General features: G+C 44.3%; 141 protein-coding genes and 2 pseudogenes (2 of these 143 running past the window's edge). 125 read left to right on the forward strand and 18 right to left on the reverse strand.

Annotated elements, in window-relative coordinates:
• The 4 genes from ACDJ58_RS06575 to ACDJ58_RS06590 form a co-directional block, all read left to right on the forward strand.
• Positions 1–273, forward strand: the 3' portion of a protein-coding gene (locus ACDJ58_RS06575) for an ABC transporter permease (RefSeq protein ID WP_413379527.1). 585 nt of this gene lie to the left of the window's left edge; 273 of the gene's 858 nt are visible here — the last part of the coding sequence; its start codon lies beyond the left edge, outside the window; it ends in the stop codon at positions 271–273.
• A 16-nt stretch (positions 274–289) separates the two neighbouring features.
• Positions 290–1162 carry a carbohydrate ABC transporter permease gene (locus ACDJ58_RS06580; protein ID WP_063564040.1) on the forward strand — a complete coding sequence of 291 codons (873 nt, stop codon included), beginning with the start codon at positions 290–292 and terminating at the stop codon, positions 1160–1162.
• Between the two features lie 192 nt (positions 1163–1354).
• The gene (locus ACDJ58_RS06585) at positions 1355–2011 is read left to right on the forward strand and encodes a hypothetical protein (protein WP_413376496.1); all 657 of its coding nucleotides are present in this window, start codon (positions 1355–1357) and stop codon (positions 2009–2011) included.
• A gap of 71 nt (positions 2012–2082) precedes the next feature.
• Positions 2083–2664 carry a hypothetical protein gene (locus ACDJ58_RS06590; protein WP_413376498.1) on the forward strand — a complete coding sequence of 194 codons (582 nt, stop codon included), beginning with the start codon at positions 2083–2085 and terminating at the stop codon, positions 2662–2664.
• A gap of 297 nt (positions 2665–2961) precedes the next feature.
• Here ACDJ58_RS06590 and ACDJ58_RS06595 read toward each other — a convergent pair whose 3' ends face one another.
• On the reverse strand, positions 2962–3549 hold the full coding sequence (locus tag ACDJ58_RS06595; protein WP_413376500.1) for an NAD(P)H oxidoreductase: 588 nt from the start codon (positions 3547–3549) through the stop codon (positions 2962–2964).
• 246 nt (positions 3550–3795) lie between these two features.
• Here ACDJ58_RS06595 and ACDJ58_RS06600 point away from each other — a divergent pair, with 246 nt between their 5' ends.
• The 4 genes from ACDJ58_RS06600 (at position 3796) to ACDJ58_RS06615 (ending at position 6160) form a co-directional block, all read left to right on the forward strand.
• Positions 3796–4182: a winged helix-turn-helix transcriptional regulator gene (locus ACDJ58_RS06600; RefSeq protein ID WP_413376502.1), complete on the forward strand. Its 387-nt coding sequence runs from the start codon at positions 3796–3798 to the stop codon at positions 4180–4182.
• A gap of 264 nt (positions 4183–4446) precedes the next feature.
• Positions 4447–4836 carry a hypothetical protein gene (locus ACDJ58_RS06605; protein WP_413376504.1) on the forward strand — a complete coding sequence of 130 codons (390 nt, stop codon included), beginning with the start codon at positions 4447–4449 and terminating at the stop codon, positions 4834–4836.
• A gap of 139 nt (positions 4837–4975) precedes the next feature.
• Entirely contained in the window at positions 4976–5215 is a 240-nt protein-coding gene (locus ACDJ58_RS06610; protein ID WP_413376506.1) for a hypothetical protein, read from the forward strand.
• A gap of 81 nt (positions 5216–5296) precedes the next feature.
• Complete coding sequence (locus ACDJ58_RS06615) at positions 5297–6160, forward strand: DUF4085 family protein (RefSeq protein ID WP_413376508.1); 864 nt, start codon at positions 5297–5299, stop codon at positions 6158–6160.
• A 145-nt stretch (positions 6161–6305) separates the two neighbouring features.
• Here the strand turns inward: ACDJ58_RS06615 and ACDJ58_RS06620 are convergent.
• From ACDJ58_RS06620 to ACDJ58_RS06630, 3 genes are all read right to left on the reverse strand, one after another.
• Positions 6306–7456 (reverse strand): IS3 family transposase gene (locus tag ACDJ58_RS06620; protein WP_157258429.1). Its coding sequence is split into 2 segments (ribosomal slippage): positions 6306–7195 and positions 7195–7456, totalling 1152 coding nucleotides; the frame shifts between segments, so codons are not numbered across the junction.
• Positions 7457–7607: 151 nt separating this feature from the next.
• Positions 7608–8663 (reverse strand): anti sigma factor C-terminal domain-containing protein, encoded by a 1056-nt coding sequence (locus tag ACDJ58_RS06625; protein WP_413376510.1) that lies wholly within the window; start codon positions 8661–8663, stop codon positions 7608–7610.
• Positions 8664–8665: 2 nt separating this feature from the next.
• Positions 8666–9175: an RNA polymerase sigma factor gene (locus tag ACDJ58_RS06630; RefSeq protein ID WP_413376512.1), complete on the reverse strand. Its 510-nt coding sequence runs from the start codon at positions 9173–9175 to the stop codon at positions 8666–8668.
• 235 nt (positions 9176–9410) lie between these two features.
• Between ACDJ58_RS06630 and ACDJ58_RS06635 the strand changes: the two genes are divergently transcribed.
• The 5 genes from ACDJ58_RS06635 to ACDJ58_RS06655 all read left to right on the forward strand — a co-directional run bounded on the left by ACDJ58_RS06635 (position 9411) and on the right by ACDJ58_RS06655 (position 12299).
• A complete protein-coding gene (locus tag ACDJ58_RS06635; RefSeq protein WP_413376514.1) occupies positions 9411–9836 on the forward strand; it encodes an HAD-IIIA family hydrolase in 426 nt (141 codons plus the stop codon).
• Positions 9837–9891: 55 nt separating this feature from the next.
• A complete protein-coding gene (locus ACDJ58_RS06640; protein ID WP_413379529.1) occupies positions 9892–10365 on the forward strand; it encodes an NUDIX domain-containing protein in 474 nt (157 codons plus the stop codon).
• Between the two features lie 351 nt (positions 10366–10716).
• Positions 10717–11580, forward strand: a complete 864-nt coding sequence (locus ACDJ58_RS06645; protein WP_413376516.1) for an imm11 family protein — start codon at positions 10717–10719, stop codon at positions 11578–11580.
• 41 nt (positions 11581–11621) lie between these two features.
• A complete protein-coding gene (locus ACDJ58_RS06650) occupies positions 11622–11999 on the forward strand; it encodes a hypothetical protein (RefSeq protein WP_413376518.1) in 378 nt (125 codons plus the stop codon).
• Between the two features lie 12 nt (positions 12000–12011).
• The gene (locus ACDJ58_RS06655; protein WP_413376520.1) at positions 12012–12299 is read left to right on the forward strand and encodes an SHOCT domain-containing protein; all 288 of its coding nucleotides are present in this window, start codon (positions 12012–12014) and stop codon (positions 12297–12299) included.
• A gap of 110 nt (positions 12300–12409) precedes the next feature.
• On the opposite strand, the gene ACDJ58_RS06660 is transcribed toward ACDJ58_RS06655, so the two are convergent.
• Entirely contained in the window at positions 12410–12826 is a 417-nt protein-coding gene (locus ACDJ58_RS06660; RefSeq protein ID WP_413376522.1) for a hypothetical protein, read from the reverse strand.
• A gap of 143 nt (positions 12827–12969) precedes the next feature.
• Here ACDJ58_RS06660 and ACDJ58_RS06665 point away from each other — a divergent pair, with 143 nt between their 5' ends.
• Entirely contained in the window at positions 12970–13182 is a 213-nt protein-coding gene (locus tag ACDJ58_RS06665; RefSeq protein WP_063564054.1) for a hypothetical protein, read from the forward strand.
• Between the two features lie 66 nt (positions 13183–13248).
• The gene (locus tag ACDJ58_RS06670; protein WP_063564055.1) at positions 13249–13665 is read left to right on the forward strand and encodes a hypothetical protein; all 417 of its coding nucleotides are present in this window, start codon (positions 13249–13251) and stop codon (positions 13663–13665) included.
• Between the two features lie 303 nt (positions 13666–13968).
• Here ACDJ58_RS06670 and ACDJ58_RS06675 read toward each other — a convergent pair whose 3' ends face one another.
• Positions 13969–14937, reverse strand: a complete 969-nt coding sequence (locus ACDJ58_RS06675) for a cation diffusion facilitator family transporter (protein ID WP_413376525.1) — start codon at positions 14935–14937, stop codon at positions 13969–13971.
• Between the two features lie 305 nt (positions 14938–15242).
• Between ACDJ58_RS06675 and ACDJ58_RS06680 the strand changes: the two genes are divergently transcribed.
• The 66 genes and pseudogenes from ACDJ58_RS06680 (at position 15243) to ACDJ58_RS07005 (ending at position 58306) form a co-directional block, all read left to right on the forward strand.
• Positions 15243–15920, forward strand: a complete 678-nt coding sequence (locus ACDJ58_RS06680) for a response regulator transcription factor (RefSeq protein ID WP_063564057.1) — start codon at positions 15243–15245, stop codon at positions 15918–15920.
• Entirely contained in the window at positions 15917–17293 is a 1377-nt protein-coding gene (locus tag ACDJ58_RS06685; RefSeq protein WP_413376527.1) for an ATP-binding protein, read from the forward strand. The genes ACDJ58_RS06680 and ACDJ58_RS06685 overlap by 4 nt, the downstream gene beginning before the upstream one ends.
• Positions 17294–17359: 66 nt before the next feature.
• Positions 17360–18484 (forward strand): ABC transporter permease, encoded by a 1125-nt coding sequence (locus tag ACDJ58_RS06690; protein WP_413376530.1) that lies wholly within the window; start codon positions 17360–17362, stop codon positions 18482–18484.
• Positions 18481–19158: an ABC transporter ATP-binding protein gene (locus tag ACDJ58_RS06695; RefSeq protein ID WP_413376532.1), complete on the forward strand. Its 678-nt coding sequence runs from the start codon at positions 18481–18483 to the stop codon at positions 19156–19158. The genes ACDJ58_RS06690 and ACDJ58_RS06695 overlap by 4 nt, the downstream gene beginning before the upstream one ends.
• Before the next feature lie 167 nt (positions 19159–19325).
• Positions 19326–19868 (forward strand): NUDIX hydrolase, encoded by a 543-nt coding sequence (locus ACDJ58_RS06700; protein WP_413376534.1) that lies wholly within the window; start codon positions 19326–19328, stop codon positions 19866–19868.
• A gap of 58 nt (positions 19869–19926) precedes the next feature.
• The gene (locus ACDJ58_RS06705; protein ID WP_413376536.1) at positions 19927–20433 is read left to right on the forward strand and encodes a DUF4275 family protein; all 507 of its coding nucleotides are present in this window, start codon (positions 19927–19929) and stop codon (positions 20431–20433) included.
• A gap of 85 nt (positions 20434–20518) precedes the next feature.
• Complete coding sequence (locus tag ACDJ58_RS06710) at positions 20519–21553, forward strand: alpha/beta fold hydrolase (RefSeq protein ID WP_413376538.1); 1035 nt, start codon at positions 20519–20521, stop codon at positions 21551–21553.
• 17 nt (positions 21554–21570) lie between these two features.
• Positions 21571–22074, forward strand: a complete 504-nt coding sequence (locus ACDJ58_RS06715; RefSeq protein WP_413376540.1) for a GNAT family N-acetyltransferase — start codon at positions 21571–21573, stop codon at positions 22072–22074.
• Between the two features lie 55 nt (positions 22075–22129).
• Entirely contained in the window at positions 22130–22603 is a 474-nt protein-coding gene (locus ACDJ58_RS06720) for a GNAT family N-acetyltransferase (protein ID WP_413376542.1), read from the forward strand.
• Positions 22570–23106, forward strand: a complete 537-nt coding sequence (locus tag ACDJ58_RS06725; RefSeq protein ID WP_413376544.1) for an N-acetyltransferase family protein — start codon at positions 22570–22572, stop codon at positions 23104–23106. Before ACDJ58_RS06720 ends, ACDJ58_RS06725 begins: the two co-directional genes overlap by 34 nt.
• Before the next feature lie 3 nt (positions 23107–23109).
• Positions 23110–24150 (forward strand): aminoglycoside phosphotransferase family protein, encoded by a 1041-nt coding sequence (locus ACDJ58_RS06730; protein ID WP_413376546.1) that lies wholly within the window; start codon positions 23110–23112, stop codon positions 24148–24150.
• Between the two features lie 5 nt (positions 24151–24155).
• Positions 24156–24449: an RNA polymerase alpha subunit C-terminal domain-containing protein gene (locus ACDJ58_RS06735; protein ID WP_413376548.1), complete on the forward strand. Its 294-nt coding sequence runs from the start codon at positions 24156–24158 to the stop codon at positions 24447–24449.
• 146 nt (positions 24450–24595) lie between these two features.
• Positions 24596–25102: a DUF2569 domain-containing protein gene (locus tag ACDJ58_RS06740; RefSeq protein WP_413376550.1), complete on the forward strand. Its 507-nt coding sequence runs from the start codon at positions 24596–24598 to the stop codon at positions 25100–25102.
• Between the two features lie 78 nt (positions 25103–25180).
• Positions 25181–25795 (forward strand): histidine phosphatase family protein, encoded by a 615-nt coding sequence (locus ACDJ58_RS06745; protein WP_413376552.1) that lies wholly within the window; start codon positions 25181–25183, stop codon positions 25793–25795.
• A gap of 133 nt (positions 25796–25928) precedes the next feature.
• Positions 25929–26585, forward strand: coding sequence for a pyridoxal 5'-phosphate synthase (locus ACDJ58_RS06750; RefSeq protein WP_413376554.1), 657 nt, complete (start codon positions 25929–25931; stop codon positions 26583–26585).
• A gap of 21 nt (positions 26586–26606) precedes the next feature.
• The gene (locus tag ACDJ58_RS06755) at positions 26607–26915 is read left to right on the forward strand and encodes a hypothetical protein (protein ID WP_413376556.1); all 309 of its coding nucleotides are present in this window, start codon (positions 26607–26609) and stop codon (positions 26913–26915) included.
• 66 nt (positions 26916–26981) lie between these two features.
• Positions 26982–27551, forward strand: coding sequence for a GNAT family N-acetyltransferase (locus ACDJ58_RS06760; protein WP_413376558.1), 570 nt, complete (start codon positions 26982–26984; stop codon positions 27549–27551).
• A gap of 32 nt (positions 27552–27583) precedes the next feature.
• Positions 27584–28210, forward strand: coding sequence for a hypothetical protein (locus tag ACDJ58_RS06765; protein ID WP_413376560.1), 627 nt, complete (start codon positions 27584–27586; stop codon positions 28208–28210).
• Between the two features lie 125 nt (positions 28211–28335).
• Positions 28336–29292, forward strand: coding sequence for a radical SAM protein (locus tag ACDJ58_RS06770; protein ID WP_413376562.1), 957 nt, complete (start codon positions 28336–28338; stop codon positions 29290–29292).
• A 215-nt stretch (positions 29293–29507) separates the two neighbouring features.
• Entirely contained in the window at positions 29508–30494 is a 987-nt protein-coding gene (locus ACDJ58_RS06775; RefSeq protein WP_413376564.1) for a phosphodiester glycosidase family protein, read from the forward strand.
• On the forward strand, positions 30491–31510 hold the full coding sequence (locus tag ACDJ58_RS06780) for a GtrA family protein (RefSeq protein ID WP_413376566.1): 1020 nt from the start codon (positions 30491–30493) through the stop codon (positions 31508–31510). The genes ACDJ58_RS06775 and ACDJ58_RS06780 overlap by 4 nt, the downstream gene beginning before the upstream one ends.
• Positions 31511–31674: 164 nt before the next feature.
• Positions 31675–32103 carry a VOC family protein gene (locus ACDJ58_RS06785; RefSeq protein ID WP_413376568.1) on the forward strand — a complete coding sequence of 143 codons (429 nt, stop codon included), beginning with the start codon at positions 31675–31677 and terminating at the stop codon, positions 32101–32103.
• Between the two features lie 68 nt (positions 32104–32171).
• Positions 32172–32456: pseudogene (locus ACDJ58_RS06790) on the forward strand (Mpo1-like protein); the annotation flags it as partial.
• Positions 32457–32497: 41 nt separating this feature from the next.
• Positions 32498–33205 carry an AAA family ATPase gene (locus tag ACDJ58_RS06795; protein WP_413376570.1) on the forward strand — a complete coding sequence of 236 codons (708 nt, stop codon included), beginning with the start codon at positions 32498–32500 and terminating at the stop codon, positions 33203–33205.
• A 36-nt stretch (positions 33206–33241) separates the two neighbouring features.
• Complete coding sequence (locus ACDJ58_RS06800; RefSeq protein WP_413376572.1) at positions 33242–33727, forward strand: DinB family protein; 486 nt, start codon at positions 33242–33244, stop codon at positions 33725–33727.
• A complete protein-coding gene (locus tag ACDJ58_RS06805) occupies positions 33724–34212 on the forward strand; it encodes a cysteine hydrolase family protein (RefSeq protein ID WP_413376574.1) in 489 nt (162 codons plus the stop codon). Before ACDJ58_RS06800 ends, ACDJ58_RS06805 begins: the two co-directional genes overlap by 4 nt.
• 205 nt (positions 34213–34417) lie before the next feature.
• Positions 34418–34933: a GNAT family N-acetyltransferase gene (locus tag ACDJ58_RS06810; RefSeq protein ID WP_413376576.1), complete on the forward strand. Its 516-nt coding sequence runs from the start codon at positions 34418–34420 to the stop codon at positions 34931–34933.
• A 35-nt stretch (positions 34934–34968) separates the two neighbouring features.
• Positions 34969–35553, forward strand: a complete 585-nt coding sequence (locus tag ACDJ58_RS06815) for a hypothetical protein (RefSeq protein ID WP_413376578.1) — start codon at positions 34969–34971, stop codon at positions 35551–35553.
• A 79-nt stretch (positions 35554–35632) separates the two neighbouring features.
• A complete protein-coding gene (locus ACDJ58_RS06820; protein ID WP_413376580.1) occupies positions 35633–36094 on the forward strand; it encodes an NUDIX domain-containing protein in 462 nt (153 codons plus the stop codon).
• A gap of 91 nt (positions 36095–36185) precedes the next feature.
• Complete coding sequence (locus tag ACDJ58_RS06825) at positions 36186–36821, forward strand: hypothetical protein (protein ID WP_413376582.1); 636 nt, start codon at positions 36186–36188, stop codon at positions 36819–36821.
• 16 nt (positions 36822–36837) lie between these two features.
• Positions 36838–37146: a hypothetical protein gene (locus tag ACDJ58_RS06830; RefSeq protein ID WP_413376584.1), complete on the forward strand. Its 309-nt coding sequence runs from the start codon at positions 36838–36840 to the stop codon at positions 37144–37146.
• 63 nt (positions 37147–37209) lie between these two features.
• Entirely contained in the window at positions 37210–37692 is a 483-nt protein-coding gene (locus tag ACDJ58_RS06835) for a GNAT family N-acetyltransferase (protein WP_413376586.1), read from the forward strand.
• 56 nt (positions 37693–37748) lie between these two features.
• A complete protein-coding gene (locus tag ACDJ58_RS06840; RefSeq protein WP_413376588.1) occupies positions 37749–38150 on the forward strand; it encodes a hypothetical protein in 402 nt (133 codons plus the stop codon).
• Position 38151: 1 nt separating this feature from the next.
• Positions 38152–38655 (forward strand): DUF4188 domain-containing protein, encoded by a 504-nt coding sequence (locus tag ACDJ58_RS06845; protein ID WP_413376591.1) that lies wholly within the window; start codon positions 38152–38154, stop codon positions 38653–38655.
• 56 nt (positions 38656–38711) lie between these two features.
• Positions 38712–39224, forward strand: a complete 513-nt coding sequence (locus ACDJ58_RS06850; RefSeq protein ID WP_413376593.1) for a hypothetical protein — start codon at positions 38712–38714, stop codon at positions 39222–39224.
• 32 nt (positions 39225–39256) lie between these two features.
• The gene (locus tag ACDJ58_RS06855; protein WP_413376595.1) at positions 39257–39640 is read left to right on the forward strand and encodes a hypothetical protein; all 384 of its coding nucleotides are present in this window, start codon (positions 39257–39259) and stop codon (positions 39638–39640) included.
• A gap of 227 nt (positions 39641–39867) precedes the next feature.
• Positions 39868–40146: a hypothetical protein gene (locus ACDJ58_RS06860; protein WP_413376597.1), complete on the forward strand. Its 279-nt coding sequence runs from the start codon at positions 39868–39870 to the stop codon at positions 40144–40146.
• A gap of 25 nt (positions 40147–40171) precedes the next feature.
• On the forward strand, positions 40172–40582 hold the full coding sequence (locus ACDJ58_RS06865) for a hypothetical protein (protein WP_413376599.1): 411 nt from the start codon (positions 40172–40174) through the stop codon (positions 40580–40582).
• Entirely contained in the window at positions 40572–40913 is a 342-nt protein-coding gene (locus tag ACDJ58_RS06870; RefSeq protein WP_413376601.1) for a hypothetical protein, read from the forward strand. The genes ACDJ58_RS06865 and ACDJ58_RS06870 overlap by 11 nt, the downstream gene beginning before the upstream one ends.
• 230 nt (positions 40914–41143) lie before the next feature.
• On the forward strand, positions 41144–41821 hold the full coding sequence (locus ACDJ58_RS06875) for an HAD family hydrolase (RefSeq protein WP_413376603.1): 678 nt from the start codon (positions 41144–41146) through the stop codon (positions 41819–41821).
• Entirely contained in the window at positions 41818–42354 is a 537-nt protein-coding gene (locus ACDJ58_RS06880; protein ID WP_413376605.1) for a hypothetical protein, read from the forward strand. The genes ACDJ58_RS06875 and ACDJ58_RS06880 overlap by 4 nt, the downstream gene beginning before the upstream one ends.
• Before the next feature lie 38 nt (positions 42355–42392).
• Entirely contained in the window at positions 42393–43241 is an 849-nt protein-coding gene (locus ACDJ58_RS06885) for an adenylyl-sulfate kinase (protein ID WP_413376607.1), read from the forward strand.
• Between the two features lie 65 nt (positions 43242–43306).
• Positions 43307–43492 carry a hypothetical protein gene (locus ACDJ58_RS06890; protein ID WP_413376609.1) on the forward strand — a complete coding sequence of 62 codons (186 nt, stop codon included), beginning with the start codon at positions 43307–43309 and terminating at the stop codon, positions 43490–43492.
• Positions 43493–43606: 114 nt separating this feature from the next.
• Complete coding sequence (locus ACDJ58_RS06895) at positions 43607–44173, forward strand: histidine phosphatase family protein (protein WP_413376611.1); 567 nt, start codon at positions 43607–43609, stop codon at positions 44171–44173.
• A 25-nt stretch (positions 44174–44198) separates the two neighbouring features.
• Positions 44199–44576 (forward strand): hypothetical protein, encoded by a 378-nt coding sequence (locus ACDJ58_RS06900; RefSeq protein WP_413376613.1) that lies wholly within the window; start codon positions 44199–44201, stop codon positions 44574–44576.
• A 45-nt stretch (positions 44577–44621) separates the two neighbouring features.
• Positions 44622–45203 (forward strand): GNAT family N-acetyltransferase, encoded by a 582-nt coding sequence (locus ACDJ58_RS06905; RefSeq protein WP_413376616.1) that lies wholly within the window; start codon positions 44622–44624, stop codon positions 45201–45203.
• Positions 45178–45816, forward strand: a complete 639-nt coding sequence (locus tag ACDJ58_RS06910; protein ID WP_413376618.1) for a Type 1 glutamine amidotransferase-like domain-containing protein — start codon at positions 45178–45180, stop codon at positions 45814–45816. The genes ACDJ58_RS06905 and ACDJ58_RS06910 overlap by 26 nt, the downstream gene beginning before the upstream one ends.
• Positions 45817–45834: 18 nt before the next feature.
• Positions 45835–46728, forward strand: a complete 894-nt coding sequence (locus tag ACDJ58_RS06915) for a PhzF family phenazine biosynthesis protein (protein ID WP_413376620.1) — start codon at positions 45835–45837, stop codon at positions 46726–46728.
• 23 nt (positions 46729–46751) lie between these two features.
• A complete protein-coding gene (locus ACDJ58_RS06920; RefSeq protein WP_413376622.1) occupies positions 46752–47543 on the forward strand; it encodes an aminoglycoside adenylyltransferase domain-containing protein in 792 nt (263 codons plus the stop codon).
• Between the two features lie 81 nt (positions 47544–47624).
• Complete coding sequence (locus ACDJ58_RS06925; RefSeq protein WP_413376624.1) at positions 47625–48059, forward strand: cytidine deaminase; 435 nt, start codon at positions 47625–47627, stop codon at positions 48057–48059.
• A gap of 18 nt (positions 48060–48077) precedes the next feature.
• Entirely contained in the window at positions 48078–48536 is a 459-nt protein-coding gene (locus tag ACDJ58_RS06930) for a GNAT family N-acetyltransferase (protein ID WP_413376626.1), read from the forward strand.
• 87 nt (positions 48537–48623) lie between these two features.
• Positions 48624–49271: pseudogene (locus tag ACDJ58_RS06935) on the forward strand (inositol monophosphatase family protein); the annotation flags it as partial.
• A gap of 50 nt (positions 49272–49321) precedes the next feature.
• Positions 49322–49918 (forward strand): HD domain-containing protein, encoded by a 597-nt coding sequence (locus tag ACDJ58_RS06940; protein ID WP_413376628.1) that lies wholly within the window; start codon positions 49322–49324, stop codon positions 49916–49918.
• Between the two features lie 46 nt (positions 49919–49964).
• Positions 49965–50414, forward strand: a complete 450-nt coding sequence (locus ACDJ58_RS06945) for an NUDIX hydrolase (protein ID WP_413376630.1) — start codon at positions 49965–49967, stop codon at positions 50412–50414.
• Between the two features lie 20 nt (positions 50415–50434).
• Positions 50435–50767 (forward strand): HIT domain-containing protein, encoded by a 333-nt coding sequence (locus ACDJ58_RS06950; RefSeq protein ID WP_163754937.1) that lies wholly within the window; start codon positions 50435–50437, stop codon positions 50765–50767.
• Between the two features lie 224 nt (positions 50768–50991).
• Positions 50992–51147, forward strand: coding sequence for a hypothetical protein (locus ACDJ58_RS06955; RefSeq protein WP_162491041.1), 156 nt, complete (start codon positions 50992–50994; stop codon positions 51145–51147).
• A gap of 109 nt (positions 51148–51256) precedes the next feature.
• The gene (locus ACDJ58_RS06960; protein WP_413376633.1) at positions 51257–52033 is read left to right on the forward strand and encodes a hypothetical protein; all 777 of its coding nucleotides are present in this window, start codon (positions 51257–51259) and stop codon (positions 52031–52033) included.
• 204 nt (positions 52034–52237) lie between these two features.
• Positions 52238–52660, forward strand: coding sequence for a hypothetical protein (locus ACDJ58_RS06965; RefSeq protein ID WP_143806577.1), 423 nt, complete (start codon positions 52238–52240; stop codon positions 52658–52660).
• A 257-nt stretch (positions 52661–52917) separates the two neighbouring features.
• Complete coding sequence (locus tag ACDJ58_RS06970; protein WP_413376635.1) at positions 52918–53484, forward strand: GNAT family N-acetyltransferase; 567 nt, start codon at positions 52918–52920, stop codon at positions 53482–53484.
• A gap of 104 nt (positions 53485–53588) precedes the next feature.
• Complete coding sequence (locus ACDJ58_RS06975; RefSeq protein ID WP_413376637.1) at positions 53589–54086, forward strand: PH domain-containing protein; 498 nt, start codon at positions 53589–53591, stop codon at positions 54084–54086.
• Positions 54083–55615, forward strand: a complete 1533-nt coding sequence (locus ACDJ58_RS06980; protein WP_413376639.1) for a PH domain-containing protein — start codon at positions 54083–54085, stop codon at positions 55613–55615. Before ACDJ58_RS06975 ends, ACDJ58_RS06980 begins: the two co-directional genes overlap by 4 nt.
• Before the next feature lie 97 nt (positions 55616–55712).
• Positions 55713–56492 (forward strand): Cof-type HAD-IIB family hydrolase, encoded by a 780-nt coding sequence (locus ACDJ58_RS06985; RefSeq protein ID WP_413376641.1) that lies wholly within the window; start codon positions 55713–55715, stop codon positions 56490–56492.
• 103 nt (positions 56493–56595) lie between these two features.
• Positions 56596–56766, forward strand: a complete 171-nt coding sequence (locus ACDJ58_RS06990; RefSeq protein WP_310852392.1) for a YHYH domain-containing protein — start codon at positions 56596–56598, stop codon at positions 56764–56766.
• Between the two features lie 123 nt (positions 56767–56889).
• Positions 56890–57051, forward strand: coding sequence for a hypothetical protein (locus ACDJ58_RS06995; protein ID WP_413376643.1), 162 nt, complete (start codon positions 56890–56892; stop codon positions 57049–57051).
• A gap of 2 nt (positions 57052–57053) precedes the next feature.
• A complete protein-coding gene (locus ACDJ58_RS07000; RefSeq protein ID WP_413376645.1) occupies positions 57054–57716 on the forward strand; it encodes an HAD family hydrolase in 663 nt (220 codons plus the stop codon).
• Between the two features lie 86 nt (positions 57717–57802).
• A complete protein-coding gene (locus ACDJ58_RS07005; RefSeq protein WP_413376647.1) occupies positions 57803–58306 on the forward strand; it encodes an NUDIX domain-containing protein in 504 nt (167 codons plus the stop codon).
• A 241-nt stretch (positions 58307–58547) separates the two neighbouring features.
• Here the strand turns inward: ACDJ58_RS07005 and ACDJ58_RS07010 are convergent, their stop codons facing one another.
• Positions 58548–59708: a glycosyltransferase family 4 protein gene (locus ACDJ58_RS07010; protein ID WP_413376649.1), complete on the reverse strand. Its 1161-nt coding sequence runs from the start codon at positions 59706–59708 to the stop codon at positions 58548–58550.
• 240 nt (positions 59709–59948) lie between these two features.
• Here ACDJ58_RS07010 and ACDJ58_RS07015 point away from each other — a divergent pair, with 240 nt between their 5' ends.
• The 3 genes from ACDJ58_RS07015 to ACDJ58_RS07025 are packed head-to-tail and all read left to right on the forward strand — an operon-like array spanning position 59949 to position 61383.
• A complete protein-coding gene (locus ACDJ58_RS07015; protein ID WP_413376651.1) occupies positions 59949–60518 on the forward strand; it encodes a DUF4375 domain-containing protein in 570 nt (189 codons plus the stop codon).
• Between the two features lie 25 nt (positions 60519–60543).
• Positions 60544–61080 carry an AAA family ATPase gene (locus ACDJ58_RS07020; protein WP_413376653.1) on the forward strand — a complete coding sequence of 179 codons (537 nt, stop codon included), beginning with the start codon at positions 60544–60546 and terminating at the stop codon, positions 61078–61080.
• Between the two features lie 9 nt (positions 61081–61089).
• Complete coding sequence (locus ACDJ58_RS07025) at positions 61090–61383, forward strand: hypothetical protein (RefSeq protein ID WP_413376655.1); 294 nt, start codon at positions 61090–61092, stop codon at positions 61381–61383.
• A gap of 100 nt (positions 61384–61483) precedes the next feature.
• Here the strand turns inward: ACDJ58_RS07025 and ACDJ58_RS07030 are convergent, their stop codons facing one another.
• Entirely contained in the window at positions 61484–62257 is a 774-nt protein-coding gene (locus ACDJ58_RS07030) for a sporulation protein (RefSeq protein ID WP_413376657.1), read from the reverse strand.
• 324 nt (positions 62258–62581) lie between these two features.
• On the opposite strand from ACDJ58_RS07030, the gene ACDJ58_RS07035 reads away from it, so the two are divergent.
• From ACDJ58_RS07035 to ACDJ58_RS07100, 14 genes are all read left to right on the forward strand, one after another.
• On the forward strand, positions 62582–63022 hold the full coding sequence (locus ACDJ58_RS07035) for a cupin domain-containing protein (protein WP_413376659.1): 441 nt from the start codon (positions 62582–62584) through the stop codon (positions 63020–63022).
• Between the two features lie 20 nt (positions 63023–63042).
• The gene (locus ACDJ58_RS07040) at positions 63043–63585 is read left to right on the forward strand and encodes a hypothetical protein (protein ID WP_413376661.1); all 543 of its coding nucleotides are present in this window, start codon (positions 63043–63045) and stop codon (positions 63583–63585) included.
• Positions 63585–64124, forward strand: a complete 540-nt coding sequence (locus ACDJ58_RS07045) for a GNAT family N-acetyltransferase (protein WP_413379531.1) — start codon at positions 63585–63587, stop codon at positions 64122–64124. Before ACDJ58_RS07040 ends, ACDJ58_RS07045 begins: the two co-directional genes overlap by 1 nt.
• Positions 64125–64171: 47 nt before the next feature.
• A complete protein-coding gene (locus ACDJ58_RS07050; protein ID WP_413376663.1) occupies positions 64172–64696 on the forward strand; it encodes a YfiT family bacillithiol transferase in 525 nt (174 codons plus the stop codon).
• 36 nt (positions 64697–64732) lie between these two features.
• Positions 64733–65239: a GNAT family N-acetyltransferase gene (locus ACDJ58_RS07055; RefSeq protein WP_413376665.1), complete on the forward strand. Its 507-nt coding sequence runs from the start codon at positions 64733–64735 to the stop codon at positions 65237–65239.
• A gap of 267 nt (positions 65240–65506) precedes the next feature.
• Positions 65507–66229, forward strand: coding sequence for a class I SAM-dependent methyltransferase (locus tag ACDJ58_RS07060; protein ID WP_413376666.1), 723 nt, complete (start codon positions 65507–65509; stop codon positions 66227–66229).
• 47 nt (positions 66230–66276) lie between these two features.
• Positions 66277–67017 (forward strand): SDR family NAD(P)-dependent oxidoreductase, encoded by a 741-nt coding sequence (locus ACDJ58_RS07065; RefSeq protein WP_413376668.1) that lies wholly within the window; start codon positions 66277–66279, stop codon positions 67015–67017.
• Between the two features lie 305 nt (positions 67018–67322).
• Positions 67323–68012: a response regulator transcription factor gene (locus tag ACDJ58_RS07070; protein ID WP_413376670.1), complete on the forward strand. Its 690-nt coding sequence runs from the start codon at positions 67323–67325 to the stop codon at positions 68010–68012.
• Entirely contained in the window at positions 68009–69013 is a 1005-nt protein-coding gene (locus ACDJ58_RS07075) for a sensor histidine kinase (RefSeq protein ID WP_413376672.1), read from the forward strand. Before ACDJ58_RS07070 ends, ACDJ58_RS07075 begins: the two co-directional genes overlap by 4 nt.
• 100 nt (positions 69014–69113) lie before the next feature.
• The gene (locus ACDJ58_RS07080; RefSeq protein WP_413376674.1) at positions 69114–69869 is read left to right on the forward strand and encodes an ABC transporter ATP-binding protein; all 756 of its coding nucleotides are present in this window, start codon (positions 69114–69116) and stop codon (positions 69867–69869) included.
• The gene (locus ACDJ58_RS07085; RefSeq protein ID WP_413376676.1) at positions 69866–71791 is read left to right on the forward strand and encodes an FtsX-like permease family protein; all 1926 of its coding nucleotides are present in this window, start codon (positions 69866–69868) and stop codon (positions 71789–71791) included. The genes ACDJ58_RS07080 and ACDJ58_RS07085 overlap by 4 nt, the downstream gene beginning before the upstream one ends.
• Positions 71792–71948: 157 nt before the next feature.
• Positions 71949–72527 (forward strand): CDP-diacylglycerol--glycerol-3-phosphate 3-phosphatidyltransferase, encoded by a 579-nt coding sequence (pgsA, locus tag ACDJ58_RS07090; protein ID WP_413376678.1) that lies wholly within the window; start codon positions 71949–71951, stop codon positions 72525–72527.
• A 42-nt stretch (positions 72528–72569) separates the two neighbouring features.
• A complete protein-coding gene (locus ACDJ58_RS07095; RefSeq protein ID WP_413376680.1) occupies positions 72570–72995 on the forward strand; it encodes a GNAT family N-acetyltransferase in 426 nt (141 codons plus the stop codon).
• A gap of 37 nt (positions 72996–73032) precedes the next feature.
• Positions 73033–73467 carry an N-acetyltransferase family protein gene (locus tag ACDJ58_RS07100; protein ID WP_413376682.1) on the forward strand — a complete coding sequence of 145 codons (435 nt, stop codon included), beginning with the start codon at positions 73033–73035 and terminating at the stop codon, positions 73465–73467.
• A gap of 162 nt (positions 73468–73629) precedes the next feature.
• Here the strand turns inward: ACDJ58_RS07100 and ACDJ58_RS07105 are convergent, their stop codons facing one another.
• The 5 genes from ACDJ58_RS07105 to ACDJ58_RS07125 all read right to left on the reverse strand — a co-directional run bounded on the left by ACDJ58_RS07105 (position 73630) and on the right by ACDJ58_RS07125 (position 78395).
• The gene (locus tag ACDJ58_RS07105) at positions 73630–75087 is read right to left on the reverse strand and encodes an erythromycin esterase family protein (protein WP_413376684.1); all 1458 of its coding nucleotides are present in this window, start codon (positions 75085–75087) and stop codon (positions 73630–73632) included.
• 56 nt (positions 75088–75143) lie between these two features.
• Positions 75144–75347 carry a helix-turn-helix transcriptional regulator gene (locus tag ACDJ58_RS07110; RefSeq protein WP_413376686.1) on the reverse strand — a complete coding sequence of 68 codons (204 nt, stop codon included), beginning with the start codon at positions 75345–75347 and terminating at the stop codon, positions 75144–75146.
• 23 nt (positions 75348–75370) lie between these two features.
• Entirely contained in the window at positions 75371–75817 is a 447-nt protein-coding gene (locus ACDJ58_RS07115) for a DUF6773 family protein (RefSeq protein ID WP_413376688.1), read from the reverse strand.
• A 669-nt stretch (positions 75818–76486) separates the two neighbouring features.
• Complete coding sequence (locus ACDJ58_RS07120) at positions 76487–77623, reverse strand: choline esterase (RefSeq protein ID WP_413376690.1); 1137 nt, start codon at positions 77621–77623, stop codon at positions 76487–76489.
• A gap of 112 nt (positions 77624–77735) precedes the next feature.
• Complete coding sequence (locus tag ACDJ58_RS07125) at positions 77736–78395, reverse strand: TetR/AcrR family transcriptional regulator (protein WP_413376692.1); 660 nt, start codon at positions 78393–78395, stop codon at positions 77736–77738.
• Between the two features lie 358 nt (positions 78396–78753).
• Here ACDJ58_RS07125 and ACDJ58_RS07130 point away from each other — a divergent pair, with 358 nt between their 5' ends.
• A complete protein-coding gene (locus tag ACDJ58_RS07130) occupies positions 78754–79974 on the forward strand; it encodes an RtcB family protein (protein ID WP_413376694.1) in 1221 nt (406 codons plus the stop codon).
• Between the two features lie 214 nt (positions 79975–80188).
• Entirely contained in the window at positions 80189–81367 is a 1179-nt protein-coding gene (locus ACDJ58_RS07135) for a DUF4272 domain-containing protein (protein WP_413376696.1), read from the forward strand.
• 111 nt (positions 81368–81478) lie between these two features.
• On the opposite strand, the gene ACDJ58_RS07140 is transcribed toward ACDJ58_RS07135, so the two are convergent.
• On the reverse strand, positions 81479–82519 hold the full coding sequence (locus ACDJ58_RS07140) for a LacI family DNA-binding transcriptional regulator (RefSeq protein WP_413376698.1): 1041 nt from the start codon (positions 82517–82519) through the stop codon (positions 81479–81481).
• Between the two features lie 746 nt (positions 82520–83265).
• Here ACDJ58_RS07140 and ACDJ58_RS07145 point away from each other — a divergent pair.
• From ACDJ58_RS07145 to ACDJ58_RS07190, 10 genes are all read left to right on the forward strand, one after another.
• On the forward strand, positions 83266–84642 hold the full coding sequence (locus ACDJ58_RS07145) for an ABC transporter substrate-binding protein (RefSeq protein ID WP_413376700.1): 1377 nt from the start codon (positions 83266–83268) through the stop codon (positions 84640–84642).
• Positions 84643–84758: 116 nt separating this feature from the next.
• A complete protein-coding gene (locus ACDJ58_RS07150) occupies positions 84759–87686 on the forward strand; it encodes an extracellular solute-binding protein (RefSeq protein WP_413376703.1) in 2928 nt (975 codons plus the stop codon).
• Between the two features lie 75 nt (positions 87687–87761).
• Complete coding sequence (locus ACDJ58_RS07155) at positions 87762–88673, forward strand: carbohydrate ABC transporter permease (RefSeq protein WP_413379533.1); 912 nt, start codon at positions 87762–87764, stop codon at positions 88671–88673.
• Between the two features lie 2 nt (positions 88674–88675).
• Positions 88676–89539, forward strand: a complete 864-nt coding sequence (locus ACDJ58_RS07160) for a carbohydrate ABC transporter permease (protein WP_413376705.1) — start codon at positions 88676–88678, stop codon at positions 89537–89539.
• Between the two features lie 11 nt (positions 89540–89550).
• Positions 89551–91017: an SMP-30/gluconolactonase/LRE family protein gene (locus tag ACDJ58_RS07165; RefSeq protein ID WP_413376707.1), complete on the forward strand. Its 1467-nt coding sequence runs from the start codon at positions 89551–89553 to the stop codon at positions 91015–91017.
• Positions 90998–91618, forward strand: coding sequence for a YIP1 family protein (locus ACDJ58_RS07170; protein ID WP_413376709.1), 621 nt, complete (start codon positions 90998–91000; stop codon positions 91616–91618). Before ACDJ58_RS07165 ends, ACDJ58_RS07170 begins: the two co-directional genes overlap by 20 nt.
• 14 nt (positions 91619–91632) lie before the next feature.
• Positions 91633–94218 (forward strand): DUF5696 domain-containing protein, encoded by a 2586-nt coding sequence (locus ACDJ58_RS07175; RefSeq protein ID WP_413376711.1) that lies wholly within the window; start codon positions 91633–91635, stop codon positions 94216–94218.
• Entirely contained in the window at positions 94215–95114 is a 900-nt protein-coding gene (locus ACDJ58_RS07180) for a carbohydrate ABC transporter permease (RefSeq protein WP_413376713.1), read from the forward strand. Before ACDJ58_RS07175 ends, ACDJ58_RS07180 begins: the two co-directional genes overlap by 4 nt.
• Before the next feature lie 32 nt (positions 95115–95146).
• Complete coding sequence (locus ACDJ58_RS07185) at positions 95147–96160, forward strand: carbohydrate ABC transporter permease (RefSeq protein WP_413376715.1); 1014 nt, start codon at positions 95147–95149, stop codon at positions 96158–96160.
• A 91-nt stretch (positions 96161–96251) separates the two neighbouring features.
• Complete coding sequence (locus tag ACDJ58_RS07190) at positions 96252–97214, forward strand: glycosyl hydrolase (RefSeq protein WP_413376718.1); 963 nt, start codon at positions 96252–96254, stop codon at positions 97212–97214.
• Between the two features lie 121 nt (positions 97215–97335).
• Here the strand turns inward: ACDJ58_RS07190 and ACDJ58_RS07195 are convergent, their stop codons facing one another.
• Entirely contained in the window at positions 97336–97605 is a 270-nt protein-coding gene (locus tag ACDJ58_RS07195) for a hypothetical protein (RefSeq protein WP_413376720.1), read from the reverse strand.
• A gap of 194 nt (positions 97606–97799) precedes the next feature.
• On the opposite strand from ACDJ58_RS07195, the gene ACDJ58_RS07200 reads away from it, so the two are divergent.
• Positions 97800–98834 (forward strand): formylglycine-generating enzyme family protein, encoded by a 1035-nt coding sequence (locus tag ACDJ58_RS07200; protein WP_413376722.1) that lies wholly within the window; start codon positions 97800–97802, stop codon positions 98832–98834.
• Between the two features lie 35 nt (positions 98835–98869).
• Here the strand turns inward: ACDJ58_RS07200 and ACDJ58_RS07205 are convergent, their stop codons facing one another.
• The 3 genes from ACDJ58_RS07205 to ACDJ58_RS07215 form a co-directional block, all read right to left on the reverse strand.
• On the reverse strand, positions 98870–99985 hold the full coding sequence (locus ACDJ58_RS07205) for an MFS transporter (protein WP_413376724.1): 1116 nt from the start codon (positions 99983–99985) through the stop codon (positions 98870–98872).
• 79 nt (positions 99986–100064) lie between these two features.
• Positions 100065–100595, reverse strand: coding sequence for a TetR/AcrR family transcriptional regulator (locus ACDJ58_RS07210; protein ID WP_413376726.1), 531 nt, complete (start codon positions 100593–100595; stop codon positions 100065–100067).
• Between the two features lie 76 nt (positions 100596–100671).
• Positions 100672–101442 carry a DeoR/GlpR family DNA-binding transcription regulator gene (locus ACDJ58_RS07215; RefSeq protein WP_413376728.1) on the reverse strand — a complete coding sequence of 257 codons (771 nt, stop codon included), beginning with the start codon at positions 101440–101442 and terminating at the stop codon, positions 100672–100674.
• Positions 101443–101702: 260 nt separating this feature from the next.
• Here ACDJ58_RS07215 and ACDJ58_RS07220 point away from each other — a divergent pair, with 260 nt between their 5' ends.
• The 14 genes from ACDJ58_RS07220 to ACDJ58_RS07285 form a co-directional block, all read left to right on the forward strand.
• Positions 101703–102668, forward strand: coding sequence for a metallophosphoesterase family protein (locus ACDJ58_RS07220; RefSeq protein WP_413376730.1), 966 nt, complete (start codon positions 101703–101705; stop codon positions 102666–102668).
• Between the two features lie 42 nt (positions 102669–102710).
• Positions 102711–103568, forward strand: coding sequence for a GRP family sugar transporter (locus ACDJ58_RS07225; protein WP_413376732.1), 858 nt, complete (start codon positions 102711–102713; stop codon positions 103566–103568).
• 78 nt (positions 103569–103646) lie between these two features.
• A complete protein-coding gene (locus ACDJ58_RS07230) occupies positions 103647–104528 on the forward strand; it encodes a glycoside hydrolase family 43 protein (protein ID WP_413379535.1) in 882 nt (293 codons plus the stop codon).
• 261 nt (positions 104529–104789) lie between these two features.
• Complete coding sequence (locus ACDJ58_RS07235; RefSeq protein ID WP_413376734.1) at positions 104790–105341, forward strand: nucleotidyltransferase family protein; 552 nt, start codon at positions 104790–104792, stop codon at positions 105339–105341.
• A 52-nt stretch (positions 105342–105393) separates the two neighbouring features.
• The gene (locus ACDJ58_RS07240) at positions 105394–106125 is read left to right on the forward strand and encodes a YdcF family protein (RefSeq protein ID WP_413376736.1); all 732 of its coding nucleotides are present in this window, start codon (positions 105394–105396) and stop codon (positions 106123–106125) included.
• A 154-nt stretch (positions 106126–106279) separates the two neighbouring features.
• Positions 106280–106807 carry a hypothetical protein gene (locus ACDJ58_RS07245; RefSeq protein ID WP_413376738.1) on the forward strand — a complete coding sequence of 176 codons (528 nt, stop codon included), beginning with the start codon at positions 106280–106282 and terminating at the stop codon, positions 106805–106807.
• An 81-nt stretch (positions 106808–106888) separates the two neighbouring features.
• Entirely contained in the window at positions 106889–107770 is an 882-nt protein-coding gene (locus ACDJ58_RS07250; protein WP_413376740.1) for a TIGR01777 family oxidoreductase, read from the forward strand.
• A gap of 234 nt (positions 107771–108004) precedes the next feature.
• Positions 108005–108505 (forward strand): hypothetical protein, encoded by a 501-nt coding sequence (locus ACDJ58_RS07255; protein WP_413376742.1) that lies wholly within the window; start codon positions 108005–108007, stop codon positions 108503–108505.
• The gene (locus ACDJ58_RS07260) at positions 108502–108972 is read left to right on the forward strand and encodes a hypothetical protein (RefSeq protein ID WP_413376744.1); all 471 of its coding nucleotides are present in this window, start codon (positions 108502–108504) and stop codon (positions 108970–108972) included. The genes ACDJ58_RS07255 and ACDJ58_RS07260 overlap by 4 nt, the downstream gene beginning before the upstream one ends.
• The gene (locus tag ACDJ58_RS07265) at positions 108947–109735 is read left to right on the forward strand and encodes an SDR family oxidoreductase (protein WP_413376746.1); all 789 of its coding nucleotides are present in this window, start codon (positions 108947–108949) and stop codon (positions 109733–109735) included. Before ACDJ58_RS07260 ends, ACDJ58_RS07265 begins: the two co-directional genes overlap by 26 nt.
• 51 nt (positions 109736–109786) lie before the next feature.
• Positions 109787–110368 carry a DJ-1/PfpI family protein gene (locus tag ACDJ58_RS07270; RefSeq protein WP_413376748.1) on the forward strand — a complete coding sequence of 194 codons (582 nt, stop codon included), beginning with the start codon at positions 109787–109789 and terminating at the stop codon, positions 110366–110368.
• Positions 110365–110946, forward strand: coding sequence for an N-acetyltransferase family protein (locus ACDJ58_RS07275; protein ID WP_413376750.1), 582 nt, complete (start codon positions 110365–110367; stop codon positions 110944–110946). The genes ACDJ58_RS07270 and ACDJ58_RS07275 overlap by 4 nt, the downstream gene beginning before the upstream one ends.
• On the forward strand, positions 110943–111824 hold the full coding sequence (locus ACDJ58_RS07280; protein WP_413376752.1) for a serine/threonine protein kinase: 882 nt from the start codon (positions 110943–110945) through the stop codon (positions 111822–111824). The genes ACDJ58_RS07275 and ACDJ58_RS07280 overlap by 4 nt, the downstream gene beginning before the upstream one ends.
• A 237-nt stretch (positions 111825–112061) precedes the next feature.
• A protein-coding gene (locus ACDJ58_RS07285; RefSeq protein ID WP_413376754.1) for a GNAT family N-acetyltransferase crosses the window boundary here: on the forward strand, positions 112062–112471 show its 5' portion. The gene runs 286 nt beyond the window's last position; only the first 410 of its 696 coding nucleotides appear in the window; it begins with the start codon at positions 112062–112064; the stop codon falls past the right edge of the window.

Genomic DNA, 112471 nt, shown 5'->3' on the forward strand with positions numbered 1-112471 from the left:
ATCCCGGCACTTATTCCGATTGGGATCGTAATCGCAACCTTGGCACTTGGTAATGTACTTAACGCCAACTTTGACCAGATCTTTAACTTATATAGTCCATTGATTTACCAGCAAGGAGATATTATTGATACGTTTGTGTATAGAGAAGGTCTGCTAAGTGGGCAGTTCAGTTTCGCTACCGCCGTGAATCTGTTCAAATCGGTCATTAGTTTGATCCTGATTGTGATCTCCTACCGACTGGCTTACCGATTCGCTGGATACCGAATTTTCTAGAAAGGATGACGAACTCATGTATCATAAAACGATGCCTTACCGCATATTCAGCATAATCAACAATGTGTTACTGACCATCCTTTCGCTGCTCTGCTTGCTGCCATTGTATCACTTACTCATGGTATCACTGAGCGCATCTGCTCCTGCCAATGCTGGACTGGTGACGTTCTGGCCGATTGGTTTTACACTGGAGGCGTATGCTAAGACGTTCGCCAATAGCAATTTCCTCTCCTCCCTGTGGGTGTCTGTGGAGCGGACGGTACTGGGAACAGGGCTTGCGTTAATCGTCAATACGATTGCAGCCTATGCGCTTTCCAAAGAGACGCGGGTGTTCCGTGCACGTAACATCTATCTGTGGTATTTTGTAATCACGATGCTGTTCAGCGGTGGTCTCATTCCGGGGTATATCCTCATTCTGAAGCTGGGACTGATGAATACATTGCTGGCCTTGATCCTGCCGGGATTGGTCGCGGTGTTCAACATTATCCTGCTGCTGAATTTCTTCCGTACCGTTCCCAAGGATCTGGAGGAAGCTGCATTTATTGATGGCGCAGGTCACTTGCAGACGTTTATCAAAATCTATCTGCCCGTCTCTGTACCTGTCATTGCAACGGTTTCCCTCTTCATGATGGTCGGACATTGGAACTCGTACTTTGACGGGATCATCTACATCCGTGATGCAGAAAAGCTGCCACTGGCGACATTCATGCAGACGATCATCGTGCAGGCCGACATGTCGAAGCTTGATCCGGAAGCGGTAGCGAACCTGTCTCAACGGACAATTCGGGCTTCGCAAATCTTTATCAGTGCGCTGCCGATCCTGCTTGTGTATCCGTTCCTGCAACGTTATTTCGTGACTGGGATCGTGGTTGGGGCTGTGAAGGAGTAGTTGAATGTAGGGGTTAGAATAGGGTTGTGAAAAAGGAGCTACTGAACTGGGGAAGGCCAGGGAGGTGGCTTCTTTTTTGTGTGGAAAAAGACGTTGCACGTATGTAGTGTATTACCTTTATTTGAATAAAATGGTACGATGAAAGCTGATTGAAGGTGATCCCTATTATTCATACCGAAGGGTGTGTACAAAGTGAAGAAGATGATGATCGTTACCTTGGTTTTGTCGTTATTAAGCGCTTCTCTTGCTTTTGCAGCGGCAAGCGCACCACAGAAGATAAGTATAGTTTTGAATGGAAAAGAACTAAAGACCAGAGCAGGGACAGAAGTCAAGATAATTGACAATCACGCTTATATCCCGGCCAGTGTTCTTCGTGATGCAAGATTTGCGGTAGAGTATAAGAACTCCAAGCTTAATTTAGTGAATAGCTATTCTCATTACACCAAAAATTTAATAGAAATGCATCTTTCCAACCATGAATTTACAAGCCAATTCAACAAGATCGAGCAAGAAGTGATTGATATTCTTAGTAAAGTGATATTAGAAGAGCAAGTTGACATCTCCAGATTACAACAGTTAATAAAGGAAGCCGAATCCAATGTCGTGATCCGTCCAGAGGTATTTACTCCAGTACAAGATTATAGTTCCTCTGATTTATCTGATGCGTTTTATAGTTTGGAGGCATATAAAAAAGCAAGTATTGAGCTGATAGCCTATGTTCATACCGGGGACAAGGAAAGATTAAAGTCTTTCCACGAAGAGAGAAAAAAGGCGCTTGAGTATTACGATTCTTACACATATATGTATGATCGTATTTTTAAATTGAGCTATATTAGTGCAACAAAATAGGAAAAAGAATATCTCTCAAATCGCTTGATCAACGTTAAATTTATGCATTTTGGGTGAAAGGAGAAATGTCAATGATTCAAAACCATAACTCATGGTCTGTTTGTATATCCAGTGATTTTGAATTGAACTTTTTGATCTATGCAGCGAGTACGTATGGCCTTCTTAAAGAGGACATCAATGAGAATAATCTATGGCCATCCCGGCAAAGGGTAGAATCAGATCAACTTCATCAAAAACTTGAAATACAATGGAAATGGTTCTGGGATCGCAGCATTCAACAGAAGGCGCATAAAAATAATAATCATGTATCATCTGTGCTAGGACGGCCCGACTTTGAGTTAGTTGAACAACATGAATTAAGGGAGGTATTGGTTCATTTATGGCCATCCTTTAGGCAGTGGTGGTACATGCCAGCGGGCGGGCAAGCTGCAATGAATTACTGGGAAGGGAAACCTGACCTTATACGTTATGTTCAAGAATTTGAAGATGAAGTGGATAGAAAAATTAAGCCATTTCACTTAAATATGGATTTAATCTATAACGGCCCGAGTGAGCCGATTGAAGTAAATGAAGAATATATTATTATGCCAATCAGAACTGAATACTTAATGAAGAAGGATTGGTGGATCAGTAGATTTAAAGAACGATATTAAGAACGTAAACATAACTCTGGAGTTGATGGATTACGTACTTACAACCTATCTGAGTAACCATAGCATCAACCGATATCACCATGCTGGTGAAGTTTCTTCTTTCGACAGTAAAATAATGAATGACACAAATGTAGGGTCGCTCTTCGGAGCGACCTTTTTGCGTGTTAAAGCCCAGTGTTCTATTATCCTAAACGAGAGAGTTAGCGTTATGGTTAGAGTGATTTATTTTCCACAAAGAAGGCTTCAATTCACAGAACTTAAAACAGATTGAGACTTCATATTAGGGTCGTAATATCGTTATAGAGTCGGATTATCATTGGCATAATTCAACCCTAACTGATACGCCTGTTTCAGAAGTGCCTCATAATGCTCAGGCTGCGCATCCAACGTTTCATATAAAAATTCAACGCTCGACTGGGGCACGCCGCAGTAATTGGCAATACCCACATTGAGCAGATTCGTGATCGATTCATCATAGTTTCGCTTCTGCATCTGTTCTTCCGTCACGCCCGCAAGAGCAATCCATAACATCTGCTGATGATGAAGCTTGTTCGAGCCGTAGGCAAACCCGTTGTTCATGACACGATCCACATACCCTTTCAGCATGGCTGGCAGATGCCACCACCAGAGAGGAAACACAAAAGCGACAGCATCGTGCTTCTTCAATCGCTCTATCTCCGCTTCTATCTCAGGGGAGAATACCTGATGTTCCTTGGTAAAGTCAGGTTCATCTATGCCTTGAAGGACAGGGTCGAAACCAATTTCATGCAAATCTAATATCTCATAACCATGACCCGCTTCGGCAAGGCCCTGCACGAAACGATCGGTAACCTGAAAGGTCAGGGAATCTTTTCTCGAATGCGACACAACGACTAATACATTCATCTTATCTTTCACTACCTTTCTACATTGCTGTCTTGTAGCCATGAATCGCTGGCTGATGCTATTATAAACAGGTATGAAAACATCTGGAAGTACGCACTTTGATGTACTATAGGAAGAATGAAGTGCCATAGGAACATCAAAGTACCCTGAATCACAACCTCGAAATGGAGTTCAAATAACGAAACGAAGAGAAGTAAGAGGGTTATGATTTTACCTCGGCCCAGCTTGATGAAGGAGGGATAAAAGATGACGGAACATGGAAAAACGAGCACTCCAAAGAAATATAAAGTCGGCGTGGAGGCGGCCTTGGAAGTGATGGGCGGAAAGTGGAAGCCGTTGATTATTTATCATTTGATGACAGGGCGAAAACGTACATCGGAGCTGCGTCGGTTGATACCGGACATCACGCAGAAAGTGCTGACAACGCAGCTCAGAGGTTTGGAAAAGGACGAGATCGTGCAGCGAAAGGTGTATTCGGAGGTTCCACCAAAAGTGGAATATGAGTTAACGAGTTACGGTTGGGGACTCAAACCCGCTTTGGACTTTTTGTGCTATTGGGGAGAGGAGCACCTTGAAAAGGTTCACGGGGATAAGTCCAAGGTGTTGGAGGAGTTTGACTCTCCAGAGTGTTGAAGAGGTGAACCTGGTCCAGTTCAGTGATGGATGATAACGCTAATCCATATGTTGGTGATCTGTCAAACAAATTAGTCGAATAGAGAGGGATGGTAGGTAAACGTAGACAACTTTAATAAGGGATTTCCCATAGATATGTAGACGAGAGCCAGTCTGTCCGACTAAATCTTGAACATAGCAAGTACCAATGGAGAGAAAGAATAGGAGGAATATCTTATCACATATTCGACGACTTACCCAAGAGCTGTACTGAACTTAATATGCATGCTGGCCATTGAGGTTATTCTTCTCAGTAATGTTATATTCGACGAAAATGGCATTCTGAAGTATTTCGGTATCGTTATATTGACTTTTATTCTGGGTTATATCATTTTGCTGATCCGGCGTTTGTTTTTTACCAAACCGAGCATTACGCTGGAAAGCGATCATGTGATCTCTACAAAACATCGGAAATACGATGCATCCCAGATTGAGTGTATTTATGTGAATTACAAACGAATTGGTATCAAACTCTATGGAAAACGTTTAGTGCCGATGGATTTATGTTTTTATTTCCAAAGAAATCAGGAGACCGAAGGATTAGAGGAGTTATATGCATGGGCAGCACGGAATCATAAAGATATGAAGCACAAGTTCTTTCAAACCTTGACGTAGACTCGTACGTTTATTTCATTGAGACCGTCATGTCATGAGGATAATGAGGCGTAATGCTGTTTTGCCAAAATAAAATCTGAAAGTTCCGGAGGGCTTTGGGGTCTCGTCTCCAGCAGAAGAAGAATGTGCTCAGTGGATTATGGAGCAGATGGCCGATAACCCGGACGGGGAATTCCCAGAGGGGGAGGAGCCTGATGAAGGAGATCGATCTGAAGTTGTCGAGGTTTTAGGCTTTACGAGGTCTGTCATCGCTAACAACATTATTGAATATGATATGGTCAAAAATCATCCTAAACAGTTAACAGCTTATTTTAAACGCACACGAATTCCAGGTGCAGCTAAATTTTCGTCACAAAATAAAAGGTATATGCTTCAATAGCAAATTGAATATTTCCGTTTACTTACATCTGCAAGCGGTGAATTTAATGTCTAATCCAGAACATCAGCAGGAGGGATGCCCATGAAGTATCTAACGAAAGAATGGTATGAAACCTGCCAGCGGACCGGTCTTCATTTTAGCATGAGAGTACATAGCGAAGCTTACGAATTGAACGAGGCTCTTTTTCAACGGCTGTATAAAAGAAAGGAAAAAGCGCATGTGAAGCAGGAGAGAGAGCTATATAACTTGGACCCACGTTTCATGCTGGAGCATGATGGTCAGGTGCTCACTCGTGTAGACAAAGCTTTTAGTGGGGGAGCGGTGAAGGAAGAGGATCAGATGGTTTACCACATGCCGCTGGAAGAGCGAACGCATATCGAAAATCTCATTGCCGAATATGATGCCCGTCCTCCTTTTGATGAGAAAAAGTGCAAAGAAAAGTACAAAGAAGCGATGGGGTGGAATTTCGAGCATAAGGCAGAGCGTTTACCCCAAAACATCGTTGAGCAAATTGCGGATATCCGTTTGTTTACGCTTGGGTATTGCACAAGAGAAATATTGCTTCAGTTAAAGAAACAGAGTGCGGAAAATAGGAGAGAGATGGTACGTGTATCGAAAGAATACAGGGAAGCTATTGTGGCACAGGATATTCCAGGTGAAATACATAGCCAGGTTCAATTTCATGATTGTACAGTGACGGAACTGCTGACAGGAGATGAAGTTGTCATTCGTTTTGACACTCGTGGGGGCTTCACCAAAATAAATAAACTTACGCTGGTTACACCCGAGATCATCAAGCAAGAGGAGGAGATTGCAGGCAGTTACTGGCTGTATCAAGAGCTGTATCGAATTGATCAGGGGTATGAGTTGCACGTTCTTTTTGGAGGGGAACATATGCCTGAACTGATTGTTCGCTGTGAAGATATTCTTGCAGAGGAAGAGTGAGACAGAGGCGGCGGTAGAGAAACTGAGCTTCTCGCAACAATAGCGTTACACAAGGTGATTTTATGGTAAAAAGAAATCAGAAAAAAAGAGATAATACCACTGGTCATAGCCCCGTCAAGTAGACAATAAAAAAAGAGAAATTCTATTAAGCGGCGACTTTTTCCCTGAATTCAATCGGGGAGAGGTCGCCGAGTTTGTTTTGGAAACGTTCCTTGTTGTAAAACAAAATATACTCTGTAATTCGGTTCCTTGCTTGCTCCAGATTCTGAGGCTTCTCCAAATACAACTTCTCTGTCTTTAAGTGGGAGAAGAACGACTCAATACATGCATTGTCATAGCAGTTCCCACGCCGAGAATGGCTTCCTGTTAGCTTCTTCTCTTCAAGCAACTTGGCATAGCTCTGTGTTGTATACTGGAACCCCTGGTCGGAATGGAGCAAGGTAGGTCCACATTTTAGTTTCTTCACCGTGTCCATAACGAGTTTTAAGTCATTTCGCTCGGAGAGTTCCCAAGCTACAATCTCGTTGTTGTATAGATCCATCACAACCGAGAGATAAGCAAAATCATGCCCAATCCGGACATACGTAATATCCGTCACGAGCTTCTGCAGAGGAGCTGCCGCCGAGAATTCTCTATTTAAGACATTACGGAAAAGAACGGACGGTTTCCGACCAGCAAATGGACGTTTCTTGCGAATCACGGAACGAATCTGGAGTTCTCTCATTAAGCGGCGTACCTTTTTGTGATTCACCACGAGGCCTTCCTTTCCTAACGCGGTTCGCATACGTTTGTAGCCAAAATAAGGACGAAGCCGGTGAATGCCTAAAATATGTGCTTTTAGATCCGCATCCCGATCTGCTCGTTTCTCTCTGAGGACGATATTCTTCTTCCATTTGTAGTAACCTGCACGAGAAATTTCAGCAATTTTACACAACCAAACCACAGGTGCCCACTTGCTTATTTCTCGAACGGACTGGCACCGGGTTTCGAAATCCAGCTTCCCTCTCCGTGCAAATTCGGATTGAGCTTTTTTAGATATTCTACCTGCGCTTTCAGATAAGCATTTTCTTCTTCTGCAGTGCTAAAATGCTTCTTCGTCCAACGTCCTCGATAATCCTCAAAACTCTCTCCATTATGGCTTTTCCGTACCCAAGTAATAATCTGGCTCTCACTCTTAATACCAAACTTCTCCATGATCCGACTGTATGTCCAACCTTCTTCCAATCGCAGACGAACAGCCTCTTTCTTCGTTTCTTCACTATATTGATTAAAGGTTTGGCCTTTTTTAGCTGGCATAGCAAAAATCCCCTCCGGTTTTCAGTGTTGAGTTCATTTTAACATGACCTCTTTTTTCACTGTCTACCTTGAGGGGATAATACCACCACTGATTAAACAGGTATCATCTCTTTTTAATATAAAACGTAATGTCGATACTGGATAAGTCATCTTAATCCCAATTCCATATCTCTACTCGATTCAAATGGAAATGTTGGAATTCCGGGACCTTTGTAAGTTTCTCTAACTCTCGTACGGGACCTGTAACCACCGCGCCATATACTTGAACGCCATTCTTTTTTAAATAAGCAAGACGTTGTTTATCCAGATCAGCACCACTGTATTCAAGATGGTTTGACATCCATTCTAGATCAGACATCATCGCTTGAACTTGTTCCTGCATCTGCCCTGAATCTTCTGGAACGAAATAGTTATACCATTTTGCCCCATCCTCTTTAAATTCAGAAAGAGGTTTAAGACTCAAATGAGGAATATTATAGTTAAACATACCTGACCGAGAGTAGGAGATATCTAGATCTTTTAATTCGCCTGAATAGATCGGTATGGCGGTTACTGCAACATCATAATCTGTAAGAAGCTGCATCAGTTGATCGGGAGACGCTAGATTTTTCAAGGATAATGACATCTCTGCGACATGTCCGTCATCAATTTTACGAAGCCGATTCAAGCTACTGCTTTCATCAGAGGCATCTTTATCTTTAGTAGGTATACCATCTACTAGGGAGTAAGGGAGATAGAAAGGGCCTGGGTTATTGCCATTCATATACGCTCCTGTATTAGTAATCGTATAGGTGAATTTACCGGTTATACTGAGTTCAGCTTGAATTTCACCTGTGATTACTTCCCATGAGCCCACATGTCGATATATTTTCAGATTAGCTTTCTGGGTTAGGAGTGGGGTTACTTCAAAGAGTTCATAATTCGTCTTCTCTACCCGAAGTCCGTCACCATGCATCTCAACCACAGATACAATCGAACGAATGAAGTCATTACGCACCTTTGACTGATCAAAATAGATATGGAGTGACGATACATAGATGTGATATACCATAAATACTAGAAAAAGAGCTCCTCCTGCATTTAGGAAAAACTTCCATCTCGTTTTCCAAACCATTCGTTTAAACTGCTTATGACCCCATTCAGGACGCTGATACTCAAAATCCTCTTCCTGAAATACATGTTCCTCATCATGTGGTGTTTTAGACATTCTCAAACGTCTCCTTTCATTTGAAGCATCTCTGCTTTGAATCGTTCTCTGGCGCGAAAAAGAGTGACCTTAACCTTGTTCAAGTTCATATCCAGAATCTCGCAAAGTTCTTTATAAGATAACTCGTTCATTTCTCGTAGCACCAAAATGGTCCTATACTGTTCGGGAAGTTTCTTCATCACTTGTTGAATACGAAGGGTACGTTCACGAGCTGTGAGCACTTCCTCAGGGGAACGATATGTATTTTCTGTCGCTTGTTGCTCCATCTCTCGATTCATTTGAATTTCTCCACGATATTTACGATACCAATCAATAAATAAATGCCGAGCTACTTTGTATAGCCAGGCTCTGGCGTAATTTGCATGCTCGGCTTTCATGGATACCATGGCTCTGTAAAAGGTTTCTTGAACTAACTCCTCAGCTGTCTCCTGAGATCCACACATACGGTATAGATAGAGATGCAGGGAGGATTGGTACTGCTTGAATAGTTCGGCATATAAATCACTCCTCATTTCAAGTTTCCTCCTCCTTCTCTTTAGACAACGGGCCAAGTCAAATAATGTTACAGTAAAATTGAAAAATTTTAGGAGGTTTCTTTAGGAAACTATAATAAGAAAAGGAGTAACCATAAGTAAGAGAACAAAAAACATATCATTAATGAGAAAGTTTAGAAAAAAACTTTTAAATTGGGCTCGAAAAACATAGTGTAGCTTAACAATGTAAAATTCTCTTGGAAAGGAACAGACCATGACCAAATCAAATTTGGATGTACAAGCTGTTTTTATGGATAGAGATGGAACAATCGGTGGGACAGGTCACTTTATCCATCCTAGAGATTTTGAATTATATCCGAATGCGAAGGAAGCACTCATGCTTTTAAAAACATGTCCACATGAACAAGAATGCAGCTGCAGAAAGCCGAAACCTGGTATGTTGTTACATGCTTCAGAGCAACACGATCTGGATTTATCAAAATGCGTAGTTATTGGTGACGTGGGGGATACCGACATGCTTGCTGCCCATGCAGTAGGAGCGACAAAGATCATGGTGAAGACAGGTTGGGGAGAATCCTCATTAACAAAATTTAGAGATAGATGGTCAGAGACAGAACCTGATTATGTCGCAGAACATATTTTAGATGCAGTGCAATGGATCATTAGAGGACCGGAGTGAGGTAAGCCGAATGGCATCGAACTTTAATAATAAGGTGATAGGAGGGTATTCAATTATGGGCATGTCTGACTATTATAAAAACCTTAGGGAAAAGATCGGAAACGAGCTGATTTTTATGCCAGGTGTGGCTGGGGTTATCCGAAATGAACAAGGAGAGATCTTGTTCGGTCGTAAACATAATGAAACCAACTGGGGCTTAATTGCTGGGGCAATCGAGCTCGGTGAGACACTTGCTCAAGCGATGATAAGAGAAGCATGGGAAGAGACAGGACTTATCATAGACCCGGAGAAAGTGATAGGGATCTATGGTGGTGAAGAGCAGCGGTTTACATACAGTAATGGTCACCAAGTTGAATATTTAACGATCGTATTTGAATGCAGTATCAAGTCTGGACAACTGGCATCCGATAATGAAGAGATAAAGGATCTGCAATTTTTCCCCGAGAATGAGCTTCCACCTATTGCAAACAAGTATCCAGATTATATTTTCAGTTCTAATCAAGAAGAAAGGACGCATTTTATTAAATAATTCTATGAATCTATATGGGAAGAAACCAAATGGTATTGATATTGAGTGGACGACCAGCACATTTGGTTATTTATCCATTCCGGTGTTTGTCTTGGGGATTGTATTTTATTTCTTTCCTGATATTTTATATAAATGCTTTGTTCTGATGAGATATAGGGGAACCAAACCAAATGGGGAATTTGAGGACAACCCGCCAAACAGAGATATTCCAAAATTGATAGAAGTGATATTAAAAGCATTAGGCTGCATCATGGTGATACTAGGAATCATTTGGTTTTGGTTTTCGGAAGAGTTTTATCATTTTTGGTTTGTTTAGCAATAGTACGCATCTTATAAGCAGGAGTGAAATGAATGAAAGCATGGTTGTTAGATTACTATCCACCGAATAATACGATTGAATTTAGCGATTCGGAGGAATTGGATCAAGTTTATGAGGCTTTAGGCAGTGATAAGCCGATTATTCAGGAATGGTCTGCACCTATCGTAGAATTTAATAATGTGGGCAAACCAGCCGATATTTTAAACAGATACACGGGAGCGCTTGTCATTAGTAGGAAAGTGAAAGAACTATTGGAACAGAACCACATTGAACATATCGAGTTTTTGCCACTCTCAACGGCTACTGAAGAGGAATACTATATTTTACACGTGCTGAGTGTTATCGATTGCATAGACCCGGAAAACTCTAAAGTAAGGACTTATTATGACGACGTTCCTCAATTCGATGAGTATTCACTCGTTTTAGATCAAAAAGCTTTACAAGGACAACACATATTCAGAATTAAACTACCAAGCGAGGATAGGGAGTTATCTTACATATATGTTTCAGATTTTTTGCAAGAAATATTAAGTCAATCCATCGTGGGTTATCAATTGGTGGAGATCTGGGATTCGGAGTTTTCCTGGAAAGCCAAAGAAGAAAAGCATGAGCAGATGAGTAAGGAAATTGATAGCTCCCTGCTAGAAGTGTTTGATTTTGATAAAGCTAAGAAGTTCGCTCGTAAAAATAAAGGCCATGTGGTGTACTCCGGTAAGTGGGCGATCAAGGCAGATAAGGAAAAGCGAATTTGGTTAGGGAACCTTCAATTGGATGGGAGCTACTCATGGATCAACCCCATCTTTTATCCTCCCATCTTGTTGGAACTTCAGTGGGGAATTCCAAAAAGAAGTAAAACGATGTTTAGCCGTTTGAAAGAAAGTGTTGGCTTTAAATAACAAAATATTTAGCTAAGAATTACCTGGAAGGAGGAGGGCTCATGAGAAGCTCCAGGTTTACACCGTATTTAAGTTTCATTGGTTTAGGATTAATTATTATGACATTGGCCATAAATCTTATTTTTCATTATGGAAGGGGATTGGATGAAGGTTCCCTTATGCTTTTGTCGGTTGCCAATGCCGTGTCATTGTTTTTCACTTTAGTATGGGGATTGTTTGGGATTATTGAGTTGTATTTATTATTGATATCGAACAAGAAACTTAAATCCAGATTGGACACTGGGAGGATCAGTAAAGAAGAGTATATGAAATTAGCGAAAAATCATAAATTCAGTTTCGTTGTAAATATAAGTTATCTAGTTATGCTTTTAATTCAACTTGGATATGTCATTATGAATTGGGACGAAGTTAATATATAGGAGGAATTATAATTGAAAGTATTGTCAATTATCGGTATCGTGTTATTCACATTAACGTTTTTATTGATATTCGGGCTAGGGCCAGAAGATCCCGATAGCGCAGCAATCTTGGGACTTTTAAGCATGCTGTACGCTATACCCTTCTCAATTATTGCTTTGGTAGTATCTTCTCGGAGGAAAAAACAACCTGTAAATGTCCATGAACAACTTCTGCAGCTAGGTGAGTTAAAAGAAAAAAATATCATTTCCGAATATGAATTTGATCAAAAGAAAGAGAAGTTGCTTTCCAAGATCAAGTAGTTCAGAGACAACTACATACAAAATAATGGAGGCCCACCTAAGATATAGTTATCCGGGTAGGCCCCCATTATTAATTATATCTTCGTTAATTAAATTATTCTAAATCAACCTTACTCGTTCGTAATATTTAATGTCTCATCTGTAATGGTCATACCGTCACTCCCCAATGCTTGAACAATCACGTGTTGATGCAAAGACTTACCCGCAATATCCCACGTTATCTTCCAACCATCGTTCCCATTGGTATCATATCCGATCAGTTCTCTTTCTCCCCAAGTCTCTGTTCCTGTTGGAACGGCCCAGAAAAGAAGTGTTTCCGCGTTGGTCGCCTCTACTGTGACATTTAACTCTGTGCTATCTGTAGGAATTACAATCCAACCTTCTTTTTCGGGATAGTTAGTCTCAACATTCGTAATTATGGGTATAGCTTCTTTTCTTAGGATAACTTCAGTGTCATGGTTTTCAGTAACACAGGCTGTGAGAAGTAGGATGAGCAGAAGAATCGGGAAAAATGCTTTATTTGTCATGATTATTACCTCTTTCTATATAGTGGTATTCACAAATCCTCCAGAGTAATTCCCTCGCACTTGGTTTGACAATACGTTATATGCATGTAAACATAACAGTTAATCAATTACAGTTTAATATAAGTAAGGAGTTGTGAATCAGGATGGAACTCTTTGGAGCTTTTATAGCGTTGATCCTATGTTTTATTGTGTTTCTTATCGTTGCTGCAGTTATACGCTATGCTATAGATTCATCAAAAACATCGAAAAGACTTGAGGATCTAATAAAAGAAGTACACTATTTGAGAACTGAAATTAAAAAACAAAATAACAATAAACAAGGTGATAATAAATATATTATTGACGAGAAAGTATAGTATAGGTGCCTATTCAAGAAGCAATACCTTGCATCATGCAGGTCGTTTTATGGAAGGAGGGTTAAGGTGCGAAGTGATTTTATTGAGCTCGTGGAAGAGAGTGATGAGAGGTACAAATGTTATGTTTTGAAAAATACAGTCCAAATATTTAAGCAATCCATAAAGGATGAAGATTTAAAGGATGTCCGAATCTATATATCGACGACTATTCAGCTAGATGCAATTGCTGATGTAATAGATTCATATCTTCATTGGTTTACGGAGTGTGAGGCCGTATTTCGAAATTACTATGAGAACGAACTTCACGAACAAGTACATAAGGATTGGTTTAATGAAATTGAAGTTTATCAAGTAGATATCACATTTAATAGTAAAGAGGACTACGGAGCAACGATAGCCTGCGGAGACAATGTGTTACAAGGTCACATTATGATTATTGATTTTGATCGAGAACATATCCAGGCTATCCACTTAAATGGATAAGCTAATTATATATACCATCTATGATGATGTTTTGTAGTCTATTGTTTTCTCTTAGCTCCAGGTAGTTAAGAAATAGGAGCAGCGTTATCAGTACAAGAATCACTGACATGAACTTTTGGAATTTCCCCATGGTAGATTTAACCTCCTCGTTATCTTAAGTAAATTACGGTGTAAAACCAGTTAATTCGATACTGCCATATGTATTACAGAACACCTGAATGGAATTAAAGTTACGTGCAAAATGAAAAACAGGACTATTCCTCGAACGGGAATAAGTCCTGTTTCTATTTACAACTATTAATCTCAATGATGATGATGCGCATGAGCATCCGGTTCGTCGCCTTTGACAGTGCATAATACCGAGGTGTCATGCAGATGATTCTCTGATTCGACCTGCAAGGTCACGTGCTTGATTTCTTTATGCTCCAACAGATGCTCAATCTTCTGCACAAGCACCTCGGATGCGTATACATCCATCGTTCCGTCCACCACAATATGAGCGGTCAGTGCATTCAGGTTGCTGGTGATGGACCAGACATGCACGTCGTGCACGCCTTTGACGCCATCGACTTGTTTGATGGTCTGAACAAGGTCATTTACATCGACATTCGCTGGCGTTCCCTCCATTAAGATATGCAGGGATGATTTGGTGACAAAGAAACCACTTCGCAATACCAGTGCCGCAACAATTACACTCGCCAGTGGATCAGCCCAACCCCAGCCGAAGAACATCATGAGCAGTGCCGCCGCAATAGCCCCAACCGATCCGAGCATATCACTAATGACATGGAGGTATGCTCCGCGCATATTCAAGTTTTTCTCCGTATCGCTACCGCGCATCATGATCCATGCCACCAGGATATTAATGAGCAAGCCGATGATACTGATGATCAACATACCGACTGTTGCGACTTCTGGTGGGTTGATGAAGCGACCAATTGCTTCGTAAAAGATGTAAAGTGAGATGGCGATTAAGGTGACCCCATTTAACGTGGCTGCCAAAATCTCAAAGCGTCTGTACCCGTACGTTTTGCCTGTATTCACCGCTTTTTCGCCAAAGGTGAACGCCAGCAAGGCGATCCCCAAAGCTATGGAATCAGACAACATATGACCTGCATCGGAGATGAGGGCCAAGCTGTTGGTGATGAATCCGCCAACGGCTTCAACAATCATATAAACGGTAATAATAATGAAGGAAAATAACAGTACTTTCTTGTTATTGGTACTACCATGATTGTGTCCATGGTCGTGGTTGTGATGATGTCCGGACATATGAGATCCTCTCCTTTGGAGCCGTGCTCCGTTATGTAATTGATTTCTTTTGTGACTACAAGTGATCTTCGGAAATGATAAAGTGATAATACATGAACATATGAGCAGTTATTCATATGTTATGGTTTTATTATAGGTGCGCCTAATAATAGTGTCAACCAGATTTAAGAAAATATAAACATGCCCGCAGGGCTCTCTTACTTGTTCGCTGGCGATTTACGTTGCTTTTGTGCTACCATCTGTGCAGGATCAATGTCGCGGAACCTATATCAATATCAACTTACAGAAAAGGGGCGGACAACAATATGAAGAATCTGCTTCTGGCGGACGACGACGCCAATATTAGAGCACTCCTCCGGCATGTCATGACCAAGGAAGGGTATCGGGTACATGAAGCACAGGATGGAGTGGAAGCAGTTAAGGTTATGCAAGCAACACCAATCGATCTGGCGATTCTGGATGTGATGATGCCAGGTATGGACGGACTGGAGTTATGTGACTTCATTCGGCAACATTATGACATTCCGATTATGCTGCTGACAGCACGGGATCAACTATCCGACAAGCGGGATGGGTACTTGAGAGGCACAGATGAATATGTGACGAAGCCATTTGAACCCGAGGAACTGGTCTACCGGGTTAAAGCATTATTTCGTCGGTACCATCGTACTTCCAGTGATATCATTCGTATGAATCGCATCGTGATTGACCGGAATAATGTCGAGGTCTCCGATGGGCAATCGATTCTCTTTTTGCCAATGAAGGAGTTCGAGCTACTCTCTCAACTTGCTCAGTTTCCGGGGCGATTATTCTCGCGTGATGAACTAATTCGGTTGGTCTGGGGAGCGGATTATGAAGGCGATGACCGCACCGTGGATGTACATATCAAGCGGCTGCGTGATCGTTTTGCCGATTATGGGGATGATTTTGTCATTCAGACGGTACGGGGGATTGGTTATAAGATTGAGGTGAAAGCGCATTGAGATCACTGTACTTTCGGGTGTTTATGATTACAATCGCGGTGATTCTGGTCAGCGCCATGCTGGGTTTTCTTTTATCCAATATTTATTATCATGCGAAGCTGAAGTCTTTCAATGATGAGAAGTTAGTTGGCATTGCGACGCAAATGAAGCAGTTTGTAGAGCAGGAACCAGCTACGGTAGAGCATTATCTGAACAATGCCGCAGCGCTCGGTTACGAAATTTATGTGACGGATGGAAAAGGGAATGACCAATTCTATGGCCGTGAATTCCGCCAGAAGGATCTGGACAAGCAGGCTGTAGATCAGGTGCTCAGTGGTGAGATATACCACGGCGTCGCCGAGTTTCCCAGCAAACCTTTCATTACCGGTTTCTTCGATAATCAATTGAGCAATACCGTTGGTGTTCATCTAGAGATGGGCAATGCAAGTTATGCGTTGTTTATGCGCCCGGATGTCATTTTGCAATTCGGTGAGCTGCGTATCTTTTTTGCGTTGATTGGAGCGTTTACGGTGGGCATTAGTATTCTACTCTTTATAATCAGTACCCGTTATCTGGTGAATCCGATTGAACGTCTGTCCGAGGCTACCAAGCGCATTGCTCAAGGAAACTATAATCTGAAATTGTCCACCACGCGGCGTGATGAGATTGGACAGCTGGCCCAGCATTTCATGACCATGAGTCGTGAATTGGAGCGGGTGGATCAGGCACGACAGCAGTTTGTATCCAACGTATCTCATGAGATTCAATCACCGCTGACCTCGATTCAGGGATTTGCCCAACTGGTAGCGGATCGGGATCTGCCTGAACAGGAACGGGAGCACTATGCTTCCATTATTGAAGAGGAGAGCCGCCATCTCTCGTTGCTCAGTAAACAATTGCTGCTGTTGTCCTCTCTGGAACAAGGTCATGAGGATTTGACCAAAGTGAGATTTTCACTACGAGATCAATTCCGCCAAGCGGTTCAGGTGCTGCAATGGCAGCTGGAAGGGAAGGAACTGCTGCTTCGAATTTCGGTACCCGAATCCATTCAACTCTATGGCAATGAAGTGCTGCTCATGCAAGTATGGATGAATCTGCTGGGTAATGCCGTGAATCATCTTCCACAGGGGAGAAGCATCGAGATTCGTGCAGAAGAGACCAATGCCCAGTGCGTAATCTATATTTGGGATACAGGGGATGGGATTGCGGCGGAGCATTTGCCGTTCCTGTTTGATCGTTTCTACCGAGTAGACCGTGCGAGAGAGCGATCTTCCGGCCGAACCGGGCTTGGGCTTGCCATTGTGCAGAAAATTATTCGCATCCATGACGGCACGATTGAGGTCTCCAGTTCGACCGAAGGAACGGTCTTTACCGTGACGCTCCCGCAGATGTAATCTGTTATTCATTTGCCGTTCATTTTCGCCTCCTATACTTGGGTTATCAAGAGGAGGTCAGAGAATATGTACTTGGCTATTAGAGAGATGAGGTTTGCCAAAGGGCGATATGCATTAATTGCTACAATTATGGTGCTTGTATCATTTTTGGTTTTGTTTGTCACAGGTCTGGCACAGGGGCTTGCGTATGATAACGCGGCATCCATCAAAAATATGGCAGCAACCCATTTTGTTCTGGAGCAGGATTCGAATCATCGGTTTACCCGCTCCCAGGTGAATCAGGACCAGCTGGAGCAGACACGCTCCGTTGTGGGGCAAGAGAACGCTGAACCGCTGGGTGTGAAAATGACAACGGTCAGTCCAGCTGGTGACACGAAGAAGATTGATGTAACGCTATTCATGGTGAACCCGGAAGGCTGGCTGGCTCCAACCGTAACCGAAGGCTCTACAATTACGGATCTGAAAGACGGGCAGGTTGTGGTGGATCAAAAGCTGTCTGAATCTGGCGTGAGGATTGGAACGGAACTGGTCGATCAAGCCTCGGGCACGAAGTGGACCGTGGGTGGATTTGTGGAAAATGAGTCCTTCAGTCACTCACCGGTTGTGTTTCTGAACGAGCAGGAATGGCTCGCTATTCAAGAAGGTTCTCGTACTTCGCAAGGAACAGCAAACTCTAATGCTCCGGTATACAATGCGATTGCCGTTAAAGATGCAGGTGAGAAGGTAGACAGCCTCAGTACTGCTTTGCCGAATACAGAAGTAATAACGAAGTCAGATGCGGTATCCGCTATTCCTGGGTACAAGGAAGAGCAGGGCTCACTGCTCATGATGATTGCCTTTTTATTTGTCATCTCGGCGTTTGTGCTTGCGGTATTCTTCTACGTCATCACGATTCAGAAAACGAGTCAATTTGGTATTTTGAAAGCCATTGGAACGCGAAATTCGTATCTGGCCGGCAGTGTTTCATTGCAAGTATTGCTTCTGTCCATCGGCAGTCTGGTGATCAGTGTGCTGTTGGTTCAGCTGTTTGAATCGATCTTGCCAGCTTCGATGCCGTTTCAATTAGGCTTGTCCACCCTGGCACTAACGTGTGTGTTATTCGTGGTGATGTCTATGGCGGGTTCGCTCTTCTCGGTGTGGAAGGTTACCAAAATTGATGCGCTTGATGCGATTGGGAGGACAGCAGCATGAGAAACCGACTGGTATTGCAGGGAATTACACAGTCTTTTGAAGATGGCGGGGTCAAACGGACGATATTGGATAAGTTGGATCTTAAGGTGGCCGAAGGAGAACTCGTCGCGGTCATGGGGCCTTCCGGCTCAGGCAAAAGTACATTTCTGTCCATCGCAGGTGCACTGCTTGAACCGACGGAGGGACAGGTTATGCTGGATGGCGCATCGATTATGGGCAAAAACAAACAGGACATATCCGATGTACGGCTCCAGCAGCTCGGGTTTATTTTTCAAAGTGCCAACCTCATTCCGTATCTGAAAGTGGAAGAACAACTGATGGTGGTCGCCAAGCTCGCCGGAACAGATAAAAACAAGGCAGAGAAGCGGGTCGATGAGCTGCTGGATACGGTAGGCTTATCGCATCGGCGTAAGGCATATGCCGAGAAGCTTTCCGGCGGAGAACGCCAGCGGGTTGCTATTGCCAGAGCATTGATGAATGATCCGGCCGTCCTGCTCGCAGACGAACCGACAGCCAGTCTGGATGCGGAACGCGGACTAGATATTGTGAGCATGATTGCACGGCTCGTGAAGGAGCAGGGCAAGAGTGCAGTCATGGTTACACATGATGAACGGATTTTGCCGCTATGTGATCGGGTTCTCTTTTTGGAAAACGGGAAATTGGTGCACCATTAGTGGTCAGAGTGAATAGTATAGACATTCTTTAGTTCAACTGAAATAACATGAGAAGGTCCATGGATTCCCGATGGGAAAAGTGGCCTTCTTTTTTCTTTTTTGATCTATAATGAGAGTTAGAACTTATAATGGAAGATTTATTTTACATAGAGAGGATCGGATAGAAAATGAAAACTTTGGACCGGGAACAGTTCCCGGCGCTCAGCACATCGATTCATTGGGGAATTGTTAAAGCGGAGTTTAGATTGAATGACATCGTGGATGAAACGCTGGTAAGCAATGTGAGTATCATCCCGTTTGTCGGGAAACAAGTGGTTGTTTTTCAGATCGATAACGGAAAATGGGAGCTGCCCGGAGGAACATTGGAAGTAGGAGAGAAGTATATGGATGGATTGGAACGTGAAGTGATGGAGGAGCTCGGAGCCAAGTTGGTCACGTATCGGGTGTTTGGACAATTTCATTGCATGTCGAGTGCACCTGAGTCGTATAGACCGCATATTCCACATCCTCATTTTGTAAGACTTATTGGCTATGGAGAGGTTGAACTCGTGGGCCAACCGCTGAATCCGGTGGATGGGGAACAGGTGATTGCTGTAGAGGTTGTGGAGATTGGTGAAGCGATTAAGAGATTCGAAGAACAGAATAGATATGACATTGCAGAAATGTACCGATTGGCCTATTTGCTTCGAGAAGAAGCAAACTTTGAGTAGTTGGAATGCTAGTTTATTCTAAATCCTTAAATCTTAAATCCTACAAACTTCGGAGGCTATGATGATTAGAGATGAAATTAATGAGCTGCTGGATGCTCTACCGGACCATGAGCTGAATGTGGTGTACTCGCGAATTGAGCTTGTGCATCGCAAATATATGTATAACAAAAATTTGGAGGACAAAGGGGTCCTTGTGACTGAATTGTGCGAGGAATCCGAAGAAATTATACAGAAATGGGATAACACATTTGCCAAGAACATCAGTGAAGAGGTAAAAGAGGCCATCTACTATAGCCAGTACAAGTGGCATATGTTCAGTTATGAGAAACAGGATTGCCTAACAGACAATGCAGCACGAGATGCTTTTAATGCCGAAAATAAAAACGAATTGTATGTCATGTATCAACATACACCATTCATACAGATATTTCAGAATGCGAATAACGTCATTGCAGAAGATTTTTATTCGGAACAGGACATTTATATTTTTGACCAAGAATTCACGTGGACGTATGTACATACCCATGAATCCATGTGCGGACCGTATTTTTATAAAGTTAAGTAACAAGGAGTAGTAAGGAGTAACAAGTTAGTGAGGAGTTTGGAGTCAGCTTTTTAAACAAACGAATATCTGCCGGAGGAACCTTCTGATGCGTAAGAGGTCGATTAAAATATTCAGACGCACCATGCTTAGTATTCTTTTAATCGTAATACTCGCTCTGATCTTTCCCACATGGACCCCTGGGATCAAGGGAGAGAATAGTATCAGCACGTTAGGACAGGTCGAGATCAATGGTGTTGGTCATGAGGTTATGATTCGCGGGGTAGATCGGAACAATCCTATCCTTCTTTTTGTACATGGTGGCCCTGGTTGCTCCGAGATTCCTTATGTAAGAAAGTATCAGCAGGAGCTTGAACAGCATTTTACCATTGTGCATTATGATCAACGTGGAAGTGGAAAGTCATATCATTTGTTGGAGGATTATTCCGATGTGACTTCAGATGTGCTTGTAGATGATTTACTGGCTTTAACGGATTACGTCACTGCCGAACTGGGGCAAAGAAAGGTTACGCTGGTCGGTCATTCATTTGGTACATACATAGGGACAAAAGCGGCGGCCAAAGCACCAGAAAAATTCATTGCTTATATAGGTATTGGGCAAATGGCTGATACTGTGCAGAGTGAGTTGGATAGTTTGGAATATACGATCGCACAAGCGAAACAAGCCAACAACACAGCGGATGCGGAAAGTCTGGAACGTCTTCGGGGTCCGATTGAGCGAGGCGAGCAGTACACACCAAGAAAGTTGGTTCGCAAATATGGCGGTGCGGCCAGACTTATTGATGACAACAGAGATTATATGCTCGGCTTCCTTCTGGGAACTGAATATAATGCGTTGGATGTGATTCGGTATTCCATGGGAGTGCAGGCTACACAGGAAATCCTCCTGAAGGAGGGGTCCAGCAACCATATGCCAGACATTGTAGATCAGCTGGAGATACCGACTTATTTTGTTATGGGAAAGTATGATTATATGACGTCTGTGGATGCGGCAAGGGATTATTTCGATGAGCTTGGAGCACCCGAAAAAGATTTTGTTGTATTTGAAGAGTCCGCTCATTACCCACAGTTTGAGGAGAAAGAACGATTTGCAGCGTGGTTGATAGGGGTATTAAACTTTTGAATAAGCGAGGGATCTTGATGGAGCAAATTAATACTAAACTCATAACTAGACTTGCATTACCGGAGGAAGCTTCCATTGTGTTGAACCTATGGCAGGAGTCTGCCCGGTGGCTGAACTCCAAAGAGATATTTCAATGGCGTCCTGAGTATTTCAATTTGGAACAAGTCATCGAATTCATGACGGAGGGATCTGACGTATATCTTGCTGAAATAAATCATGAAATCGTAGGGACGTATACCTTAACGTGGTCAGATCCCCTGATTTGGGAAGAGCTCGACAACACCAATTCCGGATACATACACCGATTTGCAGTGAATAGAGATTTTAAAGGGCAAAATATAGGCCTGCTCCTTCTAAAATCAGCAGAAGAGGACATTAGGCAAAAAGGTAAAACCTTGATCAGGCTGGATTGCATGGCAGATAACCTGAGACTTAATCAATACTATAAGGATTATGGATTCCAATACATTCGCAGAATGAAACAGGGGAACTGGAGTGCCAGTCTGTATGAAAAAGAATGATGGTGTCTCTATCGACTTCATTAAACCCGTAAGTGTATAAAAAGGGGGACTATTCATGCTTTTATCCTATCATCCAATGAAAATAGTTGATGCAGAAAAAATCGCTACCTGGAAGTACGAACATGAATATGCGATGTACAGTTTCTCTGAATCCAATGAAGATATTCAAGAATTGATGAATGGGGAGTACTTTTCAGTCCTGGATGAACTGGAGAGGGTAGTGGGATTTATTTGTTGTGGGGAATCAGCACGTGTACCGGGAGGAACCTCAATCGGACTGTATCAAGAAGAAGGATATCTGGATATAGGCCTTGGATTAGATCCAGATCTGACAGGACGAAAGATAGGGTCTGTGTTCCTTAAACAAAGTTTAGTATTCTTGCAAAACCATTTCAAAAGTTCTCAGTTTCGGCTGGTTGTTGCCACATTCAACGAGCGAGCAATTAAAGTGTATGAGCGGACAGGCTTAAAAGAGATAAGGAGTTTTATAGCAAAGTGCATGACGAGGACATGTTATTTATCAGTATGAAAATGGAAATGCCCATATACTCTTTTGAAGAAATAACGGAGCAGGATTTGACTGAAGTCAGAGAAATATATAACTACTATGTCTCCAACACGACCATCTCGTTTCATACTGAAGAATTAACCCTGGAAGAAATCAAAGCATCTGTCATGAACAAAAATCCGCGCTTTAAATCGTTTGTCATTAAAGAAGAGGACGAACTTAAAGGGTATGTGCTAATTACCCAATACAAGAGCAAACAAGCCTACGACTTCTCGGGAGAAGTAACCATTTATTTGAAACCGGATATTGTAGGGAAGGGTATTGGCGGAACGGCACTGCGATATATAGAGGATGTTGCGCGCGAGCAAGGGTTCTATACCTTGATTGCTACGGTATGCATGGAAAACACACGCAGCAAGTCCCTGTTCGAAAAGTATGGGTATGAGCAATGTGCGATGTTTAAAGGCGTGGGATATAAGTTTGATCGCAGATTGGATATTGGTAGTTTCCAAAAGGTGTTGTAACGTATGAATAATGTTCAATATAATCTAAAATTCGAAAAACTCGTTGCTGAATTAGAACTTGGTGAGTTGATCAGTAAGCCCAAGGCAATCTCGGGTGGGCTTTTACATCGCATGTATGCCATTGAAACTACACATGCCAAATATGCTGTGAAAGCACTGAACCCTCAAATTATGAGTAGACCTACAGCTATGCAGAATTATATCCAATCCGAAAAAATAGCAAACGTGGCAGCAAATTTTATCCATGCTCAACCTGCCAAAGTGATAAACGGTTCTTCAATGCAGATATTAGATCATCAATGTTATCTTATATTTGACTGGATCGATGGTAAAAGTCTGGAGCTTCATGAAGTAATCGAGACCCATTGTGAGCATATGGGCATGATTCTTGCGGATATTCATAAAACTGATTTTTCACAGCTTCATATTCCTGACCTTCAGTTGGATCATTCCAAAGAAACCGATTGGAATGATTATTTAAACAAAGGGCAGACAGAAAATTCGGATTGGACGATCTTATTAGCTGATAACATTCAAAAGCTCTATGAGTGGAGTGCTCAGGCGAAAAATGCATCAGTAATACTGGCTTCAAATACAGTTATTAGCCATAGAGATCTTGAACCTAAGAACGTGATGTGGCAGCAGGACACCCCCATCATTATTGATTGGGAATCAGCGGGTTATATCAATCCGATGCATGATCTGGTGGAAACAGCGATGTATTGGTCGGTAGATCATACCGGAATCGTAGAAAAAGAAAGGTTCTTGGCTTTTATAAATGGATATCGGTCTCGAGTGGGGAATTTAAACGCCAATTGGAGAAGGGTTCTCGAAAATGGTTTTTCCGGAAAATTGGATTGGCTCGAATACAGTCTGAAACGCTCTTTGTGGATTGAATGCACAGACAATGAAGAACAACAAATGGGAACATCACAAGTTACATGGACTATAGAGGCTTTAAAACAATACGAGGATATGATCTCAGATGTTGAGCACTGGTTGAGTAAATCCGAGATAATTGTTATCCGATACAGGAAGGGGTGACTAACATGGCAAACACTAAAGGAACACTAAGAACATGTGAACAAGGGCATTCCTATTACAAAAGTAGCGATTGTCCAACCTGTCCGGTATGTGAGAAGGAACGGAAACCGAAAGAAGGATTTCTTTCATTGCTGTCTGCACCCGCCAGACGAGCACTGGAGAATCAGGAAATTACGACGTTGCCGCTACTCTCGAAATACACAGAAAAAGAGATTTTGAAGCTGCACGGGATCGGGCCTTCTGCAATGCCAAAACTTCGACAAGCACTTGAAGAAGAGGGATTATCTTTTAATGTGTAACCCTCTTTTGTTGGTCAATGGCTTTAAATGGAGAAATTGGTATCGCATCACTTCCTTGCATTGTATAATAATACAGTTGTGTAAAAGTTTACACGAGAAAGAGTAGTCATCTCAGAATAACAAAACAGAATAGGAGGTGTTATTTAGTGGAACCACAATTTGAAGAACAGAAGGTTGATTATCGACCTTTGGGTATATCAGGACTTGGGGGATGGTTGATTCTCGTACATATAGGACTTTATCTCACCATCATTATGCTTGTTGTGCAATTATTTCAATACCTTGTACCTTCATTGACGACAGAGACTTGGGAGCTCTTAACTTCCAAACAATCTGACTATTATCACCCATGGTGGGGCCCGGTTCTCGTTTTTGAAACGGTATATAATGTGCTATTTTTAGTATTTAGCGTATACACGCTGATTACGTTTTATAGAAAGAAATCGATATTCCCTCGTCTTATGATTATTTTTTACAGTGTCAGTCTAGCCGTGGGCATCATTGATTATCTGTTGTTACTTCAGATTCCTATGGCGGTAGAACTTGAGGATGGAAGTTCGTTAAAAGGGATAGGTAGGTCGGTACTCACCTGTGCCATATGGATTCCTTATTTTATAAAATCAGTTCGAGTTCACAATACGTTTGTCAGATAAAAACATAAGCCCCGACCTAAGATGGAAGATCTATGGTCGGGGTTTGTTATAAGAGATTCAAATAGAGGAGGAGATATCTTGAAGATTTTCTTAGTAAGACACGGGATGGATGAGGAGGGTTACAGAGGTGGCTGGAGTCAACGAGGGCTCATTGAAGAAGGTGTTACTCAATCTGAGAGACTCGGAGATTACCTGTACCTTCATTCAGAGCAATATAAGATAAACACGGTGATTAGCAGTGATCTTCCGCGTGCAGTACAGACTGCCAAAGAGCTTGAAAAAAGACTGAACATAAAGGGGCTTTATCTGAAAGACTGGAGAGAAATGAACAACGGAGATTTGGCTGGAATGCCAAATAAGGAAGCAGAAGTGAAATATGCAGGAGTTTATTTTAACACTCTTGGAATGGATACCCCGTTTCCAGGAGGAGAAAGTCCTCGAAATTTTTATAACAGAATATGTACATCCTTTCGGAATTTATGCCGAAGTATAGAGGAGCAACAGATCAAATCCAATGTTCTACTGGTCACGCACGGCGGAGTAATCAACATTCTTTATTATCTCTTAGGAAACCAAAATTGGACCAATACATCGGTGTTTCATTCTATTGGGAATACCAGTGTTCATACGGTTGAAAAAGGAGTAGATGGTTGGGAGTTTAGCAGCATGAATATGATGAGTCATCTAGGTTAGAAAAGGAAGTAATGAATCCAAGTTTTCATTGCTACCTTGCCATAACCTTTTCCTTGATGCTTCTACAAATAGTTGAGAAAATGGCCTACTACGTTACAATGGAATGAAATGGAAGCTTAAGGAGGTTGCCGATGTGAGTGATAAACCGAGTGATTTGCTGCGCGGTTTGAAGTCCTTGTCTGGACCTTTTCCGACTTGGGATACCGAACAGTTACCGGATCAACCAGGGGAGCTTTTTCTGGAATGGCTGAGACGGGCCATTGATTATGAGGTGAAAGAACCCCATGCGATGACGATCTCGACGGTGGACTCGAATGGTTTTCCAGATGCACGAGTATTGATTTTGAAAGACGTAGTTGACGAAGCTTTTTATTTTGCATCTGGCTCGGAGAGTCGAAAAGGACAGCAACTGGAGAGCAATCCGCATGTGGCACTGACCTTTTACTGGCCTACATTGGGCAGGCAGATCCGCATAAGGGGAGACGCCGTGGATATGGGCGAGGAAGCAGGTGCGGCAGATTTTCGGAAAAGATCGGCAGGTGCCCGCGCAGTTGCGATGACAGGACAACAGAGTCAGGAGCTGGAGAGCGAGGAAGAATTGGAACACGTCATTGCCGTTCAAAAGGAACGGATCAGCCGAGATCCTGATGTCATTACACCGAATTGGAGACTGTACGCCGTGAATGCAAAGGAAGTTGAGTTCTGGCAAGGAGACCCGGAGCGAAAGCATGTGCGAATCCAATATATTCTGCAACATGGGCAATGGAAGCACCAGAGGTTATGGCCGTGATTTTATAAAGGGGGAATATGTGTGAGTCGTAGAACTACAGGGACACTTCTGCTGGTCATAGCGGCATTTCTGTATGGTGTTCGATATTTGAGTGCTGCCATTTTTGGTTCTGGTTTAGCTTCGTGGAATTCGGGATTGTTTCAGGATATGCTGGATTATGTTGGAACTGCTCCGCGAAATTTGAGTATAGCTGCTTTAATCCTGGGCCTGTTCTATTTAATATGGGCGGAATATGAAGCAACCAGCTCCAAAACCAGAGAAAGTCTCAAGCGATTTGTGAGTTATGAAACTGTAGATCAAGAAGCGGAAAGCCAGAACAAAACAGAATAACGGGACAGAGAAATTCCTGAAGCAACAGTTGCTGAACTAATTTGAATAAGCCGGGGAGGCATACATATGAAGTCTATTGAAAGTTATTTTGACCCATTTCCGGTATTGGAAACAGAACGAATTCTCCTTAGGCCCATTACCTATGCTGATCTGGATGAGATGTACCGTTATTGCGCGGTTCCTGCTGTATCGGAGTACACAACTTGGGACACACATCAGAGCAAGGAGGATACCAAAGCCTTTATTGATTTTGTGATGAGTCGATACGAGATGGATAAGCTGGGGCCATGGGGAATCGAGGATAAACAAACGAAAAAGTTGATTGGCAGCTGTAATTATCTGGGGTGCGACAGCAACAGTATGAGGGTGGAATTAGGTTATGTGTTATCCAACGAGTATTGGGGTCGAGGAATCATGACGGAAGTGATTAGCCGAATCATTCAATTTGGGTTTGAAGACATCGGGTTGGAACGAATTCAGGCTAAATGTCTGGTGGGTAACATCGGTTCCGCAAAGGTCATGGAAAAGACAGGCATGAAATTCGAAGGGCTTTTACGCAAGTATATGAAAATTAAAAACGAAATGCAGGATTTGAAAATGTATGCTATGACCAGAGAAGATTTTCAATTGTTATAACCTGCTGAACATGTTTGAAAGGAATGTTATTGTTGACCAAAGGAATACTATTTGTTGTTCTTTTTATGACTCTTTTAAGTAACTCTGAAGTATCCGATAGTCTGTCCGAAGTCTCTAATCTACCTCCTGCGCCTATGATATTTACAGAAGAAGAATTTAAAGTTCAGAATAAAGCAAAGAATATCACCATTCAAATCGGAGATACTCGAGCAGAGGTTGAGCAGCAGTTGGGGAAACACGTGGATTATTATTATCATACGAATGTTTACCAGTATAAAGGTATGTGGATTCATTACAAAGAAGGAATTGTGGATGGAATCGTGATCGATGATGCGGCAGCAAATTCCAAAAAATATAAAACGCCAAGTGGCATAGGTTATGGCAGTACAATCCAAGAAGTAATCCAGCAATACGGAAAGAAAGCCTTTATTGATTCTAATCAAAGAAAAGTACGCTCAATTACGTATCTCATGGAGAGAGATAAACAAGGCAACTACAGTGTAATAACGTCATTTGATAAATTCGTACTTGAAGGAGGCTATGAAAATTTGATGATTTTATCCATGGTGCTTGATCAGCAAAGTCGTGTGTCATTCTTGATGATCGCAGACTATGAATTTGCATATCATCCTGAGCATAGATGGACTGAAACTCAATAAAATGGCTGGGGGTTACTCTGTTTTTTACATCCCAACGTACACAATGTCATATCGTGCATCGACCGAGATCCGCTATAATCTCCAAGTTGAAAAAACATGGATAAGGAATCGGGAGGTACATTGAATTGACAACGAAAAACAGATATAAATCACTAGAGCTTGAAACACCCGGCGTATATGAACTGGAAGGACTGGAGGTCGGCGTGACCTCCAATTGCAATTACAAATGCGACTATTGCTGCGCCTACAATCGGGACGATGGGCAATGCATAAGCGGTCAGGAGGTTATCCAAATTATCCGTGAGCTTCCGCAGCTCAAGCGGGTGCGTTTATCCGGGGGAGAGGTGGCCCTGAAGTATCAGGATTGCCTGGAGATTGTGACGTATTGCGGGGCACATGGCATCGACACGCAATTAAATACTAATGCCAGTTTGCTAACGGAAGAACGAATTCATGCTTTGCGTGATGCCGGCTTGTCCAATATTCATATTTCGTTCAACTATACAGATCGGGATGCATATGCTGCCTATTACCGAGTACATCCCCGCATGTATGAGCGATTGGAGCATAACATTCGTCTTTGTACTGAAGCGGGGCTGGAGACCGTATTGGAGACGCTGCTATTTGAAGGTACCCAAACGAACATGCAGGCCATTAGCGATAAAGTCTATGAACTGGGTGTGCGCATCCATGAGATCCAGATCAGCATCGTGATGTCACATAGTCAATGGAGCCAGATTGCTTCCAAAGAATCACTCATCCACTCCGTAAACGAGCTTATTAAGCACAAGAAGGAAGATACGACGTTATATTTTACCTGTATGGATCGTTTTGCTGAACAACTGGGTTTGCGTGAACAGCCTGGTGTCTACTTCTCTAATTGTGTGGATGGGACCAAACAGCTGCATTTGCACGGTAATGGGGATATTCTCATCTGTGAGTTATGCCACCCAGTCGTGATCGGTAATATCTACGAGGGCACGTCTTTGAAGGATATTTATACCAAGCAACCACAAGCGTTAACGGATTATCTAGAAAAGAAGCCCTGCCCTGCATACGATGCTCTTTTTGCGGGTGAATAGTCACGTTTATAAAAGCTGTTTAGCATCGTACTTGTCCCTATTTGGGGTACATATATAGATTGAGATCCATCATTATCACTTATATGGAAGGTTGTCTGATTTCCTCTCGGGGGAAAGGATGACCTTCTTTTTTTGCGTTCAGCCTGTTTCAGATTCATTTAAGCTAGCCCGCCTATGATGAGCCTTAAGAACTTAGATGAAGAGGTGAACTTCACATGATGAAGATCTATCCAAAAACCAACGAGAACGACCCATATAAAAATGCAAAACCAAGGCGCAAATGGCTGATAATCACCCTTGTTATTGTTCTGGGCCTTGGTACCGTGATATACAGCCTAGCAGATCGCTACTTAATCCGGCATGTACAGGTTGTTGTAGCGGATGACAATACATCAGCAACCAGCGCCTCCAGCGATACTTCAACCACGGCGACAGAAGTGAGTGCAACGTCAGATGACTGGAACTATTCCAGCGATGATATGCAGGTCAAGATCGATAAGGTGCAGACGGGCTCAGGCTCAGATCAGATTACGTATTACGTCGCAGATGTACAGCTGACAGATGCGAGCAGCCTGCGATCGGCTCTGGCAGATAACAGCTTTGGCACGAATATTACCGAAAATACTTCAGAGATAGCAGCGGCCAACAATGCCATCTTTGCGATCAATGGTGACTACTACGGCTTCCGTGATGACGGCGTAATTATCCGCAATGGTACGGTATATCGGGATGATCCGGTGCGTGATGCGATGGCATTGTTCAGTGATGGCACGATGAAGACATATAACGAGACAGAAGAATCCTCATCGGAACTGCTGGAGGAAGGTGCGACCAATACGTTATCTTTTGGACCAATTCTGATTCAGGACGGTGAGATTGTAAGTGACTTCAGCAGTGTGAAAATCGATAACAACTTTGGTAACCGGTCGATCCAGGATGCCAATCCGAGAACAGCAATCGGCATGATCGCCCCGAATCATTATGTATTTGTTGTGGTTGACGGACGGCAGGATGACAGCCGTGGCATGACGCTGGCAGAGCTTGCCGATGTCATGAAAGGTCTTGGAGCAACGGAAGCCTACAATCTGGACGGCGGCGGCTCATCCACGATGTATTTCATGGGCCGGGTTGTTAATAATCCGCTGGGGAGAAACCAGGAACGCGGCGTAAGTGACATCCTTTATCTGAAGGAGGGACAATGATCTTGACCATATTAATTCCATCATACGAACCGGATGTTCGTTTATTAAATCTTGTGTTACAGTTGCAGACGTTTCAGTTAGGACCCATTGTCATTGTAGATGATGGCAGTGGCCCGGGTTACAGGGGAATCTTCGAGACGGCAGAAGCTTATGGGTGTACGGTCCTAACACATACGGTTAATCTGGGCAAGGGACGTGCGCTCAAGACAGGATTTCAACATATCAAGGAACATGGCCCACAGGGCGGTATCGTTTGCGCAGACAGTGACGGCCAACATCTGCCGCATGATATCAAACGCATCTTTGATGTACTATTGGAGCAAACGACCCCGGGGATTGTTCTGGGAAGTCGTCGTTTCAGTGGAACCATTCCAGCGCGTAGTCGTTTTGGCAACACGGTCACACGAGGCGTCTTTTCTCTCACGACAGGTACGAAAGTATATGATACACAGACAGGCCTGCGAGGTTTTCCGTACTCGATGCTGGACTGGCTGTGCCAGATACCGGGAGAACGCTTTGAATACGAAATGAACATGCTGCTAACAGCGCATAAAGAAGGGTATGAGATCACGGAGGAGTTTATTGATACGGTCTATCTGGATCATAACAAATCCTCTCATTTTCGCCCATTGGTGGATTCATTCCGCATTTATATGCCGATTCTGATGTTCAGTACGTCTTCGGTGTTATCGGCTCTGATCGATTTTGGCTTACTGTTCGTTATTCAGTACTTCACCCATAATCTGTTCCTATCGGTCGTTGCAGCGAGACTTTGCAGCTCCATCTTCAACTATACGATCAATCGGAAATATGTATTTTCAGCTGGGAAAACGTCCAGAGTCCGTCAGTCTTTACCGAAATACTTCTCATTGGTCATTCTGGTGCTGCTATTAAATTACGGATTGTTGTACTTCTACAATGAAAAATTGATTATCCCGCTGATTGCAGCCAAGCTGTTAACAGAGGTATCGATCTTTGTGTTCAGCTATTGGGCGCAGCGCAGATTTGTATATTAACAAAGAGAGAGTAAGCATATCGCTTGCTCTCTTTTTTTTTCATTCAAAGCCGTTTCATGTTTACCGCGTTATGGGGTACGATGGAGGTAGCTGTTTTGTGCAATGAACTGGTAGCTTATATGGATGAATTCATACTTTTATCAGTACATGGGAGGAATAAAAAAATGGTTCCACAGCGAGTGAGTCTGGTCACCATTGGTGCGATGCATTTGCCTGAATTGCGTTCGTTCTATCAGAAGCTTGGCTGGAGTGAGACAGCAATCAGTTCAGATCAGTACAGTGTCTTTGAAACGACTGGTGTATTATTATCGTTATATCCCATTCAGGAGCTTGAGAAAGATACAGGTATGACATTCAGTGCATCTGACGGGTTGAAGGGAACGTTGCTGGCAATCAATGTGGATAAAGCGGAAGATGTTGATGATACCATTAGGAAAATTCGTGAAGCCGGAGGTAATGTAATCAAAGAGCCCTACGACGCTGCCTGGGGCGGAAGAATCGCCTATTTCCTGGACCCGGAGAATAACTGCTGGGAAGTCACTTGGAATCCAACTGCCGTATTCGATGAAAAGGGAGCCATGATCACATTTTAGGGTGAAATGAGTGTGACCGGATGTTGAATCGTGTTCGCAAAGATTTGCGTTAGCGTTATTATCTTCAGGAACATCAGGATCGGAACAACCTCATCTTGCATTATTTCGCATTTTTATCGGCGTTTGCGGCTTGGATTTTCTTGTTTATTAATTTTAAAGTCATGCTGGTTCTGGCACTTATCCATTACGCCCTTTCCTGGATTGGGCACTTCTATTTCGAAGGCAACAAACCGGCGGCATTCCGATTTCCGCATATCGGTTTTTATACCGGGTTCACCTGGTTTTTTATCAGGACCATTGAGATCATCACCCGCAAAGAAATCATCCATCCGTGGATCAATAAACAGGACTGAAACCAGCAGGAGTCGAACTTTATAAAAATAGGAGTGTGTCTATGTATCTTCGAAGTGTGGAGTTACTGTCTGCTAAAGTCGAAAATCCGGATCAATATCCGTTTCATATACCGTCTATACAGTCATTGGAGCGATTGGAATTCAACAATAACATTACTTTCTTTGTTGGTGAAAATGGATCGGGCAAGTCCACACTGCTCGAAGGCATCGCTCATCAATGTGGATTTAACACAGCAGGGGGAGGGAGAAATAACTACTTTGAGATTGATGCTGCAGAATCGTCATTAGGGGATTATTTGCGTTTATCCTGGCTGCCCAAAATCTCGAAAGGCTTCTTCATGCGTTCTGAGTCCTTCTACCAATTTGCATCACATGTCGATGCGACAGATTCCATTGATTATTATGGCGGGCGTTCGTTGCACGAACAATCCCACGGGGAGTCTTTTCTCAATCTATTTGTGAACCGATTCAATTCCAAAGGCATCTATCTGCTCGATGAGCCCGAAGCCGCTTTATCTCCAGCCCGTCAACTCTCCTTGTTGCGTATTCTTCATGATCTATCAGACAATTCCCAATTTATTATCGCGACGCATTCGCCGATTCTATTGGGTTATCCGGGAGCACGCATTTTAAGTTTTGACAATGGTGGGATTCAGGAAGTGGAGTATGAGGATACAGAGCATTATCAGATCACCCGGAGTTTTCTGGAAAATCGTGACCGGATGCTGAATGAGTTGTTCAAGGACTGAATTGCTTTTATTTTGAAAGGAGAAAGGGAGCCGAACATGAGTACCAAATTGGTGTTGTTGGACCAACTGGCTGCCTGTCATCATGACAAGAGCTGGTTTATGCCGCTGGATGAGATGTTACGTGATGTAACCGCTGCGCAAGCCTTATGGCTGAATGATGAGGGACAATCGATCTGGAGGTTGGTGAATCATCTGACTTTCTGGAATGAAACTTGGTTGGAGCGGTTTATCAAGGGTGAAGTGGGTTCGGACAATAGCATAAATAATGATGAGACGTTCATTGTTGACCCATCCCATGTAAGTGAAGAAGATTGGCAGAAAAGCATTGCACAGATTGGAGCAACATTTAGTCGCTGGATACAGGCTGTAGAGGATAGTGATGATGCAAAATTAGGGATGACCATCCCATCGTACTTCAATGCCCCATGGTGGAATGTCATATCCAATCTGTGTATTCATAATGCGTATCATATTGGACAGATCATGATGCTGAGAAAGAAAGTAAGAGGAGAGATGATATGAAAATAGGTTTTCTGATCGTGGATATGCAAGAGAGTATTGTACGGGATAAGTTAGATCAAAAAGAGATAGACCGCACTTGTGAATATATCAATCATGTTGCAGACGTGCTTCGTTCGAGCGGCCATGTGGTAGTTCATGTACAAGACGTTGAAGGGATGGAGGATTCAAATTCTGAGGCGTATCGTATTATTTCTGAAGTTGATGTGAATGAGAAGGATTTGACGGTGACGAAGGAGAGTTCCAATGCATTCTGGCAGACAGACTTGGAGCAGATTCTGAAGAGTCACGGTGTTGAGCTGTTGATCATATCGGGATTTGCCGCCGAGGAATGTGTTCTGTTTACCTATAATGGCGCGATGGAGCGAGGATTTAGACCTGTCATGTTGCAAAATGGGATTCTAAGTACGCATTCCGAAGCGGTTATTTCAACCTATAGAGACCGGAACGTGATTTCTTATCCTGTAGTTAATTATCTAATCAAATAAGTGAGATTACTCATGGACGCGACGATGTCGTGTCCGTTTTTGGTTAAACATAACCTTTTATGATGGAGAGGATTCTTCATCGTTTAAATTAAACTTTACCTATATTTACTGGAGTTGAAGCGATACATTTAAGTGGTAAGCAGGGGCGTGATATGCAACTAAAGATGGGGAAGTGTGGTTCATTAATAAAGTGAGGTGTAATGACATGAATGTACAGATCACCAGAATCGATAAAAGTCAGAAAGAATTATTTTTAAACTTGTATAACCTTTATCTGTATGATCTTTCCGAATTCTCGGGTGAGGATTTGCTAAAAGAGGGGAAATTCGATCCAACGAATACCTATCTCTATCTGGAACGAGCGGAATTACATCCGTTTTTTATCCAATATGATGGAAAGGTAATCGGATTTGTGCTGGTTTGCTCTCCTCCTTATGTAGATGATGATGTCGACTTTACAGTTCAAGAACTGTTTCTGGTCAAAAAGTATCGTGGACAAGGATTGGCAGCTCAAGCGGTTGAACTGGTGTTTGCACAATTTCAAGGCAGATTCAAAGTGGAGCAACTGGCTAATAACCAATCGGCTGTTTCATTCTGGAAAAAATATTATGAACAACATCACATTGAATATGTAGAGTCCGAGTATAGCATTGAAATTGAAAACATCGCTGGCAGCCATCGGATTCTGTCTCAAACCTTTGTATGTGCAAGAATGGACTAGATTTATGTAAATCGTAACTAGGAAGTGGAAGTTATATGGAGTTCAAGTTAAGGGTTCAAAACAGCTTCGCATTTACCAATACATGGGTTATGATGAATGAAAAGGGGACCGCGAGAGAAAACGGGGGTTCGGATAGCATGCCTATTCATAATTTTGTTATTGAAAATAAGTCGGAAATCAATGAATCTATCTACACCTCCTACTCATGGGATACTCATGGAGTTATACATAAAAGTGGACTAATGGCAGAGGAACATGCTTACTTGGAAGATGAGTTCATTTCATACATTCAGGATTCTCTTAACTGGTTGAATACATGGAACCCATCTATCTGTAAAAGATGTAGTGGACTGAACAACTATGGAATAACGGTTATTGAAGAAAAAGATGCTTTGTTGAAGTTTCATCAACTAATTCGCGCATGGATTGATGTATTCAACCTTGCTCCTGATCAGATCAAGCTTACAGGGGATTATTGTTTTGATGGAAATGAACAGAGGGGCTATTATGAGAAACTCATATATAACAGAGTTGAATTAATAAACGAATTAAACAAGCTTGCCAATATGGCAAAAGATGCAGAGCTAAATGGGAAATGCATTTTGCATTTTGGTATTTGATCTTTTAAAGTGAAATTTTCTTATGGAACATAGCTGCTGACTAAAAGGGGAAGCCAGCCATTAGAGAGGAGCATGATTAATGACAAGCCGCATTGTCGTTACGGGCGGAGCCATTATTCGTGATCATATGGGAAGAATTCTGCTGCAAAAAAGATCAGATTATGGCGATTGGGGATTGCCTGGTGGTGGTATGGAGCCCGGTGAGAGTATTGAAGAAACTATGATTAGAGAAGTAAAAGAAGAAACGGGTCTTGAAGTGAGTTCATATGAACTGGCATCCATCTACACAGGTGAGAAAATGAAATATACATATCCGGATGGCAACGAGGTTGTATTTGTAATGTTCCTGTTTAACGTCACCGCGGAGTTGGGTGGGAAACTTGATCATGATCAAACAACCCTTTTATTTGAAGATGAACAGAATGAATCGCTAGAGCTTGTTTTTAAAAGTCTAGATGAAATTGATATTTCCACAATCAACAAGGTACAGAAGCCTGTATTGGTAGATTTGATGCAAGGGGAACTCACAATTCTGCGCTAAGCTTTAGAAAGAAGATCTTGAGAGGGAATAGGAAGATATAGTTCATGAGTAAGTGTAAATCCCCCATTTTAATAGAGAAAGGAGTCCTGATATGCCTTGGCCCATGGTTCATTTTGCAATCGCTTCAGAATTATTATCTGATCCAACCCCTGAATTTATAGTGGGAAGTCTTGCACCTGACTCCATTCATGTGAGAACGAATGAAAGAGCGGAAAAGGCAAAAACTCATCTCATGCCAGAGACAGCACGATTTGCAACAGACGAAGAGCTCAGGGTATTTTTTAATTCCAACAAAGAACGTGCGCATAATGATCCTAAGTTCATGCAATATTTGTGCGGGTACATCGCCCATGTATATACGGATCGTGTATGGACTTTTGAAATATATCCTGTATTTGAGGAACACCCCAATGGAAGAAGTATTTATACGGAGGATGTTACGAAGCTGGAATTTATGATTTTGAGAAAAGGGTCTGATGGCCATGATTTATTGAATAAGCTGGAAGCAGGTAAAGCTTTTGATTTAGGTGGATTGCTGGAGCAAGAGGTGTATCAATATAGAAAAGAAAAAGTAGACTTTTTGAAAAACCTTGAAAATGAGCCCTTAGATGATTTGAACATTTTATCTATGGAAGCTATAGAAGAGTTTATACAAACAACGGCCCAAAGACTTAGACAATTGTTTACAAAGTGGGATGTGTTTGAAGATTTATGCTGCATTGCTTGAGCAAGGAGTGATATTTGTGAAGGTATACAAGAAACAAATCCGTAAAATGGTGATAAAAGATATTTTGTTCCTGTACGTTGTAGACGAGCAAGCACAAGACATTATAATCCGTATATTTTCGAATACGTATAAATCTACATTCGTGGAGTTTGTTGTCCCTTGGGAAGATACGTGGGATATATTTGTCTATGAACCCAAGCTGATTTCTAATCTCATCCAATATGCATTAGAACAAGGATGGGACTGCCGCCAGAAAAATAATCGGATGAAATTCGACAACGCGACAAGTATCATAAGAGTGTTAATGGCAAAGAAAGAAGCTTGATGATGTGGGTTATACCATCTGATTCACTAGAAGACTTTAACAAGGAAAGTAGAGGTATTCTAAATGAAAAAACTGATTAGCCTTGCCCCATATAATGAGAAGTACGATCAAGACTTGGCTAATTTTTCACTAAGTGATGAACAGGTTCAATTTACTGCGATGCCTGCGGAAGTGATTGAGGAGGCATTGCAAAATCCGAACAAATATCCGGTATTGATTTTAAATGATGAGACTCCAGTTGGTTTCTTCATATTACATAAAAATTCTGAATACGTAGAGGAAAGAGATACTTCCCGTACAATACTGGTACGTGCGTTATCCATTACGTTAGAACATCAGGGGAACGGGTTTGCATTGGCTGCGATGAGGGAACTGCCTACACTGGTTAAGCAGCTTGATCCGAAGGTCAATGAAATTATTTTAGCTGTGAATGAGGGGAATATTGCAGCACAAAAGCTGTATCTAAAAGCAGGTTTTCTAAATATGGGAGAACGGAAAATGGGCATCAATGGTCTTCAACTAATTTTGCAATATAGAATGATATAAAGGAGAATCTTTATGGATAATTTAATGAGTCTTGAGCCTCATGGAGGTCAGACCAGATGTATGCGGTAATTGCCAATGTGATTAAGGACAATCAACTCCGAACGGGTGCAAAGGTATACATTTTATATTGCCATGGGATGGCAGAAAGTCCATTAGTGTATGGTGTGGCCAAGGGTGGAAAGAGAATCGAGAAGTATATTTCTTACAAAAAATTAAAAAAATTTAGATCACAGTGGGTCCCGCAACATATTAGGCATCGGGTGCAATGGTCATATGAAGATCGAAGAGAAGCGGATAAGACTGCTAAATCACTGGAATTAATGTGGACCAACGTCAGATTATTTGATAGTGCGGGTCACATAATCCAAGAAGGTGTGACGGCAAGCCAAGCTTTTATTATAGGCAGTAATATCAAGTTTATTGAACGCAGGTACATATTTGATGAAAGGGAGGACTAATGTGGCGAACATACACAAGGGAAGATATTCAGCGGAGATCGATGGCGAGTTTGTTGTTTTTATTATTGGAATGAGAGTTAATCGCCTATGGGCCATACATAAGTGGTTACCTGTTTTTAAATCCATGGGCCCGATGATTAAAGAACTATACATGAACCCAGATACCGGTTTTCTGGGGACGGAATTTTTTATGAGCTGGCGTGGAGTGACTCTGCTGCAATATTGGAGATCTTATGATGAGTTGGAGAAATACGCACGCGGTGGCCTACACTTGGAGGCTTGGAAACGATTTAACAGATCCGTTGGATCGGATGGAAGCGTGGGGATTTATCATGAAACGTACAAAGCTCAATCCTGTTCATATGAGACCATATATGCGAATATGCCCAAATTCGGATTGGCTAAAGTGTCTAACCATGTTCCAGCGACAGGCAGGAAAGAAACGTCCAGACGTAGAATAGGTGGAGAGAGTGATCCGGCAGTAGAAACACCAAAGAATCCTTAACATATGATTAGTGAAGTTCGAATGTACAATCATCGCAAGTAGAGAGGAGCATGTTATTGAAAGTTAAAGTTAAACCAGAAGATTTGGGTTCTGAGCAGCTTAGCTGGCTATGTGTCCAACCGATGTTGATCTCCGTTCGTGGTAAAGATGTTGCAGCAAAAGTAGAGGTATACCGGCAATTACATGAAGGACAACAAGCGATATTTTTATTCTATTCCTATCATAACCACACCAAGAGCTTGGCCGAGTTTTATTGGTTTTCGGCGTACAACATTATCGACATGAAGAGCTGGAATGGAATTAAGACCGGGATGCGCTATTTTAACCAAAATGAAATGGTAACTCTGCTGGACGACATTGAGCTTTTGATTACAGATAAAAATAAAGATGGAGACACGTGGCGTGAGGTTCTTCCCACGGATTTGGAGAAAGACCCGATCCTGCTGCAAAGAACGGAAGAACTATACGTTAAATATCGAGCCGCGGCTCAGGAAGCTATTTTACACATGAATGAAATAATTCGGCAAAATCAGGAGAAGTATCTGGAGATTACGGAGATCAACGCCTAAAGTGATCTCAAAATATAAGGAGTGATCATTTCATGAAATCTCCGGGTGGATCTATTTTTCCTTATTATTATAAAGGTGGAGAAATCCATTGTCTGAAATATGGCAGTAAACATAAGGACCAAAATAAGCTTTTCGATGTGATGAGACAAGAAGAGGCTTTCATCTTAGGGATCAATAAAAAGCTCAAGGTTTGGGTGGATATGTATGAGACGAAGATTACCAAAGAAGTCTTGGATCAGTTAATCTGCAATATGAATAATCTCAAAAATCATGTGGATAAGCTCTCATTTGTAGGATTATCAGGGAAGGATCGTTGGAAATTAAAAAGAAGATTGAAGAGCCTGGGGATGGGGCAATTTGTATCATTTTATGCTGACCCTGAAGAGGCAAAGACATGGCTGATAACGGATCGATAATCTGATCTTTAGCAGCAGATGTGGATAAAGGACAATAGGAGAACTACTCTTCATGGAGTAGTTCTTTTTTTCATGATTTTGAAGGCGAAACAATGCTGCTGTAATTCGAAATTCTTCTAACATAACAAGTACTTCACACAATTCAATTCTATTTCTATGCTAGAATGGATAGCAGGAAAAAAGCGGAAGAATGAAACAACGTACTGAAGTAGGTAAGGGGTACGAAAATGAACGAAGAAGAGATCTTGGAGTTGTACGGTTTAGATCCAGATACCAGACACAGGCAGCAAATCAGGGAGTTTTTGCAGCAAGAAATTGAGAATCAAGAAGCAGTGCATCATGAGTATCTCAAAACCTTATGTATTATGTTATTCTGCATCGGAAATGTAGAGGACACTGGGCTGATCTGGCAGGCAAAACGCAAGAATCAGGATACGGGCAGTTATATTGATGTGCAGCTTCTGTGTGGTGCCAGTTATGAGAAGACAGAGCAACCAATGAGTTAAATGGAACAATGAAAGGAGTCATACAATGGCAAGTGTACATGATAACATCATATTAAGTTACGAAGTCGATTTGGAGTATGAACTCATTAAGATGCGTACCCGTTCGTATCACTCTGATTTGTCTGAAGATACGGATATCCTTTTCTCGGATGTATTGGCACATTCGTTTGATACACCGTTGCAAGGCAGCATTATCTTCGATATTGACGACGTTGGTTTGGATTGTTTTATTAGTTACAATCGCGAGTTGTTGGACAAAGGGAAAGGTCAGGGCTGGCCTATCTTGTATAATACTGATGAAGAGCTGCAAACCAAGTTGATCGAGGGGGAATATCTGTACTTTGTCATTACATCATCATATGGATTAAGTGGCTGGGTATTGGCTAAAAAGGTTGAAATGATAACAAAGATGCGGAATGAAAAAGATGAGGAATAGATTTGGTTATGAACCGAACTTGATCCGTAAATTACCAGTAGTAATGAGTCTTGTCACTTTAGTTGTCATTATGATTATTACCAATCCAACCAGAACAGATTTCTATAGATGGCTGGAAAGCGAATATGGTATACATGTCTCCTACGACATCAATGCAGGAAAGACGTATACACAGATCACGAACGGCCAGGAAAAGAGTCTTATTTTTAGAAGCGGACATATACAGCATGTGGGGATCTATACGACGTATGATGAGCTTTTTACGGATGCAGAAGGCAATGATATCAACATTAAAGCCCTTGGTATAATGAACATGTTTTTTAAAAGATAATAGGTTCCTGTTCCAACTATAGGGGGTTCCGACATACCACGATTTTGTATGATGCAAATATGCAGAGCAGCGTGGTTTTGTGTTGAGCAGAATCCGTAAGGAGGGGCGGATATTTCGTTATTTGGTTCATTCGCAAATTCCACATTATGGGTTATGATGTACCTACAGAGAAAATTTAACATACATAGGAAGTTTTTCGGGATTGAGAGTATTCCAGTGGGAGGAATAGAATGAAAGCCATTTTCCTTGATTTCTATGGGACAGTTGTTCATGAAGATGATGATATTCTTCCCGTGATTTATAAACAAGTTCAAGCGACAGCGCAGGTGGAATGTACAACGGATGAGATCGGTGCTTATTGGTGGAAGGCTTTTTCAACATTGTTTTATGCAAGCCACGGCAGCCAGTTTACCACGCAAAGAATGCTGAATGTGCAATCTCTGGCAGAAACGCTTCTCCATTTCAAATCGGATCTACAGGCTGAGTCGCTTAATCAGGAACAGTTAGCTCATTGGCGTAACCCGGGCATATTTGCTGATTCAATTCACTTTCTTCATTCTCTTGAAGTTCCGGTATATATCCTTTCCAATATCGATACTGATGACGTGAAAGCCGCAATGAAGGCACATAACATTGAAGTGGCCGGAGTAATTACCAGCGAGGATGTTCGATCTTATAAGCCAAGGTCAGAGATGTTTGATGAAGCGATCAAGAGGTATGGTTTGCAGCGAGATGAGGTGATCCATATAGGGGATTCTCTCGTCAGTGATGTACAAGGAGCGCAAAATGCGGGAATTAAGGCTATCTGGTTGAATCGAAAAGGAAAACTCAAACCACAACAGATTACACCGGATTATGAGTGCAAAGATCTTGGCGAAGTTGTGCATATGTTGGAGGCTTGGATATGAAAAAGTTAACCGTGTTGTCGTTATTATTTCTGTTCTTAATTGCCTGTCAGGATAAAACAACCCATGAAGCTGTGCAGAAACCAACGATTCCAGTGACGGAAAGCGTTACTGATGATTTAATCGAGCAGAAGGACGACGAATCAGAAGCACCCAAAGCACCCAAAGAAGACAAAGGCATTCCTCCTGTCTATCTTGATGAAACGAAGTATACAGGTGATGAACTGGAAATCGTCAAACTGATGAACGCTCGTATGCGTTATATGTGGGAAGAGGATGAGAAGAGCTATATGAGCCTTTTTGATCCACAATCGCCAGTCTCAGGCATGCCAGTTTCAGGATTTTCAGGTTTTAAAGTTCGCAAGATCATCTCTATGAGCGATATCAACATTCGAGAGCAAAAGAAGCTTTATGAAGCACTTGTGATGGTTACTGAATTAAGAGAGAACGAGGAGGAGGCCAGCTCTAGCATGGTGTTTTGGAAAAAGAAAGCGGATGGCGATGCTGCGAAATGGATTTTTGCAGACATCGATTAACAACAACTGAATGAAATGAAGTTAAGGGTGATGAAATCATGACAAATCAATTGATACTTATTGAAGGATTACCGGGTTCAGGAAAGTCGACGATTGCCAAGATGGTATCCGAGATTCTGATTGAGCAGGGCAAAAAGGTGAGACTAATCCAGGAAGGGAATCTGGATCACCCTGCTGATTATGATGGTGTGGCCTTTTATTCTGCGGAAGAGTTCAGGTCTATGGTGGATGCTCACGGGGCGTGTAAACATATATTGGAGAGTAAAGCTACAGCCTATCAGGATGGTTTCCTGATTCCTTATCGCAAAATGAAAGAGGGATTTGGAGTGGATTTCCCCGATTATGTGGTGCAGGAGATATTCAGCAAAGATATTTATGAACTGCCTTTTGAACAAAATGTGAAGCTGATCACCGAAAAATGGCGGAGTTTTACCGAAAGCGTGATAAGTACGGCTGATGATTCCATCACCATATTTGAATGTTGTTTTATTCAAAATCCACTGACCATAGGTTTGGTGAAATACAATCAATCCAGAGAAGAAAACGTGCAATATGTTTTGGAATTGGAGCGCATCGTTCAACCATTGAATCCGCTCCTAATCTATATTCATCAAGAGGATCTTGCACATACCTTTGACAAAGCAATCCAGGAAAGACCCAAGGAATGGTCAGATGGATTCATACAATATTACACAAATCAAGGATGGGGACTCGCGAAAGGATATCACGGTGTTGAAGGCACCGTGAAAGTTCTTCAGGCAAGAAAAGAGTTGGAGACCGAGATTTATCAGTTACTGAAGATGGACAAACACTGGCTGGACAATTCGGAATATAACCGCGCTGTTTGCCAGGAGGAACTGGATAAGATCCTGAAAATTTCACTTTGAGATACAAAGTACAAGTACGAGATTTCTTAGCACGGCAATACAATACATAACGGAGGTTTATTTTCATGTTATTTCTTGAGGCAACACTAATCTTCATTACCGCTATATTGTTCATCGTAGGTGTAAGAAGCAAACGCAAAACATGGATTAGATGGGGTATAGGGAGTTTAACTTTGTTAATTGTACTTTTTATTCCATCGTTTGTTAATGGATTTGTGGAGGGGTTGTCCTCTGGCTGGTCGGCAAAGTAAACCTAGATGCAGTTAAAATTATGGAGGTTGATCCGGTGTTTTAAAAAAAGGATCTGGAGTAGTCAGCGTGACATAGATAGCCTTAAGCATTACGTTCAGAAATAGGAGGAGCTTGTGGATATCACATTTATTCGTCATGGTCATGCTGAACATTTGCTTCAATATCCTCATCAGCTAAACCAGTTGCATCCGGGACTTACTGAACAAGGAAAGAGGCAGGCGACTGCATTGCGAAAGCAGATTAAAATCTTACCGGAAGACATAGTTTTGGTGAGTCCTACGAAACGAACGATAGAAACGGCATTCCTCTTAACATCAAGCGATAAACTGATAGTCTGTCCACTCGTTGGCCCGAGAATGTTCCCTCAAAATCCGGAGTTCTCCGTTCTGCGCTGTGATCATATCTATTCGAAAGATGAATTAAATGCTCAGTATACGGGGCTGCGAATTCTTGATTTTGAACTTGATTGCTGGTTGGATGGGATTAATCGAATGGAAGAACATCTATTTGAGGCTTATGCTGGACACCTAATTCAATGGTGCAGAGAGCAGAGCGGAAGAACTTTTATCATTTCACATGATGGTACGATAACAAGTTATAGAGCTTTTCTTGGAGAGCAGGGGTTAACCCGAAGTGACTTTCTAGGTGAAGCAGGGCATTACACGATTAGAGATCTGTAATACAAAAATAGAAGGTAGGGATTCCATGAAATCCATTCCATTCTCCATTTTACTAGCCAGTGTCATTTTGGGAATATCGTTCATAGTTGGTTGCCTGTTGCTATCCAATCAGGGGAGAGCTAGTGAATCGACTCAGGCAGTGGAACAGGATGTGCCGAACAATAACAAAACATTAATGACGATCCAAGAAACGGCGGAGTATCTGAGTATGACTAAAGAACAGGTGATGGACATTATTAAGGCCGAACAAGGAAGTTTCGCGGCATCGGGTTTCTTTGAAGGAAAAATGTTTCCTTTCATCAAGGTTCAAGATCAGTTTTTGGTTAGTAGAATCGAGTTGGAATTGTGGGCTCAAGATGCATCTTCAAGTCATAGAAGATATATTAATGGGCAGATGCAATAGTCCTATGGGAACGACGGCCTAAACAAACAAAGGAGAGTATTTGAAATGGAGTTCGCGGGACAGAAGATAAGAATAATACCTGTCACAGAACAGGACCTCGACTTTATAAGCAAACTTGAATGTGATGCGAGTATATGGAGTTTCGAGGAGAACGTTGAAACGGATACTGAGAAAGTTCGCGATAAATATCGTAGTCATTTTTTCACTACGGATGAAAAACCGTATGCCTATGATTTTATTATTCGTCGTTTGGAAGATCCAGAAGGTGAACCAATTGGTCTTATCCAAATGTGGAGCTATGTGGATCATAGAAAAAGCTGGGAACTCGGATTCGCGCTGCTTCCGAATTATGTAGGGGAGGGCTACGGAAGTGAGGCTACGAATCTTTTATTAGAATTTGCATTCAACGGGTTACACGTCCATAAACTGATAGGTATGTGCAATGCTCAGAATGTCCGATCGGCTGCGTTGATGCAGCATGTGGGTATGACACGGGAAGCCGTGTTCAAGGAAGAACTTTGGTGGAACAATCAATGGACGGATCAATATTTCTTCTCCATTTTAGAAAAAGAGTTTAGTGAACGAAGAGGGAGGGGTTCAGATGACCAAGTTGGTCTTGTTAAGTGATTTATATTTCGAATCTAACCACGAACTAAATCAGAGAATATTGAGCTTGTTCAACTCTGACCAGCCTTCCATCGGTTATGTACCTTCGTGTTCTGACCCGGATAGAAGATATTTCGAGCATACGAGACGTTACTATAATCAACTGGGAATCCAAACAATTGATTATTATGATCTCGACCTAGAATACGAGGAAAACAGATTTAATACCATATTTGAAACCGACGCGATTCATTTATCTGGAGGGAATACATTTTATTTTCTAAGTTTATTGCAGAAGAGAAATGCAATGGAATTGTTGCGTTCCTATGTGCATAAAGGCGGCATTCTGATTGGAGTTAGCGCAGGCAGTATTCTAACTACACCGACGATTGAAATGGCCGGATATGGCGAAGATGCAGACGAGAACCATGTTGGATTAATGGATAAGCAGGCTCTGGCGCTCGTTGATTTTGAATTTTCACCGCACTGGGATGGAACGGAAGAAGTTTTGGATTCATTAAGAGATTACGCGCGAGACAACTCTACAACAATCTATGCTTGCAAAGATGGTGGCGGAATTGTTATCGATGGTGAAGTGGTAGAGTCCTATGGCGAGGCACGTTGTATAAACTAAAAATAAGGTGGGTCTACAATGAGTGTGATCACTGTATATCATTATGATGCTTTTTCGACGGTTCCTGGTAAAGGAAATCCGGCTGGAGCCGTCTTTCATGCCGATTCGCTCAGTGAGGAAGTGATGCAACAGATTGCGCATAAAGTTGGCTTTAATGAAACGGTCTTCGTGATAAGTTCCGAGGTAGCAGATGTTAGATTACGATATTTCACACCGGGTCATGAGATTAATCTGTGTGGCCATGCAACAATGGCATCCATGTATGGGTTAAAGACTAGAGGGCTACTGGAGGATAAGCAGTCGATTACCATTGAGACTAATGTAGGCATATTGCCGATTCAGTTCCAGCAGGATGGCGATACGATCAACATTGAGATGAAGCAGGATCAACCCCGTTTCATGCCATTCCAAGGTGACATAGAGAAGCTGGCAAATTCCATTAATCTAACCACGGATGATATTGATCTATCCATACCCATCGTCTATGGAAGTACAGGCACCTGGACTTTGTTGATACCGATTCGTAAACTGACTTCTTTCCAACAAATGAAACCGGATTCTTCTCTATTTCCTGAGATATTAGTTGAAAATCCGAAAGCTTCTTTGCATCCCTTTACTCTGGAAACCCGCGATTCAGATGCTCTAATGCATGCCAGACATTTTTCCTCGCCTTTTTCGGGTACTACGGAAGATCCGGTTACGGGAACAGCATCCGGTGTGATGGGTGCCTATTATCTGGAGTATATGAATTCTGAGATTGATCAGGCTCATTTTGTTGTGGAGCAAGGGCATGAGGTTGGCAGAGATGGGAAAGTTCATGTTAGCGTGGTCAGAGATGGACAGGACATGGATGTCAGAATACGAGGAACGGCTGTTTTTGTGGAGGAAATGAAAGTGAAGTTGGATACGTAACGTAAATGAAGGAGTGGATTTAGGTGGATGAACAGGCAGTACTACATACAGTTACCCTTTTGTTAAAAGAAGAATGTTCGGATTCCCTGGTAGGAATTTATTTGCACGGGTCCATGGCTATGGGGTGCTTCCTTCCTAATCAAAGCGATATCGATATACTGGTGGTATGCCGGGAGCAGCTGTCTGCTGATACCTATCGAAGGATTGCGAAGAGATTGATGCTCATCGAAGATGAAATGCATATTGTCACAGGATTTGAACTTAGTATTGTTTTGGAGTCTACGGTTGCTAAACTGACGTTTCCGACTCCATTTGAATTTCATTATTCCGCGTATCACCGGGAAAAGTATAGAAATGATGATCAATATCTTTGCGGTGGATACGAAGATCCGGATCTGGTAGCACATCTGGCCGTTATTGTTGACCGTGGAATTGTGCTTGTTGGCAAACCTATTAAGGAGTTATTCCAGCCCGTAAATCGTGAATATATGTTGGCCTCTATTACATCTGACGTTGGTTCAGCTATGGAAGAAATAACGGAGAATCCTGTCTACTATGTTTTGAACCTAGCACGGGTTCTATTGTATGTGGAAGATTCAGTAATATACTCCAAGCGAGAAGCAGGCGATTGGGCACTTATTCATATTTTACCGAAATACAAGGAAGTCATTTCACAATGTCTAGCAAAGTATAACGGGGAGCTGGAAAGCGTGAATTTAAGTGATGATTTGCTTCTGGATTATGCGAAGTACATGTTGAACGAAATAAAAGGTTTGGCGGAATCTGGTTTGGAGCATGGACGTGGAAAGCGATGAAGGACAAGGTTGAGCAGAGCAAAGCTTAAAGGGCAGGTGCGAAACAGCATAATACAGGATCTATCAATAAAAGGAGACATCATGATGACCATAACGACAGAAGATTTGGAACTGATTGAAGCAGCAAAGAACGTAATTTCGCGTTTGTATCAGGAGGGTAAGCATCACGTCGGGGCAGCAGTACGAACTCGATCTGGAAAAATATTTGCGGCGGTACATCTGGAAGCCTATATCGGTCGTGTCTCGGTATGCGCGGAAGCGATTGCCATCGGTAAAGCCATTTCGGAAGGGGAACATGAATTCGAAACGATCGTGGCCGTAAGACATCCCGAAGTTGATCCCAATGATGCAACGAACGGAGCGGAAATCCAGTTAGATGTAGTATCTCCTTGCGGTATTTGCAGAGAACTGATTAGTGATTATGGGAAGGACACAAAGGTCATTTTGCAGGGAGAAGAGGGTTATTCTAAAACAACGATTGGGAAGTTATTACCACAAAAATATACAAGAACATAATAAGGAAGGTAGATTGTGATGTTTGAGATTGTTGATATTCGGCAAAAGCCGGACATGCTGCAGGCAGCTGTACAATATTTTTGGAAGCAGTGGGGCTCGGAATCAAGCTATCATTTTTACCGGGATTGCATAGAGCGTTCAGTGGAAACCGAGAGTGATGTGCCCCGATTTTATGTACTGTTGGATGGAGACAGGATTGTTGGAGGATATGCTCTGTTACGAAGTGATTTGAATAGCCGCCAGGATCTATTTCCGTGGTTTGCATGCCTTCATGTTGATCCAGAATACTGGGGCCAGAATCTGGGTGGGCAACTACAGAATCATGCGATTAATGAGGTGAAGACAAAGGGCTACGACAAGCTGTATTTATGTACGGATTTGACGGACTATTATGAAAAAAATAACTGGGCGTATATCGGTAAAGGATATCTGCTTGATGATGAAGAGACTCGAATCTATGAAATTTGCATAAAATGAGCGCTTTAATAATAAAAGAAAAAGGAAAACACGGATCAAGTAACCGAACGGAGTGAGGGTCATCGAACAAGCCATTCGTTTAGCCCGAGTGGCTGGCTGTGGATGATTGATCCGTTGGACGGAACAAACAACTTTGCCATTGGTCTACCGATATTTTCCGTTTCCATTACATTAATGTATCGTTCAGAACCCGTTCTCGGGGTTATTTACGAACCTCTGGTGGATCGTTTGTTTGTGGCATCACGTGGGAATGGGGCAAGCTGTAATCTGAACCCCATGAAAGTCCAAAAGAATGAGTATATTCATAAAGGGACCATTGGCTGGATTCAGGTCTGTCCGTTATGCCCCCGCTCTTCACTATGGATCTCATGATCGGGAAAACTAATGCTAATTTCATCACATATCATCCGCTCTGCGGCATCTGGTGCAAAATGAGGAGAAGGCTGTACGACTACGTCAACATCGGATGTTCGTTTCAAACGAATGATGCGATTATGGGCTCCAACCTTACAGTGGTGCATGTTAGCTAAGGGGGATATTGACGGCATTGTGCTCTACAATTCGGAAGGAGACGATTTGTATTCAGGCATATTAATGGCGAAGGAAGCAGGTGCCATCGTTATGGATTTTGAGGGTAATCCCTTTGAAGGTATGAATTCAGAGCCATATCTGATTGCCTGTCATCCGGATCATCGTGATTATTTTTTGAGTGTCGTTCAGGAGGGAATGAACTGATGATTAGCGAGCTTAATAAGCATGAATTCTATAATCCGGAGGAGACTTAAATGAACGAATCATTGCAGGAGCAGATTCAATTTCTAATTGAGATTGATAAACTGAAAACGATTGAACGAAAAACGAGAATCATCCATGGCGACAGACTCGAAAATGATGCGGAGCATTCCTGGCATCTGGCGATGATGGCTTTGATTTTGCAGAGCCATTCCAACAAGGAGGTGGATATTCTCAAAGTCATTAAGATGCTTCTCGTTCATGACCTCGTTGAGATCGATGCCGGAGATACATTTGCCTACGATACGGTAGGGCATGCGGATAAATATGACCGAGAGATCAAGGCTGCGCATCGACTATTTGGGATTTTACCTGAGGAACAGGCCCAAGAACTGTTGAATCTGTGGCTGGAGTTTGAGGCAAAGGAGACCAATGAAGCGCAGTTTGCCTCGTCGATGGATCGGTTGCAGCCGTTGATCCACAATCATCAGAATGAGGGAGATACGTGGCAGAAATACAATATTACAAGTGAACAGGTGTTAAATAGAAATCGTGAGATTGAGAACGGTTCCGAAACATTGTGGACGTACGCACAGCAGATTATCCAAAATTCCGTAGACAAGGGAATCTTGACTAAATCCAAGTCTTAGAGACACGTTGTTGAACTTATCTGATTACAGACGGGGGAAAATCTTTATGGGATATATCATGGAGTTGAGAAAGCTGGTGGGTTCACGCCCTCTAATCATGGCTGGTTCATGTGTGTTGGTCTTCAATGAGCAGGGCCATCTGCTGTTGCAAAGACGTACAGATAGTCTGGATTGGGGAACCCTTGGCGGATCATTGGAACCGGGAGAATCTTTGGAGGAAGCTGCTGCCCGTGAATTATATGAGGAAGCTGGACTGAGAGCGGGTGCATATAAACTCATTACCGTTTTCTCAGGTCAGGACATGTATTACAAGTATCCGCATGGAGATGAAGTATATAATGTCATGGCAGTCTATGAAGCTACTGAAATTCAGGGCGAGCCAACGGTCATGGATGATGAAGGACTGGAACTGCGTTATTTTGATCTGAGTATGCCAATCCCAGAGATTAATCCGTTCACGGAATATGTGCTGAAAAAAGCGGGATATATTGACTAAGTAATGAAAGGGGATCGTATATGACACAGGATTTTTATTGTGATGAAGTGCTTAGTGGTAATACCAAAGTAAATATCGTTATGGAAACAGACAAGGTGCTGGCTTATCATCATACCCGACCATACTACAAGCATCATATTGTTGTTATTCCAAAGATCCATATCCAATCATTCATTTCACAGGAAGAAGATAATAATGATGAACTATTATTGGAAATTATGCGCGTTATCAAAAAGGTTGCTGCGGACATGGTTGTCCAGACGGGTTCTTCCAAAATCGTAACTAACCTGGGCACTTACCAGGATTCGAAGCATCAACACTGGCATGTGGTAAGCGGTGAACGTATCCAATAAAATAAGTCTTAAGTAGAGTCTTCCTGCCGGATGTTCGGGGGAAGATTTTTTGATTTTAATGATTAAAATTCTCTCTATCAAGAATGAGGAATTTGATTGGAGAAAGTGAATGGAGGTAAAATATGCTAAAATAGGTTGATGAATTAATAAGTTAGTTTATTAATAAATCATGATGATCATATGAATTATGAATTCAGTACATTGATAAAAAAGGAGGAATTGTGATGAGCTTTTCATTCATTTCAACATTCGCAGTTTTATTTAACTTGGTGTTATTCGGTTTGGGTGTATATGCCCTCATTTTATTTATCAAACTTGCTAAACGCGGGATTCAGGCGTTGGACATTTATCTATATGAGAAACGAGGAGAACGGTTCTAAGCTGTAGAAATATCACTCAACAATAGAATTATCATTTTTCTCTCAGTGTTTTATTGTTGCTCTATTGATATGATTAAATCATCATTCAACTAAAGAGAGGGTAAATGAAATGGATACTTTTTTAGAGCAAATCAACGAATTGCAGGAGCTTCAAAAAGATTTGGTCAGTATACATCCCTTATTCGCAGAGCATTATCCCGTGGTTGTGGCATTTGAAACTTTATTATATATCTATGATTATTCGTCCAAGACGAAGCAATATGAATGGGTAAAAACCGTCCCGGATGACCTGAATATTCCCGATGAATGCCTTGCAGCGTTCCCGGTGCATCACATGGATGGGCGGATGTGCGCAGTGGTGACGGATGCGGCGTTCCAAAATTTTGAGCAGAAAGTCTACCTCTTTCATGAGTTTGTCCATTGTTACGTAAATGAGCAGTATACCGACATGGGTGACCGTCTTGAGATCAAACGTAAGATGGAGCAAATCAAACGTGTAACATGGGAACTGGATTATGAGTTTCCTTATGACAATGAGATGGTTGTCCAGCGGATTACTTCGCTGCTGTCAGCCTTGAAGAGTAAGGATCTCTTGCAAGTGAAAGAGGCGAGAGTAGCCCTGTTCAGCTCTTTGAGTGAAGAACAAGGGGAGTACTTCAACTGGCTGGAATGGAACGAAGGTTACGCGCGCTATCTGGAGAATCGAATACGGGAGAAATTTGGACTGGAAATCAATCATATGGGGGATTCATCTCCGTTTAATCGTCTTGTTTTCTATGAATGCGGGTCGGAATACATAAGCCTGCTCGTTAACGAACAGCCGGATCTTCATACGGATTTGGAGCAGTTATTTGTGAGGATTCAAACAGAGCGAGTGCAGGCTTGAACATAGGTTATAGTTCCCAAATTCATTATGGACGTAAAGATAAGTGCTTTCGTGACCGATACCGCCCAGCGTTTAAAAGTACTGCTCCAAGAATGGGACACCGAGCTGCAGCATGCGAGCATAAGCATCTAGAGCTAAATACTGATGATTACATAGAGAGTTTACGCTCATGTTCTAAGTAAGAATCGGGAGGTATATATGCTAATGAAAAAAGCAGGGATTCTCTTAGGTCTCTTCGTAGTGCTACTAGCAGGCTGCAATCCTTCAAATGGAACTAATTCTAATCCGAAAGAAGTGCTACCTTCACTCATTACATTAACCTGCAATCCCAACTTCACGATTGAAGCGTGTGAAGATGTGGAATTCAAAGATCCGGTTGAGATTGGAATCGTAATTGAGGCTATAAACAAAGCGGAGCGCATAGCGGGAAGTCTTGATTATAGCGTGGAGTACAAGATGAACTTAACAGATGCAGATGGCTCCTTAACGAAGTATGATTTTTCCATAGGCAAAGATCCCAAGCAGTCAGCCCTTCTGGTTAACCATGAGGATACCCACGTAGGATACAGCATACCCATAGAGGATGCAAACCGAGTGAGGAAACTGATTCAAAGTCATACGGACTGACACAGAAGATTACAGGTTACCTTCGGTAAGTCAGTTTACTATATAGGTTCAACAAAAAATTACACGATAACGGAGAGGACAGAAAAAACCTAAAGAAGCGAAGCGTTCGCCTTTATACCCGGATTTTACCCTTTGAAAATAGGAATCAAAAAAATCTGGGGATAACAGCGATCGGAAGGTTGTTCTGTCATCGGAGTGGCAAGTGTAAATATTCTTTGGTTTAATTTATATATCTATTGAAACGGAGAGACGGTCATATGAGTCACCTGATTACCATTCAACCTTTAACAGCATCGGATATGGAGGGTGCCTGGCGGGTATTCGAGACATCCATAACGAATGCATTTACACAGGAAGGGCTGGGTTCCCTGCACGAAGACATACGCGATGAAATTGAACACAAAAAAGCGATGCTTTACTTAGCTTTGCATCCTGACAACAAACAGGAATCGAATGTTTTCTTCTTGCTGGCCAAAAGGGAAGATACCGTCGTTGGTACCATTTCCTATGGACCTTGCGGTGAGGAGATTAAAGAATGCACAGACCACCAACTGAACTACGTAGGGGAATTGGGTAGTCTCTACGTTCTACCAGAGGTTCAGGGTCAGGGAATTGGCTCTGCTCTCATTCATGCTTTGGCTACTGAACTTCAGAGAAGTGAGATTACGCAATTTTGCCTGGATAGTGGATACCGGATAGCCCAGAAGAAATGGCAGCGGAAGTTTGGAGAACCCTATGCCGTGGCAAAGAACTACTGGGGTGAAGGCACGGACCATATGGTGTGGTTATGTAATGTGAAGGATTTTGCTGCAATAAATGACTAAGAGATGACGACCTGTACTGAACAGGGGTCATCTCTTTTACTAAGTCAATCTTTCTGCATCGATAGAGGACTATTCTTCGTACAGTAAGAAAAAGGAGTGAAGATATGCAGTACATACAGAGTACACCCGAGCAACGTTTATCGCCGGATGCCATAACCATATGGAGAATCAGTGCGATTATATCGAACGGAATAGGGTTGATTGTGCTTGCAGCACTGCTGATTCTGGATTCCGTCTTTGGATGGAGGGCGTGGATTGGTTGGTTGCTGTGGGGAGTGACTGCCATATCAGTGCTGTATGCGGTGTGGGAGGTTTTTATCCGGCCTTCATTGTTATACAAGCATTGGTATTACGATGCGAATGAGGAGTTCTTGCAATTGAAACACGGCGCTTTGAAAAAGGTACATCAGATCATTCCCATGGCCAAAGTACAATCCGTCACGACGAACCAAGGTCCCCTTTTGAGAAAATATGGCCTATATTCTGTATCGGTTGGCACGATGGGTTCATCTCATACGATCCCGGCGTTGCCAGAAGAAGTGGCGCTTGAACTGCGTAATCAGATTGCGTCTTATGCAAGGATTAACGAGGTGGATGAATGAACGAGATGAAAAGACAACATCCGTTAGCCATGCTCTGGAGTTTGTGGAAACTGGTGAAAAATTCTTTCGCATTTATCGTTTTTTTATTTATTCTTCGTCATGGCACGGCGTCCACGTGGATTATGTATGGCAGAATCGCATTTTATGTGGCTATCGCGTTTAGTGTGATAAGTATCATCTGGAGCTGGTTTACTCTACGTTATACCGCAGATGATAAGGCTTTTCAGATCTACAGTGGGGTGTTCAATCGCACAAGAAGAACGATACCCTATACCAAAATTCAGAACGTGAACCGGCATACGTCGCTGTTTCATCGTTTGTTCAAAGTCACATCCATTCGTTTTGAGACGGGTATAAAGGGAGAAGATGCTACTTTTCAGTTGCAAGTCGTTTCGCTTTCGGAATCGGATCGGCTTGAAAAGGTAGTAGCGGGACATATGTCGGAAGCGAATGTCGCAAGTGATGCTGTAGAACCAAACGAAGAACCAGTGACGCGACCTGAACACGTAACACTGGAAGATATTCAACTACCTGTAAAAGAGGAGCTTGAACGGATTGTACATTACAAGTCCACTCGAAAAGATATATTCAAAGCTTCGTTTACCTCGCTCAGCTTTCTGGTACTTATTCCAATTCTGGGATCGCTCTATTCGTCGGTGAAAGATTTCTTTCCCGATGAAAAAGTGACGGAGAGCATCCTATTGACATGGCTGGATACCTGGTGGATTACCGCATTGATCATCACAGGTCTTATTGCTGTTTCCATTATGCTAGGTATTGTCAGAACCTTTGTGAAGTATGGTGATTTCCAAATCTCCTCTGATCGCAAACGTATCTACATTACGAAGGGTATGTTGGAACAGAGCGCATTTTCGATCCTGAAAGAACGAGTCCAGGCGGTGAAAATCACACAGTCTCCGATGAAAAGACTGCTAGGATTAGCAGAAGTAGAACTGACGACAGCAGGTGGTGTTGGAGAATCCGACCAGGAAGTTAACTCGCTCTATCCTTTCCTACCTGTTAAGCAAGCTTACGATATGATCTCGGAGATTTTGCCATCCTATCAGGTTACGCAAGAGATGCAGAAGCTTCCACGCAAATCATTATGGCTGCGCATGCTGACACCAGGCTGGGTGTGGATCATTGCAACGGGGTTACTGTTTTATTTCAAACCGGTGATTCTGGGACAGAATCAGGCATGGTGGATGATTTCCGCTATTCTGTTACTGTGGATCGTCATATGCAGAATAACTGATTTTCTCCATACACGATACGTCCTGAATCAGAACTTTATCCAGTTGCGAACCGGTGCATTAACCTCAACACTATACATCTCCAAGCGGGAGAAAGTCATTGAGGTACAGATCACCCGGAATCTGCTGCAACGCTGGTTTGGAGTTGCTTCGATTCAAACCGTGAATCGGGCCAAACCTGTCCTGCATCACACGCTAAACGATATTCCGCTTGAAGCCGTAGAGGCGTTTCAGTTGTGGTATATGGAGCGGAGTCAGAACATCCAGACCCGATAATGTAAAGGCAAGTGCAGGAAGACTACTAAGTTAACTGTGCACTTGCCTTTTGTATTGAAGGTGGATGCTCAATTAACATAGCTTAGGAGGTGTTCCTTTGATTAAAATCGTATTTATGGACGTGGACGGTACGCTACTCAGTGAGAAGGATCGAAGTCTCTCTCCAAGTACAGAGGATTCCATTCGAAAATTGGTTCATAGGGGCATAGAGGTCGTGCTGGTCACTGGCAGACCGTACAATTTATGCCGAGATTTCAGAAAACTCGGGATTGATACCATGATTTCGGCTAACGGGGCATTGATCAAGAGTGGTGAAGAAGTGATACATAAATCGGTGCTTTCTACACGAATGGTTAGAGAAATCAGTGAATTTGCCGAGCTGAACGGCAGCAGTATTTCTTATTTTACAGAGTCATTCGAAATGAATGGTTTATGCACAGCGGATGTACGTGTCACCGATGCATTGAGAGATACGCTCAGTCTGATGGGGTACCCATTGAGCATCAGTTCTTTGGAACAGGAAGTGTATTGCATTTGTTTATATGCCGATCAAGCCGAAGCGGAGAAATTCCATTCCAGATTTCCAGCATTAAAATTCGTGAGGTTTCATCCTTACGTGTCTAACGTACTGGAAGAGAATGAAGTATCCAAATCGATAGCGGCAGGGAAAGTGCTCGCCCACCTGAATATATCGAAAGAGGAAGCAATGGCTTTTGGCGATGGTGAAAATGATATTGATTTGCTAGAGTACGTGGGTCTTGGAATTGCGATGGGAAACGGAGGAGAGCGCGTCAAAAAAAGTGCTGACTATGTCACGCTGCGAGCAAGTGAGGATGGCATCACACATGCGTTGAGGAAGTTTAAAATCATAGAATAAGCAAAGTTTGGAGTAATAAGGATATCCTAATTATGGGTTTTCATGTAGAATGATGGAGGATGAATTAAGCCCTAAAGCATAGGGTGTGATCGAAGGGTGACTTATGAAAAAGGCTGTCATAGTAATCTTGTCTCTTGTCGTACTTATTGGTGTATCTTCTTCAGCTTATGCCCATCCAGGCAGACTGGACAAAAATGGTGGACATAATTGTTCCGCGAAATCCAAACAAAAGGGCCTTTGCACAGGCTACCATTATCACAAAAAGAAGAAATGAAAATGAGTTTTACAAGGTAAACCCAGCCCTGGTCTAATCTATGGTTGGGTTTGCATGTTTATAATTCATGGTAGTCGCATCTAACAGAATACAATAAACATTACGTTAGAGGTGAGTAGTATTATGGGGTTTATTGGGATCATTTGTGTAATTATTATGACGGTCACACTCATCAGCATAGAAAGTAATACGAAACGGTTAATTCAAGAGCAGGCCGAAACCAATCGGAAACTGGAGCAACTATTGAGGAAAGAACGTTTTACAGACCAGACAGGAGGAGCATGACGATGGATCATATTAAAGCGATTATTTTTGATCTGGACAATACGATTCTCAACAGAACAAGTACCTTTGAAGGCTTCAGCCAGAGCTTGATCAACACTTACTTTGCTCATCTTCAGACTACTGATGATATTCTTAAACGAATTATTGAGCTGGATGAGGACGGTTACAAGGACAAAGGCGTGTTGTTCAACGAGCTGCTCCATGAATTACCTTGGGCTGAGAATCCACCTCACGTGGAGCTTATGGAATTCTATGGCAGAGAGTATGTGAAAAGTGCTGTTCTGATGGAGCAAGCGCGAGAAGTGGTGCAGCATCTAAGAGGAAAATATAAAACAGGTTTAATCACCAATGGTAAAACTGAGATTCAATACGGAAAAATTGATCAACTCGGCATCAGGGATGATTTTGATCATATTATCGTTTCAGAAGAGGCTGGAGTCAAAAAGCCCGATCCTCGTATTTTCAAATTGGCATTGGATCATTTCAACCTCTCTCCCGAGCAGTGTATCTACATTGGAGATCATCCCGTCAATGATGTTGAAGGAGCGGCAAAAGTAGGCATGAGCACGATTTGGATGAAGGTCAATCAGCCTTGGCAGGACAGCATTACAACCAAACCATTACATGCTATTGAGCATCTTGGTGAATTAAAAGGCCTGCTCTAAGGGGAGATCGTCAGATTAGATTCAAACAACACAACATTACATTACATAACAGAACAGTGAGGTAGGTGCACATGGAGATCAGACAAATGGCTACGGCATTTTTGAGTAATGGCAACGACATGTTAATGATGAAGAAGGCAGGCAGTAGGCTGTTCGATTTTGAGTTCTGGGGTGGTATTGGCGGGCATCTGGAGCACGGCGAGCTTAACTCACCAATGACCGCCAGTTACCGGGAGATTGAAGAAGAGACGGGGTTCAAGCAAGCGGAAATTGATAATTTCCGTCTTCGATATGTGCTGTTGCAGTATAGTGACGGTGAAGTTCGGCAGCAGTTTGTATATTTTGGTGAGACGACACATCGAGCCTTTATTCCATCAGATGAAGGGGATTTATTTTGGGTTCCTTTGGATGAGCTGCTGGATTTACATACATCCATTCTGATTAAAGCTGCGATCCGGCACTTTTTGCAAAATCAGGAGACCGACGAGATATGGATCGGGAATGTCCTGAATGGAGAAGGGGCAACGGCTAAACCAAGGGTAGAATGGAGCATCATGCAAGATACGATATCCTTTGAACCCGTTGTGTAATGTTAGACGTCTTGACCGGGAAAGGGACCTATCTCTGATCGAAAAAGCTATACGTTTAACGTCTGTAGGCGACTGTTATAAAGAGCGAGGATATTAACCATCCCCGCTCTTTTTTAATACCTCGTATTGAATATAAATTCTCTCTTTGGAAGGATGATGGATATGAATATCCAAACTTCAACAGGTGGGTCTTGGAGCAGCAGTGATCATCCATTATTCAATTCGGTTTATTTAATGAAAATCAAGCTGTGATGATTCGATCTTTTGTGCGTCTTCTCCGATTCTCAATGGCTTCCTCATAATCTCCGACTAACCTGTCAAAAATGTGATCCCACGAACGCTGCTCAGCAAGTTTTCGGCCTTCAAAGCCCATATTCCTCAGTTGATCCATATGATCTTCCCAGAGGCATATCTCCCGAATCAATGCATCCGCATTACCCGGCTCGAACAGAACACCGCTTCGATGATGTGTGACCAAGTCTTTTACACCTCCACCATTCGCAGCGAGAACCGGCAATCCCGAAGCCATCGCTTCCAGCACCACATTGCCAAATGTTTCTGTTGAGGAAGGAAACACAAAGAGATCTGCCGAAGCATACATAGCAGCAAGCTCTTCACCATGCAGATACCCTGTAAAGGTGACATTGGGTGGGGATTGCATACGCATTTTGGGGAGCAATGGTCCATCGCCTACAATGATCCAGTGTACACGGGCTTGCATATGTTCTGGCAACTGCTGCATGGCAAGGGTGAGGGTAGCGATATCTTTTTCCGGGGCAATTCGTCCAACGTAGAGTAAAATTAGAGGAGCCGTTATGTTGTAGCGAGTACGCATATCGGAGCTTCGTTTATCAGGTGAATACAGACTGCAATCGATCCCGCGGGACCATAACTTCAGACGTTGAATACCTTTCGATTGCAATGAGTTTAAGGTGTCCTGAGACGGTGTCAATGTTGCTTCACAGGCCCGGTGGAACCATTGGATATACTTCCAGTAGAGAGGAATGACACTTTTCAACTTGTAGTATTCGAGGTACTGATCGAAGTGAGTATGGTAGGAGATGACATGTGGAAGCTGATACTTGAGCGCATATCTGAGACCGAAAAGACCCATATTGAACGGAGTGGCGATATGCAGCAAATCTGGCTGAAAAGTCTTTAGCTCCCGATGAATGGATGCTCGATTAGGTAAGGCAATACGACATTCCGGGTAGAGGAAAAAGGGGATGTTGGTAACCGAACGGAGCGGAGCGGCATCATTGCCTTCAATAACAGACTGCGGTGTGAATAACAGATGCTCAATGCCTTTGCGGTTCAAGTGATTACTCAAGCGGTGCAGCGTACCGGCAACACCATTGGTTTCCGGAACATAGGTGTCGGTGAACAAGGCCAGGCGCATCATAACCCCTCCCAAGACTCTTGATGACAAGATCATAACAGCGGATCATTTTCCAAAGGTCAAGTGCAGGTTAACTTTATCCATATTCCGTGTAAAGTGTGCAGGGAAGTGAATTGGGTGCAAACTTACATCGGATAAACTTATATAATATATTCTGCTATGATGTATAGGCGTTTAGTTATAGTGGACCCGTGTGAAATCATTCGTCCAACTTATATAGAGAGAGATACAGGAGGCAGAGAGATGAACAAATTACAGGAAGAATTGCAGCAATTATTACCCTTGGATCAGCTTGAAAGCATGTCGGGTGAAGAAGTGGTGGGGAGTGTTGCTATGGATCTTTATCGTGCGGAATTTGCGACCATTCGGGAGTGTGGACGTGAACTTCCACAAGTATTGAGAGATACCATCCTGATCGTAGACTTGGATACAGAGCTGTCTATGAGTGGCATTACTGGTTTTCTTGAAAATGCGAGTGGGCAGTTTCTGGGTGAAACGACGGAAGCAATGCAGCGCATAGGCAATGATGCAGATGCAGAGATTCTGAAGAACATCCAGCATATGTTATCCGAAAATGGTGTGACGCCTGTGCAATTAAGAGAGAATGTGAATGCACTCTCCGAGCAGGATGTAACGACGACCCTGAATACGCATGGACAACAGATCCATGAGGTTTTGCAACGGGTGGAGCTGGAAGCGGGTAATTTAAGCATGCAATCGGATAATGAAGAGGTGTTTGAACTCCTTTATCAATATGTGGATACGAACAAAGATCGCCTGAAACAGGAGTTGGAGCACCTCTTGTCTAATTGAATCTGACACGTAGGAGGATGTCACTATGATTGTGATGATTAATGGAGCATTTGGCTCGGGTAAAACCTCTGCTGCAACCAAGCTGCAGCCATTAATTCCGAACAGCATGATCTACGATCCTGAAGAGATTGGATACATGTTAAGAAACGTGATTGCGGATGATATCCGAATGGAAGTGGAGAAAACGGACGATTTTCAGGATATGGAGCTGTGGAAAGTCCTTACCGTGAAAGTCGCCCGTGAAATCAGGCAGAAGTATAACAAACATCTGATTATTCCGATGACCATCTACAAGTCAGAGCAGTTCAATTACATCCATCGGGGTCTGAAAGAGCTCGACGCTGAGCTTTTTCATTTTACCCTGATGACATCCATGGAAACATTACATGAGAGATTGTTGAAGCGCGGGGATAAGTCTGATGGGTGGACTTTTAAACAAGCGGTTAAGTGTGTCGAAGCATTCCATGGAGCACGCTTTGAAGAGTACATTCAAACGGACGGCCAAACAACAGATGATGTGGTGAATGTTATAATCTCCAAAGTGCTGTCAAACCGTAAATGAGGAGGCAAAATGATGAGTATCAACAAACGATTAGGTGTGGAATCCCTATTGGTAACTTTGCTATTCACACTGGGTTTTATGGCTTGGAATGTCGTTCAAGGAATGTTAATGACGCTGAATTATACACCTGAAATGATGAACACCGATTCATCTACGAGCACGTTGCAGTCCAAGGTTGCTTTTGGCTCTATTGCCCGTTGGGATACTACTTCCATTCTGATCGCTGCTGTTGGATTTCTCTTGTTTGCTGCTGCATACTATGGACTTCGATCGGGGATACAGCGCTGGACACAGCGTTCCTGATTGTTTATTAATAAAAGAAAAACATAGTCAAAAAACAGTTCTACACCAATGAAAGTTGGTAGGAGAACTGTTTTTTGTTTTTGGATCTATTTTTAATAGATTATAGATGCTTGGAGATGATTTCTTCCAGACCTTGGGCGACCGAATGCGCACCACGTTCAAGGTGTCTCTCGTAGAGATGCAGTCGGACAAAGCTCTCATCCGTCCCCATCGCCTCCGAGAAAATGCCACCGAGTCCACGTGCGCGGCGGTCGATCTGAAGCAACAGTTCCAGTGAATCTCCCATCGGGTAGAACAGTACTTCCAGCTCATCCAAATAACCACGGAACTTGCTCGTTGGCACGAATTCAAATTCCTGTACAAATGGAAGATTACCACCAAGCTTTGGAGCATAGTCGTTGGTCACTTCACGCAGCTTGAAACCAAGGAGATCAATCGCATCAAGCACAGTGTTCATATTTTTTGTAGGAACTACATGGAGTCTGTCCCTGTCTGAGGGGTCCATGGCGCTTGAGATATCGAGGCCAGTTTCAACCCACACCTCTGCACGATGCAGTGTAATTGGAAGATTTTCTGGTAGATCAAATGAGAAGGACTTCTCCAGTTTGGCGCCTGGCTGTAAAATAAAACCTTCGGTAAGCAAGTATTTAGCTACAACGGCAGTTTCATTTACTTTTCGATCATTGTGCTCCCGTATGTAATGGGTTTTGATCGTAAGGTAGATTCGGTCTACATTCTGTTCCACGTCTCCACCCTCGATGTACACGATCCCAGAGATGATTCCTCCAGGCGTAACCTCAGGTGTATGTAATTCTGTATTTACTTTGGCTGCTCCAACACCTACACTGGCTAACATTTTCTTAAAAAAAGACATTCATTCAACCTCCACATCCTATTGGTTTATCCAAGTGGCAAAATACGACTTCGAGCTTAATACGGCGCCTACGAGAGAAGCGTTTCAAATTTTAACAAGCACAAGATGAGAATAGATAAAACTCTTTTAGTGAGAAAAAAGTTAACCTATGGACAGGAAAATCGACTTGTCTGTGTCGAATGTTGTTTAATATGGGATTTTCTTCTGGGGGATGGGAGACTTGCTGTGCGTGAGCACAAATATATCTGGAATGCAATAAGGCGTTAAAGAAAGATTATAAAATATGAATGCCTGACTTTGTATTTCAGATCTGGAGGTTGTGTTTTGGATAGAGAAACTTTAGAACGAAATTTAGGACCAGATAATGTGAATACCAGCTTCGAGCAGATGGCTAACGGGGAACGGAAATACAAAATGGTTTCAGAGGATGGAAGTTATTATTGTAGAACGGTAGCTTCATCTCAGGGAGCATGGCAAAATAGCCATTTTCATAACCATATAACCGAGTTCTATGTTGTGCAGTCTGGTTGGATCGCTTATGCAAATTTTGCGAATGATCAGACTCTTGAAATCAGAGTTATGGGCGAAGGAGAGCACATCATTGTGCAACCAGGAGTACACCATAATTTATATATGTCAGCTAATAGCGTTATCCATACGATAAAATATGGTTTGAATACAGATAGTGATTGGTCTGCTTCTCCGGAACTGGACAGCGTTACACAGAAGCTAATGGAGAGTGAATTACTTCAGACTTACGGTTAATCAGCTTGGGGGTTGAATACATGCGAAAAAGTACGATATTTTGGCTAACAGGCATTGCGATTATTATTGTAGCAGCTTTCATTGTATATAATAATCTGGCTCCAAGCATTACAGCGCAGGATGTTAACATGAAGGGGACGATTCGGCAGACAGCTACGGATGAATACGAGGTGCAATTAGCCATTACACGCACAAAAGCAGATAAAGGTCAGCACACTATATATCCCCTTGTAGATGGCTGGGGTTCAATATCTTTTTATGACAAACAGGACAACCGATTTATTCGACCTACTTCCGTCGGCAGCACAGGTGCAATGGAAGAGATTCTTCGTCAAGTGTTACAGAGGCAGTCATCAACAGCGATTACTGAATTTGCAGGGTTCTCCATACCTGATGCAGTGGGCACGTACAAGGTTCGTTTTACCATTCATCCTTTGGGTGAGGAGGCAGAACTGATTCGGCAACCGATGATCTATTATGTTCATCAGGAAAAATTACTGGGCAAAGACCTGAGCTGGGTCTCAGGAGAGCCTCTGGAAATCATTAAGGAGTATGCAGAGTGATGCTAATCTATCAATCGAATGAGATTACGGTACGTTTACTGGATGAAAAGGATGAACAGCTCCTTGTTCAATGGTTGTCTAACCCAGTAGTACTTCAATATTACGAAGGCCGTGATCAGCCGCATGATCTGAATTTGGTCAGAGAGCACTTTTATAGACAAGAGGATACGGCACATCGTTGTATGGTTGAACACGAAGGTAAACCGATCGGATATATCCAGTTCTATGAACTGGAGGAGGAAGAACGGAATGAGTATGGTTATGGAGACACCGATGAAATCATCTATGGAACAGATCAGTTTATTGGAGAAGCTGATTACTGGAACCGCGGTATTGGTACACAACTAGTAAAATCCATGTTGGGCTATCTAGTCAACGAAAAGCAAGCTCGGAAAGTGGTCATGGACCCGCAATCATGGAACGAACGAGCCATATCCTGTTACGAGAAGTGTGGTCTCAGGAAGGTCAGACTGTTACCAGAACATGAGCTGCACGAAGGACAGATGAGAGACTGCTGGCTGATGGAGTATGCCCCATAGGTAGTGCGCGGTGCTATATAAACCATTTAACCAAGGAGGAATGATTGATGGATTTGAGGTACCCGATTGGAACATTTGAACATACAGGCGAGGTTACATCAGAGCAGCGGAAGCAGTGGATTCAAGATATTGCGGAGTTGCCGGAGCGCGCCCGCGAAGCGGTCAAAGGATTGAGTGAAGAACAATTGAGGTTACCCTACCGGGAAGGTGGCTGGATGCTCAAACAGGTCATTCACCATATGGCAGATAGCCATATGAATAGCATGGTTCGTTTCAAGCTCGCACTGACGGAGGATAACCCCACGATAAGACCATATTACGAGGAACGATGGGCTGAACTGAGTGATTCACGAGAACTTGATGTCGAGTTTTCTCTGCAAATCCTGGATGCGCTGCATCGACGTTGGGTAGCGCTACTGAACACATTAACAGATGTAGACTATGCCAAAACCTTTTATCATCCCGCTTCCAAAGAAACGACCAGACTGGACTGCAATTTGGGCGTATATGCATGGCATGGCAGACACCACGTTGCCCATATTACCTCGCTTAGAAGCAGATTGGGAATCTAGTGGTGAAATAAATAACTTATTAAGGAGATTACATCGATGAATATACATATCAGACTTTTGGATGAGAGCGATCCGGTCTTAATTTCGCAGGCGTTTCAGGAACAGGGTTGGGCGAAATCGGCGGAGCAGTACATTCAATATCTTGCAGAACAGCAGAATGGTGAGCGGGTGACTTTAATAGCGGAATTGGATGGAGCTTTTGCCGGTTACGCGAATGTATTGTGGAATTCGTATTACCCTTCGTTCAGGGAACAGGGTATTCCGGAAATTAATGATTTCAATGTGCTGATCAAGTATCAGCGTCAGGGAATTGGATCACGTTTGATGGACCGGGCAGAAGAAGTCATTCATGAGCGAACCGAAACTGCCGGAATTGGTGTCGGGGTGTTCTCCGATTATGGCAAAGCTCAAATTCTGTATGCCCGTCGTGGATATATACCAGATGGACAGGGCATTCACAAGCATGGCCGTTATCTAAAGTGGGGCGATGAAACGATTATCGATGACGATGTGGTGCTGTATCTAACGAAGAAGTTAAGCTGATCGAATCCTGAATAAAAAGGATTATAACGCTGTTGAGAGGACAGGGAATTACTTTCTTCTAAACAGCGTTTTTTAACATATAATCAGACTATTTTCGGCTCGAATCTTACAAGAAAAATAGAGTTAAATTGGGTGGGAATGTTATAATAGAGGGTAGTTGATTTAGCTTAGAAACCGTGATGAAGCGGGCGATTTAAAGGGGAAGAGATCGATACATAAGAGGGAATGTGCAGGATATTTTGTATGAATTCGAGGAGGAATGTGTTTATGGAGAAGACAATTAAAAATGTCCAGGATCTATATGACATGCTTGACGCAGAATTCAGATCAGCGAAGCAATTTTGGGAACCTTTCTACGAGGATCGGGAGCGACCAATCCCCTTTTTTCCAAACAAACCGGATGAAAATTTGGTAGCGCATGTGAACTCAGGAATATTATCTGGGGGCAAAGCATTGGAGCTCGGTTGTGGCCCGGGAAGAAATGCATTATATCTAACACGTCAGGGTTATAAGGTAGATGCTTATGATCTCTCGGAGCAAGCGATTGCATGGGCCAAGGAAAGAGCAGCGGAAGAAAAGCTTGAAGTGAATTTCGAATGCAAGTCGGTGTTTGAACTCGCGCCACAGGAGGAGTACGATCTCGTCTATGATTCGGGCTGTCTTCACCATCTGCTACCACATCAGCGAATTCCCTACATACAGATGATTCACAACGCACTCAAACCTGGAGGGTATTTTGGGATGACCTGCTTTGCTCCAGGATTTGGCGGTCAAGGTGGACCGGAGAGCATTATGGACGATTGGGAAGTATACCGTGAGAAGTCGATGAAAGGCGGTCTGGCTTTTACGGAGGAAAAGCTTCGCTATTTGCTTGAAGATCCTTTTGAATGCGTGGAGCTGCGTCCGATGAAGATGAAGGGCCAGGATGATATGTGTTTTGGCTTGCCCATCCTATGGGTGACGTTGTGGAGAAAACCAATCCATCCATAATAAGACGTTCCTAACCAAAATGCGTAACAGAAAGGGTGTTAAAGTACATGGGAAACAGACACTTTATCATTACAGGTACGTCCAAGGGGATCGGTAAGCAACTCGCAAAGTTGTTAGTGGAAAAGGGAGATTACGTCTACGGCATTGCACGCGGAACGGCTGACATGAAGGAAGCGACTGATCGCTACAAGCATTTTCAGTATGATCTTGGTGACCTTAGTGGTATCGATGAGCTTGTCTCACACATTTTGAAACAGATACCTTTGCAAGAGGCTGAATTCATTGGGCTCATAAACAATGCAGCGATGCTGGAACCGTTGAAATCGATAGATCGGTGCAGTGCAGAGGAGATCAGTCTTAATCTGAACATCAGTTTGGCAGCGCCTATGATTCTGACTTCATCTTTTATACAACATACCAATCACCTGACCACACGCAGAAAAATAGTCAATGTATCGTCCGGGTCAGGCAGTTATCCGGCACCTTCAATGGCATCTTACTGTGCCTCCAAAGCTGGAATAAACATGTTCACCCAGTGCGTAGCGATGGAACAATCCGGGCAACCCAATCCCGTTGAAGTGATTGCATTCGATCCAGGGATGGTAGATACTGAGCTACAGGCTGTGGCAAGAGGCAAAAGTGCAGAGGAATTTGCACTGTCTGAGGTATTCGGTCAGGTCTATGAAGCAGGCCAATTAAGATCGCCACAAGATGTCGCAAAGCAATTGATCGAACGGATGGAAGAAATCAGTGATCCAAGCAAGGTTCTACACACCATGGAGGGATAACAGATTAACAGTTATAAACGTTTAGATTCATCTAAATTGGTAAGAGATTATGGATTTTACTTTGCCTCGACAATTTGTATTGTTCTATTAATAGCGGCAGGAGTGGAAGAGACGGAATCGATTCTGAAGAAGCGGTAGCGTTCGCCTTTGTCACCTAATTTCTACATTTAATAAATTTAATAAAGGAAATTTGGGGACAACTGCGATCGGAAGAACGATCCGTATCTGGAATGGTCCCCCCCGTAGATTGTCAAACAATATGCTTCGGGCAATGCCCAAGAAGAACAGAAACGTGGTGAAGAGATATGTTTAAAATTATGCTCATTGAAGACGATGAATCGTTATTCAGTGAAATCAAAGAACGGTTATCCCAGTGGTCATATGACGTGTATGGCGTGCAGGATTTTGGCAAAGTGATGCAGGAATACAGTGCCATTCAACCACAGCTGGTGATTATTGATATTCAGCTTCCCCAGTATGACGGATTTCATTGGTGTCGCATGATCCGAGCCCATTCCAATGTGCCGATTATCTTTTTATCCTCACGGGATCATCCTACGGATATGGTCATGTCAATGCATTTGGGCGCAGATGATTTTATCCAGAAGCCCTTCCATTTCGATGTGCTGATTGCCAAGATCCAGGCGGTCCTGCGTAGGGTATATAACTACAATACAGAGCGGATTGAGCTGCGCACATGGCGTGGGGCTACCATTGAATATGTGAAAAATACCCTTACCCATGACAATGAATCTGTCCTTTTGACCAAAAATGAAATGTTCATTCTCAAAGTGCTGGTTGAGCACAAAAATCAGATTGTGACCCGGGAAGACCTGATTCGCAGCTTATGGGATCATGAACATTTTGTGAGTGATAACACGCTGACGGTCAACGTCAATCGCCTTCGCAAGAAGCTAGAGCCGCTAGAACTCGATGGCTATATCGAAACGAAAGTAGGTCAGGGCTATATGGCAACAGAAGAGGCGGAAGTATGATTGGCAAATACATACGGGAAAAGCTCAGCTGGCTAGTGTTACTTATAAGCATCCAGCTCATCTTTTTATTTGTAGCCTATATCGACACGTCCATTCCATTCCGATCTGTTTCATATATCGTCGTGCTGAATGTGGTGGTATGCATCGTTTTTATCTGGGCGAGATATCCAAGAGAGACTCGTTTCTACAAAAGATTAACTGCCTGGGATCATACCTATGATCCAGGGGATTTGGATATCGCTGAAAGCCCTTATGAACGGATTGTGCACGATGCCGTGACTTCCCAGACCGAACGTTATCGGAAGGAGTCCACAGCTCATTTTATTTTGCTGGAGCAAGAAAAGGATGAGATGCTGTCCTGGATTCATGAGGTGAAGACGCCCTTAACCGCGCTGCAATTAATGATTGAGCGAATGCCGGATGACAAGCTGCAGGGTCAGATGACGTATGAATGGCTGCGAATTCACCAACTGCTCGATCAGCAGCTTCACCAGAAGCGTATTCCATTTATGCATAATGATTTGTTTGTGGAAGAAACAGAGCTTGAACCGATTTTGAACGGCGAGATTAGAGCTTTGAAGTCATGGTGTATATCCAAACGGATTGGCTTCGACGTGTCATTAGATGTGACAAAGGTGCTGACCGACAGCAAATGGTTAGGTTTTATCATACGGCAGCTGCTTAGCAATGCGGTGAAATACAGTCATTCCTCTGACATTGTCATTGAAAGCAAGGAACAGGATGGGCACATCATACTGACCATTCAGGATTATGGACGAGGGATCGAGGCGCAGGATTTACCGCGTATCTTTGATAAAGGCTTCACTTCAACTCAGGGCAGACTGGAAGGAACGGCAACGGGAATGGGCTTGTATTTGACCCGACAAGTGGCACAAGCACTTCATATAGACATTAAGGTACAGTCTGCTCCCGGAGAGGGGACTAGCGTCAAGCTAACCTTCCCGCGAAAAAATGACATGATCCACCTTGCAGGCGTGTGACAACATTGTCACATGCTTTTTGGTTTTGTTCGGTGAATCGCACGATAAATTGGAACATCCCGCCTATGATGGAGATATACCAAAGAGGAGTGAGTGGGATATGTGGATACTGGAAGCCAAAAAAATTCATAAAGTCTATGGCAACAGATTAAATAAACAGGAAGTCCTCAAGGGGATTGATCTCGGGGTAAGTAAAGGCGAATTTGTTGGTATTATGGGGCCCTCAGGTTCGGGGAAAACGACGCTGTTGAATGTTCTTTCTTCGATCGATCGGGTAAGTCAGGGCACGATTGATATTGAGGGCCAGGAGTTCACCGGCATGAAGGAGAAACAGCTTGCTGAATTCCGCAAATTTCATCTCGGCTTTATTTTTCAGGATTATAATCTGCTGGATACCCTCACAGTGAAAGAAAATGTAATGCTGCCGCTCTCGATTACGAGTATGCCGAAGCATGAGGCACACCTGAAGTTCGAACAAATTGCCCGTGAACTGGGCATATATGAGCTGAAAGACAAATATCCGTCCGAGATTTCGGGTGGACAGAAGCAGCGGACTTCGGCCGCGCGTGCGTTTGTGCATGATCCAAGCATTATTTTCGCTGACGAGCCGACAGGTGCGCTCGATTCCAAATCGGCTTCGGATCTGCTTGGCAAATTAAGTGATATGAACAGCAAACATCAGGCCACCATTATTATGGTCACCCATGATCCGTTTGCCGCGAGTTATTGCAGCAGGGTGATTTTCATTCGGGACGGTCAGATCTACACTCAATTAAATAAAGGAGACGAGTCCCGGCAATCCTTCTTCAACGATATTATCAAAACTCAGGGCGTATTGGGTGGTGTGCAGCCATGAGTCTGAACTACATCATTTTTCGCAATCTGAGGAAAAACCTGAAGAATTATTATCTTTACGTCTTCGCCCTGATCTTTAGTGTGGCGCTGTATTTTTCCTTTGTGACACTACAGTATGATCCCTCCATGGATGAGGTTGCTGAATCAACGAAAGGAGCGGCTGCGATCGGCGCATCCTCCGTGTTACTGATTGTCATTGTGGGCATTTTCCTGCTCTATGCCAATACAATCTTTATCAAGCGACGCAGTAAGGAGATCGGTTTGTTTCAGCTGATCGGACTGACGAAGGGGAGAATATTTGGTATCTTGAGTGCGGAAAATTGCATTCTCTACTTTGGTTCCATGGTAATCGGTATTCTAATCGGGTTTCTGGGTTCCAAGCTGATATTGATGATTTTGTTCAAAATTATTGGCGTTGATGTGATCACGAAGCTATACTTCTCACCGATGGCGCTAGTGCAAACACTGATTGTCTTTGCCGTCATGTATTTGCTCATCATGTTGATGAATTACACGTTTATCCGAGCCCAGAGTATTCTATCACTCTTTCGGGTGTCTTCTACAACAGAACAGCAGGTAAAGAAGTTATCTGTGGGGCAGATTCTGATGGGCATCTTGGGTATTGCTCTGATCGTGTTCGGTTACATACTGTCTGCACGGCTGTTCAGCGTCGAGAAATTGGATATGCAGCAGTTAATGTACACAATGATTTTGATTTTGTTCTCGGTTATTTTGGGGACATATCTATTCTATAAAGGTTCCGTCAGTTTTCTCTTTAATCTGATTCGCAAAAGTAAAAAAGGCTATCTCTCCATTAATGAGGTATTGTCGTTATCCTCCATCATGTTTCGCATGAAGTCGAATGCCTTGCTGCTGACCATTATTACTACCGTATCGGCACTCGCCATAGGTATGTTGTCGCTCAGTTACATTTCCTACTATTCGGCAGAGGCGCAAGCCAAGGAAAGTCTGCCAGAAGATTTTTCATTTGCACAGGCTAACGTGAAAAATCGTTTTGTAGCCGAGTTGGATAACAAACAGATTCAATACGAAGAAAAGCACAGACAACCTTTATATATTGAAATTGATGCAAATAAGGTGATGAATGACTCCACAATGGAGGAGCTGTTGTTCAGCAGTGTAGTAAGTGACAGCATGGTCGATAACATTGATCTGAAACCAGGCGAAGTCATTTTCATGGGATATGGCAATGTGATTCAGCAATTCTTTTCTATTAAGGATGAAGGCCCCATTGTTCTTCACGGGTTGAAGAAAACGATTGACCAGCAATTGATTGGAACCCTCAAACAGGGCGTGCTTCCTGTGTATTACACCAAAGGAACGCCTGTAGCGGTTGTGGATGAATCGGTTTATGCGGAGCTCGCGCAGGATCTTGATCCGAAACTTCAGGAAGGGGAACCGACCGATTATTACGGTGTGCACATTACAGATCCAGGGCAAGACGAGAATGCGTATGCCATTTTTGCAGAATTGCAATTAGAGGCCCCGAGTTTCTCCCAGATTGAATTCAGAAATAATCAACGTACCAGTATGGGCCTAATCATGTTCATTGTTGGTTTCCTGGGACTGACCTTCTTGATTACATCCGGGTGTATCCTCTATTTCAAACAAATGAATGAGAGCGAAGAAGAGAAATCGAACTATACGATTCTGCGAAAACTTGGATTTACTCAAGGCAATCTGCTACGTGGGATTCAGTTCAAGCAGTTGTTTAATTTCGGAATTCCACTTGTCGTGGGACTGAGCCATAGTTATTTTGCTGTGAAATCAGGCTGGTTCTTCTTCGGTACAGAACTTGCAACACCTACTGTAATCGTCATGATTGTTTATACTTTGTTGTATTCAATCTTCGGCCTGTTGTCCATATGGTATTACAAACGAGTGATCAAGGAATCATTGTAGATCAGAGGATGAGCAACAGAGGAATACATTAAAGAATTCCGAAGAAGGGGCAACTGTATGATATACAGTCTACCCTTTCTTTTTTGTGGAAAAAAGGAGGATGGTGCAAGGGTGGAGAAATCACAACATACTGGAGTGAAGTAGAGGGAGGTTTTCCATGAACCTGGCTAACAAAATTACCCTGGCGAGAATGGCATTGATTCCTTTGTTTATGTTGTGCTTCATCCCGTTGCCGTCATGGATACAGGAGTCGAGTGAACTTATTCGTTTTCTGGATCAGCATGGTCTGGTGATTGGAGTTATTATTTTTGCCCTGGCTGCAGGTACGGATAAGCTGGATGGGTATGTGGCGAGAAAATATAATCAGATCACCAATCTGGGGAAATTGCTTGATCCATTGGCAGATAAACTATTGATTTCGGTTGCACTGATTATGATGGTTCAGGAGGATCTGATCGGTTCATGGATTGCTGTGATCATCATTGGACGTGAAATTGTCATCACGGCCCTGCGTATGATTGCTACTGAACAGGGAATTGCCCTGGCTGCTGATCGATATGGCAAGATCAAAATGGTGCTGCAGGTGGCAGCCATCATCGCTGTATTATTGAATAATATTCCGTTCAGTTTGCTGACGGATGTGCGGGTTGATGTGATTTTATTATGGCTGGCGGCAGGAGTTACGCTGTTATCTGGATTGAACTATATCTTAGTGAATTATAGACTACTGAAATAAAGAACCTACATTGAATTTAATAACGAGAAGGAGGAGAAGAGGGTGTCCCAAATAAATATCAATCCAAGTACTTCAGAGGATTCAGAATATGTTCGCCAGCAACTCATTGCATTTAATGCTGCGCATGTGAGTGAGGAATTAAGGCATCGTTACGAAGAATTGAATTTCAATATCAAAAATGAGGTCGGTGAGATTGTTGCAGGTGTGCTCAGTACACTTTGCTGGAACTGGCTGGAGGTTGATATTCTTTGGGTAGATGCAGAGCAGCGGCAACAAGGTTATGGTTCCCAGTTGCTACGTGAGGTTGAACGCCTTGCGCGCGAGAAATCCTGTGATTTCATCCAATTGAACACATTCTCGTATCAGGCACCTGAATTTTACAAGAAGCATGGCTATCAATTGATCACAACGATTGAGAATGCACCGACGGGACATAGTCATTATTATTTTAAGAAGGATCTAACTTAAGATAGTATGGAATAGGACAAAAATCAGGAGGGGTACCATGGTTACCATTAAAGCAATCGAACTTGAAGATTTACCCGCGTTAAGCCAGCTATACAACGAGTTGATGGGCACACCGACCAATGAACTTCAGATGCAGAAGATGTTCCACTATATCCAGCAAAATGGACACTACCATGTACTCGGTGCATTTTACAACGGGGAACTGGCCGGTTCGGTTATGGGTATTGAATGTATGGACCTGGTGGGTCAGTGCAAGCCTTTTATGGTCGTGGAAAATGTGATTGTATCTGATCAAGTGCGCAGGCAAGGTATTGGTCAAAAGTTAATGCTTCAGATTGAGCACATTGCGAGAGATCTTGGATGTGAGTACATGATTCTGGTGTCTGGCGATCAGCGCAAGGAGGCTCATATTTTCTATGAGAAGCTGGGTTTCAAGGATGAGAAGGTTCAGGGTTATCGGAAGCATCTCTAAGAAACAGAGCAGATAAAAAGTTCTTACACAAGTGGAAGGATTACTTAAGGAGCATGGCGAATAAGGCATAGTCTTATAAAATGGAATGAATAAGAGGGAGGCACTCTCATGTTCAAAAAATGGGTGATAAAGAGTAAAAAAAGAGCCGAAGGCTCTCTTTTTTTACTCTTTCGTTTGTTCTTTGGAGCCGGAAGAGGATGATCGGATATATTGCGGTGGATGAACATCATCAATCATTAAAATGCCGTCATACTGATCGCGTGGGACAAAACTCTCAGGGTATATGCCCCAGCTGTATGCAAATCGCGGTTCAAACATCCAGGAATTACCTGTTTCTCTGCTCTGATAGCGAAGATCCAAGAAACTGTACTTTGCATTGGTCGCTGACATAATTCCTTCAATAGAGCCAGGTTCTGCTGGCTCAACGGCATGAACTCCGCCGGCATTATCAGCCGTTTGGCCGCTGGATGCATACAATCCAAGAACATAACTGGATTGCTTCATTTCCTTCGAAAGTTTTTCTCCCATCAGGGCTATTGGATAGGGTGAGCCCATCACTTCGCTTTGCGCTTTGCGGATGTGATCATTATGTCCCCATACGATGAACTTTTCGTTTGGATATACTTCGGTAGTGAGCCACATGAGATTGTCATGCATCGCTTGATCGCGCCACTCCATTGAATCAATAAACGACTCCATTTTGCCTTCATTTATTTCAGCCATTGAACGGATCGAAAGATCGACATATTCCCTCGCTACACGAATTCGATCATTGAGGCTTCGCTCCAGCAGCATGGAAAGTTTCGGCTGATTCGGGTATTTTTTTTGCAGATAAGTCTGGTTCGCTTCGGATTTCAGGATTTGAAGGACATCTTTGTATACCTGGATGATCTCATTTTTCTCAGCATGGTATGCCTTTAGGTCTGTTCCGGCGGAGAATTCGGACAGCTTTTTTTCCGTTTGTGCAAGGCGCTTGGCGAGCTTTTTATCCTTCAGCCAGTTGCCGTCCAACAACGGGAATTGCAGCTGCATATCGAAACCGGTCAGGATCAGAGGCTGTTCGGTTTGTGCGTTTGTTTTGAGATAATCGAACAAGGGCGTGATTTCCTTTGACCACCAGACGCCGAAGATGGAGTTTTTCATCGTTTGCTCCGGACTTTGCTGTGCTATCGTGGCATTAGCCAGCGATGTGTTGGAGAGACCGCTTTCAAAGGCAAGAACATTGTATCCCATTTCCTGGTGCAAAAACTGTATCAGTCGGGTCTTCGCCAGGTTAAATTCGGCAACCCCATGGGAGCTTTCACCCAGAAATACAATTCGTTTGTCATACAGCAGAGGCTTCAGCATATTCAGATCTGAAAATGAATCGCGCTCATGACCTGTCTTCACAGGCTGTATGCTGTCCAGTCGATACGCATGATCTTTGGCCCATTCGTTCCACTCCGCAATTTTCTCATCCGATGTTTTTGCGGATTGCACTTGGGTGACCTGACCCTGTATGGTCTCCATGTTGGATGCTGCAGCAGCACCTGCATGCCCTGTTGGATAGAGCGAACTCGCCAGTATGGCTGTAGTCAGTGCAAGTACAGCACCCGTTTTTCTTTTCCTGAAATAAATCAAAATATTGCCTCCTCATCATCGTGATAATAAATGATTTAGTATTGGAACCATCCGGCTTATGCCTGCTCTTCGTCCCAGAACAGGTCATTCAGAGTTCTTGAGAGCGCCTTGCATATGGCAATACATAAGCTAAGGGACGGGTTATACTTTCCCAGTTCTATGAGACCAATGGTTTGCCTCGAAACACCAACGATCCGTGCCAGATCGTCCTGCGATAGATCCTTTTCTACCCGGGCGACTTTTAATCGTATATTTTTCATGCCTATTCACCCTTGTATCCTTTCTAAGAATCCCACTGATCTTTACGAGCGGCTTTTTGACTCGCCTTATTTGCGAAGTGATGAACTATGACATTGAATCCCGCAAAGAACGGAATATAAAGCAGCAGTGAAGTAATAAATACGAGGAAGAAAAACCACCACTTCTCATGCGCAGTCTCGGCAAACAAAACGGAACTTCTTATGCCCAGGAACAAGGCCATCGAAATACCGATAATTAGGCCCGTAATTATGTTGCGCAGGCTATAAGAAATTTTGCTCGTCTGGTCATGGACTTCAACTTCATCCGAATAAATGCCCAGCATGACGGAACGAACTCCGAAATAGATGCTTCCTGCGAGAAGGATGATCACTTCCGTCAGCATGGAGTAAGTTTCCCAACTGAGAAAGCTTTTGATCATGATGGAGATGCCGCAGATGCACATGATTAAAGTGTAAGCTTCCTTGTACACCTTGTTTTTCAGATTGACGATACGCTCATCCAGATTGCCATTTTTTTTTGAACCATTTCATGAGTGACCTCTCCTTTATAAAGATTTGTGTACATGTGGGAAATATTCCCTATGCCCTTCATGATAATACTATTTGAGTCTTTTTACAATATATATATGCCATTTTGTTTAGTATAAAATACAATATGATAAAATTAAACTAAAATAGATGTTGTCAATTTGTAATTTATATTGCACCATTTTTAAAACTTATTTTGCGTAAGAATACACAAATAGACAAGAGCTTGTATCACTTAGATACAAGCTCTTATTGTACTAAAGTCCCCTTTATTGAATTAACCCTGTGTGATCTTATATGACGTTGATATGAGATGTTTTAGATTCAATAGTATAAATTCATTTGGTTTGTTTCCAAGCGTGTATAATTTTAGCTTCTTTTTCTTGGTTAAGTCTGTTGATAGGTTTGTAATCTCGATGTCTGTTCTAGAATCCAGCCAATTTCTAACATCTTCAAGTATGTTTTTCAACGGTGAAAACACCGCTTATGATCTCAAATAGAAAACAATGCCTGAAATATGAGAGAGCCGATAACCGTGTAATAGGGTTATCGGCTCTGTGTCTGTACGGCTAGCTCTCTAACATGCGTTTATCAGCAACCTCTCGGTTATGTCACTTGTTGCTGGTCTTCTTGATCAAGTCCACGCCATCGTATGCCAGACTTTCCACACTTGCAGCCTTCTGCAGTAAGTAATGATCAAAAAAGTCCTTCGTATAGTCTGTAACAAGATTTCGCATCTCCATAGCATCCCGTTCGCCTCTGAGTTCCTCATTCACACTGGTAAACACGATGTCGCAGTAATCTAAATGCGCAACACGATCAACAGAGAAATAATAGGTTTCCATGCTATTGTTAGCGCCAATTATCGCATTCATATTATAGTTAGGTTCACAAAACAGAAGCAAGAAGGGTTTCTTAAGGTCGCTGCCCTGAAGGCCGAACGCACCGCTATCCAAGCCAATCCCGCAGGCGAACCGGTCGTCGTCCCGGCAAACAATCGCCGTCGTAGGCCCTCCATAAGAATGTCCGACTATGCCCATGCCGATGTCAAGCAACAATCTGCCCTTAAAGATGGAATTCAGTTCTCCAGAGTCCAGTTTGTAAAGATAATCGGCTACATACCTTACATCTTCTGCCTGTAATTCACTATACTCTGTTACCTTGGCAAGTATCGGCAGTGTAAGCACGTTACGGCACATCTCAATGGCAGTTTCATCGTCAGGCCGCATCTCCATCTTACCAGCCAACGCCAGCATCTCCGGATCTTCAGATAACGCCATAATGACATCCGAAAAATCCTTTGATACATTAAACAGGCGCCCATCTTTACGCTTATACATCGTGCTATTCTGATGGCCGATGCTTACCACAACATATCCCATGCTTGCCAAGTCTGTACAGATCACTGTACCCCATTCTGGAGAACCGCCCCCGCCGCAAACATAGAATAACACCGGATAGCGCTTTTCCTTCCCGGAGAGAGCAAGGTCGTCGTAACACTGGGTCTTGATATCTATAGAGAAAACATCCTTCAACGCAGTGATAAGTGGCTGCTCATTAAACATCTCGTAGACCTCAGGAAACATGTACGTTGATGTAGTCTTACCTTCGCTACTGTCGGACGGATAGTACACAAACGCCGTCAGTTCTCTTTTGGAGTGATCTGATGCCGTGTACTCCAAATCCATCTGGGTTCGACCGACAGTATAGCCGCCAATTGGTTCTGGAAATGCGTCATAAGTTTTCATTTTCTTGTTCCCCCTTAATTAATAAAAGTGACGAATATGAAATACATACACTGCGCTATGAGCACTTTTCAAAACGGTGAAACGATTACATCCTATCTTCAGTGAATCATATCTACTCCCTGGCTTTCTTGATATCGCTAACCATTTCAGAATATTTATGATCTTCAAGCAGCCCATGACTCATAAAGTCAGCAAAGTACTTGCTAAGCTTATGTTGCAGCGTAGAGTCCTTAATATCGAATTCCCTAAAAAACATGACTAAATTAAACTGCATTGACTCAAACATAAAAGAAATCAGGTCGTCGTCAATATCAGGTCGGAGATATCCATCAACCCTCATTCGGCGTAAAATGTCCTTGATTAAAGGGAATGACTCGCCCTTTAGCACATTCAGATATACTTTAAGTAAAACGTTCTCAGGAATGTATAAAAATGTTTTAGTGAGTTTGATTTCCAACTCATTCAGCGGCTCGGTCACAGTGCCATTAACGTTACCAAATAAACCTGTAAGGAAAAACCGGTAAAGGGAATCTTCATTACTGTTATTAAAATACGCAGCTCTTTTCTGGGTGACATTACGTACTAAGAGACAATAAAGGTCATCTTTGTCTTCAAAATACCGATAAAATGTTCCGGGGTGCATGGACAAACTATCCAAAACCATCTTCATAGTTATATCCTCGTAAAGATTATCAACAAAAAGATGCATAGCGCTATTAGATATTTCCTCGCGCCTTGCTTCATCTAAACGAAAGAAAGAATTTTTGGGCATAGAATACTCCTTTATTTGAAGTGTGAACTAATTCACACCATACCGATAATCTATTCACATGTCAAGTTGTATTGAAATATTAATATCATTATAAAAGATTAAAACCATTGCATAGAACATTATCCTTCCTAAGAGATAAGTTATAGGAATTAAATAAGGAAAATGATTGGTCTGTGATCTAAACGGTCATAGACCTATTTTTTTAGATAGTGCAAAATAAAATTAAAATCTACCGCCATATAAATCTCGAACTGACAAATAGATGTACATCCACTTAGGATTTGATTTCCTGCCCATATGGCATGATTTCTGGTAAAATATACAAAGTGTTTTGATGAGACAGGAGGTTAACCAGATCATGCGTATCGTAGATAACATTAAAGTCTGGGGGGAGCCGCTGGAGAATGCGGTAAGTCAGGCGGTGACTTGCTCGCAGTATGGAGATGTACTGGGCGTGGCTCTAATGGCAGACCATCACAAAGGATATTCACAGCCCATCGGGGGCGTCGTTGCCTACCGGAACATGATCAGTCCGTCAGGGGTTGGATACGATATTGCCTGCGGTAACAAGGCTGTGCGCACTAACCTGATGTGGGATGATATACGGGATCAGATTGCTGGGATTATGGATGACATTAATGCAACCATATCCTTCGGCGTAGGACGCAACAATCCAAATCCTGTGGAGCATGAGCTGTTCGACGATGCCAGCTGGAAGCTGTTTGATTCCATTGAGCCTGGACTACAGCACAAGTTGAAGACGCTCGCGCGCAACCAACTCGGGACGGTAGGCAGTGGCAATCATTTTGTCGACATTTTTGTGGAAGAGGCGACGGGTAAAGTATGGATTGCAAACCACTTTGGCAGCCGTGGATTTGGGCATAAGGTCGCCAGTGGGTTTCTGAATCTGGCTGCCGGACGTGCATTCAGTGGCAAAGCGCCGGGAGAATCGATGGACCAACCACCAACACTGTTTGATCTCAAGAGTGAACTGGGTGATATGTATTGGGACGGAATGACTTTGGCAGGCCGGTATGCATACGCAGGGCGCGATTATGTGATTGAACAGGTGCTCGGCATTCTTGGGGCGAGTGCAGAGTATTCGGTTCATAACCATCATAACTTTGCCTGGAAAGAACAGCATATGAGCGAAGAAGTGGTGGTGGTCCGCAAAGGAGCAACGCCGCTGGCACCGGGCCAGCTCGGTTTTGTGGGAGGCAGCATGGGAGATATCTCAGTGATTGTGGAAGGAGTCCACAGCGAAGAGAATACCGAGTCTTTCCGCAGCACCGTACATGGTGCAGGGCGCACTATGAGCCGAACCCAGGCGGCTGGCAAAATGAATTATAAGCTGCGTACACGCATGGGCGGCGAGATCAGCGAGGAACAGATGCAAGCGGCGATTCGTGCTTATGGTGTGGAGCTTCGGGGTGCAGGAACGGATGAAAGTCCATTTGTGTACAAAAAGCTGCAGGACGTGCTGAATGCGCATGCGCATACCTTGAAAATCAACCATACCCTTCGCCCCGTAGGTGTCGCGATGGCCGGAGGGAACGAATTCGATCCGTATAAGGACTAGTTATATATGTTCAACTCAACATTTACGCGATAACGGAGAGGGCAGAAATAACCTGAAGAAGCGAAGTGTTCGCCTTTATCCCCGGATTTTTCCCTTAGGAGAAGGGAATCAACAAAATCTGGGGATAACAGCGATCGGAAGGTTGTTCTGTCATCGGAGTGCGAGTGTAAATATTTATTAGTTGAACTTATATAGAAAGAAGAAGGTGAACCTCATGAGAAATTGTGCGATATACAGCTCGCAGTTTGACCTGGATCAGTTGTTTGAAATGATTCAATCCATATACCCTCAGGATACAATTGAGCGTAAGGAAGACAAAACTCATATTCAAGTTACACGCAAGAAGTTATTTAGTAAGAAGACAAAGGGCTTCAATATCATGACGAGCCAGACCCACCCTGAAGAATTTACTGCAATGATTCAGGGGATGCTGGGATTTCTGAGTCAGATTGAGGGAAAGAATGCTTCGCTACAGGAAAAGGTACTTATTAAATGCTCTACACTGAATATGGTTGTTGGAATCGAGACAGAAGAAGACATTTCCGAAGAATTCTTTAATGAATTATTACATCTGGCCGATGCCCTGGATGCAGTCATCTTCTGGGGAGGTGGCTCCTTGCTGAATGCGCAAGGTCAGCTGCTGCTGGATGTCAACGGAGAATCCGAAGTAGAGGATTACAAAGTGACAGCGCACACCAGTTTTCTGGATGATGCCAGACCCCCGTCGGAATCTGCAATGCAGCGTAAAGAGCGCTCCGAGCAGCTTCTAACGGAGCAAGGAATCCCATTCAATGTTCATTTGCCTGCAAGAGCGGGGGATGAGCATACTACGATCCGCAGTGTGGAACAAGTCGCAGAGCGCGCGGTAGCCCTTTGTATTGCAGCTCTCAAAGGTGAATGCCTGGGAGCGGGGGAGAGTGCAGAAGATACAGCAGCGCTGGTCCAGGAAGTAATCGACAAGTATGATGCGACTTCATTCTTTTCACCTGTGGAGAGAAGATTTGTGGAACAGCTTGGGGCAGAGCATCAGGAGGTTATCTCCTTTTCATGGGGATATGAGGCTTATCATGTGATGTTATGGGCGCTAGGCTATGTCGAGGAACTTGGAGCTCCGGTAAATCTTTGTAACGTAGGACAAGATGTGGGGTATTTGCAGCAATGTGACGATCTTGAAGCTTTTGTAGCCGGGTCACACCTTCGCTCAAAAAGTGAGATTTTGGATGCAGCGGACCTAATCTACCGGTACAACTGGGTGTGTGTAGACAGTCGTATGAAGGATCAAACACCTCCCGGTGGGCTAAATGGCGGGGTGGCCTACGAACGTCACCGTGCGCTGAACTGGCTGATCTGTTATCTGGATCAGGATTGGGATGATGTACGGACAGATACGTAGAATGGACTTTTAACATTAACTATTTTTATATGGCATTCAAATTCAAATACCCCCAAGCCAGCCGAACACTGGTTATGGGGGTGTTTTGGTGTCTATGGGTACCTTGCCGTTTTATCCGCTATGTCTTCCGTACTGTTCCCGAATCATCACATCAGCGAGAATCAGCTTTTTCTCTACATTACTCTCCGGGTTCACAATACGCCATAACATCTGGTCGACCGCACGCGCACCAAGTAGTTCCTTGTTTACATTAACCGTGGCAAGCACAGGGATATTGTCGTACACATTATCGAAACCGGTGACTACACACTGATCGGGTACACTAATCCCTATGCTCTCCAGAGCCTCGATGGTGTATAACGCATAGAAGTCATTGGCACAGACAAAAACCTCAGGCAAATTCCCCTCATGAATGACCGAAGTGAACGTCTTGCGAAAATCATCCACATCCGGGCTGCTTAGTTCGGGGATCTGATTCATTTCCAATCCATGACCCATCAATACCGAAGTATAGGCGACCCATCGTTCATAGAAGCTGTGAGCATCACTGGTATTTCCAACAAACTGAAACCGTTTGAATCCCTTGCGCAGCAAATAGAGCATAATGTCACGCATGGAAGCAAAGTTGTCTGTGAAAATACTGTCACTATGAAAGACGGGGTCCAGATGATCCACCATGACAACAGGAATGCCCAGACGCTTAATTTCAAGCAGAATAGGTGTCGAGATGGAACCAACCGTAATAATGCCCCGAATGGCATCCGGATTCAGCAATGTGAATAATTGATCCGCAGAAGGCTCTGTCAGAGTAAGAATATTGATTCCTTTCTGGTTCAGTCTGGAGGATATCCCGTTAAAAACAGGCCCCCAATATACGGATTCCTGATTCTGATAACGAACATTAGGAAACAAAATCAAAATGGTGCCGCTCCACCGCGTGTTCTGCGGGTCCTGAAGTTCATTGCTGCTATACATATCACCAGACAACATGCTGTTATCTTTGAAATATCCAAGTTTGCCAGCGGCCTTAAGAATAACGTCCCGTGTCTGCTCACTAACACCTGATTTTCCGGACAGTGCTCGTGAGACCGCAAATTTCGACAGACCTGTAAAATGTGCAATTTCCTGAATTGTTACCTTCGTCTTCATCATACCATCCTTACACTCGTAGTTCTGCCGTATTCCTTACATTGCGAAATAAATCTGCTTCTCTATAAGTTGAACGAATGATTTTACACTAGACTACTACGCGGCCAGAACAATCTTTCAATCGCTGTTATCCCCAGATTTTATGAATCCCTTCTCAAATGGGAAATCCGGTGATAAAGGCTAAGCCTATGCTTTCGAAGCAGCTTTCTTTCAGAAAGCTTTTAGCTTCGCTTCTCCAGATTTTTTCTGTCCTCTCCGTTATCGTGTAAATGTTAAGTTCAATTTATATAGTATATCATGATGTATTTCTCTTAATCTAATAACGGCTGTAGAAGTGGAAATGTTAGTGTCTCATACATGTAACGACGCAAATAGACCTCGGCGATGGACATGTTGCAGGAGAAAAAGGCGAATTTTGAATGAGATATTATCTTTTTGTTATTTATTAAAATAACAAAAAGAGCAAAATGGATTTCGTTTCGAATATGAAAGTACTCAGAATGGTATTTGGATAATATGCTATTTCATAAGGTTTTAAAGCGACATAACAGCATTTTATCAGAATAATTAGAAAATGTTAACAATAAAAATGTTGACGCTTACATTACGCTATGTTAAATTTTGTTTGTCAAAACCAAACGGTAAAATAACAAATGGTGGTGGTCATCGAATTTTATTAGGGTGAATGAAAGTCAGGGAGTTATGCCGGACCATGATTTGTATACACATTCGGGGAGGTTGTTAAAATCGTGACTAGAAAATGGAACGTTTTGCCGCTCATGTTATTGGCCGTAATGCTTTTTGTATCCGCTTGCAGTGGTGGGGGAACGGCTCAGCCGGCTAATGATGCACCAGCGAATTCGGGCAATAGCACTGGAACCGTCGAGACAGACAAAGAAGGCGGAACAGAAGAAGTGGCAGTCGATGTACCTGATCTGGGTGGACGTGTCATCAAGGTTGCGGCCTGGTGGGATCTGAAGCCAGCGGGGGAGACCGCTTCGGATAAGGCGAGACTGGATAAAATCGCTGAAGTCGAGAAGAAATACAACGTGAAAATCGAGTTCGTGAATGTACCATTCGAAGAATACATGAACAAATTTACAACGACTGCGCTGGCTGGCGAACCGTTCGCAGACATCGTTCAGATGGAGTACAAATCCGCACTACCCGCCATCCTCAAAGGGCAACTGCTGCCAATCTCCGAATTCACCACAGCTGAGAATAACATCAACCAAGAGGCAAACCTGATCACGAAATACCCTGCCATCGCAGGCAACTACTACGCATTTGAATCTCCGACCAGCATCGGTCTGGGACTTCACTATAACCGTGACTTATTCAAGAAGTTGTCGCTGCCTGATCCTCAGGAGCTTTACAACAAAGGCGAATGGAATTGGGATAAATTCATGGAACTGGCGAAACAGGCGACCAAAGATACGGATAACGACGGGAAAATTGACGTATACGGGTTCTCCGGCTGGGCCATTGACGTGCTTCGTCACTTTACTGCAGCCAATGGAGGCACGATCGTAGATGACGAACATTCAAAAGAAGGATTGTCCGATCCGAAAACGATTGAAGCTGCCGAATTCGTCAAACGCCTGTATAACGTGGAGAATGTTGTGAAAGTCAAAACTGGTGACAAAACGAACTGGGAGGAAAGCAACACGTTCAAGGATGGAGATGTGGCCTTGTTCACTGCTGCGGAATGGCAATTGGGCGATATCACCTTTGCTGCTGGAGTCGTACCAATTCCGAACGGTCCTCAGGGCAACAAAGATGTAACATACGCCAACAACGCTGCCTCAGCAAAATTCATTCCAAAAGGTGTAGAAGATCCTAAAATTGTATACCAAATCTATGAAGAAACCTTCGACATTCCGCAGATTGAAGAGTACCCAGGTCAGGATTACCTGGAAAGCCGTTATACCGACGAGAAGGACATCGCCATGATTCGCGAGCATATCGCGGGAACAGGCCGCATCCTGCTGGATGACGCTTACGCGGGCTATCCAATCGGTGACTATGTAAACGACATTATCAAAAACAATGCTTCCGTTACAGCAACAGCCGAGAAGTATAAAGCGCAGGCACAAGCGGCAGTCGATAAACTTGGCAAACCATAATACCAGCATGGTTCAGACAGGGGTGCCTCGTGTCCGGGCTCACGCACGGGTACCTCTTTTCCTGTATCACCAATTAAGCATTGCTGGCATCAGCCTTGATGAGGAGGGCTCGTAGGATGGCTGGAATTCTACAACGAAAGAAATGGATCCTGCCCATAGTCATTGCAGCAGCGGCAGCCTGCGTCATACTTTTGCTTACTTCCGGTGCAGGTGTAAAGAGTGCAGTTGTGCCTTCTGGCAGTTTGCCTGCCATTGAGGTGGATGCCATCTTGCAGCAGACGAGGCAGAAGAACGGATATGAACAATATCTGTCCCAAGCAGGCGAGGCCTCACGACCGAATGTGGATATGACTATCGAAGCAGGAGACTACATACGGGCAGAGGGTGAAGAGGTACGCAAGCTGAATAATTATGAGGGCAAGCCGGGTGTATCGCTGCATACCGGGGAGACAGGTGAGATCGACTGGGTAGTTGAAGTACCGGAAACCGGACTGTACAACCTCTCTGCTGTCTATTTTCCCGTAGAAGGCAAGAGTTCGGCAATTGAGCGTGCATTGTACATTGACGGTGAACTTCCGTTTGCGGAAGCCGCCTATTTGCAGTTTGACCGGGTATGGGGCAATGAGAAACAAGCTGTTGAACAGGATAATCAGGGCAATGATCTTCGTCCAAAACAAGTGGAGAAGCCCCGCTGGATGGAGGAAACATTTCAGGACTCGGACGGGTATGAACAGGCTCCATTCAAGTTCTATCTGGAAAAGGGGAAGCACACGTTAACGCTAAAATCCTCCCGCGAACCCATGGTAATTCGATCCATACGACTATTCAATGAGAAGCCAGCCGTTGCTTATGCGGAAACCGCAGGAGCCAAGCAGACGGATTCTTCCGGTCAGCCTAAGGATGTGCTCATCCGAATTGAAGGGGAAGCGGCTGTTGCCAAATCTTCACCTACGTTATATCCAACCAGTGAAAGATCAAGTTCTGCCGTATCTCCGTACAGCGCTTCCCAGGTGCGTATTAATACGATTGGTGGCTTTAATTGGCGTCTGCCAGGACAGTGGATCGAATGGGAAGTGGAAGTACCGGAGAGTGGACTTTATCATATCGGTTTTACCGCTCAGCAAAATTTTGTCAAAGGCATTTATTCCACACGCAAGCTGACCATCGATGGCGAGATTCCGTTTGCGGAGATGACAAAGGCGCCGTTCCGTTACCAAAGCGACTATCGCATTGATGTGCTGGGCGGTGAGGAAGCTTACAAGTTTCAGTTGGATAAAGGCAAACATGTCATTCGGCTGGAGAACAGCCTGGGCGACTTCGCTCCACTTATTCGCAATGTGGAAGACAGCCTGTACAACCTGAACTCCATGTACCGGAGAATTCTGATGATTACAGGCACCAAGCCGGATGAATTCCGGGATTATCGGGTGGAGAAGCAGATTCCGAATCTATTGGAGGTATTTAGCGGAGAAAGCAAACGTCTGAAGGAAGTGGCAGGGCAACTTCGTCTTCTGTCAGGCCAGTCCAGCGATCAGGAAGCGTTGATCAAAACGATGGCCCAACAATTGGATGAGATGATCGACAAGCCGGATACCATTCCAAGAAGACTTGCCGCATACAAAACGAACACAGGCGGACTGGGAACTTGGGTACAGCAGGCTCGTGAGCAACCTCTTGAGATTGATGCACTTTATGTAGCTTCATTAGACAGCAGCATTCCTGGAACGGGTATGGGTCCGCTGGCGAAGCTTGGTCATGAAGCGAAGACATTCTATCACTCGTTCTTCATTGATTATAACCAGATCGGGAACGTAGCCACATCGGAGGATCAGCGCACGGTGACGGTCTGGATCGGCAGTGGTCGTGATCAGGCGAATACGATGAAAGCGATGATTGATGAGACATTCACACCGGAGAGCGGCATCAACGTTAACCTGAAGCTGGTCAACATGGGCACGCTGTTGCCAGCTACCTTATCGGGTGAAGGACCGGATGTAGCGATGCAGATCGGCAATGATCTGCCCGTGAACTTTGCGATGCGGAACTCAGCGGTGGATCTCACCCAGTTCAGTGACTATACCACGGTAGAACAGGAGTTTAGAGACAGTGCCATCGTACCGTACGCCTATGATTCAGGCGTGTACGCTTTGCCGGAGACACAGACCTTTAATATGTTGTTTTACCGAAAAGATGTGCTTGCAGAGTTGGGGCTTGAAGTTCCTCAAACGTGGGATGATGTCGAGAGCCTGCTGGCGATTCTGAGTAAAAATCATATGGAATTTGGCATGCCGGTGGTGGCCCAAGCCAACATGCAGGGGGTCAATATCCCGCCTAACTCGCAGTATGCCACAATGCTGCTGCAGAACGGAGGCTCCTTCTATCGTAATGACGACAAGGAATCGGATCTGGATTCGCGCATCGGTATTGAGACCTTTAAGAAATGGACAGAGTTTTATACCGATTACAAGCTGGAGCGGGAGTACGACTTTGCTAACCGTTTCCGGACCGGACAGATGCCGATTGGTCTGACGGATTATACGATGTATAACCAGCTGTCCGTATTTGCACCGGAGATCCGTGGATTATGGGGATTTGTTCCTGTTCCGGGGACTGTACAGCCGGATGGAACATTGAATCGGGACGTTCCGGGTGGCGGCAGCGCGGTCATGATGCTGGAAAGCGCCAAGGATCAGGAGGCCGCGTGGGAGTTCATGAAATGGTGGACCAGTACACCGGTTCAGGCTGAGTTTGGCCGCGAGATGGAAGGGCTGATGGGTGCGGCTGCGCGTTATCCGACGGCCAACATCAAGGCACTCGATTCACTTCCGTGGCCAGCTGAAGATTATGCGAATCTGAAAGCACAATTCGAGACGGTAAAGGGAATTCCCGAAGTGCCTGGTGGTTATTTTACCGGACGCCATCTGTTCAACGCATTTTACAAGACGGTTGTTGGCCAAGTGGAAGCCAGGGAATCCATCATGGATTACACCCAGTATATTCAGGACGAGATTCGAGTCAAGCGTAATGAATTTGGTCTTCCGTAAGCAGAGGGAGGGTTAACAGTGTCACAAATATCACTCCGAGACGGACAAAACAGTCCTCCTGAGAAAACACCAGGCATGGGCATGAAATCATGGTGGTCCTGGAAGCTCAAGGAAATGAAGGCCAGCAAACATTCCTATGCACTGCTAGCTCCTTATATGATCCTATTCATCATGTTCACTGTGATTCCGGTGGTCATCTCCATCATACTCAGCTTCACCTATTTCAACATGCTGGAGTTTCCGCGTTTTATTGGCTGGCAGAACTATACCCGGCTGTTTCTGGAGGATGACGTATTTCTAATTGCCATCAAAAATACGTTGCTGTTTGCCATTATTACCGGACCCATCAGCTATATTGCCTGTTTCGTATTTGCTTGGATCATTAATGAATTAACGCCCAAATGGAGAGCGTTCATGACGCTGATTTTCTATGCGCCATCCATTTCGGGTAATGTCTACTTTATCTGGCTAATGATTTTCTCGGGGGATCGCTACGGTATAGCCAATGGATTGCTGATCAAATGGGGATTTCTGCTGGAGCCAATCCAATGGTTGAAAACGGAAGCCTACATTATGCCAATCCTCATTCTGGTGCAATTGTGGCTCAGTCTTGGAACAGGCTTTCTGGCGTTTATCGCCGGTTTGCAGACCGTAGACCGGACGTTATATGAGGCAGGCGCGGTAGACGGGATCAAAAATCGATGGCAGGAGCTCTGGTATATCACCCTGCCATCGATGCGCCCGCAATTGATGTTCGGTGCAGTCATTCAACTCACGACCTCATTCGCCGTGGCCGATGTATCCATTGCGCTGGCCGGATTCCCGAGTGTGAACTATGCGGCGGAGACGGTGGTGACCCATTTGATCGACTTTGGTACAACGCGGTTTGAGATGGGATACGCCTCGGCGATTGCAACCGTGCTGTTCATGATTATGGTGGGCACCAATCTGCTGGTACAGAAACTGCTTCGAAGGGTAGGAGAATAGCTATGGCTGCAATTGCGACAGGCAAAAAGCGGGTGAACCGCTCCTTATCAGGAAGCATCTCCCTGTTTGCCCTTCTGCTCGTATTTGGTGCTTTCATGGTGCTGCCGCTGATCTATGCGATCAATAATGCGTTCAAACCACTGGATGAGATTTTTACTTTTCCACCAACGCTACTTGTCAAAAATCCAACGTTCAGCAATTTCACTGATTTGCTGAATCTGCTGAGTGACTCGTGGGTTCCGTTTTCACGATATATATTCAACACGGTATTTATTACGGGCATTGGCATCGTGGGCCATGTACTGCTCGCTTCAGCAGCGGCGTACCCACTCGCCAAGCACAAATTTCCGGGCAAAGTATTCATGTTCCAGGTCGTTGTGCTTTCCCTGATGTTCACGCCTGCCGTGACGGCCATTCCCAACTATATGATCATGTCATGGCTGGGCTGGATTGACACGTATTGGGCCGTCATTATTCCGGCATTCGCCTATTCATTGGGTCTGTATCTGATGAAGCAGTTCATGGAGCAGATCCCGGATGCGTTGCTGGAAGCAGCCAAAATTGACGGTGCGAGTGAATACCGGATTTTCTGGTCCATTGTCATGCCCAATGTAAAGCCAGCCTGGCTCACATTGATCATTCTGTTGTTCCAGATGCTGTGGGGCAGTGATGGCAATGGATACATCTACAGTGAACAGCTCAAGACCTTGCACTATGCGGCGGGTCAGATCATTCAGGGTGGAATATCCCGGGCCGGGGCAGGTGCTGCGGTAGCACTTATTTTGATGAGTGTGCCCATCACGCTGTTTATTTTCTCTCAGAGCCGCATCATTGAGACGATGGCGAGTTCGGGCATGAAGGAATAAGGGGGAACGATATGGCACGCACAGTGAAAAGATGGCTTGTTCTCCTGGCGGCAGTATCGCTGCTGCTGGTGAATGCCGTGCCTGCGGCGGCCTCCCCGGCGCCGTATGAGAGTTATAACTACAACTACTGGAAAGAGGCCGTTCCTTCACCGGATGCCTATCTGCCCAAGCGGACCATCTCGGGCAGCGACCTGGGCATTGGCGAATTCAAAGACCCCGGTGATGTAAACGTCTCTCCCTCCGGGCAGATTTATATTTTGGATAGTGGTAACAGCCGAATTGTTGTCCTGGACGCGGATTATAAGCTGCTGCGGGTGATCGAAGGATTTATGATGGACGGCAGCAAGGAGAGTTTTAATACGCCAGGTGGATTATTCGTGGATGAAGAGGATCGAGTATACATCGCAGATACGGGGAACAGCCGCGTAGTTGTCCTAGATGCGGAAGGTCAGCTGGTCCATACCATTACGAAGCCAGAGTCCGATATCATCGCGACCAATTTTCAGTTCCAACCGCTGAAATTGACTGTGGACCGGGTAGGCCGGGTGTATGTGGTCGCTCAAGGTGTCTACGAAGGAATTATGCAGTTTGACGAGCAGGGTCAATTCATTGGATACGTCGGTACGAACAAGGTGGAACGCGACTACGGCGAATACATTTGGCGGATGCTCTCAACCAAAGCCCAGCGGGCGCAAATGGTTTTGTTTGTACCAACCGAGTTTTCCAATGTGGATATCGACTCCAAAGGGTTCGTATATGCGACCAATATCGACCCGGGTTCCAGCGAACCGATTAAACGTCTCAATCCATCCGGCGAGGATGTGCTGAAAAGATTTGGTTATTTTGAAGTCAAAGGAGATATCAGATTCCGCAATAACCCGGGTCCGTCCAAACTGATTGATGTGAAGGTACTGGGCAACGGTATGTACAGTGTGCTGGATGCGACGCAGAACCGGGTGTTTACTTACGATGATGAAGGTCATCTGCTCTATGTATATGGAGGCAAAGGCAATCAGGTGGGAACGCTCAAAACACCAGTCGCCATGGAACAATCCGGGGATCATCAACTGGTACTGGATCGGGGGAAAAGCAATCTGGTTATTTATGAGCCAACACGGTTTGGAGCCAGCGTGAATGAGGCGGTTGCCCTTCATTATCAGGGTGAGGATACGGAAGCTGTTCATATCTGGAAAGAAGTGCTGAAGTTGAACGCCAACTATGATATCGCCTATATCGGTATTGGTAAGTCCTTGCTTATGGAGAAGAAAAACGAGGAAGCGCTAGGTTACTTCGAACTGGGAATGGATCGCAAAAGTTACTCTGTCGCGTTCAAAAGATATCGGCGAGAGATGATGAAGGAACATTTCGGCACCTTTCTGACGATTGCCATCGCATTGATTTTCATTCTGATCCTGGTCCGAGTGGCGGTTAAATGGAGACGGAGGAGGCAGATTGACCGTGAAGCAGGATTACATTAAGTTTCCGCTGCATCTCATTTTTCACCCCATTGATGCATTCTGGGATCTCAAGTCGGATCAGCGGGGCAGGATGACCGTTGCTTTTGGAGCACTGGCGCTTACCATTATCATGATGATTTTGCAAAAACAATACGCGGGGTTTCTCGTGAATTACATCGATCCTCGTACAATCAACAGTATAGGGGAGATCGCAACGGTTGCAGTGCCGTTCTTTCTTTGGTGCATAGCCAATTGGGCGGTAACCACCCTGATGGAAGGTGAAGGAAAGTTCAGGGAGATTTTTCTAGCAACAGGATACTCACTTATTCCGATTATTTTGATCTATGTCCCGATGATTATCATCAGCCGGTTTATGGTACAGGAAGAGACGGCTTTTTATTATTTGTTTAATAGCATCGCCTTCTTCTGGTTCTTGCTGCTGCTCTTCATTGGCACGATGACGGTACACCAGTACACCGTGATCAAAACGATCCTGACGATGCTGCTGACGTTAATTGTCATGGGCATTATCGTGTTCCTCGGAGCATTGGTGTTCAGCATGTTGCAGCAGTTATATGAGTTTGGTTACAACATCTACCGCGAGTTGATTTTTCGGACCTAAAGGAGGCGGCATCCGTGAACAAAAGGCAACGAATATATACGGTGCTGGCCAGTGGTGCTGCTGTGATCCTGATCGCGGCTGGACTGCTGTATATCAATAACAGGGGAGTACCTGCCGTGGAGGCAACGGCTTACCTTGAAGCAACAACAGAGGCTATGCCAAACGAGACGGAGTCATTGCAATTCCTTACCGATTCCTCGCAGGAGGTGCCGGGTATGCAACTGGTCGCCGAGGATCAGGGACTGGCGCTGTATTACAACGAGGAGACGACGGAAATTGCCGTTCGTGATGGAGCGAGTGGACAGATCTGGTACAGCAATCCGAACGAACGTAATCAGGATGGCTTGGCTTCCGCTTATGAAAAGGAAGTTCTGTCCTCCCAGCTGAACGTGTCATTTCGGGATGCGATTGGTACACTGGAGAACTTTCCGAACTTTAGCTCCAGTATCAGCAACAAACAGTTCACAGCTGCCAATGTGGATCAGGGAATTCGTGTTACATACACGCTTGGGGATACCTCGCTAGGCATTGATGCTCTGCCCAAACTGATCAGTAAACAGCGTCTGGAGGAGAAGGTCCTTTCGAAACTGGATGCCACAGTCGCAAGATATACATCTGCTCGTTATTATCCAACCAAAAACAACCCGGATGTGCTGGAACGGTTGGATGGACAGATATCAAAGCAGCTTGTACTGAACAAAATGCTGGATGCCTTTGAGACGGCGGGTTACACCGCTGACGATCTTGCTTTTGACAATGAGGAGAATGGAGTCGAAGGCGGAGGCACGTCGGATAAACCAAGCTTCGTCATTCCGGTGGAATATCGGTTGGATCAAGGATCGCTAGTTGTAACCGTGCCGCTAAGTCAGGTGAAAGAGAGCGGTCAATACCGTATTCGCAATATCGATCTGCTCGCTTACTTTGGTGCCGCGGATACGAAAGGTGAAGGTTACATGTTTGTACCTGACGGTTCAGGCAGTCTGATCCATCTGAATAACGGAAAGGTCAAGGAGGAGCAGTACGTACAGCGTGTGTACGGTGCAGATCCGAATGACAATTCACTCAGTCGCCCGCAGGTCAGTGAATCTGTCCATATGCCTGTCTTTGGTTTGAAGAACGGTGAACATGCCTGGTTTGCCGTGATTGAAAAAGGGGATGGCATGGCCAGTATCTCTGCGGATATTGGAGGCAGGCAAAATAGCTATAACCACGTCTACGGCACGTTCTCCCTGCGGGGTGAGGATGAGTTGGAGATGTATACCTCGCAAAAGATGCAGGAGATTCAGCTATTAAGCGAGGAACCATTCCGCGGGGATATTCAGGTTCGATACCATTTTCTCAACGGCAAGGATGCCAGCTATTCCGGTATGGCCCGCTTGTATCAGCAGCAATTGGTGGAGCAGAACGTACTGAAATCGCTGGAAGACGAGTCGGCCTTACCTTTTTACGTGGATGTGTTAGGTGCAGTGGACAAAAAAGCTTCATTCCTGGGTGTACCTTATCGGACCACATTGGCTATGACGACATATGAACAAGCGGCTGAAATGGCTGCGAAGCTGCAGCAGGAAGGCGTGAACCGCGTGCAGATGCGGTATCAGGGATGGTTTGGCGGAGGTTTCAGTCACCATACACCCACCCAGGTTAAGCTGGACAGTGAAGTGGGCAGTCGTTCTGAGTTGCAGGATCTGTCTGAACAACTGAAGAAGTCCGGTGGAGCGTTATTCCCTGATGTGGCGTTTCAGCGTATCTATCACGACGATTGGAACTTTGCTCCTTCCTCCGATGCAGCGCGATTTGTCACCAAGGAGACGGCTGAATTGTATCCATACAGTCCTGCCCTCAACCGGATGGATCAGAGCAAAGACAGTTATTATCTGTTGTCGGCCGCCAAGCTGCCGTATGTGGTGAGCGAGTTTGCAGGGAAAATCAACAAAATGGAACTCAGCGCATTATCGCTGCGTGATCTCGGGCAGGTATTGAGCTCGGATTATCGGGATAGTCGTGTCATCCACCGAGAAACCGCGAAGAACATCGTGAAGGAGCAACTGGGCAAGCTGCAGCAGGAATATCCGAACATGATGTTATCATCCGCTAATGCGTATGCGTGGGGATATACGCAGCATATTGTTAATGCTCCCTCAGGCTCCAGCCGGTTCAACATTACAGACGAGGAAGTTCCTTTTTATGAAATGGTCATTCATGGATATATGGACTACGCTGCTTCCGCAATGAATACGTCTGGGGATCAGGATCTGCGCAAACAGCTGCTCCGCAGTCTGGAGCTGGGCTCTGCTCCGCAGTTTCAATGGACGTATGAACCATCGTCCAAGCTGAAGCTGACCAGTTATGATTCGGCTTATGCCACTGACTTTACCTATTGGGTAGATGACGCAGCTGCATTATACAAGGAAGCGAATGAGGTATTAGGTCATTTGCGGAACCAGCCAATAACCGAGCATGAACGAGTTCAGGATGGGGTAGTGCGTATCACATACAGTGGTGGTGCAACGATTTTGGTGAATTACACGGATGATCCGGTAACGATTGATGGAATTACCGTTGGCGGGGCGGACTATGCAGTGGAAGGAGTGAACCGATGAGAACCCTTCGTTTATCCTTGAAATCACGGAGAGCGCTGCTTGGCCTTGCGTTTATTTCGCCCTGGCTGATTGGTTTCATCTTCCTGTTCGCCACGCCGCTGCTGCAATCGATCCGGTTCAGTTTGAGCAATCTGTCGGTAGCCCCAGGAGGATATGTGCTGGATTTTGTCGGGCTGAAAAATTTCAAGGATGCCATCCTGGTCGATGCTACATTCAACCGGATCTTGGTGGATTCGGTTGGAGCGATGCTGCTGAATGTGCCGATGATTTTATTCTTCAGTTTATTTACGGCGACATTGCTTAACCAGAAATTCAAAGGGAGAACGATGGCGCGTGCGATCTTCTTCCTGCCAGTCATACTGGCCTCCAGTGCGGTGGCAGCAGCCGAGTCCGCAGGTCTGATCAACCTGATGGGGGACGCCAGTGCGATTGAATCGTCTACCGAAGGTGGAGCTTCGTTCAACGTCATTTCAATTGTGCGAATGCTGAATGATGTGGGACTTCCAATGGCTTATGTGGATTATATCGTGGAAGCCATTATGCGAATTTACGATATTGTCAGCAGCTCTGGCGTTCAGATTCTGATCTTCCTTGCTGCGCTGCAATCGGTACCAGGTTCCATGTACGAAGTGGCCAAAATTGAAGGTGCAACAGCCTATGAATCATTCTGGAAAATTACGTTTCCGATGGTGAGTCCATTGATCCTGACGAATGTCATCTATACGATTATTGATTCCTTTGCAGGCAGCCCGGTGACCGAGGCCATCTACCAGACGGCGTTTAAAACCCAAAACTTCGGCCTGAGCTCAGCCATGTCCTGGCTATACACGCTGGTCATCGGTCTGGTATTGGTTGTTGTCGGATGGGTACTGTCACGACGGGTTCATTACAACTGAAAGCTAACGAACGTTGAAGGAGGCATGAGACTATGGCTGTGTCGGGAACGGATCGCATGGTGGTGGTTCCCAAAGAGAACTACTATCGCATGCAGAGGGTGCGAAACAAGACATCGGACCTCCTGTATTCCATATTCAGATATGCATTGGTTATTGGTATTTCATTTATTATTTTGTATCCGTTGTTTCTTAAAATCTCGGTTGCGTTCAAGGATAAACAAGATATCTATAATCCGACCATCTATATGATTCCTCAGCATTTTACGCTGGATAATATCAAGCTTGCGGCACAGGTGATGGATTATTTGCCTTTGCTGGCGAATACGCTGTTGTTCGTCACAATTACAACGCTGCTCACAGCGATATCCTGTGCATTAGCCGGGTACGGATTCGCCCGCTTTTCTTTTCCCGGCAGCAATGTGCTGTTTGTATTGGTGATCCTCACCATTCTGGTACCAACAAGCACCCTGATGGTGCCGATGTACCTGCATTTCCGCAACTTTGACATCCTGGGTATGGTTCATCTGTTCACGGGACGTGAGGGGATCAACCTGCTGAATACATATTGGCCGTCCATGATTACCGCGGCTACGGCAGGTGGGCTGAAAGCCGGGCTGTTCATTTATATTTTCCGCCAGTTCTTCAAGGGCATGCCCAAGGAAATTGAAGAAGCTGCGCTGATTGATGGAGCAGGCGGGTTTCGGACATTTGCCCGAATCATGCTACCGAATGCCATTTCACCGCTGATCACGGTCATTCTGTTCTCTTTTGTCTGGCAGTACAACGATACGTTCTATTCCGCGCTATTCATGAGTGAAAGCCCGCTTATCTCGCTGAAGGTAGCTTCATTGCCTGCCCAGGCGAACCAGTTAATTCCCCAATTGATGGGTTTTGGCTCGAACTCGGGTATGAAGGCAGACCCCAATTATGTTGCCATGATCGTGGATACGGGAATTCTGCTGGCGATTGCACCGCTCATTATTTTGTATTTATTTGTACAGCGCTATTTCGTGGAGAGTATTGAACGCTCCGGGGTTGTTGGTTAACCGGGCTTGGAGTAGTCGTATAGGATGCGTAATTCGGGTGTTTTTGATATTTGGGTCGCTATGTACGCTGCCTTGGAATGGGGGATTATCAATGACGGAGCAAAAGATAAGCAGTAATTTAGTGAATAAAGATGCGACTTCCGAGGCTAGAGAACTGATGAAGTACTTGGCGGAGCGTTATGGAAAAGGGGTACTGTCGGGTCAGCAGGATTATGGTAATTTGAACTGGATTAATGAGAATACAGGCCGCAAGCCGGCGGTGATCGGATTCGATCTTATGGATTATTCTCCATCAAGGACAGAACGCGGCGCGATCTCCCAGGAGATTAGGGATGCGATTGCATGGCACCAGCAAGGCGGAATTGTGACATTGTGTTGGCATTGGAATGCACCTACTCATCTTGTGGATGAACCAGGCAAGGAATGGTGGCGCGGTTTCTATACGGATGCTACCACCTACGATCTCGCTTCAGCATTGGCTCATCCTGAATCGCAAGAGTATGCCTTATTGATCCGGGATATCGATGCAATTGCAGTACATCTGCAAGAACTCAAGAATGCTGGGGTGCCTGTATTATTCCGGCCGCTTCATGAAGCGGAAGGAGGCTGGTTCTGGTGGGGAGCCAAAGGACCTGAACCTGCCAAACATTTATACCGCCTGCTGTATGATCAATTGGTCAACAAGTATGAGCTGGGTAATCTGATCTGGGTGTGGAACTCGGAAAAGCCGGAGTGGTATCCGGGTGACGATGTGGTGGATATTGTGAGTGTGGATGTGTATCCAGAAGCTGGCGATCACAGCCCACTAGCTAAACGTCATGAGAATCTGCGTGAACTGGTGAATGACAGCAAAATCATTGCCTTAGCCGAGAACGGCTCCATTCCTGATCCAAAGCAAATGAAAGAGCAAGGTGTACATTGGAGCTGGTTCTGTACCTGGACGGGAGAATTCCTAAAGGGTGGTAATCACAATGCCGTAGCGTATTTGAAGGAAGTATACAATAGCGAAGATGTGATTACGCTGGATCAATTACCGAAGTGGAGTTGGAGATAGGCTATCATTTGAACTTCTACTAACTTAAAAAAGGCGTCAGCAAAGCATAAGAAATTATGCGAATGCTGACGCTTTTTTAGGTTTCGTCTTTTTTGTGAATGGATGAGGTTTGAATAAAGAGCTAACCTGCATTATTGGATAGCATGGTACTGATTTTTGGAAATAAAGTCTCATTGGAAGTAAACAGGATGTAGGATTGATGGTTTGTACGGATTAGAATTGTTTCGGAAGCGCCATACGCTGCGCCGATTCGAACGGCTGAAGGCTCACTTCCACCATATGTATCATCAAGGGTAACTGCTTTAATATCTGAGATGGGAATTTCTATTTTGGAAAGCTGCCAACGGATGATTAGTTTATTCTCTACTTGCTGTACTTTAATGCCTAACATAATATGACCTCCTTTAATGTCTCAGCTAACCATGTAATTCTTCCTCTTCCTAACTAAAATGCGTGTTCAAACTTTCAGCCTTACGTTTTTATCTGGGTGAAGGAATGACAACACCACCGTATCCGAATATTCGCCCAGCCGTGTACAATAGGGAGAACGAGTCTTAAACCTAACCATAGAAGGGGATGCTTGAGATGCATGATCAGCTACCAAAGAAACCTTCTTCCTGCTGCTGCGCTGTAAGCCGAGACGGTAAGCTGGAGGAAAAGAGTCTGCCAGAGGAAACGGCTGCATCGGTAGAGGCTGTTGAGGACAAGCCATCCAGTCATACCAGTTATAAAGCTGATTTCAAGATAGCTCTAACCAATAGAGCAGAGAAGAAAGAAAGCATTCGTATTGAAGGTGGACGTTTCCTGATGGGCACGAATGACCCAGAAGCTTTTGCCGCGGATGGAGAAGGCCCCGTCAGAGAAGTTCAGGTGAACTCCTTTTATCTGGATGCCTGTACGGTAACCAATGCGGAGTTTGCACGGTTTGTGCGTGAGACTGGGGATCGGACTGAGGCGGAGCGGTTTGGCTGGTCTTTTGTTTTTCATCTGTTCGTTTCTCCGCAAACGGCGGCTCAAGTTCGAACCGTGGTACAACAGACGCCCTGGTGGTGGGTTGTTGAAGGTGCAGATTGGGCTCATCCCGAAGGACCCGATTCTGATGTTAAAGATCGCTCTGATCATCCGGTTCTTCATATCTCATGGAATGATGCCAATGCCTATTGCCGCTGGGCGGGTAAACGTCTGCCCACAGAAGCCGAATGGGAATACGCAGCCCGGGGTGGCCTGATTCAGAAGAAATATCCTTGGGGCGATACGTTAAGGCCGGAGGGGCAGCACTATTGCAACATCTGGCAGGGTGTATTTCCAACGAAAAATAATGCAGCCGACGGTTATGCAGGTACAGCTCCATCCCAATCGTTTCCTCCCAATGCATACGGACTTTATAATATGTCAGGCAATGTATGGGAATGGTGCGCAGACAACTACACTACGGATCACGAGAAGGTTACGGCTGCTGACATGGAATTATCTCCTTATGAAGAACGCAAGGTGTTAAAAGGCGGTTCCTATCTATGCCACCGTTCCTACTGCAATCGCTATAGAGTGGCGGCGAGAATCCCCAACACGCCTGATACATCTACTGGGCATATTGGTTTCAGATGCGCAGCGGATGTATAGTCTCTGGTCTGCTTGTTTGTAGAATAAGACACTGGCTATTTCACCCGAATAAATAATCCGAATAGACCCAGTACGGCAAAGGCCAGAAATGCTGTGGTATTAGAGAATATTTCAATGGTGTAACCCGCTATGGATGAACCTAGGAACTGGCCCGCACCGAGCGCGAGAAAAGCAAGGCTGATCCCGATGGACGTATTTGGACGAAATAGCCGGGTCGCCCACACGATGAATACACTGGTCAGAAAAATATAGGTACTGCCAAACATAACGGCTGAGACCAGGCTGGCGGCCATCGATGGAAGAAGGATAACGCCAAGTGAAACAGACAAGAGCAGAAGGCCTATTCGATAGGACCATCCAAATCCGATGCGTTCAATAATCCGGCCAGCACATCCGCCGAGAATCCCCATAATCCCCATTACAATCCAGAACAGTACGGCTTCCGAATCGGAGGCCCCTTTTTCGTCTGTGAGGAAGTTACGGGCAAAGGTCCAATAGATCGCAGAACTGATGCCTGTCAGAAGGGTGGCCATGAGCAGAGCGACACCCGGTCTGGTCGGCTTCATACATGTCCAGAGGGACTTGGTACAAGGCTCTGTTTTGCGTGGGGAAAGAACGCGACTATTCCACAGCACCACCACAACACCGAGAACAGCGAAGAAGATGTAGGTCAAACGCCAATACTCGGTGAATAGCCAGTAGATCGGACCAGATACGATAATGCCAAAGCTGGTACCTGTATTAATCCAGCTATTCCCCCTGGCTTGCTGATCAGGCGCAAGCTCAGCATAGACGGTGTTACCCAATGCAGGAGAGGCTAAGCCTGTACTTAATCCGGCAAGAAATACGCCTAGTGTGAGAACAAACACGTTTGGAGACAAGGCAATGCCCAATAAACCGAGCACAGCAATAACACCCGCCATTTGAATGACATGATAGTGCCCGATGCGATTAATTAACAGTGGAGCACTAAGTAGAGAAAGGCAATAAGCAATGTAGGTTGCGGAATTGATTGCTCCGGATTGGGCATCGTCCAGTTGGAGTGCTTCTGAGATCTCCGGCATAAACAGCCCATAGCTGAATCTCCCGAATGCATAACATACAGCGATAAGGGCAATCCCTGGGAAAATAATTTTTTTCAACAAATCCACCGCCTTTTAGATAGAACGATCATTATATTTTCTTTGAAATAAAAAAGTGAGTTGAACTAATAACTCACCCGGTGTGGGACTATTTGAAACTATTCTGCGTCATGTGAATGAGTTCCCGACATACGTTATTTACATTTTCTGTCTCAGCGAGTGCGGTGGAACCCTCCAGCAGCAGGTTAAATTGCAGCACTGCACGGTCGCTTGCGGCAGGATCAAGATTTTTGATCAAGGTTATCACATGTTTCTTATGCGCATTAACAGTTTGTACAATGACGTTGTCTGTATCTCCGCCAAATTCCTCCTTGGCACGCAAAAACAAACATCCTCTCGACTCATGCTCCATCAACCAGCCTGCATGTCCTTCCGCCAGATTGAGGAATACGGGCTGCGCTTTGTTGTCGGCATACTGCCGCAGCTGCTCCAGATAGCGCTGTTCACGCCGCCGAAGTACTTCTACAATGAGATCATCCTTGGAGTCGAAGTGATTATATAACGTCATGATGGCAATTCCGGCATCCTTGATGATTCGCTTCAAGCCGATAGAATGAAAGCCGTGCATGTAGAACAATTCCTCAGCCACGTTCAACAGCATTTCCTTTTTGCTGCTCATAAGGAGTAATACGCTCCTTTCAGAATAAGATAGAACGATCATTATACTTCTAAAATATAGAAAATGGCTCACATTGTCAAATGCTGTGAACCATTTCGATTTCCATTTGGTGAAGAGCCTTTACCCATTCTGTGGGACATCCAGAATCTGTGATCACCATGGATATTTGATTTATAGATGCAATCTGGGCGAAGGTTGAACGTCCAAACTTGGTATGATCAGCTACCAAAATGGCTTCCTCCGCACGCTCCATCATTTTGCGGGAGATGAGGGCCTCTTCCAGCACATAATCTGTGATCCCATCTGTTAACGAAACGCCGCCTGCTGAGATGAAAGCCTTGTTGACTTTGAATTGACTCAGCAATTCATGAGCAATGGGTCCAGTAGAGGCTTGTACGACTGGAGTGACTTCTCCTCCGGCGAAAATGATTTTGCCTGAAAATTCCTCCAGTGCACAGGTAAGAATGGGAACGGAGTTGGTAATGACAGTCACTTGAGACCGATGTCGCAACTGCCGCATAATCTCCAGCGTAGTTGTACCATTGTCCAGCATTACGGTCTCTCCATCTTCAATCAGAGAGGCGGCTGCCACGCCAATGGCCTGCTTTTCGTTCAGTTGAAGCTGCGCACGCTTTTGAAAAGGGGCTTCAATCATGCCTGAGCGTACACGTACAGCGCCTCCGTATACTTTGCGCAATTCGCCTTCCTTTTCAAGTCGATCCAGATCCCGCCGAATCGTTTCCGTGGATACCTGAAACAGATCCGCCAGAACCTGTACCTGAACCTTGCCCTGGGTCGCAAGCTGTATAAGAATGGTGTGTCTGCGTTCTTCATACGTTAAAGACATGGGTTGTACCTCCTGAAGTTTCGATCTAAGTTCTATATATTTTAGATTTGTGAGATGGTGTGGATTGTTGTTGTTTTAATAGTTTAAGTTGGAGAGAAGACCTTGTCAATTTTGAATGCTAATGAGGAATAAATTCTGTTCTTAATATGTATTGACAGTAATATGATGTGACGATAAGATCATATAAAACAACGAGAAACCACAACAAACAACATTTAAATTTTAATCCATAGTACATGGATCATCAGGGAGGAAAAAGGGTGAAACGTCAGCTTGCTTTTAAAGAAAATGGAACATTCAAAATCGTGCAGTTTACAGATCTACACTGGAAGGACGGGCGGCCTGAAGATTTTCGGACCCGGCAATTAATGAAAACGGTCATTGAAGCGGAACAACCCGATCTGGTTGTCTTTACAGGTGATGTCATCTACACGGGACCGGTTGATCCTGGCAATAAGGAATGTGAACACCCGGAGCAGGCATTCCGTGATGCTGTGTCGGTGGTGGAAGAGCGTGGTATTCCGTGGGCTTTTGTGTATGGCAATCATGATACAGAGAATCGGATTACCCCCAATGGATTAATGGATGTGGTTCAGGAGCATGCGCATACCGTGACGGAACCTGGGCCGCGTGAGATTGCGGGACTAGGCAATTACACACTGGAGATTGACGGAGCGGATGGCCGTCCGGCGGCAGTGTTGTATTTGCTCGATTCAGGGAACTATTCCCAGTTCGAGTCGATTCCCGGTTATGGCTGGATTCAGCCCAATCAGATCCAGTGGCTGATGTCTGAATCCACACGCGTCAATCCCGGCCGCAGCCGCGGGGATAAGCTCCCAGCCCTGGCGTTTTTCCATATCCCGATTCCTGAATATCAGTCCATGTGGGACACACAGATCTGTTACGGCAGCAAATACGAACCTGTCTGCTCTGCCCAAGTGAACTCGGGTCTGTTCTCTGCACTGCTGGAGATGGGCGATGTGATGGGGACCTTTTGCGGACATGATCATGTGAATGATTTTCAGGGGACTTACCACGGCATTCGTCTCTGCTACGGGCGTTCGAGCGGGCACAGTACATATGGAAGGGAAGGTATGCTGCGCGGAGGACGGGTTATTCAATTGCAGGCGGGACAACGCAGCTTTGATACTTGGATTCGTCTGGAAGACGGATCGGTCGTGAAGGAACAGCCAGAACATCAACCTGAGAGCACTTCCGCACATTAGAGAATATAGAAGAGCAAGGGATTAGAGAGGAACGTTTTGATTATGATTTTACCTATAGTTCTGGTGCTCGCTTCCGGGATGGCTCACGCTGTCTGGAGTATGTTCACCAAACGCAGTTTAAACAAAAGCGTGTTTTTATGGTCCATCATGATGATTCCAACCGTAATATTGCTGCCTGTGCTTATCGTGGAATTGGTACGGGAACCTTTAACCATGCCAGCCTATGCACTACTCGTGTTATCAATGGCGCTGCAAGCCTTGTATTCCTGGCTACTATCGCAGACGTATGAATTGGGCGATTTGTCGCAGATTTATCCGATTATGCGGGGAACGAGCACCTTGTTGGTGCCATTGATCGGTGTTGCTTTTCTGGGGGAAACGTTATCCATGTTCGGCTGGCTTGGTATTGCCTGCATGATTGTAGGATTTACGGTGCTCAGTGGTGTGGGAAGCAGAGACGGCAAATCTGGATCAAGGGTAACAGGATCAAAGCCGGTTCTGATGGCCTTATGTGTCGGGTTATGTACAACCAGTTATGTGTTCGTGGACAAATTGAATTTAGAGCATATTTCACCCCTGTCGTTACTTGAAGTGACGAACATTGGCTTTGTTGCCGGATTGACTCCGGCGCTGCTCGCTTCCCGCCAACTGCGTCAGGAGTGGAAGAAGAACCGATCAACCATTATGCTGGGAGCGCTGCTGAATCCGGGCTCATACTTGTTATTTCTGTTCGCATTGCAGCAGGCGCCAATGGCTAGACTGGGCCCACTTCGGGAAGTAGGGACAGTATTCGCGGCCTTCCTCGGTATTTTGTTACTGAAAGAACAGCAGGGGAAGAAGCGGATTCTCTGTTCCATCGTTATTTTTGGCGGCATATTGCTGATTGGTATGTGGGGTTAATGGAATTCCAGTATTTGGGGATATGGTGTATACTCATGGTTAATGAACCGCTTTCATGAGGAGGATGAACCGTTGAACGTGCACCGCTTGGAAGATATTCATTTTCGTGATCCCTACATACTGGCTATACTATCGCGCAAGAAATATTATTTATACGGCTCTATCGGGCAAAATGTGTGGAATGGCCCAGCCATCGGGTTTGATGTCTATGAGAGCGAAGACCTGATCCATTGGAGCGGTCCTTCCCCATGCTTCCGTGCACCTGCGGCCTTCTGGTCCGATCACCACTATTGGGCCCCGGAAGTCTATGAATGGGAAGGTCGCTTTTATATGTTTGCCAGCTTCAAGGCGGAAGGCATTCCGCGGGTAACAGGTGTATTGGTTGCTGATCAGCCGGAAGGACCTTTTGAATTGTGGTGTCGCTCCCTTACGCCTCCCGATTGGGAATGCCTGGACGGTACATTGTATGTGGACGATCAGGGTGATCCGTGGATGATCTTTTGCAAGGAATGGGTGCAGGTGGAGGATGGTGAGATGTACGCGGTACGTCTGAAACCGGATCTGAAAGGAACGATAGGCAAACCTGATCTGTTATTCAAAGCTTCCGAAGCGCCATGGTCTGTTGGAGGTGGAGAACAGCAAAACCGTTATGTCACGGATGGTCCGTTTCTATATCGCATGCAAAATGATGAACTCGTCATGATGTGGTCCACATCCGGTCAAGACGGTTATACACTGGGGCTGGCCCGCTCAGTGTCCGGCAAACCGCAAGGTCCATGGAAGCAGGATGACAAGCCATTGTTCGCCAATAATGGAGGACATGGGATGCTGTTCCGCACGTTTGAAGGACAACTGTGTCTCACCATTCACGCTCCGAACAATCATCCGAATGAACGACCCGCTATTTTCCGTATGCAGGAGAAGAACGGACAACTGACACTTATGGATAATCACACGTAAAATGCAGAAAATGCAGATCACGTATACGGGAAAGGCATCGGCCTAATCCTTTATTCGATCTCTTCAATTCATCCCCTCAGGGTAAATAATCTTAAGGAACATCTGTTCAGATGAGCCTAGGATGACTGCCTGAGGGGATTTGTTTATTTTATCGCAGGTACTCAAACATGATATATTGGAAGGAGCAGTGTGTCGGTAATGTAAAAGTGAGCAATGATAGCTCTACAATGAAATGGACAGAGTGACGGGGAGAGACGTTATATGCTGCATGAGGAAAAGTTGATTCAGGCGATTACGGAGCATGAACAATTAATGCACGACCTGCGGCGGGTTCGCAGTCTGGATCTGCCTCAGTGTTACATAGGTGCGGGGTATATTCGCAATTACATCTGGGATGTGCTTCATGGCTATCCTCTTCGCGAACTGCACAGCGATATTGATGTGGTTTACTACGATAGGGAAGACAAGCGTGAGGAGCGGGATCTGCTGCTGGAACAACGGCTTCGCGAGCAGACAGGCAATTCCAAGTGGTCGGTGAAAAATCAGGCGAGAATGCATCGGCGCAATGGAAATGAGCCCTATCAATCCACAGAAGATGCTCTTCGATATTGGCCAGAAATCGTCACAGCCATAGGTGTACAGTTGGATGAACAGAATCTGGTGGGTATCTGTGCTCCGCATGGGCTGGAGGATCTGTATGCGTTAATCGTACGCCAAAGTCCGTTTTTCTCGGGTGCAGACTATTATAATCAGCGTGTAGAGAAGAAATGCTGGCAACAACAGTGGCCCAAGCTTACGATCATAAAATCCTGAATCAAGGGCATATGACGGAAGTGAAGGCCCGAGAAGGAGTGTTACTGGATTTATGAAAAAGTTTATACGAGAAAAAGGCCTGATCCTAGATCTTATTTTCATTGCATGTTTTGTGTTCTTCCTTGTTTTCTGGGGCTGGAACTTCGCGGTGAAGTTTTTTGGCATGATCACTGTAGCTTTTATCGTGTTAAGGCGGATTGATTATCAAAAGCATATCCTGCTGAAACGCATTCTGCTTACCGGGTTCGGGATTGCTGCAGTTTCATTTGTTATTATCGAAGCACTTGTGTTTACTCAGCTTAGCGCGAATGATCCGGAAGAAGCAGACTATGTCATTATTCTCGGGTCGGGCATCAAGGGAACAGAATTGTCATTGACTTTGAAACAAAGGCTGGATGCCAGTCTGGACTATATTCGCAGTCATCCTCAGACGCCAGTGATTGTATCCGGCGGGCAGGGGCCGGGGGAATCGATTCCAGAAGCACTCGCCATGAAAAACTACCTTGTTGATCAGGGCATCAGCCCTACACAAGTCATTATGGAAGATCGATCGACGAGCACCCAGGAGAATATGGCTTTTTCCAAAAAAATCATTGATGCATCCGGTCTGGAACATCCCAAAATCATGATTATCACAAGTGATTACCATATGTTCAGATCCAAGTATTTGGCCGCCAAGAACGGTTACGCTGCTGAATACGGCATCTCGGCTCCTTCACCGGGTTATCTGAAACCAATCAATATGATCCGTGAGTATTTTGCAGCGGTTAAAGCGTTTATCTAGTTGCTGTTTGCTTCTCCAATAGGAACACGAAAGGCAACCTATGCTCTCCTGAAAGAGTAAGGTTGCCTTTTTGTCATCGTTAAAGTGATTCAAGGATAACCCGCCAAATCATGATATAATATACGTCATTAATAGAAGAACGATGTAGGAGTGAATGATCATTACAGCATATATGTTACCTGCTCTCTATGAGCAAAAGAAAGTTTCAGCGCATGACATGGAAGAGATTGTACGTCTGTTGGCACATGCACCATTACTATACGATGACGGGCTGACAATTCAAGTTCAGGACTTCATGGAAGGGTTGGAGATCGAGCTTGAGCATGAGCATGAGGTACGGCGCGCAGTAATCGAGTTGTATGAACTGGCTGTGCAAGCATGTCGTCCCTTCTCCGAGCCATCTGCTTATGAGCAGCTTCAGGATGCACTTGGGTTACAGGCCGAACTATGGCAGGAAGAAGTGCTGACGCTTGCCGAATGGATGGAATGGTTGCAGCAGATCGGTAAAGGACAAAGAAAACTGCCTGAATACAATTTTACAGCCATGCTGGGGAATTTGCCTGAAGGGTTCATGATTCATGATTTCCATGATGAGCTTATGTATCAGTTGGAGCAAAACTCAGCGAACGCATGGGCGATCGAAGAACGCAATCGCTTATACGCAGCATTGGGCGCAAATTAAAATCAAACAAAACGGTCGCAGACGGTGTTAGTCCATATAAGCGTACTTGCTTTACCCAGTATGGGGAAATGAGGGGATACCGTGAAAAAGGTTGTGTTGGCGGGTGGAACAGGGTTTGTTGGTCAGGATTTTGCCCAAAGATTCAAGGAGCTTGGTTATGAGGTGCTCATTATCTCACGTCAGCCCGGTCATATTGCCTGGGAGAACCAGGCTGGAATCATACAGGCACTTGAATGTGCAGAATTGCTGATTAACCTGGCCGGAAAATCCGTAAACTGCCGTTACACGGACGAGAACCGTAAAATCATTCTGGAATCCAGAACTCGAACAACCCGCATTTTGGGCGAGTCTATTCTGGCCTGTAGCAACCCTCCTGAACTATGGATTAATTCGAGCACGGCCACAATATACAGACATGCAGAAGATCGTCCCATGACGGAAAAAGAGGGCGAGATTGGCTCCGGATTCTCAGTTGATGTCGCCACGGCGTGGGAAAAGGCTTTTTTTGAATTCAGTCTGCCGTCTACACGTCAGATTGCATTACGGATTGCCATTGTGCTGGGAGAAGGTGGCGTCATGGAGCCACTGACCAATCTGGTCCGCTTTGGGCTGGGTGGATCACAAGGACCTGGAACCCAGCAGTTTAGCTGGATTCATATAGAAGATTTGTTCCGGATGGTGATCTATGTTCAGCAGCATCCGCAACTGGAGGGTGTAATTAATGCTTCCTCTCCGCATCCTGTCACGAACCGCCAGCTTATGGAGAGTCTGAGGCGGCAGATGGGAGTCCGGATTGGACTTCCTTCACCTCGCTGGATGCTGGAACTGGGAGCGCGATTCATCCGGACTGAAACAGAACTGGTTCTCAAAAGCCGTTGGGTGATCCCCGAGAGGCTGGAAAGAGAAGGATTTACATTCAGATATGATACGCTCGATCTTGCACTAGCCGAGATTTTGAAGTAAAGAAATCAATCAACTTGACTGAATAAAAAAAGATAACACAACGGGAGGGGCAGAGATATCTGCCCTTCTGCTGTATTTTCTAAAGCACTTCATCATCACGTCTAGCATAACAGAGATCAGAAGGTTGTTCTGTCATCGGAGTTTTAGTGTAAATATTCATTAGTTGAACTTATATCGATCAGTCAGAAGAAGAGAAAGAGGTAGGTCATATGCAGCTTAGAAGAGTAAGAATTGTTGGAACAGGCAAGTATTTGCCTGAACAGGAAGTCACCGACGAGGAATTGGATCGCCGCTTGCCCTGTAAAGGCAGGGTTTCTGTCCGGGCTGCTGCCAGAGGACTTTGATGCCCGATTATTGCCTGTTACGAAGCAGCCGGAGCGATGGGTGAGAGCGGGTGAGGAGTTCCCTTTTCCCGAGGTATACGATATTTTCGGTGATGGCAGTCTGCTGGGTGTTGAGGTATCGGGTCATGCGGAAGGCATGATGGGAATTTTGCTCAGTACGGAGTCACATGACTATTTTCTGTGCGCGGACGCAGTGCGGTCGAGTCGTGCTTTTCAGGAACAACGCAGACCTCACGCACTCGCTGGAATCATTATGTCGGATCGTCAGGCGTATCGAAGAAATTTTGACAGACTCGTTCAGTTGCATCAGCAGTTTCCAGCGATTCGGATTGTGCCCAGTTATTTCCGCGAGGCTCTGGATGCTTGGGGTTCAAAGGGTGAGGACATATGAGCAATACACTGCGTATTGTCTACCATTATGCACTTGCACGGGGATTGAGAAAATGGAAAACACGAGCGCAGCTTGAACGCTGGCAGGAACGCCAGATCATTCGGCAAGTGGAGCGAGTTCGTAAAAAGTCGCCTTTTTACCGGGAGTGGTGGGGTGATGTTGATGCATCCAACTGGAGAAGCTTTCCGCTAATTGACAAAACGATCATGATGCAGCATTTCGATCGGCTCAACACGGTGGGCATTTCCAAGGGTAACGAAGATAAATCCACTAAATCCACTAAATCCACCAAGGGAAGAGGTGAAGCAGATGACAGAACAGAAGATACAGACAGAGGACGATCATATACAGGGCGAAACAGGTTCAACCGTGGAGAAATCGAAAGAGTTCGACTCAAACGCTCCTATTGCGTTAATTACGGGGACATCGAGTGGGTTCGGTATGCTTACGGCGGTTACGCTGGCTAAACAAGGATATCGTGTTGTGGCAACGATGCGAGATTTGAGTCGGAATGTGGAATTGGCAAGGTTGGCAGAGCAGGCGGGTATCTCGGATCGGTTACAGTATATTCGGCTGGATGTGACGGATGCTGATTCGGTGCAGGAGGCTGTTCAGACGGTACTTCAAAACAATGGGCGGATCGATATGCTGGTGAACAATGCAGGATTTGCACTTGGCGGATTTATTGAGGAAGTATCCATGGATGATTGGCGTCGGCAAATGGAAACGAATCTGTTCGGCTTGATTGCCGTTACACGTGCGGTCCTGCCTGTCATGCGTGAGCAAAAGCAGGGATTAATCATCAACTTGTCTAGCGTCAGTGGATTGTCCGGTTTTCCAGGTTATGCGCCGTATGCTGCATCCAAATTCGCCGTGGAAGGTTTCACGGAAAGTTTGCGTCATGAGATGTCTTCGTTAGGCGTCCGGGTTGTGCTGGTAGAGCCAGGTGCTTATCGCACACCCATATGGAGTAAAGGCTTGGGTGAAATTCACAGAAGCGATCAATCTCCCTATAAAGATAAGCTGGACGCGGTTCTTCGTTATTCCCAGCATGCTGGAGAGACTGCGCCTGATCCGCAGGAAGTGGCCGATCTGATTGCTCGCATTGCACGGATGCGTGCACCAAGGCTTCGTTATGCGCTGGGTAAAGGATCACGTTTGCTTATCATCGGCAAATTGCTGCTTCCATGGAAATGGCTGGAGTGGATTATTGCGCATGGATTGAAATAGAATCAGCTACGAAACTCAATCACGAAATAAAAAATAATGGAGGGCTTTTATATGAAAATCGCTTTTGTTTTGTTTGATGGTTTGACTTTCCTTGATTTTGCAGGATTTTATGATGTGATCAATCGGTTGAATTTCTTTGAACAAACCAAAGGCACGGCGTGGGAAACATGTGCGATGACAGATCAGGTTACGGACGAATCAGGCCTAACGTTGAAGGTGGACCGGGTGAAGCCTGATTTGGCGGAATATGATCTCGTTTTTGTGCCTGGTGGTATGGGAACACGTAAGCTTCGATTCGATGAGGCTTTTGTGGGCTGGCTGAGACAGGCCGAGAATGTTCCACTAAAGGTATCCGTGTGCACAGGCTCTCTGCTGATGGGTGCGGCTGGGTTTTTAACAGGTAAAAAAGCAACAACGCATCCCAATGTGTATGAACTGCTTGAGCCATATGTTGCCGAGGTAATTCAAACCCGGATTGTGAAAGACGGAAATGTGATTACAGCCGGCGGGGTAGCGACGTCCATTGATCTTGGGGTCTATGTTGTAGGTTTGCTTGCAGGCCAGGAAGCCGCAGATAATGTAAAGCTCCAGATCGATTATCCTTATGACATGCAGGGAGTGGTTGAAGCATGAATGAAGGTCAGAAGGAGAACGTGTTCATCCTTCGCAATATACGCAGAGATGAGGCAGAGAAATATTGGCCTTTGCGGCTGGAAGCGCTGAAAAATCATCCGGAAGCCTTCGGGGCTTCATTTGAAATGTCGATTCAGCTTCCCATGAGTGAAGTGCAGGAACGCATACATACCGAACCCGATGATTACATCCTGGGTGCATATACAGAAGAAGGTATCCTCGCAGGAACGATGGGATTCAAAAGAGAACAGGGACTTAAGCTGAGGCACAAAGGATACATCTGGGGAGTCTATGTCTCACCGTCTTATCGTGGATGTGGACTTGCTTCCCGATTGCTCCGCGAAGTGCTGGATCGAGGCAGGCAACTGGAAGGCATAGAGCAAATCAATCTTAGTGTAGTTACAACGAACGAGTCAGCCCGACGATTGTATGAGCGGTATGGGTTTGAAACCTATGGCATTGAGCGTAATGCGCTGGTCGTTCAGGGAAAAGCCTACGATGAAGCGCATATGACGTACTTTTATGCTGAGCGTTTGAATGTGAGCGATGAGCATGTTGAAGCGGGTGATGACATATGACGGACACGGTTCAGCTTGAACTTGACGGCATTTCTTTTGAGTTAAAAGAACCTCATTCATTCGAGTGGATCGCGCGCCTGGGTACCGTATTTCGTGTGTTTGATCAGCAGGATTCCGGTAATTTGTCCTTTGGTGTTCTGGGTCGGGACGGAGAGCGGAAATTCGTGAAATATGCTGGAGCACGCACGATACATGCGAGTAGTATAGGGGCGCCAGCCGAAGCGATTAATTATTTGAAATCATCTGTTTCAATATACGAAGATTTGGCACATGACACATTGATTCATTTAAAAGACCATTTTGCAACGGAACATGGGTACGCCTGTGTATTCGATTGGGTGGAAGGAGAATGTCTACATTCCCATTGGGATTTTCCACCACCAGCCAAGTATGATGACCCTCGTTCCCCCTATTATCGATTCAGACAGCTTCCGGTAAAGACGCGTATTCACGCGATGGAGCAGATTTTGGATTTTCATATCGAAGTGCAGCGGAGAGGGTATGTGGCCGTTGATTTTTACGATGGCAGTCTGATCTATGATTTTGACAAGCAAACGATGAAAATATGCGATATTGATTTGTATCGAAAGGACTCTTTCACGAATACGATGGGACGGATGTGGGGATCATCCCGGTTTATGTCTCCTGAGGAATTAGAGTTGGGTGCGCCAATGGATGGAGTCACGAATGTGTTCAACATGGGAGCGATGGCTTTCTCACTGCTGGGTGGAGAGTTGGATCGTTCATATGCCAGATGGGATGCGGGAGAAGCGTTGTACCAGGTGGTTATTCGTGCGGTAGACCCTGAGCGAGCGAATCGCTATGCGACAGTTGCTGAATTAGGTGTTGCATGGAAAAAAGCCGTGCTGCAGTTTTAAATAAACTATATTGGATCATTGTCTAGACTTTAAAATCCTCTCGTATATTTCGTATTCGCAATTGTGCACATTGGATTCGTATCTGCACGGAATATACCGTATAATGGAAATTAATGAGGGGGTATAGACCATGTGCAAATATACGATATCAGGATTAATAACTGATTTTCTGAAGCAGCATGACGCTGGAAAAAGAAGTATAGGCCAACCATTATTGCAGAGGTTCATTCCGTAATTATGAATCCCATTTCAAACCTTTCACCCATGGATATGATGAAAATTCAAGCAGATACATTGTATACGATGGATAATCAGAAGCGTCTGTTAAATATTAATGAACCGGATGGTGGGCAGGCTCCAGCCTTATTTGTTGGGATAACCTCTGTTGGGCAATGCTCCTATTATCATGAGCAGTTGCCGTTCACTCTGATTGAGGAGTTAGGCTGTGACACTGAGCTTCCGCTCGATATTACGAAGCTGATTCGGAGAGTGGAGACTTTTAAGCCAGTGAAGAGTGTATGGATGGGCCCGGCCTATGCATTTCCCGAGAAGTGCGGCGGATGGCATCCAAATGTTCAGCTTATAGAGAGTCATCGTACTTTTTTGCTGGAAGAGCATTTTCCTGATTTAATAGAGCGTCTGCATGA

Origin of the sequence: Paenibacillus taichungensis (assembly GCF_047302525.1) — a bacterium.
GTDB lineage: Bacteria > Bacillota > Bacilli > Paenibacillales > Paenibacillaceae > Paenibacillus > Paenibacillus taichungensis_B.

Coding starts and splice junctions, on each gene's coding strand:
- ACDJ58_RS06930 (WP_413376626.1), top strand. CDS start 48,078: ATGTTTGAGATTGTTGATATTCGGCAAAAGCCGGACATGCTGCAGGCA.
- ACDJ58_RS06975 (WP_413376637.1), top strand. CDS start 53,589: ATGCAGTACATACAGAGTACACCCGAGCAACGTTTATCGCCGGATGCC.
- ACDJ58_RS06815 (WP_413376578.1), top strand. CDS start 34,969: ATGGAGTTCAAGTTAAGGGTTCAAAACAGCTTCGCATTTACCAATACA.
- ACDJ58_RS06660 (WP_413376522.1), bottom strand. CDS start 12,826: ATGACAAATAAAGCATTTTTCCCGATTCTTCTGCTCATCCTACTTCTC.
- ACDJ58_RS07085 (WP_413376676.1), top strand. CDS start 69,866: ATGAGTCTGAACTACATCATTTTTCGCAATCTGAGGAAAAACCTGAAG.
- ACDJ58_RS07110 (WP_413376686.1), bottom strand. CDS start 75,347: ATGAAAAATATACGATTAAAAGTCGCCCGGGTAGAAAAGGATCTATCG.
- ACDJ58_RS07185 (WP_413376715.1), top strand. CDS start 95,147: ATGGCTGTGTCGGGAACGGATCGCATGGTGGTGGTTCCCAAAGAGAAC.
- ACDJ58_RS06610 (WP_413376506.1), top strand. CDS start 4,976: ATGGAGCAGATGGCCGATAACCCGGACGGGGAATTCCCAGAGGGGGAG.
- ACDJ58_RS07120 (WP_413376690.1), bottom strand. CDS start 77,623: ATGAAAACTTATGACGCATTTCCAGAACCAATTGGCGGCTATACTGTC.
- ACDJ58_RS06875 (WP_413376603.1), top strand. CDS start 41,144: ATGAAAGCCATTTTCCTTGATTTCTATGGGACAGTTGTTCATGAAGAT.
- ACDJ58_RS06950 (WP_163754937.1), top strand. CDS start 50,435: ATGACACAGGATTTTTATTGTGATGAAGTGCTTAGTGGTAATACCAAA.
- ACDJ58_RS06960 (WP_413376633.1), top strand. CDS start 51,257: ATGGATACTTTTTTAGAGCAAATCAACGAATTGCAGGAGCTTCAAAAA.
- ACDJ58_RS07270 (WP_413376748.1), top strand. CDS start 109,787: ATGAAAATCGCTTTTGTTTTGTTTGATGGTTTGACTTTCCTTGATTTT.
- ACDJ58_RS06680 (WP_063564057.1), top strand. CDS start 15,243: ATGAAGAATCTGCTTCTGGCGGACGACGACGCCAATATTAGAGCACTC.
- ACDJ58_RS07010 (WP_413376649.1), bottom strand. CDS start 59,708: ATGATGCGCCTGGCCTTGTTCACCGACACCTATGTTCCGGAAACCAAT.
- ACDJ58_RS06785 (WP_413376568.1), top strand. CDS start 31,675: ATGGTTCCACAGCGAGTGAGTCTGGTCACCATTGGTGCGATGCATTTG.
- ACDJ58_RS07125 (WP_413376692.1), bottom strand. CDS start 78,395: ATGCCCAAAAATTCTTTCTTTCGTTTAGATGAAGCAAGGCGCGAGGAA.
- ACDJ58_RS06720 (WP_413376542.1), top strand. CDS start 22,130: ATGCTTTTATCCTATCATCCAATGAAAATAGTTGATGCAGAAAAAATC.
- ACDJ58_RS06710 (WP_413376538.1), top strand. CDS start 20,519: ATGCGTAAGAGGTCGATTAAAATATTCAGACGCACCATGCTTAGTATT.
- ACDJ58_RS07265 (WP_413376746.1), top strand. CDS start 108,947: ATGCTTACGGCGGTTACGCTGGCTAAACAAGGATATCGTGTTGTGGCA.
- ACDJ58_RS07165 (WP_413376707.1), top strand. CDS start 89,551: ATGGCACGCACAGTGAAAAGATGGCTTGTTCTCCTGGCGGCAGTATCG.
- ACDJ58_RS07240 (WP_413376736.1), top strand. CDS start 105,394: ATGAAAAAGTTTATACGAGAAAAAGGCCTGATCCTAGATCTTATTTTC.
- ACDJ58_RS07070 (WP_413376670.1), top strand. CDS start 67,323: ATGTTTAAAATTATGCTCATTGAAGACGATGAATCGTTATTCAGTGAA.
- ACDJ58_RS07050 (WP_413376663.1), top strand. CDS start 64,172: ATGGATTTGAGGTACCCGATTGGAACATTTGAACATACAGGCGAGGTT.
- pgsA (WP_413376678.1), top strand. CDS start 71,949: ATGAACCTGGCTAACAAAATTACCCTGGCGAGAATGGCATTGATTCCT.
- ACDJ58_RS06675 (WP_413376525.1), bottom strand. CDS start 14,937: ATGTCCGGACATCATCACAACCACGACCATGGACACAATCATGGTAGT.
- ACDJ58_RS06870 (WP_413376601.1), top strand. CDS start 40,572: ATGAGGAATAGATTTGGTTATGAACCGAACTTGATCCGTAAATTACCA.
- ACDJ58_RS07225 (WP_413376732.1), top strand. CDS start 102,711: ATGATTTTACCTATAGTTCTGGTGCTCGCTTCCGGGATGGCTCACGCT.
- ACDJ58_RS07020 (WP_413376653.1), top strand. CDS start 60,544: ATGATTGTGATGATTAATGGAGCATTTGGCTCGGGTAAAACCTCTGCT.
- ACDJ58_RS06965 (WP_143806577.1), top strand. CDS start 52,238: ATGAAAAAAGCAGGGATTCTCTTAGGTCTCTTCGTAGTGCTACTAGCA.
- ACDJ58_RS07190 (WP_413376718.1), top strand. CDS start 96,252: ATGACGGAGCAAAAGATAAGCAGTAATTTAGTGAATAAAGATGCGACT.
- ACDJ58_RS06615 (WP_413376508.1), top strand. CDS start 5,297: ATGAAGTATCTAACGAAAGAATGGTATGAAACCTGCCAGCGGACCGGT.
- ACDJ58_RS06650 (WP_413376518.1), top strand. CDS start 11,622: ATGAGAAGCTCCAGGTTTACACCGTATTTAAGTTTCATTGGTTTAGGA.
- ACDJ58_RS06605 (WP_413376504.1), top strand. CDS start 4,447: ATGCTGGCCATTGAGGTTATTCTTCTCAGTAATGTTATATTCGACGAA.
- ACDJ58_RS07260 (WP_413376744.1), top strand. CDS start 108,502: ATGAGCAATACACTGCGTATTGTCTACCATTATGCACTTGCACGGGGA.
- ACDJ58_RS06730 (WP_413376546.1), top strand. CDS start 23,110: ATGAATAATGTTCAATATAATCTAAAATTCGAAAAACTCGTTGCTGAA.
- ACDJ58_RS07060 (WP_413376666.1), top strand. CDS start 65,507: ATGGAGAAGACAATTAAAAATGTCCAGGATCTATATGACATGCTTGAC.
- ACDJ58_RS06630 (WP_413376512.1), bottom strand. CDS start 9,175: ATGAGGAGTGATTTATATGCCGAACTATTCAAGCAGTACCAATCCTCC.
- ACDJ58_RS07015 (WP_413376651.1), top strand. CDS start 59,949: ATGAACAAATTACAGGAAGAATTGCAGCAATTATTACCCTTGGATCAG.
- ACDJ58_RS07040 (WP_413376661.1), top strand. CDS start 63,043: ATGCGAAAAAGTACGATATTTTGGCTAACAGGCATTGCGATTATTATT.
- ACDJ58_RS06735 (WP_413376548.1), top strand. CDS start 24,156: ATGGCAAACACTAAAGGAACACTAAGAACATGTGAACAAGGGCATTCC.
- ACDJ58_RS07200 (WP_413376722.1), top strand. CDS start 97,800: ATGCATGATCAGCTACCAAAGAAACCTTCTTCCTGCTGCTGCGCTGTA.
- ACDJ58_RS06910 (WP_413376618.1), top strand. CDS start 45,178: ATGACCAAGTTGGTCTTGTTAAGTGATTTATATTTCGAATCTAACCAC.
- ACDJ58_RS07025 (WP_413376655.1), top strand. CDS start 61,090: ATGATGAGTATCAACAAACGATTAGGTGTGGAATCCCTATTGGTAACT.
- ACDJ58_RS06705 (WP_413376536.1), top strand. CDS start 19,927: ATGATGATTAGAGATGAAATTAATGAGCTGCTGGATGCTCTACCGGAC.
- ACDJ58_RS06890 (WP_413376609.1), top strand. CDS start 43,307: ATGTTATTTCTTGAGGCAACACTAATCTTCATTACCGCTATATTGTTC.
- ACDJ58_RS06885 (WP_413376607.1), top strand. CDS start 42,393: ATGACAAATCAATTGATACTTATTGAAGGATTACCGGGTTCAGGAAAG.
- ACDJ58_RS06990 (WP_310852392.1), top strand. CDS start 56,596: ATGAAAAAGGCTGTCATAGTAATCTTGTCTCTTGTCGTACTTATTGGT.
- ACDJ58_RS06645 (WP_413376516.1), top strand. CDS start 10,717: ATGAAAGCATGGTTGTTAGATTACTATCCACCGAATAATACGATTGAA.
- ACDJ58_RS07235 (WP_413376734.1), top strand. CDS start 104,790: ATGCTGCATGAGGAAAAGTTGATTCAGGCGATTACGGAGCATGAACAA.
- ACDJ58_RS07065 (WP_413376668.1), top strand. CDS start 66,277: ATGGGAAACAGACACTTTATCATTACAGGTACGTCCAAGGGGATCGGT.
- ACDJ58_RS06915 (WP_413376620.1), top strand. CDS start 45,835: ATGAGTGTGATCACTGTATATCATTATGATGCTTTTTCGACGGTTCCT.
- ACDJ58_RS06600 (WP_413376502.1), top strand. CDS start 3,796: ATGACGGAACATGGAAAAACGAGCACTCCAAAGAAATATAAAGTCGGC.
- ACDJ58_RS07210 (WP_413376726.1), bottom strand. CDS start 100,595: ATGAGCAGCAAAAAGGAAATGCTGTTGAACGTGGCTGAGGAATTGTTC.
- ACDJ58_RS07155 (WP_413379533.1), top strand. CDS start 87,762: ATGGGCATGAAATCATGGTGGTCCTGGAAGCTCAAGGAAATGAAGGCC.
- ACDJ58_RS07030 (WP_413376657.1), bottom strand. CDS start 62,257: ATGTCTTTTTTTAAGAAAATGTTAGCCAGTGTAGGTGTTGGAGCAGCC.
- ACDJ58_RS06690 (WP_413376530.1), top strand. CDS start 17,360: ATGTACTTGGCTATTAGAGAGATGAGGTTTGCCAAAGGGCGATATGCA.
- ACDJ58_RS06840 (WP_413376588.1), top strand. CDS start 37,749: ATGTATGCGGTAATTGCCAATGTGATTAAGGACAATCAACTCCGAACG.
- ACDJ58_RS07215 (WP_413376728.1), bottom strand. CDS start 101,442: ATGTCTTTAACGTATGAAGAACGCAGACACACCATTCTTATACAGCTT.
- ACDJ58_RS06700 (WP_413376534.1), top strand. CDS start 19,326: ATGAAAACTTTGGACCGGGAACAGTTCCCGGCGCTCAGCACATCGATT.
- ACDJ58_RS06715 (WP_413376540.1), top strand. CDS start 21,571: ATGGAGCAAATTAATACTAAACTCATAACTAGACTTGCATTACCGGAG.
- ACDJ58_RS06595 (WP_413376500.1), bottom strand. CDS start 3,549: ATGAATGTATTAGTCGTTGTGTCGCATTCGAGAAAAGATTCCCTGACC.
- ACDJ58_RS07160 (WP_413376705.1), top strand. CDS start 88,676: ATGGCTGCAATTGCGACAGGCAAAAAGCGGGTGAACCGCTCCTTATCA.
- ACDJ58_RS06865 (WP_413376599.1), top strand. CDS start 40,172: ATGGCAAGTGTACATGATAACATCATATTAAGTTACGAAGTCGATTTG.
- ACDJ58_RS06795 (WP_413376570.1), top strand. CDS start 32,498: ATGTATCTTCGAAGTGTGGAGTTACTGTCTGCTAAAGTCGAAAATCCG.
- ACDJ58_RS07055 (WP_413376665.1), top strand. CDS start 64,733: ATGAATATACATATCAGACTTTTGGATGAGAGCGATCCGGTCTTAATT.
- ACDJ58_RS07130 (WP_413376694.1), top strand. CDS start 78,754: ATGCGTATCGTAGATAACATTAAAGTCTGGGGGGAGCCGCTGGAGAAT.
- ACDJ58_RS07140 (WP_413376698.1), bottom strand. CDS start 82,519: ATGATGAAGACGAAGGTAACAATTCAGGAAATTGCACATTTTACAGGT.
- ACDJ58_RS06775 (WP_413376564.1), top strand. CDS start 29,508: ATGATGAAGATCTATCCAAAAACCAACGAGAACGACCCATATAAAAAT.
- ACDJ58_RS06855 (WP_413376595.1), top strand. CDS start 39,257: ATGAAATCTCCGGGTGGATCTATTTTTCCTTATTATTATAAAGGTGGA.
- ACDJ58_RS06805 (WP_413376574.1), top strand. CDS start 33,724: ATGAAAATAGGTTTTCTGATCGTGGATATGCAAGAGAGTATTGTACGG.
- ACDJ58_RS06980 (WP_413376639.1), top strand. CDS start 54,083: ATGAACGAGATGAAAAGACAACATCCGTTAGCCATGCTCTGGAGTTTG.
- ACDJ58_RS06800 (WP_413376572.1), top strand. CDS start 33,242: ATGAGTACCAAATTGGTGTTGTTGGACCAACTGGCTGCCTGTCATCAT.
- ACDJ58_RS06940 (WP_413376628.1), top strand. CDS start 49,322: ATGAACGAATCATTGCAGGAGCAGATTCAATTTCTAATTGAGATTGAT.
- ACDJ58_RS07275 (WP_413376750.1), top strand. CDS start 110,365: ATGAATGAAGGTCAGAAGGAGAACGTGTTCATCCTTCGCAATATACGC.
- ACDJ58_RS07180 (WP_413376713.1), top strand. CDS start 94,215: ATGAGAACCCTTCGTTTATCCTTGAAATCACGGAGAGCGCTGCTTGGC.
- ACDJ58_RS06625 (WP_413376510.1), bottom strand. CDS start 8,663: ATGTCTAAAACACCACATGATGAGGAACATGTATTTCAGGAAGAGGAT.
- ACDJ58_RS07080 (WP_413376674.1), top strand. CDS start 69,114: ATGTGGATACTGGAAGCCAAAAAAATTCATAAAGTCTATGGCAACAGA.
- ACDJ58_RS06635 (WP_413376514.1), top strand. CDS start 9,411: ATGACCAAATCAAATTTGGATGTACAAGCTGTTTTTATGGATAGAGAT.
- ACDJ58_RS07000 (WP_413376645.1), top strand. CDS start 57,054: ATGGATCATATTAAAGCGATTATTTTTGATCTGGACAATACGATTCTC.
- ACDJ58_RS06835 (WP_413376586.1), top strand. CDS start 37,210: ATGAAAAAACTGATTAGCCTTGCCCCATATAATGAGAAGTACGATCAA.
- ACDJ58_RS07150 (WP_413376703.1), top strand. CDS start 84,759: ATGGCTGGAATTCTACAACGAAAGAAATGGATCCTGCCCATAGTCATT.
- ACDJ58_RS07245 (WP_413376738.1), top strand. CDS start 106,280: ATGATCATTACAGCATATATGTTACCTGCTCTCTATGAGCAAAAGAAA.
- ACDJ58_RS06640 (WP_413379529.1), top strand. CDS start 9,892: ATGGGCATGTCTGACTATTATAAAAACCTTAGGGAAAAGATCGGAAAC.
- ACDJ58_RS06820 (WP_413376580.1), top strand. CDS start 35,633: ATGACAAGCCGCATTGTCGTTACGGGCGGAGCCATTATTCGTGATCAT.
- ACDJ58_RS06695 (WP_413376532.1), top strand. CDS start 18,481: ATGAGAAACCGACTGGTATTGCAGGGAATTACACAGTCTTTTGAAGAT.
- ACDJ58_RS06970 (WP_413376635.1), top strand. CDS start 52,918: ATGAGTCACCTGATTACCATTCAACCTTTAACAGCATCGGATATGGAG.
- ACDJ58_RS06780 (WP_413376566.1), top strand. CDS start 30,491: ATGATCTTGACCATATTAATTCCATCATACGAACCGGATGTTCGTTTA.
- ACDJ58_RS06995 (WP_413376643.1), top strand. CDS start 56,890: ATGGGGTTTATTGGGATCATTTGTGTAATTATTATGACGGTCACACTC.
- ACDJ58_RS06825 (WP_413376582.1), top strand. CDS start 36,186: ATGCCTTGGCCCATGGTTCATTTTGCAATCGCTTCAGAATTATTATCT.
- ACDJ58_RS07195 (WP_413376720.1), bottom strand. CDS start 97,605: ATGTTAGGCATTAAAGTACAGCAAGTAGAGAATAAACTAATCATCCGT.
- ACDJ58_RS06760 (WP_413376558.1), top strand. CDS start 26,982: ATGAAGTCTATTGAAAGTTATTTTGACCCATTTCCGGTATTGGAAACA.
- ACDJ58_RS07045 (WP_413379531.1), top strand. CDS start 63,585: ATGCTAATCTATCAATCGAATGAGATTACGGTACGTTTACTGGATGAA.
- ACDJ58_RS06580 (WP_063564040.1), top strand. CDS start 290: ATGTATCATAAAACGATGCCTTACCGCATATTCAGCATAATCAACAAT.
- ACDJ58_RS07280 (WP_413376752.1), top strand. CDS start 110,943: ATGACGGACACGGTTCAGCTTGAACTTGACGGCATTTCTTTTGAGTTA.
- ACDJ58_RS06905 (WP_413376616.1), top strand. CDS start 44,622: ATGGAGTTCGCGGGACAGAAGATAAGAATAATACCTGTCACAGAACAG.
- ACDJ58_RS06925 (WP_413376624.1), top strand. CDS start 47,625: ATGATGACCATAACGACAGAAGATTTGGAACTGATTGAAGCAGCAAAG.
- ACDJ58_RS06880 (WP_413376605.1), top strand. CDS start 41,818: ATGAAAAAGTTAACCGTGTTGTCGTTATTATTTCTGTTCTTAATTGCC.
- ACDJ58_RS07135 (WP_413376696.1), top strand. CDS start 80,189: ATGAGAAATTGTGCGATATACAGCTCGCAGTTTGACCTGGATCAGTTG.
- ACDJ58_RS07005 (WP_413376647.1), top strand. CDS start 57,803: ATGGCTACGGCATTTTTGAGTAATGGCAACGACATGTTAATGATGAAG.
- ACDJ58_RS06955 (WP_162491041.1), top strand. CDS start 50,992: ATGAGCTTTTCATTCATTTCAACATTCGCAGTTTTATTTAACTTGGTG.
- ACDJ58_RS06810 (WP_413376576.1), top strand. CDS start 34,418: ATGAATGTACAGATCACCAGAATCGATAAAAGTCAGAAAGAATTATTT.
- ACDJ58_RS06590 (WP_413376498.1), top strand. CDS start 2,083: ATGATTCAAAACCATAACTCATGGTCTGTTTGTATATCCAGTGATTTT.
- ACDJ58_RS07100 (WP_413376682.1), top strand. CDS start 73,033: ATGGTTACCATTAAAGCAATCGAACTTGAAGATTTACCCGCGTTAAGC.
- ACDJ58_RS06945 (WP_413376630.1), top strand. CDS start 49,965: ATGGGATATATCATGGAGTTGAGAAAGCTGGTGGGTTCACGCCCTCTA.
- ACDJ58_RS06860 (WP_413376597.1), top strand. CDS start 39,868: ATGAACGAAGAAGAGATCTTGGAGTTGTACGGTTTAGATCCAGATACC.
- ACDJ58_RS06900 (WP_413376613.1), top strand. CDS start 44,199: ATGAAATCCATTCCATTCTCCATTTTACTAGCCAGTGTCATTTTGGGA.
- ACDJ58_RS07075 (WP_413376672.1), top strand. CDS start 68,009: ATGATTGGCAAATACATACGGGAAAAGCTCAGCTGGCTAGTGTTACTT.
- ACDJ58_RS06665 (WP_063564054.1), top strand. CDS start 12,970: ATGGAACTCTTTGGAGCTTTTATAGCGTTGATCCTATGTTTTATTGTG.